Raw genomic sequence first — 109896 nt, 5'->3', positions numbered from 1 at the left:
GCACATCCGCGCGCTCGACGACGACCTCGTGGCCGAGTGGGGCCGCTACTCCCGCGAGGCGCTGGCCGCGTGGGAGGGCGTGGACCCGGAGCGGCCCGTCCTCCTGTCGACCGACCGCGTGCCCGCCCGCGAGTACCTGCGCGAGCAGCTGTCCGACGTCGTGATCCACGGCTGGGACCTCGCGCGCGCGGTCGGCGCCGACGAGCGCATCGACGACGACCTCGTGCGCGCCACGTGGACGGTGTTCGCCCCGCAGAAGGACACGCTCGAGGCCAGCGGGCTGTTCGCGTCGCCCGTGCCCGTCGCCGAGGACGCGCCCCTGCAGGTGCGGCTGCTCGCGCTGACGGGCCGCGACGCCCGGTAGCCCGGGAATGATCTGACGGCCGCCCGGCCGATGCGTGGGCGGGGTCCCCGCGAGACGTACCATGGAGATCATGAGCATCCCGGCTGCCGAGTCGGCGGCATCTCAGGTCCCCCCGATCGAGTCCCCCGGAGAGGCCCGTCCTGACGACGGGTCCACCCCCGAGGCGTCCCCCAGCGGCTACGCCCTCTGGGCCGTCCTCCGCCGCGATCCCGCCCGCCCCGACGACCTCGACGGCCGCGAGGTCCCCGGCGCCGTCGACGAGCTCGACGGCATCGTCCACATCGTCGAGGTGGAGGGCGTCACCGTCCGCGGCTTCTACGACGTCTCCGGCATGCGCGCCGACGCCGACCTCATGGTCTGGATCCACGGCCCCCAGATGGAGACCCTGCAGTGGGCCTTCCGCGAGATCCGCCGCGCGCGCCTCATCCGCGCGCTCATCCCGTCGTGGAGCGCCGCGGGCGTCCACCGCGACGCGGAGTTCAACCGCAGCCACGTGCCCGGCTTCCTCCGGGGCGAGGAGCCGCGCGACTGGCTCTGCGTCTACCCGTTCGTCCGCTCCTACGAGTGGTACCTGCTGCCGCCCGAGGAGCGCGGGCGCATGCTCGCCCAGCACGGCCGCCAGGGCGCGGCCTACCGCAGCGTCATCGCCAACACGGTCTCGTCGTTCGGCCTCGGCGACTACGAGTGGATCCTCCCGCTCGAGTCGAACGAGCTCGTCGACCTGGTCGACATGATGCGCGACCTGCGCAACACCGACGCGCGCCGTCACGTGCGCGAGGAGGTCCCGTTCTACACGGGCCGCCGCATCACCACCGCCGAGCTCGTGGAGGTCCTCCAGTAATGGCCGCAGTGAACCTGGGTCGCAAGCCCGCCCCCGCCACCGACGCCCCCCGGGCGCCCGGCGCCCTCGTCTCCGCCGCGAGCGAGGCCGCGAAGATGGGCCCCGCCCACGTGGAGGAGCCCGTCGCCTACGACGCGATCCTGCTTGCCTCCTTCGGCGGCCCCGAGGGCCAGGACGACGTCATCCCGTTCCTCCGCAACGTCACGAGCGGCCGCGGGATCCCCGAGGAGCGCCTCGAGGAGGTCGCCCACCACTACCGCGCGTTCGGCGGCATCAGTCCCATCAACGAGCAGAACCGCGAGCTGAAGGCCGCCCTCGAGGCGCGCCTCGCCGAGCGCGGCATCGACCTGCCCGTGCTGTGGGGCAACCGCAACTGGGGCCCGTACCTCAACGACGCGCTGCGCGAGGCCGAGGAGAAGGGCTACCGCCAGCTCATCGCCGTCGCCACGAGCGCCTACAGCTCGTACTCCTCCTGCCGCCAGTACCGCGAGGACTTCGCGGACGCGCTCGAGGACACGCAGCTGCAGGGCGTCGTCCGCATCGACAAGGTGCGCCAGTTCTTCGACCACCCCGGCTTCGTCACGCCGTTCATCGAGGGCACGCGCGACGGGATCCGCGACGTGATCGCGCACTTCGAGGCCGAGGGCGCGCCCGTCGACCTCGCCGCCGACGTCGAGATCATGTTCTCCACGCATTCCATCCCGTCGTCGGACGCCTCCAAGTCCGGCCCCGCCGAGCGCGGGTTCGACCAGGACGGCGCCTACGCGGCGCAGCACCTGGCCGTCGCCGAGGTCGTGATGCACGAGGTCAAGAAGGAGCTCGGCATCGACCAGGACGTGCCGTGGCAGCTCGTCTACCAGTCGCGCTCCGGCCCGCCCTCCATGCCGTGGCTCGAGCCCGACGTGAACGACGCCATCGGCGAGCTGCCCGCGCAGGGCCGCCGCGCCGTCGTGATCGTGCCGCTCGGCTTCGTGAGCGACCACATGGAGGTCAAGTGGGACCTCGACAACGAGGCCACCGAGTCCGCCGCCGAGAACGGCCTCTACTCGGTGCGCGTGCCCACGCCGGGCGTGCACGCCGCGTACGTGGACGGCCTGATCGACCTCGTGCTGGAGCGCCGCGACGGCGTGAAGGCGGCCGACCGCCCCCACATGACCGACCTCGGACCCTGGTACGACGTGTGCCGCCCGGGCTGCTGCGAGAACGTGCGGCTGGGCTTCAAGCCCGCCGTCTCCGGGCTGGCACCGTGACGGACGGTCCCACGACGCCGGCCGCGACGACGACCCTCCGCATCGGGACCCGGGGGAGCGCGCTCGCCCTGGCCCAGACGCGGGCGATCGCCGCGGAGATCACCGGCGCGTCGGGACTCGAGGTCGAGCTCGTGCCCGTGACCACGCACGGCGACACGTCGCGCGAGTCCCTGTCGAGCCTCGGGGGCACGGGCGTGTTCGCCAGCGCGCTCCGCGAGTCGCTCCTGCGCGGCGAGTGCGACCTCGTGGTCCACTCGCTCAAGGACCTGCCGACCGCGCCGTACGCGGGGCTCACGGTCGCGTCGGTGCCGGCGCGCGAGGATCCGCGCGACGTGCTCTGCGCGCGCGACGGCCTCACGCTGGCGACCCTGCCGCGCGGTGCCCGGATCGGCACCGGATCCCCGCGCCGCCGCGCGCAGATCCTCGCCGAGCGCCCGGACCTCGACGTGGTCGACATCCGCGGCAACATCGACACCCGCCTCTCGCGCGTGACCGCGGGCGACCTCGACGCCGTGGTCCTCGCGGCCGCCGGGCTCGAGCGCATCGACCGCATCGACGCCGCCACCGAGCACCTCGAGCTCGACCGCTGGCCCACCGCGCCCGGCCAGGGCGCGCTGGCGCTCGAGATCCGCACGGAGGACGCCGAGACGCACTCGGTCGTCGGCCGCGCCGTCGAGGCCGTCGACGACCCGTTCACCCACGCCGCCGTCCTCGCGGAGCGCGGCGTGCTCGCCGCCCTCGAGGCAGGATGCGCCGCGCCCATCGGCGCCTGGGCCACCGTCACGAGCGGCCGCCTCGCCCTGACCGCCATGGTCTACCGGCCCGACGGCACGCAGCGCATGGCCGCGAGCCACGAGCTCGACACCGCGGGGCTCGACCTCGCGCAGCTGGGCGCATCCGCCTCCGCGCTCTCGGGACCCGTGTCCCGCGAGCTCCTCGACGCCGGAGCGGCCGATCTCGCGCCGCTGGGAGGGACCCGATGACCTCGACAGACCAGAAGCCCCTGAAGGGCTGGCGCGTCCTCGTGCCCCGCGGCGGGCCGTGGGGCGACGGCGTCGCCTACGACCTCCGCGCGCAGGGCGCCACGCCCGTCGTCGCGCCCATGATCAACTTCGCCGCCACGCAGGACGCGCAGGCGCTCGAGTCCGCCCTCGCCGACCTCGCCGCGGGGTCATTCGACTGGCTCACCGTCACGAGCGCCACCACGGTCGACGTGCTGTCGTCGCATCGCGCCGTCGTGCCCGAGGGCACGCGCATCGCGGCCGTCGGCGAGACCACGGCCGCCGCGCTCGTCGCCGCGGGCTACACCGTCGACTTCGTGCCCTCCATCGACTCCTCCGCCATGGCGCTCCTCGAGGAGTGGACGGAGCTGGCCGCCGGGACCCCGCGCCGCCGCGTGCTCACGCTCCGCTCCGAGATCGCCAAGCCGACGCTCACCGACGGACTCATCGCGCGCGGGCACGACGTGCGCTCGGTCGTCGCCTACCGCACGGTCGGCGTCCCCGTCAGCGACCGGATCCGCGAGGACGTCTCGTCCGGCCGCGTCCGCGCGATCCTCGTCACGTCGGGCAGCGTCGCGGAGCAGGTGCACGAGCAGCTGGGCGACGTGCCCGAGGGCGTGCTCATCGCCTGCATCGGCCCGCGCACCGCGAAGGACGCGCGCCGCTCCGGCGTGCGCGTCGACGTGGTCGCCTCGGAGCGCTCGGCCGCGTCGCTCATCCAGTCCCTGGTCGAGATCGCGCGCCACGAGGAGCCGCGTCCCGACACGGCGGGGCTCACCGGCCTCGCCGACCTCCTCGATCGGAGCACCACCGAATGACCTCCCCCTACTACCGTCCGCGCCGCCTCCGCACCTCCCCGGCGATGCGGCGGCTCACGGCGGAGACGCGCCTGCACGCGGCCGACCTCGTGCTGCCGATGTTCGTGCGCGAGGGCCTCACGGAGGCGTCGCCCATCACGTCCATGCCGGGCGTCTCCCAGCACTCGCTCGACAGCCTGCGCCGCGCGCTCGTCGAGGCGGCCGAGGCCGGGATCGGCGGCGTCATGCTGTTCGGCGTCCCGTCCGTGCGCGACGCCGAGGGCTCCGGCGCGAGCGACCCCGACGGCATCCTCAACGTCGCCACGCGCGTCGCGGTCGAGGAGGTCGGCGACGCGCTCGTCGTCCAGACCGACCTGTGCCTAGACGAGTTCACCGACCACGGCCACTGCGGCGTGCTCGACGCGCACGGCGTGGTCGACAACGACCGCACCCTCGACCGCTACCGCGCCATGGGCCTCGCCCAGGCGGAGGCGGGATCGCACCTCCTCGGCCTCAGCGGCATGATGGACGGCCAGGTCGGCGCCGTGCGCGAGGCCCTCGACGACGCCGGGCACCACGACGTCGCGATCCTCGCCTACGCGGCCAAGTACGCCAGCGCCTTCTACGGCCCCTTCCGCGAGGCCGTCGACTCCCAGCTGCAGGGCGACCGCCGCACGTACCAGATGGACAACGGCAACCGCCGCGAGGCCCTCCGCGAGGTGGAGCTCGACATCGAGGAGGGCGCCGACGTCGTCATGGTGAAGCCCGCCATGAGCTACCTCGACATCCTCGCCGACGTCGCCGCGACCAGCAGCGTGCCCGTCTGGGCGTACCAGATCTCCGGCGAGTACGCGATGATCGAGGCCGCCGCGCAGAACGGCTGGATCGACCGCGAGCGCGCCATCGAGGAGAGCGTCCTCGGCATCAAGCGGGCCGGCGCCGACGCGATCCTCACCTACTGGGCCGTCGAGCTCGCCGAGCGCCTCGCGCGGCGCTGAGCCGCCCCCCTCCTCCTCGCCGGACCCGGATCCGGCCCCCATCCCGAGCGGATCCCCGCCCGGCACCGAAGGACATCACCGTGACCCACTCCCAGGACCTCTTCGACCGCGCACGCGACGTGATCCCCGGCGGCGTGAACTCGCCCGTCCGGGCCTTCGGGTCCGTCGGCGGCACCCCGCGCATGATGGTGAAGGCGGCCGGCCCCTACGTGACCGACGCCGACGGCGTGGAGTACGTCGACCTCGTCAACTCGTGGGGCCCCGCGATCCTCGGCCACGCCCGCCCGGAGGTCGTGAAGGCCGTGCAGGACGCCGCCGCCCTCGGCCTCGGCTTCGGCGCGACGACGCCCGCGGAGACGGAGCTCGCCGAGCTCGTCACGGAGCGCGTGCGCGTCGCGGGCGTCGACGGATCCCCGGACCGCCGGCCCATCGAGAAGCTCCGCCTCGTGTCGACCGGCACCGAGGCCACCATGACCGCGATCCGCCTCGCGCGCGGGTTCACGGGCCGCGACCTCCTGGTGAAGTTCGCCGGCCACTACCACGGCCACTCCGACAGCCTCCTCGCCGAGGCGGGCTCGGGCGTCGCGACGCTCGCGCTGCCCGGATCCGCGGGGATCCCCGAGGCCATCGCCGCGCAGACCATCGTCGTGCCCTACAACGACCTCGACGCCGTGCGCGCCGTCCTCGCGGAGCACGGCCCGCGCATCGCCGCCGTGATCACCGAGGCCGCCGCCGCGAACATGGGCGTCGTCCCGCCGCTGCCCGGCTTCACCGCCGAGCTCGCGCGCCTCACCCACGAGAACGGATCCCTCCTCATCTCCGACGAGGTGCTCACGGGCTTCCGCGTGCACCCGGCCGGCTACTGGGGCCTCGACAACGCCGGCCTCGCGGCCGACCACCCCGACGCCTGGACCCCCGACCTCGTCACGTACGGCAAGGTCATCGGCGGCGGCCTCCCCGTCGCCGCGCTCGGCGGCCGGGCCGACGTGATGGACCACCTCGCGCCCCTCGGCCCCGTCTACCAGGCCGGCACGCTGTCCGGGAACCCGGTCGCGGTCGCCGCGGGCCTCACGACCCTCCGCCTCGCGGACGCCGACGTGTACCGCGCGCTCGACATCGCGGCGGACATCCTCATCTACGCGGTCGAGCTCGCCTTCGACCGCGCCGGCCTCGCCTACTCGGTGCAGCGCGCGGGGAGCCTCTTCAGCTTCACGTTCGGCACGCCGCCCGAGCACGGGATCACCGACTACGCCACCGTGCAGGCGCAGGAGACCTGGCGCTACCCGGCCTTCTTCCACTCCATGCTCGATGCGGGCGTCAGCCTGCCGCCGTCGGTGTTCGAGGCGTGGTTCGTGTCGGCAGCCATGGACGAGGCGTCGCTCGACCGAGTGATCCGCGCCCTCCCCGCCGCCGCCCGCGCGGCCGCCGCGGCGACCCCGCCGGCGTAGCGCCTCAGAGCGTGATCGCCGCGAACCGCTCCAGCTCGACCCAGCCCTCGCGGCCGTCCTCGGGCGTGCCGGGGCGGGCCGTCGCGGGGACGCCGAGCCGGTCGGCCGCGGCGAGCTGCGCCACGTCGTAGCCCGTGAGCGCGCCGATCTCCGACACGGCCACCTGGTACGTGCGGTACGGCCCGAGCTCGGGCGCGTCCGCGGTGGCCGTCTGCCAGTCGAGGTCGCCCAGCTCCGGCGCCTGGTCGAGCAGGTACGCGGTGGCCGCGAGCCGGTCGCCCGAGACCCAGGCCGCGATCTTCCAGAACATGAGCGGGATCCGCACGCCGCGGTAGACGGGGTCGTCGTCCGAGAAGACGGGCCCGGTGAGGACCGACATGCGCCGGTCGCCGAGGTCGGCGTTGTCGAGCACGTAGTCCTCGAGGCCGAGCCACAGCTCCTTGGACTGGTTGAACTCCGCGGCCTGCGGGGCCGCGTTCGTGTAGACGAAGGTGTCGGCGCTGGCACGCGCGGCCTCGGCGATGTCGCCCCACACCGGATCCCGCCGCCGCACGAGGTGCCCGCGGTCGATGTCGTTGCGCGCGTACAGCTCGGGGCCGCACTGCTGGTCCTCGGGGAGGCGCGGATCCAGGTGCCAGTCGTCGCCGCGCTCCACGTCCACGAGGCGGGCGCCGTCGATGTTCACGGCCGTCAGCGCGGCGAGGCGCCGGTCGGTGTCCATGAGCACCGTGAAGTGGAGGTAGTCGAGCCGCACGGGCCTGGCGTCGGCCGGGGCCTCGGGCAGCGGGAGCGGGAGGGGCAGGAAGTCGAGGTCGTAGCCGTCCATGTCCGGAGCCTATGCCCGGCCGCGGACGCCCGACCGGGCCGCCGGATGGACGACGGGGGCACGGCCCTCGACGGACGGGCGGCGGATCAGGCCAGGCGGAGGGGAGCGGTGGCGCGTCCGCGCGCGAGCTCGGCGAACACGTCCGTGGTGAGCCGGTACGCGTTCTCGACCTCGGCGACGACGCGGGCGCGCTCGTCGTCGTCCCACGGCACCTGGTCGAGGGCCTCGCGGTACGTGCTGCAGAAGCGGCGGGGCTCGGCGATCTCGGCGAAGAGGTAGAGGCCGACGCCGTTGGTGTCGAAGCCGAACTGGCGCTGGAGGAGCGAGCGCAGGAGCCGCCCGCCGGACAGGTCGCCGAGGTAGCGCGTGTAGTGGTGCGCGACGAATCCGCCGACCCACACCGAGGCGACCTGCTCGATCCGCTCGACGTACGCGGCGGTGCTCGCGAGCGGCCGCACGACGTCGCGCCAGTCCGGGCCGACGAGGAAGTCGAGGTCGGCCTCGATGGCGGGGAGGCGCGTGAGGCGCGGGCTGATGAAGCGCGCGGCCACGTGATCCGCCCCCATGCGCTCGGTCGCCGCCTCGATGGCGCGGTAGACGAAGTAGTGCTGGGCGACGAGCGCCACGTAGTCGTCGCGGCAGCCGCGGCCAGTGACGAGCGCGGTCATGAACTCGTCCGCGTCCTGCGCCTCGGCGCGCGGTCGTGCGCGGTCGCGGAGGGCCTCGGTGAGGGGGACGACGGTCATGATGTAGGTGAGCCTAACCTCATCCGCCGGTCGGGCGTAAGAGGGCGACGGCCGTCATGGCGCCCCGTCGGCGACGTCTCAGGACGCGGCGGCGAAGAACACGAGGCCGAGCAGCGGCGGGACGCCCTGGATGAGCGCGGGGATGAGGTACCTCTTGCCCGTGCTCGCGATGATGATCGACGCGAGCACCATGCACGCGGTCGTGAACAGCACGAGCGTGAGGCCGGCGGGGACGTTGCCGACGAAGTAGAGGATCAGGCCGAGGCCCGCGCCGAGCGCGAGGAAGAGGTTGTAGAAGCCCTGGTTGTACGCCCACGGCTTGATGACGAGCGCCTTCTCCTGGTCGGCGACGCCGAAGCGCTTCCAGGCGAACGGCTTCTCGAACCAGACGCTCTCGAGGAGGAAGAAGAGGACGTGCAGCAGCGCCGCGAGCCCGACGAAGATGGTGCCGGTGGCGGCTACTGCGGTCATGGTCCCTCGTCCCGGCGGCAGGGTGCCGCATCGCGACCAGGGTAGCGCGGCGCGGCGGCCCGGCCCGCGGTCGGCGCCGCGCCCGGCTCAGGCGCGGACGTCCACCACGACGCGACCGCTCGAGGCGCCCGCGAGGATCCGCTCGCCCGCGGCGATCGCGCCGTCCAGCGGCACGGTGGTGGTGATGGAGTCGAGGAGCGCGGGGTCGAGGTCGGTCGCGAGCCGCGCCCAGGCCGCGCGGCGGAGCGCGGGCGGCGCCTCGACGGAGTTGATGCCGGCGAGCGTGACCGCGCGGAGGATGAAGGGGAGCACGGTGCCCGGCAGGTCCGGCCCCTGCGCGAGGCCAGCGGCCGTGACCACGCCGCCCCAGCGCGTCTGCGCGAGCACGTTGACGAGGGTCGCGCTGCCGACGCTGTCGACCGCGCCCGCCCAGCGGATGCTCTGCAGCGGCTTCCCGGGCTCGCCGAGCTCGGAGCGGTCGATCACGTCGGCGGCGCCGAGCGCGCGCAGCCGGTCCCCGAGCTCGTCGACGCGGCCGGTGGAGGCGACCACGCGGTGGCCGAGGCGGGCGAGGAGCGCGACGGCGACGGATCCGACCCCGCCGCCCGCGCCGGTGACGAGCACGTCGCCGGATCCGGGCTCCACGCCGCCGCGCTCGAGCGCGAGCACCGAGAGCATCGCGGTGAAGCCCGCGGTGCCGATGGCGGCGGCGCGCGCCGCGGAGATCGCGTCGGGCACGCGCACCAGCGCGTGGGCCGGGACGCGCACGCGCTCGGCCAGCCCGCCGTCGCGGCTCTCGCCGAGGCCGGCGCCGTTCAGGACGACCAGGTCGCCGGGGGCGAAGTCCTCGGATCCCGTCGCCGCGACCGTGCCCACCGCGTCGATCCCGGCCACGAGCGGGCTCGTGCGCGCGATGCCGGGTCGGCCGCCGAGCAGCATGCCGTCCTTGTAGTTGACGCTCGAGTGGAGGACGTCGAGCACGACCTCGCCGTCGCCGGGACCGTCGGGTCCGCCCGTCGCCCGCTCGTCGGGGAGGTCGCGCAGCGCGACCTCGATGCCCTTGGTGCCGTCGTCGGCGACGGTCTGCTCGGCCACGAGCGCGCGGTACGTCATGGCGTCACGCTACGCCCGGGCGGCGAGCCGGGGCGAGCGCCTGCGACCCGACGGGATCAGCCGAAGAGGATCGCGGCCTCGTCATAGCGCTGCTGCGGCACGGTCTTGAGGCGGCCGAGCGCCTCCTCGAAGCCCACGTGCACGATGTCGGTGCCGCGCAGCGCGACCATGCGGCCCCAGTGGCCGTCGCGCACGCTGTCGACCGCGGCGAGGCCGAGGCGCGTCGCGAGCACGCGGTCGTAGGACGACGGGGTGCCGCCGCGCTGGATGTGGCCGAGGGTCGTGGCGCGGGTCTCGATGCCCGTGCGCTCCTCGATGATGGGCGCGAGCTGCTCGCCGATGCCGCCGAGCCGCGGACGGCCGAACGCGTCGAGCCCGCGCTCGCCGTGCGCGTCGGACGCGTGCTCGGGCACGAAGCCCTCCGCGACGACGACGAGCGGCGCGCGGCCGCGGTCGTAGGCGGAGCGCACCCAGGCGACGATCTCGTCCATCGACGTCTTCTGCTCGGGGATGAGGATCGCGTGCGCGCCCGCGGCCATGCCGGAGTGCAGCGCGATCCAGCCGACGTGGCGGCCCATGACCTCGGCCACCATGCAGCGGCTGTGCGAGTCGCCCGTGGTGCGGAGGCGGTCCATGGCGTCGGTCGCGATCTGCACGGCGGTGTCGAAGCCGAACGTGTAGTCCGTGGCGTCGAGGTCGTTGTCGACGGTCTTGGGGACGCCGACGATCTTCAGCCCCGCGTCGGTGAGGCGCTTCGCGGCCGCGAGCGTGCCCTCGCCGCCGATGGCGAGGATCGCGTCGATGCCGAGGCGGTCGAGGTTCTCCTGGATCCGCTCCACGCCGCCGTCGCCCTCGAACGGGTTCGTGCGGCTGGTGCCGAGGATCGTGCCGCCCTGCTTGCCGATGCCCTGGATGTCGCGGCGCGCGAGCGGCATGACGTCGCCGTCGACGACGCCCCGCCAGCCGTCGCGGAAGCCCACGAACTCCTGCTTGTGGATGGTCGTTCCCTTGAGCACCGCCCCGCGGATCACCGCGTTGAGTCCGGGGCAGTCTCCGCCTGAGGTGAGGATTCCGATGCGCACACGTCCATCATGGGGCACGGTCCCCGCATGCGGCCCTCCCGGCGCGAGGCCGCTCATGTCGCCGCCGCGGCCGGCAGCGCGGTGGCGGGTCCGCGGTCGAGGCGCTCGCGGCTGAACACCTGGTCCGCCGTGGTGAGCGCGAGGCCGATGATCCCCGCGCGGTCGCCGAGGTCCGACGTGCGGATGACGAGCTCGCGGGTCGCGAGCGGATGCGTCCGGAGGTACACGCGCTCCCGCAGGCCCGACATGAGCACCTCGCCGCACTCGCCGAGCTGGCCGGAGATGACGATCATGCGCGGGTTGAGGATGTTGACGAGGTCGGCCACGGCCTCGCCGAGGATGCGACCCGCCTGGCGCACGGCCTGCGTCGCCCGCATGTCGCCCCGGAGCACGCCGGCGGTGACGTCGGCCACGTGGCGGATCGACGGGTCGGCCTCGGACAGGTCGCGCACGAGCGCCCAGCCGCTCGCGTACGCCTCGACGCAGCCGGAGTTGCCGCAGCGGCAGGGGAGCGGGGACGTGTCGACGCCGTCCGCCACGGCGCGCGTGTGCCCGACGTCGCCGGCCGCGCCGACCGCGCCGCGGATCGTCTGCCCGTTGAAGACGAGTCCCGATCCGATCCCCGTGCCGAGCTTGAGGCTGATGAGGTCGTCCGCGCCGTGGTGGTGCGCCTCCGCGCGCGCCCGGGCGTTGGCGTCGTTCTCGATCACCACGGGCGCGTCGGGGAAGGGGCCCTGCAGGAAGCCGGCGATGTCGAACCCGTCCCAGCCGGTCATGATCGGGGGGTTGCGCACGCGTCCGGCGGCGAACTCGACCGGTCCGGGCACGCCGATCCCGATCCCCACCACGTGGCCGTCCGACACGAGCCGCTGGAACGCGGCCACCACGAGCGCGAGCACGGCCTCGGGGCCGTCCCACACGTCGACCTCGATGGTCTCCCGGCGGAGCGGCGTGCCGCGCAGGTCGCAGGCGGCGGCGATGAGGCCGCTCGCGCCGATGTCCGCGGTCAGGAGGACGGGGCCGTCGAGGTTGACGGCGAAGACGGTGGACGGGCGTCCGCCCGTGGAGGCCCCGCCGGACGTCGGCATGAGCAGCCCGCGCTCGACGAGCGTCGCCAGGCGCTGGTTCACGGTGGACCTGCTGAGGCCCGTCCGCTCCATGACCGCGGTGCGCGACAGCTCGCCGTGCTCGCGGAACAGGGCGAGGACGTCGGCCAGGTGCGCCGCCTGCTCGGTCTGCTTCATCGGATCCCCCGCTTCGTTGCCCCGATCGTAGCCTTTCCGATGTCCGCGCCACGAGATCCGTCGACTTTCGTATTGCGCTGATACGAAAGGGTCGCTAGTTTGCATCTACCGGCACGCAGTGGTGCCCCATATCTCCAAGGATGAAGATGACCCACACCAAGTCGGCGCGTCGGGCGCTCACGCTCCTCGTCCCGGTGACGGCCGTCGCGCTGTCCCTCGCCGCCTGCTCCGGCGGCACCGCAGGCGACGCCGGCGCCGCGGGCGGCAGCTCGAGCACGAAGGTCGCCGCCGTCATCAAGGGCCTCGACAACCCCTTCTTCCAGGCGATGGAGGACGGGATCCAGGACACGGCCGACGCCGACGGCGTCGACGTCTCCATCCAGGCCGCCGCCGACATCGGCGACACCACCGGGCAGGCCGACAAGCTGACGGCGCTCGCCGGCCAGGACCTCGGCTGCCTCATCGTCAACCCGATCAGCGGCACCAACCTCGTCCAGGCGCTCGCCGCCGCGACGGGGAAGACCATCGTCAACATCGACAGCCCGCTCGATCCCGACGCCGTCTCGGCCGCGGGCCTCGACGTCGCGACCTACATCGGCACGGACAACGAGGCCGCGGGCGGCAAGGCCGGCGACTTCCTGAAGGGGTCCCTGCCGGCGGGCGCGAAGGTCGCGGTCATCGGCGGGATCTCCGGCGACGTGACGAGCGCCGCCCGCGTCGACGGGTTCACGGCCGCGATCGGCTCCGACCTCGACGTCGTCCAGGAGGCCGCGGCCGACTGGAAGCGCGAGGTCGCCCTCACGAAGGCGACCGACATCATCGCCGCGGAGCCCGACGTCGCCGCCTTCTTCGCGGCGAACGACGACATGGGCCTCGGCATCGTCAAGGCCGTGGAGAACGCCGGCCGCACCGGGCAGATCCAGGTCGTGAGCGTCGACGGCAACCAGGACGCCCTCGAGAGCGTGCAGGCCGGCGGCCTCACCGCGACCGTCGCGCAGTACCCGTTCGCCATCGGCCAGCTCGGCCTCCAGGCGTGCGAGGTCGCGACGTCCGGCGGCACCCTGCCCGCCGACGTCGAGTCGCCCACCGCGCTCGTGACGACCGACAGGGCCGCGGACGCGATCGCCGCGTTCCCGCAGCCGTTCGAGGAGTTCGACAACCCCCTCGCCTCGCTGATCCCCGCGAAGTGACCCGGTGCGGCGCTCCCCGGGGAGCGCCGCACCCGCCCCGCCGCCCGCCCCCGCGCGGCGATCCCCCTTCCGGCGCGCCGCGCCGCGCCCGCACCGCCGAGCCCCACGGAGACCCGCATGACCATCGCCCCCGCCCGCGCCCCGCGCAGCGACACCGCCCCGGCGGCCCGGCTCCCGCAGCTGCGCCAGCTCAGCTTCTGGGCCGAGAACGCCGCCCCGATCGGCCTCGTCGCCCTCGTGATCGTGTTCTCGATCCTCACGCCGACGTTCCTCAGCCTCGGCAACGTCAAGGCGATGCTCGTCGCCGCGGCGATCCTCGTGATCCTCTCGATCGGGCAGTCGTTCGTCATCACGACCGGCGGCATCGACCTCTCCATCTCCGCGACCATGACGGTCGGCGCCGTCGGGTTCGGCCTCGGCTGGGGTGCGGGCTGGGGCTTCTGGCCCTCGGCGCTCGCCGCCCTCGCCTTCGCCGGCGCGATCGGCGTGATCAACGGCGTCCTCATCGCGAAGGGCAAGGTCACCGACTTCATCGCGACCCTGGGCACGCTCTCCGTGGCGACGGGCCTCGCCCTCATCGCCTCCGACGGCAAGCCGATCACCGTGGGGAGCACCGAGCTGCTGCGCCTCACCACCGGGTCCGTCGGGATCGTGGGCTACCCGATCATCCTCGCGGCCGTCATCGGCGTCATCGCCTGGATCGTCATGTTCCGCACGCGCTTCGGCCTCCACGTGCAGGCGGTCGGCGGCGACGAGGAGGCGGCCGTCGCGAACGGCATCGCGGCAGGACGCGTGCGCATCGCCGTCTACGTCATCGCGGCGGGGCTCGCCGGGATCGCGGCGCTGCTCCTCGTGGCCCGCGTCGGCGCCGCGGAGCCCGCCATCAACACGCAGTACCTGCTCAACTCCATCGCGGCGGTCGTGCTCGGCGGCGTGAGCCTCACGGGCGGCAAGGCCAAGATCGTCGGCCCGATCATCGGCGCCTTCCTCCTGACCGCCCTCACGAACGGCCTGACCCTGCTCGGCGTCTCGCAGTTCTACCAGCCGCTCGCGGTCGGCCTGGTGGTCGTCCTCGCCGCCCTCATCACGCGCTACCAGAAGAAGTGAGCCCCTCCATGACCGACGACATCCTCCTCGAGGCCCGCGACATCACGAAGTCCTTCGGCGGCGTCCACGCGCTCAAGGGCGCGACCATGCGGATGCGCCGCGGCGAGATCACCGCCCTCATCGGCGACAACGGCGCCGGCAAGTCGACGCTCGTGCGCTGCCTCTCGGGCGTCCACCCGCCGGACTCCGGCACCATCACGCTGGAGGGCGAGGCGGTGTCCTTCGGCACGCCGCTGCAGGCCCGCGACGGCGGCATCGAGACGGTCCACCAGACCCTCGCGCTCGTCGAGGACCTCACCGTGTGGCAGAACTTCTTCCTCGGGCGCGAGCTCGTGACGGGGATCCCGGGCCTCCGCTTCCTCGACCGGGCCAAGATGCGGAAGACCGCGCAGGACCTCCTCGGGGACCTCGCCGTGAACGTGCCGCCCGTCACGAGCCGCGTGCGGCGCCTGTCCGGCGGCCAGCGCCAGGCGGTCGCCATCGCGCGCGCGGCGGGCTGGGGGAGCCGCATCGTGATCATGGACGAGCCCACCGCGGCGCTCGGCGTGCAGGAGACCGCGCGCGTGGAGAGGATCATCCTCAAGCTGCGCGACTCGGGCGTCGCCGTGCTCCTCATCAGCCACAACTTCGACCAGGTGATGCGCCTCAGCGACCAGGTGTGGGTGATGCGGGCGGGCCTCGCGGTCGCCGAGCGCCGGACGGCCGAGACCTCGGGACCCGAGCTCGTGGAGCTGATCACCGGCGCGAAGGCCGCGTGATGCGGGAGCCGCTCCGCATGCGCCGCTCGGCGCCCGCGCGGACCTCGCCGATCGGCGTGCACGCCGGCCTCCTCGCACCCGATTGGACGGCCGCGTCGGCCACGCGCGTGATCGCGACGGCCGCCGGCATCGGGTACGACCTCGTCGAGATCCCCGCGCCCGGGGTCGACGACGGGTCGGCCTCCGCGAGACGGACGGCGGAGCTGCTCGACGGGCACGGGATCGACGCGGTCGTCTCCCTGGCGCTCGACGCGGACTCCGACATCCACACCGCCGACGCCGCCGTCTCGGCGCGCGGCGAGGCCCGGCTCGCCGGCGCCGTGCGCTTCGCGGCCGGCATCGGGGCGGGGTACGTGGGCGGCGTCACGCACTCGGCCATGCGCAAGAACCCCCACCGCGGAGGCGCGGCCGAGCGGGCCAACGTCGTCCGCGTGCTCCGGGACGTCGCGGCCCGCGCGGCGGCCGACGGCATCGTCGTCGGCCTCGAGTACGTGAACCGCTACGAGAGCAACCTCCTCAACACCGCGGCGCAGACCGTCGCGCTCATCGAGGAGGTGGGCGCCACGAACCTCGTCGTGCACCTCGACGCCTTCCACGCCCACATGGAGGAGGTCGACCTCGCGAGCGCCGTGCGCGACGCCGGCGACCACCTCGCGTACGTCCACGCCTCGGAGAACCACCGCGGCGGGCTCGGCACCGGCAGCACCGACTGGGACCGCCTGTTCGCGGGCCTCCGTGCGACCTCGTTCGCGGGGCCCCTCACCGTCGAGACGTTCTCGCCGGCCGTGCAGGGCGCGGCCGTCGCCGACGACATCGCGCTGTGGCGCGAGCTCTGGTCGGACCCCGTCGCCGTCGCGACCGCGGGCCACCGCTTCCTCGCGGAGCGGCTCGACGCCGTCCCGCACGCCGCCGCCGCGGCACCCGCCGCGACCCGCGCCTGACCCCATCCACCCAGAAAGCAGGAGAACCATGCCCACCAACGCACTCGGAGTGCACGCCCTCGTCTTCGCCGGCGGCACGACCCCGGACGAGATCACCTACACGGTCGAGCAGACGAAGGCGGCCGGCTTCGACCTGCTCGAGCTCTCGCTGCACGACGTGGTGAACCTCGACACCGCCCACGCGAAGGCGGCCCTCGACGCGGCGGGGCTCGGCATCGTGTGCTCGCGCGGCCTCGCGTTCTCCGCCGACGTGTCGAGCGAGGACCCGGAGACCGTGGCGCGCGGCGCGCAGCTCCTCGCCGACAGCCTCGACGTGGTCGAGGCGCTCGGCGGCACGCACTTCACGGGCGCGCTGTACAGCGCCCTCGGGAAGTACGGCGCGCCCCTCTCGGCGAAGGGGCGGGACAACGTCGTCGGCGTGCTGACGGACCTCGCCGCGGACGCGGGGCGGCGCGGGATGACGCTCGGGCTCGAGATCTGCAACCGCTACGAGACGAACGTGATCAACACCGCCGCGGACGCGCTGCGGCTCGCCGACGACATCGGGGCGGACAACGTGCTCATCCACCTGGACACTTATCACATGAACATCGAGGAGGACGACCTCGCCCGGCCCGTGCGGCTCGTCGGCGACCGGCTCGGCTACGTCCACATCGGCGAGAACCACCGGGGCTACCTCGGCAGCGGGCACCTCGACTTCACGACCTTCTTCCACGCCCTGGCGGAGATCGACTACCGCGGCGCCATCACGTTCGAGTCGTTCTCGTCCGCCGTCGTCTCGCCGACGCTGTCCAACGACCTCGCCATCTGGCGGAACCTCTGGGACGACGGCCCGGCCCTCGCCCGCCACGCGGGCGACTTCCTCCGCGCCGGGCTGGAGGGCAGCCGTGCCGGCGTCTGACCTCGACGCCCTCGCGCGGCGCGCCCTCGGCCTCGTGCAGGGCGGCCGCCGCGCGATCCTCGCCATCGCCGGCAGCCCCGGCGCCGGGAAGACGACGATCGCGCGGGCGCTCGTGGCGCGCGTCGACGCGCTGGCGGGCGAGGGCACCGCGGCGTACGTGCCCATGGACGGCTTCCACCTCGCGAACGGCACGCTCGACCGGCTCGGGCGCCACGACCGCAAGGGCGCGATCGACACCTTCGACGGCTGGGGCGTGCTCGCGCTCGTGCGGCGGATCCGCGCCGAGACGGACCACGTCGTCTACGCGCCGTCGTTCGACCGGGCCGTCGACGAGGGCGTGGCCGGGGCGATCGCGGTCGAGCCCGCCGCCCGGCTCGTGGTGGTCGAGGGCAACTACCTGCTCGTCGACGAGGATCCGTGGGGGCTGCTCCGCGCGGAGCTCGACGAGGCGTGGTTCTGCGCGACCCCCGCCGACGCGCGCTTCACCCGGCTCGTCGACCGGCACACGGCAGGCGGGCGCGCCCCCGACGCGGCGGAGGCGTGGGCCCGCGACGTCGACGGGGCGAACGCCGTGATGATCGAGGCGACCCGCGGCCGCGCCGACCTCGTGGTCGACGGGACGGCCGCCGGCGTCCCGGAGGCGGTCGCCGGCTAGCGCGACCGGCGCCGGACGCACGACGGCCCGGACCCCGCGGGGACCGGGCCGTCGGCGCGCGCGGCGGGCGCGGATCAGAGCTCGACGGTGCCGTGCTCCCCGACGTCCTTCGGACGCTCGCCCGTGATGGCGGCCTTGGCGTACTTGATGAGCGCGACGGGCTTCGGGGTGTCCTGGTACCAGTACTCGGCGGCGTCGGCGTGGACGCGGATCAGCGCGACCGTGGGGTCGGCCTTCCCGCCCTCGAACCAGGCCTCGGCTCCGGTCGACCACAGCTCGTCGATGCGCGCCCGGTCGCGGGTGATCTCCGCGGTGCCGGCGATCGAGAGGAAGCCGTCGCCGGACTGCAGCGACACGTTCACCTGGTCGTTGGCGCGGATCTCGGCGGTCTTGTCGCTGGGGTCCTGCGTGAAGAACCAGAGGTCGCCGTCGAAGTCGCGCTCCTGGCTGGCGAGCGGGCGGCTGACGAGCTGCCCGTGCGCGTTGACGGTGGTGAGGAGCGCGATGCGGGCGCTCTTCACGAGCTCGGCGACGCGCTCGCGGTCGTCCTGGTGGTCGTTCGTGGTGTCGGTCATGCGGCCGACGCTACGCGCGCCCGGCGCGGCCGAGGAGGGTCGGCGGCCGTGCGTACCCTGAGAGGATGGACCAGGGCGGCGCGGAGGTGACGACCCCCGACGCGCGCACCACGTACCTGCCCGACCGCGAGGTCGACCTCCTGCTGGTGCTGCGTCCGCTGTTCCGCGGCGTCGTGGATCCGACCTGCCGCTGGGACGCCGCCCCGCCCGGCTCCCGCCGCGTCGGCGTCTGGCGCACGGCCCGCACGCCGCTCGGGAACGCGTCGCTCCGGCTGGATCCGCGAGCCGACGGCGGCGTCGAGGCGCGCGCCTGGGGGCCCGGCGCCGAGTGGGCGATCTCCGGCGTCCCGGAGCTCCTCGGCGAGGGCGACGACTGGTCCGACCTCGACGTGTCCGCGCATCCGCTCCTCCGCGACGCGCGCCGCCGCCTGCCGGCGCTCCGGCTCATGCGCACCAACCACGTGTTCGAGGCGATGGCGTCCGCGGTGCTCGAGCAGAAGGTCACCGGGCTCGAGGCCAGGCGGGCGTGGCGGCAGCTGATCCTCGCGCACGGCGAGCCCGCGCCCGGACCCGTGCCGACCGGCATGCGCGTGCTGCCGTCGCCCGAGCGCTGGCGGCTCATCCCGTCGTGGGAGTGGCACCGCGCGGGCGTGGATCCGAAGCGGTCGCGCACGCTCATCGCGGTCGCGACCTCCGCGGCGGGCCTCGAGCGCACGCTCGCGCTGGGGCGGGGGAGCGAGGAGATCACGCGCCGGCTGCGGTCGATCCCCGGCGTGGGGATCTGGACGGCGGCGGAGACCACGCAGCGCGCCCACGGGGATCCCGACTCCGTGAGCGTCGGCGACTACCACGTGCACGACACCGTGGGGTGGGCGCTCGTCGGCCACGCGGTCGACGACGACGGGATGCTGGAGCTGCTCGAGCCGTGGCGCGGGCACCGTCAGCGGGTGATGCGGCTCATCGAGGCGAGCGGGTTCCGGAAGCCGCGGTTCGGCCCGCGCATGACGGTGCAGGACCACCGCGCGCACTGAGCGCGGCGGCCCGCACGTCGGATCAGCTGTCGGCGGCGATGCCCTCGGGCAGGTCCGCGCCGGCCTTCGTGAGCGCGTCCACGAGGTCCTGGCCGGCGACGGTCGTGATGATGTCGCCCTGGATCCGCAGGGTCGGCGTGCCCGTGACGCCCGCCGAGGTCGCGTCGGACGTGTTCCCCGTGATCCACGACGAGTACCTGCCCTCCGCCACGCACGTGCGCGCCGCGTCGTCCTCGACGCCCTGCGTGGTGAGCCAGGTGACGAAGTCGGCGTGGGTCCACGAGTCGGTGATCGTGGAGTGGTTGTCGAACAGCGCGGAGTGGACGGCCGGCCACCTGTCGGGCTCCTCGGCGAGCACGCACGCGGCGGCGCTGCCCGCGACCTGCCCGTACTTCGTGACGATCTGGATGGGGTGGTAGACGATGCGCACCTGGCCCGTGGCGGCGATCCGGTCGAGCAGCGGGCCGGTCTCGGCCTCGTACTGCGCGCAGTGGGGGCACGAGTAGTCCTCGTAGACGTCCATGGTGACGGGGGCGTCGGCCGCGCCGACGCTCACGCCCGTGGGCTCGGTCGCGATGCGCACCTGGTCGCCCGTGGACAGCGCCGCGGTCGTGTCCTGCACGGGACCCGCGGCGCTCGCCGCCTGCGACTGGCCGAGGACGTAGACGCCGCCGGCGATGGCCGCGATGACGAGCACGAGGCCGCCCGCGACGGAGAACTGGGTGATGAGGCGGCGGCGCTTGCGACGCCGGTCGTCGAGGGCCCTCTCGATGCGTGCCTTCTCGCGGATCGCGCGTACCTTCTCGTTCTCATGCCGGGCCATGCGCACGATCCTAGGGATCGGCGTGCCCGCGCCCCTGGGAGGCGCCACAGCGCGACGTACGGATAGGCTCGGCGCGTGCCCGACGACGTGACGTACGTACCCCGCCTCCCCACCGGCCAGCAGCACGAGCTCGTCGCGGAGGTGGACGGCCGCACCCAGCGCATGGTGATCGCGGAGGTCGGCGCCGCGCTCCGCGTGCTCCAGGTGGACGGCACCGACCTCGTCCAGTCCTATCCCGACGAGGCCCGGCCCCCCTTCTGCAGCGGCATCGTGCTCGCGCCCTGGCCGAACCGGATCCGTGACGGCATCTGGGAGCAGGACGGCGTCACGCACCAGCTCGACATCACCGAGGTCGACCGCGAGAACGCGATCCACGGCCTGCTCGAGCACGCCCCGTACCGGCTCGTGGAGCGCGACGACGTCTCCGTGACGCTCGCCGCCGACGTCCACCCGCAGCGCGGCTACCCCTTCGCCCTCGAGACGACCGTGCGCTACGAGCTCACCGGGCAGGGCGTCCGCGTCACGCACGGGATCCGCAACCTGGGCTCCGCGGACGCGCCCGTCGCCGTGGGCACGCACCCCTTCCTGCGGGTGGGCGACGTGCCCACCGAGGACCTCGAGGTCGTCATCGACGCGCCCACCCACATCGAGGTGGATCCCGTGCGCCTCAACCCCACGGGCGTCCAGACCCCCGTCGAGGGCACCCGCTTCGACCTGCGCCAGGGCGTGCGCGTCCGCGACGCGCAGCTCGACGACGCGTGGGCCGACGCCCGCGTGGTCGACGGCGTCACCCGGCACGGCGTCCAGGCGCCCGACGGCCGCCGCACCGAGATCTGGGCCGACGGCGAGTTCACCTACTGGCAGGTCTTCGTGACGCCGTGGTACCCCGTCGCCGACGGCCACGTCTGGGCCGTCGCGGTCGAGCCGATGACGGCGCCGGCCGACGCGTTCAACTCGGGCGACGGCCTCATCACGCTCGCGCCCGGATCCGAGTGGTCCGGCACCTGGGGCATCGACCTCCACGACTGAGCCCGGCGGCGGCGGCCGGCTGGACGCCGGCTGGGAGCCGTGGTCGGAAACCGAAGCGACCCGGGACGCCCGGCGCGGACCGTCCTAGCGTCGGAACATGACCGACACCAGCGCGACCACAGCCCTCGACTCCATCACCGGCGTGCACCACGTGCGCATCTCCGTCACCGACCTCGCCCGCTCGCGCGCCTTCTACGAGGGCGTGCTGGGCCTCTCGCCCGCCGTGGAGAGCGAGGGCGACCCCAGCGACCCCGCCGTGCTCGCGGATCCCGCCCAGTACTTCGGCGGCGTCATCTACGGCGTCGGCTCGCAGCTGTTCGGCCTCCGCCCGATCGCGGACGACGGCGCCGGGTTCGACCCCGCGACCCGCGGCCTCGACCACGTCAGCCTCCAGGTCGGGTCGCGCGACGACCTCGTGCGCGCGGCCGCGCTCTTCGAGGAGCGCGGCATCTCGCATGGCGAGGTCATGGACTTCCCCACGGGCATGTCGATCCTCTCCGTGCAGGACCCGGACGACATCAACGTGGAGCTCGTCGTCGCCGGCTGACCCGCGACTCGAGGACGGCGGCGGCGCGCACGAGCGCGCCGCCGCCGTTCGCGTGCGTAGCATTTCCCCAAGTGCCGAGCAGTGCACGACACCGGTCGAGGAGGACGCGATGACGACGACGGATCCCCTGGCGCTCGAGAGCCAGGTCTGCTTCCAGGCGGTGGTCGCCGCCCGCACCGTGGTGGCCGTCTACCGCCCGATCCTCGAGCCGCTCGGCCTCACGCACACGCAGTACCTCGTGATGCTCGCGCTCTGGGAGCGGGACGACCGCTCGGTCTCGGACCTCGGATCCACTCTGCAGCTGGAGCCCGCGACGCTGACGCCCCTGCTCAAGCGGCTCCAGGGCGCCGGGTTCGTCGACCGGGCCAGGAGCACCGTCGACGAGCGCGTCGTCGTGGTCTCCCTCACCGACGCGGGTCGCGACCTGCGCGAGCGCGCGGTGGACGTGCCCGCGCAGGCGGCCGCGCGCACCGGCATGACGATCGCCGAGCTCGAGGCGCTGCGCGACGCGCTCGACGACGTGGTGGGGCGCCTCACGGGCGCGCTCGCGGACGACGAGGCCGCCGCCTGATCCCCGCGCTGCGACGAATCAGCGCGTAGCCGCCGTCGCCGCGTCCTCCCGGGCCGCTCCTCTACACTGCCGTCGATGCCCGCCCCGTCCCCGAACCCGATCCCGCCGCGCGTCCAGCGCGTGATCCGGGGGCTCGCCGCATCCACCACCGCCACGTTCGTGGCCGCCCTCTTCCACGAGGCCGGCGGTGGAGCCGCGCCGGCGTGGGGCGTCGTGGCGTTCGGGCTCGCGCTCGCGTCGCTCGCGGCCATCGCGCTCGCCGGCACGCGAACCTCCCTGTGGCGCCTCGTCGCCGCGGTGGGCGTCAGCCAGCTCCTCTTCCACGGGCTGTTCACGGCGGCGGGCGACGCGTCCGGGTCGTCCGTCGCGGCGGATCCGCACGCGGGCATGGGGCACGGCGCGTCGACACTCGCGCTCCCCGGCCTCGACCCGGCCGCCGCGGGCGCCGTCGGAGCTTCCGGCGCGCTCGACCCCGTCATGCTCCTGTCGCACGGCGCCGCCCTGGTCGTCACCGTACTCGCGCTGCGACACGGCGAGGTGGCCGTCCGCGCGCTCGTCCACGCGTCCGGCGTGCGGGTCGTGCTGGCCCTCGCGGTCCCGTTCCTCCGGCCCGAGGGGCGGCGCACCACCGCGCTGGCCCGGGCCGCCCGCGCGCCCCTCGCGCTGCGCGACCGCTGCGCCCGGATCGGCCGCCTCCGGCACCGCGGCCCGCCGCGCGTCCACGCGCTCGCCGCAGCCTGACGCGCCGGCCGGATCCCCGATCCCGCCCGGGCGCGAGCCCGCTCGCGCCGCGGACGCGATGCCCGCGCATCGCCCGCCCCACCTCTCTCCCTCACCGGGCGACGGCACCGCCGCGCCCGCTCCCGGGGCCGCCCCGCGCGGCCCGGAACAGGACATGCCATGACCCGCTCATCCACCCCCGCCCCCCGCCGCCGGATCCTCCGCTCGGCCACCGCGCTCGTCGGCGGCGTCGCGCTCGCCGTCGCCGTGCCGCTCGCGGCCTCCGCGCACGTGCGCGTCTCGCCCGACCAGGCGGCCGCCGGCAGCTACAGCACGCTGACCTTCAAGGTCCCCACCGAGTCCGCGACCGCGACGACCACGAGCGTCACGGTCGACCTCCCGAAGGACACCCCGTTCTCGAGCCTCTCCACCGAGCCCGTCCCCGGCTGGACCTCCACGGTCACGACCGAGAAGCTCGACACCCCCGTGAAGACGGACGACGCGACCATCACGGACGCGCCCATCGAGGTCAAGTGGACGGCCGACGACGGCGTGGGGCTCACGGCCGGCGAGTTCCAGCGCTTCACGATCTCCGTCGGACCCGTGCCCGACACCGGCAGCATCACGCTCCCGGCGCACCAGGGCTACTCGGACGGATCCGTCGTCGACTGGGACCAGGCGACCCCGGCCTCCGGCGAGGAGCCGGAGCACCCCGCGCCCACGCTCTACGTGGACGACGCCCCGCCCGCCGACTCCATGAGCGCGATGACGACCACCGCGGCGCCCGACGCGACCGTCACCACGGCGGCGTCGGACACCAGCGCCACGAGCAGCGCGGTCGCGGTCGGCCTCGCCGTAGGCGGCCTCGCCCTCGGCGCGGTGGCCCTCGTGGTCGCGGTGTTCGCCCTCACCCGCGTGCGCCGCGAGGGCGGCGGCCAGGCGTGACGCCCGGAGGACGGATCCGGACGGGCGCCGGGCGTCCGGCGAGGGCGCGACGGCGGCTCGCCGCGGCGGTCGCCGGCGCCGCGCTCGCGACGGGCGCGCTGGCGCTGGTCGGGCTGGCGCAGGGGAGCGGCCCGGACGGCGCGCTGCCGGCGTCCGCGCACGACTACCTCGTGTCGAGCTCGCCCGCGGCCGGATCCACCGTCGACGCGCCGCCGTCGGAGGTCACGCTGACGTTCAACGACGTCATCCTCGACCTCGGCGCTCCGGGCGGCGACGCGTCGTCCGGCTCCGCGTCCGCTGCGGGCGGCTCGTCCATCGTGCAGGTGACGGGACCGGACGCGCAGGGCACGCACTTCGAGACCGGCTGCGCCACGAACTCCGGGCGCACCGTGTCGGTGCCCGTCGCGCTCGGCGGATCCGGGCAGTACACGGTCACGTGGCGCGTGGTCTCGGCGGACGGGCACCCCGTCTCCGACTCCATCGCGTTCACGTACCAGGCGCCCGCGGGCGCGACGGCCGCAGCGGGCACGCCCGACGGCCCGGGCTGCGCGGCGGCCGAGGAGGGGGCGGCCGGATCCGGCGCGACCTCCGACGGCTCCGGCTCGTCGTCGACGGATCCGGGCACCGCGGCCGGGCAGGAGCAGGGCATCGCGCCCTACCTCGGCGTCATCGTCGGCGTGGGCATCGGGATCGTCGTGCTCGCGGCGGCCGCCGTCGTGCTCATCGTGGTGACCGGGCGGCGGAAGCCGGCCGCGAGCGCCGCGGCGTCGGTGACGGGCGACGGCGACGGGGACGCTCCGCGCGAGGGCGGCCCGCCCGCCGCCTGACCGCACGCCCCGCCACGACGGGCCCGGATCCCGAGCGGATCCGGGCCCGTCGTCGTCCGCGCCCAGCTGCGCGCTCGACCGCGCGTCAGCCCGCGCCGTGCCCCATGACCTCGACGGCGCGCGCCAGGGCGTCACGGCACGCGCGGATCCCCGGCCGGTCGAGGCTGCCCACGCGCGACGACGTGAACACGGTGCGCCGCGGCGACCCGGGCAGGCCGATCAGCCGCACGTCGGGCTCGCGCCCGGCCCACACGAGGTCCGGCAGCACGGAGGCGGCGTGCCCGCCGCGCACCAGGTCGATGTGCGCCTGCAGGTCGGCCGTCACGTAGCGGACGTCGGGTTCGAAGCCCGCGACGCGGCACACCTGCTCGGCGAAGTGGCGGGACGCCGTGCCGGCGGGCTCCATCACCCACGGCAGGCGGCGCGCGTCGGAGATGGAGCGGACGTCGTCGCGGCCCGGCGGGAGGCCGAGGCGGAGCGGATCCACGCACAGCTCCTCGCGGTCGAGGTCAGCGGGCCGCGGCGCCGCGTGCGCCGGGTACTGCTCGGCGATGACGAGGTCGTGGTCGCGCGCCCACACGTCGTGCAGGCCCGACTCGGGCTCGCGCATCGTGATCTCCACCCGCAGGTCCGGGTAGTCGTCCCGCAGGATCGTGAGCGCCGGCGGCACGAGCGCGAGCAGCGCCGACTGGAACGCGGCCATGCGGATGGTGCCGGACACGTTCGCGAGCGACGCGTTGACCTCGGTCTCGGCCCGCTCCAGCCGCTCGAGCAGGGCCGTCGTGTGCTCCACGAGGATCTCGGCCTGCGGCGTGAGCACCACCCGTCGGCCGACCCGGCGCAGGAGCGTGACGCCGGCCTCCCGCTCCAGCTGCGACAGCTGCTGCGACACCGACGACGGGCTGAACGACAGCGCGTCGGCGACCGCGCCGATCGTGCCGCGGAGCTTGAGCTCGCGCAGGAGCCGCAGGCGTCGCATCTCGAGCACGTGCGCCTCCCGGGGATCGCGGCCGAGCGTGGAATCATCGGCAGGGCCGCACGATGATCATCGGAAACGTTCAGCGCATCCGATGAGAGCATGGTCGCACACTGGGAGGACGCGCCCGCAGCGCGGCCGACGACGGGGCTCCGGCCCACCCGAGACGAAGAGGTTCCCGCATGACCGCCGAGACCGCATCCGCCCCCGAGACCGCGCAGATCCCGACGATGGACGGCGCCCCCGCCGCCCCGGACCGCGAGGCGCTCGCCGACCGGTCCGTCGCCCTCGTGCGCACGTGGCTCGCCGAGGCGGCGCAGCACCCCGCGGATCCCTCCGCCGAGCGCCTCGCGGGCGTCCTCAAGGACGAGAACGGCCTCGACTTCACCATCGGCTTCGTCGACCGCGTCGTCCGCCCCGAGGACCTGCCGGTCGCCGGCAACAGCCTCGCCGCGCTCACCGCCAAGACCCCCGGCTTCCTGCCCTGGTACATGCAGGGCGCGATCCGCGCGGGCGGCATCCTCGGCCCCGTCCTGCCCCAGGTCGTCGTGCCCGTCGCGCGCCGCGTGCTGCGCGAGATGGTCGGCCACCTCATCGTCGACGCGACGAGCGAGAAGCTCGGCCCGGCCATCGCCAAGCTGCGCGAGGGCGGATCCCGCCTCAACCTCAACCTGCTCGGCGAGGCCGTCCTCGGCGAGAAGGAGGCCGCGCGCCGCCTCGCGGGCACGCGCGAGCTGCTCGCCCGCGACGACGTGGACTACGTCTCCATCAAGGTGTCGAGCGTCGTCTCGCAGCTGTCGATGTGGGCGTTCGACGAGGCCGTCGACAAGGTCGTCGAGCGCCTCACCCCGCTGTACGAGCTGGCGTCGAAGGCCGCGACCCCGAAGTTCATCAACCTCGACATGGAGGAGTACAAGGACCTCGACCTCACCATCGAGGTGTTCACGCGCGTGCTCGACCAGCCGCAGCTGAAGGGCCTCGAGGCCGGGATCGTGCTGCAGGCGTACCTGCCCGACGCGCTCGCCGGGCTGCAGCGGCTCACGGCGTGGGCGCAGCAGCGGCGCGCGGCGGGCGGGGCGCCCATCAAGGTCCGCATCGTCAAGGGCGCGAACCTCGCGATGGAGCAGGTCGACGCCCGCATGCACGACTGGCCCGTCGCCACCTGGGCCACCAAGGAGCAGACCGACACGCACTACAAGCGCATGCTCGAGCACGCGCTCGCCCCCGCGGCGGCCGACGCCGTGAAGGTCGGCGTCGCCGGCCACAACCTCTTCGACGTCGCCTACGCGTGGCTGCTCGCCGAGGAGCGCGGCGTCACCGACCGGATCGAGTTCGAGATGCTGCTCGGCATGGCGACCGGTCAGGCCGAGGCCGTGAAGCGCACGGTCGGCGGCCTCCTCCTCTACACGCCCGTCGTGCACCCGACCGAGTTCGACGTGGCCATCTCGTACCTCATCCGCCGCCTGGAGGAGAACGCGAGCCAGGAGAACTTCATGTCGGCGGTGTTCGAGCTGAGCACGTCAGCTGAGCTGTTCGCGCGCGAGGAGTCGCGCTTCCGGGCGTCGCTCGCGGGCGTCGACGACGCGATCCCGGCGCCGAACCGCACGCAGGACCGACGGTTCCCGCCGGAGCTCGACGACGTGGATCCGCTCGCCGAGCCCCAGACGCCGGAGGAGCTCGAGGAGGAGGTCGACCCGCAGCTCACGAGCGTGGTGATGGGCTTCACGCGCGGCTCGCTGCTGACGCCCGACGCGCTCGTCGACCCGGACGCGTCCACGACGCCGTTCCACAACGCGGCGGACACGGATCCGGCGCTGCCGACGAACCGCGCCTGGGGCCGCGAGATCCTGGCGCGCGTCGAGGCCTCGCAGCTCGGCGTCGCGACCATCGAGGCCGCCCGCATCGACTCCACCGACCAGCTCGACGACCTCATCGACGGCGTCCGCACGGCCGCCGCGTCCTGGGGCGCCCGCCCCGGAGACCAGCGCGCCGCCCTCCTGCACCGCGTGGGCGTCGCGATCGAGCGCAACCGCGCGCGCCTCATCGAGGTCATGGCGTCGGAGACCGGCAAGACGATCGCCGAGGCCGACCCCGAGGTCAGCGAGGCCGTGGACTTCGCGCACTACTACGCCGAGCGCGCCCGCGACCTCGACCGGGTGCAGGGCGCCCGCTTCGTGCCGTCGCGCGTGACCGTCGTGGCGCCGCCGTGGAACTTCCCCGTCGCGATCCCCGCGGGCAGCATGCTCGCGGCCCTCGCCTCCGGCAGCGGCGTGGTCGTGAAGCCGGCCGGCCAGGCCCGCCGCTCCGGCGCCGTGCTGGTCGAGGCGCTCCGGGAGGCCGGCGTGCCGCGCGAGCTGCTCGCGCTCGTCGACGCGGGCGAGGCCGAGTTCGGCGAGCACCTCATCTCGCACCCGGCGGTCGACCGCGTGATCCTCACGGGCGGCTACGAGACCGCCGAGGTCTTCCGCTCCTGGAAGAGCGACCTCCCGCTCCTCGCCGAGACCAGCGGCAAGAACGCCATCATCGTGACCCCGAGCGCCGACCTCGACCTGGCCGCGGCCGACGTCGTGAAGAGCGCGTTCGGCCACGCCGGCCAGAAGTGCTCGGCGGCGAGCCTCGTGATCCTCGTGGGCTCGGTCGGCAGGTCGCGCCGGTTCCTCACGCAGCTCACCGACGCCGTGTCGTCGCTGCGGGTCGGCTACCCGTCGGATCCCACCACGCAGATGGGCCCGATCATCGAGCCCGCCGCGGGCAAGCTCAAGCACGCGCTCACGCAGCTGGGCGTCGGCGAGAAGTGGCTCGTCGAGCCGGAGGCGAAGGACGTGACCGGCCGCCTCTGGTCCCCGGGCGTCCGCGACGGCGTGAAGCCCGGGTCGTACTTCCACCTCACCGAGTTCTTCGGCCCCGTGCTCGGCGTGATGCGCGCCCGCACGCTCGAGGAGGCCATCCGCTTCCAGAACGCCATCCCCTACGGCCTCACCGCGGGCCTGCACAGCCTCGACGCACGCGAGCTCGAGCAGTGGCTCGAGACCGTGGAGGCCGGCAACCTCTACGTGAACCGCGGGATCACGGGCGCGATCGTGCAGCGCCAGCCGTTCGGCGGCTGGAAGCGCTCCTCGGTCGGATCCGGCACCAAGGCCGGCGGCCCGAACTACCTCATGGGCCTCGGCTCCTGGGTCTCCGACGAGGGCCGGCACTCGAGCTCGCTGCACCTGCGCGGGCTCGCGCCGCGGGTCACGGAGCTGATCGAGTCGGCGCAGCCCGCCATCCGCTACGAGGACTTCGACCTCGTCCGCCGCTCGGCGCTCAGCGACGCGGTCGCCTGGCACGAGGAGTTCGGCCAGGTGAAGGACCCGAGCGGCCTCGGCGTGGAGCGGAACCTGTTCCGCTACCGTCCGCTGCCCGTCACGGTGCGCCTCACGGAGTCGGGCGCGCTCGCCGACCTGCTGCGCGTGCTCGCGGCCGGTCGCCTCGCGCGCGCGGAGATGCACGTGTCGGTGCCGGGGATCCTCCCGGCCGGCCTCGGCCAGGTGCTCGAGGACCTGCCGAGCGTGCACGTGACCATCGAGACGGACGACGCGTGGCTCGCCCGAGTGGCGGCGTCCGGGATCGCGACGGAGCGCGTGCGGCTCGTCGCCGCCCGGGACGCGCGGCTCGTGGAGGCGCGGGCCCTGTCCGACGCGCTCCGCGGCACGCCCGACGTCGCGGTCTTCGCCGACGAGGTCACGGCGGCCGGCCGCGTCGAGATGCTCACGTTCCTGCGCGAGCAGGCCATCAGCATCACGGCCCACCGCTTCGGCAACCCGGACGACTGGAGCGAGGCGGTCATCTAGGTGACCGCGATCGAGGTCCGCGCGCTCGCGGCCTCGGAGGTCGGGCGGCTCGAACGCGACGAGCCGCCCGGCCACGGCTTCGCGCGCGCGATGTGGGCGCTGCAGGAGGCGGGCGGATCCACGCTGCTCGTGGCCTGGGACGGCGACCGTCCCGTGGGCGCCGGCCAGCTCGACCTCCGCGGCGACGTGCCCGAGCTGCGGAACCTGCAGGTGGACGCGGCGGAGCGCGGCCGGGGGATCGGCACGGCGATCATCCGCGCGGCCGAGGAGCGCATCGCCCCCGGACGCCTCGCGGTCGGCGTCGGCCTCGACAACCCGCGGGCCCGCGCGCTCTACGGGCGGCTCGGCTACCGCGGCACGGGGGAGACGACGACCACGACGTACGCGTACGTCGACGACGCGGGCGTCACCCGGCAGGCGACGGAGACGGACGAGAGGCTGGCGCGCGACCTGGACTGAGCGCCGTGTCCCGCGCACCGGGGGGGCGGATGCGCTCGCGCCGACCGCCTGCCACGATGAGCGGATGGACGAGGCCGGGGCGATCGCGCGCGCCACGGTGATGCGGAGCGACGGCGAGCGCGCCAAGGGGATCCAGTCGCTGCGGTCGCGCGTGGAGGCGCATCCCGACGAGCGGGCCGCCCGGCGTCTCCTCGCGGAGTGGTACCGCGACGACGGCACGCATGACCAGGCCGGCCGGTGGGGCATCGTGTTCCCCGGCTGGACGACCACGTACGAGCGCGACCGCACCGCGCGGCTCTTCGCGGCCTCGTATCCGGTCGGCGGGGACGTGCGCGGGTTCCTGCACCTGCCCGCCGCGCCGATCCCGGACGATGCACGCCTGCTGGCGGCGCGGATCCCGGTGCAGCGGGAGCTGCTGTCGCGCAGGGCGACTCCGCCGACGCCGGGGCCGCTCCCGGGACCCGCGGGCCCGCTGGACGGCTACGCCCTCGTCGTGGGGATCATCGCGGTCGTGCTCCTCCTCGTCGACGTCGCCGTGACGTTCGTCGGGGCGCTGCTCGGGGCGTCGACGAGCGGCTTCACGCGCTGGATCACGCTCGCCGTGATCGGGCTTGCGGTCGCCGCGGTCGTGCTGGCATGGGTGAACGCGCTGCGGAGACCGGCGCGACCGACCGTGTCGGAGGTGGACGAGGGCGTGCTCCCCGCGGATCCGCCGGGCTCGGGCACTCCCGGCGGATCATGACGCACGATGCCGTGCTCGTCGCTCGCATCCCTGTCGACGCGTCTGCCGATCGCCCCGCCCGCACCGCCGCCGCCCGCACCGCCGCCGGCCGCGCCGCCCTCCGCGCGCTCGCCGCGGAGATCGTGGGCGCGGATCCCGCCGACGTCACCGTCCGCGCCCGCTGCGCCACGTGCGGCGGCGACCACGGGCGGCCGGTGCTCGGCGGATCCCGCGCGCTCGACGCCCTGCACGCGAGCGTCGCGCACGCGGGCGCCCTCGTCGTCGTCGCGGTCAGCGCCTGCGGGCCGATCGGGGTCGACGCCGAGCCCCGCGGCCGGGAGGCGCCGCCCGGGACACCGCTCGGCGAGTGGGTGCGGATCGAGGCCGTGCTGAAGGCCGACGGGCGCGGGCTCCGGGTCGAGCCGTCGCTCGTCCACTTCGAGGACGACGGGCACGGGACCGTCGGGTGGATCGACGACGAGCCCGCCCGCTACCGCGTTGTCGACGCGGACCTCGGGCCTGGCCTGGTCACGGCGGTCGCGCGACGCGGCCTCGGGGAGCTCGACGTGCGGATCCCGAGCCCGGCCGGACCCGGATCCGACGTCTGACCCGTCAGCGCCGCCCCACCCGCGGCAGCTGCGGCAGCGGCCCGTCCGCGAGCCACGCCCGCAGCAGCGCGCCCGCGTCGCCGGCCGCGGTCACGAGGTCGTCCGTGGTGCGCGGATCCGTCCACGCCGGATCCGTCCACTTGAGCAGCAGCTCCCGCCACGAGGCGTCGCCGAGCGTCAGCCGCAGCGCGTGCAGGGCGAGGGCGCCGCGCTTGTAGACCACGTCGTCGAACATCGACTCGGGACCCGGATCTCCGATGCCGAGCTGCGTGCCGTCGCGGGCGAGGCGCGAATGGTGCTGCCGCGCGAGCTGGTCCGCGGTCGGCCCGCCGGACTCCTCCGACCACAGCCACTCGGCGTAGCAGGCGAAGCCCTCGTTGAGCCAGATGTGCTGCCACGACGCGAGGCCCACCTGGTTGCCGAACCACTGGTGCGCGAGCTCGTGGGCGACGAGCCGCTCGGATCCGCCCGTGCCGTCGGCGTGGTTGGCCCCGAGCACCGCCATCGCCTGCGCCTCGAGAGGGATCTCCAGCTCGTCGTCCGTGACCACCACGCGGTACTCGCCGAACGGGTACGGCCCGAACAGCGTCTCGAAGAACGCCATCATGCGCGGCACGAGCGCGAGGTCCTGCAGCACGCGGGCCTCGCGCGGCTTCGGGTACGCGAAGACCGCCTCGGTGGATCCCGCGGGCACGCGCCGCTCGGCGTACCGGCCGATCTGCACGGTCGCGAGGTACGGCGCGGTGCGCGCGTCCTGCTCGTAGGTCCAGGTCGCGCGGCCCGAGCGCTCGAGGCGGGAGACGAGCCGGCCGCTCGCGATGACGGAGTAGTCGACCTCGCACGCGACGCGGATCCGGAACCGGGCCCGGTCGTCCGGCCGGTCGTTGCACGGGAACCAGGTGGACGCGCCGCTCGGCTGCGACGCCACGAGCACGCCGTCGCCGAGCTCCTCCCAGCCCAGCTCGCCCCAGACGGTGCGGCGGGGGCCCGGCTCGCCGGAGTAGGCGACGTCGACCGTGAACGTCGCGCCCGCGGGGATGGGCGCCGCGGGCGTCACGACGAGGCGCCCGCCGCGCTGCACGTGCCGGGTCTCGCGGCGGCCGTCGACGCGCACGTCGCCCGCGCGGAGGCCCGTGAGGTCGAGCTCGAAGCGGGGGAGGATCTCGCGCGCGACCGCGGTGATCACGGCGCGCGCCTTGAGGCGGTTGCGGGCCACGCGGTAGTCGAGGTCGAGGTCGTAGCGCTCGACCGCGTACGCGGAGGATCCGACCTCGGGGGTGTAGTCGTCGCCGGACGCGGGGCCGGCCGCGGCCCTCACCGGCGACCGGCGGTCGCGCGCGCGGCGGGGTCGGCGGGAGCGGTGGCGGCGGACGCGCCGGGCGTCGCGGGCAGGTAGCGGCCGAGCGTCACCTCGCGCCACGGGCCGATCGGGTTGCCGCTCCAGCGGCTGGCCTCGGGCACGAGCTCCCCGCGCATCACGAGGCTCGCGGGCCCCACGGTCGCCTGCGGGCCGATGCGCGCCGCGGGGAGGATGACGCTGTGCGGCCCGAGGGTCGCACCGGCGTCGAGGGTGACGGTGTCCATGCTCATGATCCGATCATGGAACAGATGCGTCTGCACGACACAGCCGCGGTTGATCGTGGACGCGTCCCCGAGCGTCACGAGGTCGGCCTCGGGCAGCCAGTGCGAGTCGCACCACACGCCGGATCCGATGCGCGCGCCGAGGCTCCGCAGCCACCAGACGAGCGCGGGCGTGCCGGCGGCCGACGACGCGAACCACGGCGCGGCGACCATCTCGGTGAAGACGTCCGACACCTCGCTGCGCCACACGAACGACGACCACAGCGGGTGCTCCTCCGCACGGATGCGGCCGATGAGGATCCACTTCGCTGCCGTCGAGATGCCCGCCGCGACCGCCCCGGCCACGAGCAGCACCACGCCGCCGAGGAGGAACGCGACGAGCGGGCCCCACGCCTCCGTGAGCGCGGCGAGCGTCACGAGCACGGCGAGGCCGATCGCGCAGGTCACGAGGACGGGCACGACGCGCAGCAGCTCCCAGAGGATCCGGGCCACGCGCAGGCGCGTCGGCGGCCGGAACGTGCGCGAGTCGTCGGCCGCGGCGACGGTGCGCCGGAGCCGGACGGGCGGGGAGCCGAGCCAGGAGGATCCGGACTTCGACTTCGTGGGTGCGGCCGAGAGCACGGCGACGAGGCCGTCCTTCGGCACCTTGTGACCGGGGCCCGCCATGCCGGAGTTGCCGAGGAACGCGCGCTGGCCGATCTCGGCGCGGGCGACGCGCATCCACCCGCCGCCGAGCTCGTAGCCGGCGACGAGCGTGTCGTCGGCGAGGAAGGCGCCGTCGCGGATCGTGGTCATGGCGGGGATCAGCAGCACGGTCGACGCCTCGACGTCCTTGCCGACGCGCGCGCCGAGCAGCCGCAGCCACACGGGCGTGAAGAGGCCGGCGTAGAGGGGGAAGAGCACGGTGCGCGCGAGGTCGAGCAGGCGCTCGGTGGTCCAGAGCTGCCAGCCGACGCGGCTCCGCACGGCGTGGATGCCCTCGGTCACGCCGAGGCCGAGGAGGCGCACGGATCCGACCACCAGCAGCGCGAGCACGATCCCGGTCACGAGCACCGCGGGCACGAGCGCGCCGAGGCCGCGCCACCACGCGTCGCCGAGGTCGGCGGATCCGCGGATCGCCGCCGCGAGGATCCCGCCGCCCGCGACGAACGCCACGACGGGCACGAGCGCGGTCCCGACCGAGGCGGCGCCGTAGGCCGCGACCCAGCGCGTGTTGCGCGGCGGCCGGTGGTCGGGCCACCAGACGCGGGCCTTGCCCTCGCGCGCGGCGGGGGATCCGGCCCAGCGCTGGCCCGACGGCACGCGGCCGAACACGGCCGAGCCCGGCGCGATCTCCGCGCCCTTGCCGATGCGCGTGCCCGGCAGGAGCGTGGAGCGGGTGCCGACCGTGGAGCCCGCGCCGATGCGGACCGCGCCGACGCGCACGGTGTCGCCGTCGATCCAGTACCCGGAGAGGTCCACCTCGGGCTCGACGGAGGCGCCCCTGCCGATGCGGAGCATGCCCGTGACGGGCGGCAGCGTGTGCAGGTCGACGTCGTCGGCGATGCGCGCGCCGAGTGCCCGGGCGTAGTACGTGATCCACGGCGCGCCCGCGAGCCCGACCGCGCCGATCTGCTGCGCGATCTGCTCGGCCAGCCAGATCCGCAGGTGCCAGCGGCCGCCGCGCGGGTGGTCGCCCGGCTCGAGCCCGCGGAGGAGCAGCCGGGCGGCGACCGCGGAGATCGCCATGCGGCCGAACGGCGTCGCGAACAGGAGGAGACCCGGGACGAGGAGGCCGAGCGGCACGGACGGCAGCGCGTCGAACCCGCCGAGCGGCCGCAGCAGCGCGCTCGCGGTGAGGAGCAGCGCGAGCCAGCGGAGGCTCTGCAGGGCGAGGAGCGGCGCGCCGAGGAGGGTCTGGATCCACTGGGTGCGACGCGGCGTCGGCGTCACGTCCACGCGCGGCCCGCTGCGCTCCGCCCGCGGCGCGCGCCCGGCGATGGCGGCCTGCATGGCGCCGAGGCGCGGGTGCGCGTAGACGTCGGCGACCGTGAACTCGGGGTCGACGGTGCGGATCCGGGCCACGAGCTGGGCGGCCGACAGGGATCCGCCGCCGAGGTCGAAGAAGTTCGCGTCGGCGCTCGCGACGGGCGTGCCGAGCGCCGCCGACCACATCTCCGCGAGCGGGCGCAGCTCGGCGTCGAGGTCGGCGCCGTCGTCGCCCGCGGCGCCGGGCAGCGGCCAGGGGAGCGCGGCCCTGTCGACCTTGCCGGAGGTGCGCGTGGGCAGCGACTCGACGACGCCGATGAGCGGCACGAGCGCGGCCGGCAGCGCGACGCGGAGGCGCTGCACGGCGTCCTCGCGCGAGAAGGTCGCGGGATCCCGCGGCACGAGGTAGCCGACGAGCACCGGGTTGCCGGCGCCCGTCGTCTGCACGGCGACTGCGGCGCCCTGCACGTCGTCGAGCGCCTGCAGCGCCGCCTCGATCTCGCCGAGCTCGATGCGCCGGCCGCCGACCTTCACCTGGTCGTCGGCGCGGCCCTGGAACACGAGGCCATCCGCCTCGAAGCGCACGAGGTCGCCCGAGCGGTAGGCGCGGTCCCAGCCGAGCGCGGGGAAGGGGGCGTACTTCTCGGCGTCCTTGGCGGGATCCAGGTAGCGCGCGAGCCCGACCCCGCCGATGATCAGCTCGCCGACGCCGCCCTCGGGGACGCGCGCGCCTTCCGGATCCACGACCGCGAGGGTCCAGCCGTCGAGCGGCAGGCCGATGCGCACGGGACCCGGCCCGCCGAGCGGCGCCGCGCACGCGACGACGGTCGCCTCGGTGGGGCCGTACGTGTTCCAGACCTCGCGGCCATCCGTGGCGAGCCGCTGGCCGAGCTCGGGCGGGCAGGCCTCGCCGCCGAAGATGAGCAGCCGCACGTTCTCGAGCGACTCCGCGGGCCACAGCGCCGCGAGCGTCGGCACGGTCGACACGATCGTCACGCCGTGCGTCGTGAGCCAGGGCCCGAGGTCCATGCCGCTGCGGACGAGGCTGCGCGGCGCCGGCACGAGGCACGCGCCGTGGCGCCAGGCGAGCCACATCTCCTCGCACGACGCGTCGAACGCGACGGAGAGGCCGGCGAGCACGCGGTCGCCCGGCCCGATCGGCTCCTCCTGGAGGAAGAGGCGCGCCTCGGCGTCGACGAAGGCCGCGGCCGAGCGGTGCGAGACGGCGACGCCCTTGGGGGTGCCGGTGGATCCGGAGGTGAAGATGACCCACGCGTCGTCCTCGGGCGCGGGCGGCGCGACGAGCGGCAGCGCGGAGGTGGAGGCGTGCGCGGCGGCGGCGGGGAGGATCCGGAGCGCGGCGGCCGCAGAGTCGGCGGCGGCGGTCTCGGCGCGCGGCGTGAACTCGCCCGTGCACGTCACGACGCCCGCGACGCGCGCCTCGCCGAACACCAGGTGGGCGCGCTCGTCGGGGTCGTCCGCGTCCACCGGCACGTAGGCGGCGCCGGCCGCGAGCACGCCGAGCACGGTGACGTAGAGGTCGCGGGATCCCGACGGCATGCGGATCCCGACGCGGTCGCCCTTCCCCACGCCCGCCTCCCGCAGCGACGCCGCCACCTGCACCACGCGCGCCATGAGCTCGCGGTAGCTGAGCGCGCCGTCGGCGTCCTGGATCGCGGACGCGTCCGGGTGCGCGGCGACCGTCGCCCGGAGCACGTCGACGAGCGTGCGCGGCGGCGTGACGGCGTCGGCCCGATCCAGCACGCGCTGGGCGTCGTCGTGCGGCGTCGCCGCCTCCGGGGAGGACTCGGGCATGTGGTCTCCGTTCGGATCGGGCGGCGTGAGCACTGTCGGGCCTCCGGGTGAACGGGAGGTGGAATCCGGGCGACCCGGCGTCGCCGCCCGGCCCCGCGGATCCGTCAGCCGGCCGCGAGCGCCGCGTCCACCACCCGGCGCGCCTCGTCGTCCGCCACGCCCAGGCGGCCGGCGAGCTGCGCGTACGCGACCGCCGCCGCCCGGAGCGCGGCGGGCACGTCGTCCTGCGCGGCGACGAACGACCCGGCGCGACCGCGCGTCTCGATGACCCCGTCGGCCTCGAGCTCCTTGTAGGCCCGCGCCACCGTGTTCACGGCGACGCCGGCCTGCTCCGCGAGCGCCCGCACGGTCGGCAGCCGCGAACCGACCGGCAGCTCGCCGTCGGAGGCCCGGCGCGCGATCTCCGCGCGGAGCTGCTCGTAGGGCGGGGCCGCCTGGCCCGGGTCGATGCGATAGCCGGGCGCGGGATCCATGCGCCGAGGCTAGCGATCCGCGGAGCGTCCCCCGGCGCGACATGCGCGGCGGCACGCGCTGCGCACGCCCTCGGCGGGGGAGGATGGGAGGGCGGCGCACCGGCCGCCGACGGGAGGATCCGCATGTCCGAGCTCGAGCTGATCACGATGTGGTCGCGCGCCCGCAAGCAGATGATCACGAGCCAGCTCGGACCGATCTTCCTGCTCACCTCCACGGTGGTCCTGCTCCGCACCGGCCTCGCCGACGCCGACCTCGGCACGCGCCTCGCGGCCGCGCTCATCCTGCTCGCGACGGGCGTGCTCGGATCCGCCGTCCAGTTCTCCGTCAACTCGCAGGCCATCGCCATCGCCCGCGACCTGCGCGACCTCGGCGCGACCTCGCACGCGGCCCGCGCGGTCGTCGCCTCCGAGGGCATCACGAACCTGATCCGCTACGTGATCCCGGCCCTCTTCGTCGTCATCTACGTCGTGATCCTGGTGGCGCTCTTCTCCTAGCGCCTGCCGCTACTCGAGCGTCCGGTTCACCAGCCGCGACAGCACGATCGCGCTGCGCGTGTGGTCGACGTTCGGGGCGAGGCGCACCTTCTCGAGGGCGTCCTCGAGGCTCGGGATGTCGCGGGAGCGGATCCGGACGATGGCGTCCGCGTCGCCCGTGACGGTGCCCGCGTCCACCACCTCGGGCACGCCCTGGAGGATCCGGCGCAGCTCGTCGGGCGCGACCGTCCCGCGGCAGAAGAGCTCCACGTAGGCCTCGGTGCTGAGGCCGTCGACCGCGGGGTCGACCTGGATCGTGAAGCCGCGGATCACGCCGTCGGCCACCAGCCGGTCGACCCGTCGCTTCACCGCGCTGGCCGAGAGGCCCACCGTCCCGCCGATGTCCCCGTACCCCGCGCGTCCGTTCTGGCGGAGGAGGTCGATGATCCGGTGGTCGAGGTTGTCCATGCGCCGAGCCTACGGCGGGATCGTGCGTGCGACCGGGTCCCCACGCGCGGAATCCGCGTGGCCACCGGGTGAACGGGCGTGATCCGCGTGGCAGGCTGTCCGGAAGGCGTCCCCTCGGGGCTCTGGGACATCGTCCGCCTCCACGACCGCGCCACCCGGCGCGCCGCACGAAGCAGGAGCACCATGCCCTCCACCCTCCCTCGGCCCACCGAGACCGCACCCGGTCGCACACCCGTCGCGAAGCGCGTGCTCATGTGCCGGCCGGACCACTTCGACGTGGTCTACAAGATCAACCCGTGGATGGATCCCGCCGTCCCGACCGACACGTCCCTCGCGGTCCGCCAGTGGCAGACCCTCTACGACGCGTACGTGGGCCTCGGCTTCCAGGTGGACCTCATCGACGGGATCGCCGGCCTGCCCGACATGGTCTACGCGGCCAACGGCGGCTTCACGCTCGACGGCATCGCGTACGGCGCCGCCTTCCAGCACCCGGAGCGCCAGCCCGAGGGCCCCGCGTACATGGACTGGTTCCGCGAGGCCGGCTTCGACGTCCGCGTGCCCGAGCAGGTCAACGAGGGCGAGGGCGACATCCTCCTCGTCGGCGACACCATCCTCGCCGGCACCGGCTTCCGCAGCGACAGCACCAGCCACGCCGAGGTGGCCCGGATCTTCGACCGCGAGGTCGTGACCCTGCGCCTCGTGAACCCGTCGTTCTACCACCTGGACACCGCGATCGCGGTGCTCGACGACACGAACATCGCCTACCTCCCGAGCGCGTTCGACGCGGACAGCCTCGACGAGATCGAGCGCCGCTACCCCGACGCCGTCGAGGTGAGCGAGCAGGACGCCTCGATCCTCGGCCTCAACTCCTACAGCGACGGCTTCAACGTCGTCATCGCCGAGAAGGCGGTCGGCTTCGAGGCGTCGCTGCGGGAGCGCGGCTACAACCCCATCGGCGTCGACCTGTCCGAGCTGCTGCTCGGCGGCGGCGGCGTGAAGTGCTGCACGCTCGAGCTGCGGAAGTAGGCCCGCCATGACCGACACCCTCGACCGCCCCGCCGCATCCGACGCCGGCGCCCTGGCCATCCACGCCGAGGAGGCGCACGCCGCGCACAACTACCACCCGCTGCCCGTCGTCGTCGCGTCCGGGCAGGGCGCCTGGGTCACCGACCTCGACGGCCGGCGCCTGCTCGACTGCCTCGCCGCCTACTCGGCCGTGAACTTCGGGCACTCGCACCCCGACCTCGTGCGGGCCGCGACCGAGCAGCTCGGGCGGATCACGCTCACGAGCCGCGCGTTCCACAACGACAGGCTGGGGCCCTTCGTCACGGCGCTCGCCGAGCTCGCGGGCAAGGACATGGTCCTGCCGATGAACACGGGCGCGGAGGCCGTGGAGTCCGGGATCAAGGTCGCGCGCGCCTGGGGCTACCGCGTGAAGGGCGTGGCCGCGGGCCGGGCGAAGATCATCGTGATGGCCGGGAACTTCCACGGCCGCACCACCACCATCGTGAGCTTCAGCGACGACGAGGAGGCGCGCGCCGACTTCGGGCCGTTCACCCCCGGGTTCGTGACCGTGCCGTACGGCGACGCCGCGGCGCTCGAGGCCGCGATCGACGGGGACACGGTCGCCGTGCTCGTGGAGCCGATCCAGGGCGAGGCGGGCATCGTCGTGCCGCCGGACGGCTACCTGCAGGACGTGCGGCGGATCTGCACGCGCGAGGACGTGCTGTTCATCGCCGACGAGATCCAGTCGGGACTCGGCCGCACGGGCGCGACCTTCGAGTGCGACAACGCCGGCGTCGTGCCGGACCTGTACCTCCTCGGCAAGGCGCTCGGCGGCGGCATCGTGCCCGTCTCCGCGGTCGTCGGGGACGCGGACGTGCTCGGCGTCATCCAGCCGGGGCAGCACGGATCGACGTTCGGCGGCAACCCGCTCGCCGCGGCCGTGGGCCACGCGGTGGTCGACATGCTCGCGTCGGGCGAGCCGCAGGAGCGCGCGCGTCGCCTCGGCGCCGTGCTGCACGCGCGGCTCGCGGACCTCGTCGGCCACGGCGTGCTGGCGGTGCGCGGTCGCGGTCTCTGGGCCGGCATCGACATCGACCCCGCGCTCGCGACCGGCCGCGCGGTCTGCGAGCGGCTCGCCGAGCGCGGCGTGCTCGCGAAGGACACGCACGGCTCCACGATCCGGCTCGCGCCGCCCATCGTGGTGGAGGAGGACGACCTCGTCTGGGCCGTCGGCCAGCTCGCCGAGGTGCTGACGGAGCTCGGGGCGCGCTGACCTCGATACGGCGTCGACCCGATCCGCGCCCGGCCGCCCTACGACGCGGCCGGGCGCGATCGCGTCCGGCGTCCGCGCGGCGCGCGGGGCGCGGCGGGTCCCGACGGCGCCCGCGTCGCGATGGCCACGCCCGCGGCGACGCACACGACGACGATCGCGCCGAGCTGCACGGGCGACAGCGTCTCGCGCAGCACGATCACGCCCAGGATCGCCGCGACCACCGGGCTGAGGCTCGTGAGCACGGCGAACAGCCGCGGGGTGATGCGGCGGAGGATCACGGTGTCGAGCGAGTAGGGCACGGCGGACGACAGCAGGCCGATCGCCACGAGCAGGCCGAGGATCCGCCCGTCGAGCGCCGCGACGTCGAGCGTGAGGAGCGCCCACGGCACCAGCACGACGAGGCTCACGATGCTGGCGACCGCGATCCCCTGGAAGCCCGGCAGCCGCTCGGCCACCCGCCGCGTGAAGACGATGTAGCCGGCCCAGGTGACGGCCGCGGTCGCGCCGCAGACGAGGCCGATCAGGTCGATCCGGCCCTCGAGGCCCGTGAGCACGACGACGCCCGCGGCCGCCACGAGCGCGCACGCCGCGTCGAGCAGCCGGCGGGACGCGAGCAGCGCGATCGACAGCGGGCCGAGGAACTCGATGGTCGCGGCTATGCCGAGGCCGAGCCGGTCGACCGCGGCGTAGTAGGAGAGGTTCATCAGCGAGAGCGCGAGGCCGAGCATCACGGCGGGCACGAGCTGCGCGCGCGTCATGCGGTGGATGCGGGGGCGCGCCACGGGCAGCACGAGCGCGGCCATCATGACCTGCCGCGCGGCGACGACGAGGACGGGGCCGACCGCGGGGATCACGAGCCCGGCGAGCGACGACCCGAGGCTGACGCTCACGATGGTGCCGACCTGCAGCGCGGCGCCCGCGGCGGTGGCGCGGGCGCCCGGCGCATCCGGCGCGGCGGCCTCGGTGGATCCCGCCGCGTCTACGACCGCGGCCTCGACGCCGGCCGGGGTGGTGCCGGGGGCGGATCCCGGGTGCGCGCCCGCGGGGTCGGCGGGGTCTCCGGGGCTGGTCACCTCGCGAGCGTAGCGACGCAAGGGAGCGGCGACCGGGCCGGGTGCGCGGCGACCGCCCGGCGGATCAGTGGACGAGCTCGCCGAACGGCTCGGGCGGCGGCGGCAGCTGGCCCGCGGCCCGGAGGACCGCCTCCTCCAGGGAGTCGGCGAGGTCCTCCCACCGGTCGTCGCACGCGTCGCAGCCGCAGGGCGGGAACGCCTCGGCCATGCGCCGGCCGGAGTGCAGCATCACGCCGGGGAACGACGTCCACTCGAGCGTGAGGATCCGGCCGGCCCCGTCGCGCGGCGCGAGCCGGACGGAGCGGACGGCGTCGGGGTGCGGATCCGCGAGGGACGGGTCCGCGCCCTCCACGACCGTCACCGCGTGCGTCGCCGCGAGGTGCGCGACGAGCGCGTCGGCCACCGCGTGCAGCGGCGCGAACCGCTCGAGGTGCGACACGCGAGTGTAGGCGTCCTCAGCAGGGGTGCCTGTGGCGTCCCAGCGCGATCCGTAGGGGAGGCCGTCGTCGGCGATCGCGGGCGGCGCGTCGATGGCGGGGCGGACGTAGGCGGGCATCCCCGGAGGCTAGCGACCGGCCGCCCGGAGGCGCACGCCCCCGAACGGCCGACCGCGGATCCGTCGCTCAGCGGTCGGCGGACGGCTCCCGCGTCGGGGTCCGCCGGTCGAGCGGGAAGCGCGCGCCCGGACGGGCGAGCAGCGTCGCCACGGCGGGTCCGGCGGCCTCGACGGCGTCGGCGAGGATCCGCGGGGCGAGCGCCGGGTCCGCGATGTGGCTGACCAGGAGCGTGCCCACCCGGGCGCCCGACGCGACCCCGCCGGCGCCGCGGCCCGTCAGGTGCCCGTGCCCCTCGAGCTCCTGCGGCGTGGCCGTGAGGTAGGTGGCCTCGCAGACGAGCAGGTCGACCTCGTGCGCCGCGGCCCGGAGGCCCGGGCAGTCGGAGGTGTCGCTCGAGAAGGCGATCGTCGCGCCCGTCTCCGCGTCCTCGAAGCGCAGCGACGCGCTCGGCACCGCGTGGTGCGCGGCGAAGGCCGTGAGCCGGAGGCCTGGCGCGACCTCGAACGGCGCGGGCGTCGCGAGGTCGAGCCCGCGCACGTCGAAGGCCTGCGCCAGCGGGGCCTGCAGCGTCGGCACGGTCGGGATCCCGATGAGCGCGTCGAAGGAGTCCACGTAGTCGAGGCTCTCGGCGGGCAGGAACAGCGGCACGCGCCGCTCGCGCGGCCGCGGGAACTGCAGGCGGAACGCGAGCGCTCCGAGGTCCAGCGCGTGGTCGGCGTGCCGGTGCGTGACGACGACGGCGACCAGGTCGTCGAGGGCGCCGCGCTCGGCCAGCTCGCGCACGATGCCGGGGCCGCAGTCCACCAGGACCGAGCCGTGCGGGCCGCGCAGCAGGTAGCCGCTGGCGGCGGATCCGGCGACGGGCGCGGTGGCGGCCACGCCGAGGATGTCGAGGGTCCAGGTCATGCGCGTCGTCCTCTCGTGCGGGAGCGGCCGCGCGCGGGCGCGGGCGGCCAGGGGGATGCGGGTGCCGCGGCGGGGGATGCGTGCACGGTGGTGCCGGGCGCGTCGAGCCGCAGGTGCACGGCGTGCCCCGGCAGGTGCGGGACGGCGCTCGAGACGGTGAGCTCGGTGCCGTCGACCGCGCCGGATCCGTCGCCCGCGAGCCGCAGCCGGAGCGCCCACGACGACCCGCGCGGCTCGACGTCCACGACCACGGCGGGCCGGGATCCCGCGACCGGCCGCTCGTGCAGGCTCGCGCCGCCGACCGGCCGGACCACCGCGAAGCACGCGCCGTCGGCGGGCACGTCGCCGTCCACGGCGAAGGGCGCGACGGGCATGCGCCAGTCGTCCGCGAGCACCAGCTCCCCGTCGGCCACGCGCGCGGGGAGCGCCGCGGCGCCCGCGACGAACTCGGCGACGAACGGATCCGCGGGCCGGCTCCACACGCCCTCGACGGTGTCGCGCTGCACGAGCCGCCCGTCGCGCATCACGGCCACCTCGTCGGCCAGCGCGAGCGCCTCGGCCTGGTCGTGCGTGACGATGATCGTGCAGCAGTCGGCCTCGGCGAGCAGGCGTCGGAGGTCGCGCCGCATGCCGTCGCGCAGCTGCGGGTCGAGCGCGGAGAGCGGCTCGTCGAGGAGCAGCACGCGCGGCCGGATCGCGAGGGCCCGGGCGAGCGCGACGCGCTGGCGCTGGCCGCCGGAGAGCTGCGCGGGGGAGCGGTCGGCGTACGCGGTCATGCGCGTGAGCTCGAGCGCGCGATCCACCCGCTCGTCCCGCTCGGCGCGCGGCACCCGCTGCGCGCGGAGGCCGTACGCCACGTTGTCGCGCACGCTGAGGTGCGGGAACAGCGCGTACGACTGCGGCACGTAGCCGATGCGGCGGCGCTCGGCGCGGAGGCGGGTGGCGTCCTCGCCGTCGAGGTGGAGGGATCCGCTCGACGGCGTGAGGAGGCCCGCCACGAGCCGGAGCAGCGTCGACTTCCCGCAGCCGCTCGGGCCGACGAGCGCGAGCACGCGGCCGGGCGCGACCTCGAGGCTCACGTCGGCGACGGCCTGCGTGGATCCGTAGCGGTGCCCGATCCCCTCCAGCCGCAGGGCGGGGACGGGGGCGGCCGCGGTCGCGGTGGCGGCCGGGGCGTCGATGAGGGTCATGCGTCCTCCTTCCGGGAGAGGGCGTTGCGCGCCAGCAGGGCGGCGGCGACGGCGGCGGGCACGAGGGCCACGCCGAAGAGCAGGGATCCCGCGGCGCCGAGCTCGAGCCGCTGGGTGGTGAAGGCGGAGTAGAGCGCGAACGGCGCGGTCTGGTTCGCGGGCGGCACCACGAAGAAGCTGAGGTTGAACTCGCCGATGGACAGCGCCGCGGCCATGAGGAGCGCCGCCGCGAGCGGGAGGCGGATCGCCGGCAGCGTGATCGTCACGAGCCGCCGCACGGGTCCCGCGCCGAGGGTCGCGGCCACGCGCTCCGCCTCGACGAGCTCCGGTGACGCGAGCGACGGCACGAGCCCGGCCACGAGGAACGGCAGCGCGATGAGCAGCTGGCCGACCACGAGGAGGGCGCCGCTCGAGCGGAGCGCGGGATCCGACGCCGCGAGCGCGAGGCCGAGCGCGACGCCCGGCACCGCGAGCGGGAGCATCGTGATCTGCCGCACGACCGCCCCGCCCGGCACCAGCCGACGGGCGAGCGCGTGGCAGAGCGGCAGCACGACGACGAGCGCGAGCACGAGGACGACGGCGGTCACGGCGAGCGTGGGGCCGACGCGCGGGCGCAGCAGCTCCCACGCCATCGCGTACCAGTCCGCGGTGATCCCGCCGACGAGCGGCCCGCGGGACGCGTCGGGCGAGACGGAGACGGCGATGGTCCCGAGGATCGGGATGAGCACGAACGCGACGCACAGCGCGAGGGCGGCGGGGCCGACGCGGTCGCGGTGCCCGGGGCGGCGGCTCACCGGATCCCCCGGCCGGCGGCGGCGGGAGCGGCGGCGGCACCGGGTGTGGGCGCCGCGGAGGCGGCGGGCTGCACGGCGACCGGCGCGGCCGACGCGACCAGCGCGTCCGACGCGCCGCCGGTCCGGGCACCGCGCCCGTCGACGATCCGCGCCCCGACTGCGCACAGCACGAGCGACAGCACCGCGAGCAGCGCGAGCACCACGGAGAGCGCGGCCGCGAGGCCCTGGTCGCCCTGGTTGTAGAGCGCGTCGGCCACGTCGAGCGGCAGCACGCGGATCCCCTCGGACAGCGTCGCGGCCGTGCCGTACGCCCCGAGCGAGGTCGCCATGCAGACGCCGGCCGCCGCGAGGAGCGGCCCGCGCAGCAGCGGCATCGTCACCGACCACGCGACGCGGGCGGGGAACGCGCCGAGCGACGCGGCGACGGCGGTCAGCTCGGGATCCAGCCCCGACGCGGCGCCGCGCAGCGTGCCGATGACGCGCGGGATGCAGAAGTAGACGTACGCCGCCGCGAGCCCGCCGGCCGTGTAGGCCCAGCGCCCGCCGGGATCGCCCGTGACCGCCTCGATCGCCTGCGACAGCAGGCCGTTGCGGCCGAGCATGACGATGACGAAGAAGCCGATGACGATGCCCGGGAACGCGAGCGGGAAGACGAGCACGGCGTCCACGAGCGCGGACGTGCGTGGCCCGGATCGGGCGAGCGTGATGGCGGCGGGCGTGCAGATCGCGAGCGTCACGACGGTGACGCCGACGGACAGCAGCACCGTGGTGACGAGGGAGGCGCGGAGCCGGTCGTCGGTCACGAGCGCCGCGTAGTTGTCGAGGGTGAGCCCGCCCTCGCGCACCCCGAGGACCGTGCGGTGCAGCGAGTCGATCACGAGACCCGCGAGGGGCCGCAGCAGGAACCAGACGAGGAGCGCGAGGGCGGGGAGGGCGGCGACGAGGCCGCCCCAGCCGACCCGGAGGGGTCGCGTGGGCACGGTCTAGCGGACCTCCGCCTGGTACCGGGTGACGAAGCCGGCCTGCGCCTCGGCGAGGGCGGCGTAGTCGACGACCTGCGCGCGCGCGAAGTCCTCCGCGCTCTCGACCTTGTCCGCGACGTCCGCGGGCACGTCGCCCGAGATCGGCCGCACGTATCCGCCGGCGAGCGTCGACTGGCCCTGGTCGGAGAGCAGGTAGTCGAGCCACGCCTTGGCGAGCTCCGGGTGCGGGGCGCCCTTCACGAGCGCCGCGATGTACGGCACCTGGAGGGAGCCCTCGGCGGGGATCACGACGTCGAGCGGCGCGCCGTCGTTGTACTTCGCCGCGTAGCCGTTGAAGTCGGCGTCGATGAGGATCGGGATCTCGCCCTGCACGACCTTGGCCGTGGCGGTCTGCACGGGCGTCACCGCGCCGTTGGCCTTGAGCTGCCGCAGGTAGTCGATGCCGGGGCCGAAGTCGTCGATCGTCCCGCCCATGGCGAGGTTCACGGCCGCGGCGACCGAGTAGCCGACGGCGGCCTGCGACGGGTCGAGGTACCCGGTCATCCCCTGGTACTCCGGCTCGAGCAGATCCGCCCAGCTGGTGGGGCAGGGGACGTCGCCGAGCGCCTCGGTGTTGCAGATGAAGGCGATGGCGCCCGTGTGCACGGCGAACCAGCGACCCTCGGGATCCTTGAGGCCGTCGGGGATCGCGTCGAAGCCGGCGGGCTCGTAGGCCTCGGTCACGCCGGCCTCGACGGCCTTCGGCCCGAACGCGATCCCGAGGTAGACGGCGTCGGCCTGGGGCGCGGCCTGCTCGGCCACGAGCGCGGCGAGCGCCTGGCCGGAGTTCTTGGTGTCGCTGGGCGCGGCGACCGACTGCTCGGATCCGAACTGCTGGAGCAGCGCGCCGAAGTTCGCGAAGGAGGAGGGGGAGTTGTAGGTGATGAGCGTGCCAGCGGAGGTGTCGCCGGAGCCCGGGGCGGCCGAGGATCCGGTGCCGGTGCTGGCCGAGGTGCAGCCGGCCAGGGTGAGCGCGGCGACGGCGGCGATGGCCGTGGCGGCGACGCGGGTGCGGAGCGAGGACATGCGGATGGGCCTTTCGTCGGGGATGGCTTAAACGTTAAAGTCGGTGCGCGGCCCGCTCCGGTCCGCCTGGTGAACGCCGCCTGAACGGCCGCGGTCGAACGGGTCGCCGGCGCGGCCCCGCCCGCCGCGCCCGCCCCGAGCCGCTAGGAATGACGGATGACCCGCGACCCCGCCCCGCGCCGCCGGGTCTCGCTCACCGACGTGGCGCGCGAGGCCGGCGTCTCCGCGGCCGCCGCGAGCTTCGCGCTCAACGGGCGCTCGGGGGTCGGCGAGGTCGTGCGGGCGCGCGTCAAGGAGGCCGCCGCGCGCCTCGGCTACGTCCCGTCGACCTCCGCGGTCGCGCTCCGCACCGGGCGCTCGGGCGCGGTCGGCCTCCTCATCCGCAACATGCGGAACCCCTTCTTCCTCGACGTGATCCATGGCTTCGACGCCACGTGCGCGGCGGCCGGGCTCGGCGTCGTCATCGGATCCGCCGACTACTCGCCCGCGCGCGAGGCCGAGCTCGTCGCCACCTTCGCGGCCCGCGGGGTCGACGGCCTGGCGCTCGCGCCGATCGGCGGGGGGAGCGCGGCGGCCGACTGGGACGGATCCACGGCCAAGCCCCTCGTGCTCATCAACGGCGCCCGCCACGCGCCGGGCATCGACGCCAGCCGCGTGCACGTCGACGGCGAGCAGGCCGTCGCGCAGGCGCTGGCGCACCTCGCGGACCTCGGCCACCGGCGCGTCGCCATCGTCGCCGCGCCGCGCGACCGCAGCGCCGACGACGAGCGCGTGGCGGCCTTCCACCGGATCTCGGGGGAGCGCGGCCTCGTCCCCCGCGTCATCGAGAGCGCCATGCAGCACGATGCCGCGGTCGAGGCGCTGACGCGCGCGCTCGCCGAGCCCGCCGGCACGCGCCCGACCGCGATCGTGACGAGCAGCGACTACCTCGCGACCGCCGTCTACTCGGCCGCCGACGCCGCGGGGCTCCGTATGGGCGTCGACGTGAGCGTCGTCGGCCACGACGACCTCGGCACGAGCCGGTTCCTCGCCCCGGCGCTCACGACGATCGCGGTCGACCGCACGGCGCTCGGCGCCGCGGCCGCGCGCCGGCTCATCGAGCGGCTCGACGGCGGCGATGCCGCCACCACGGTGGTGCCGACCTCGCTCGTCGCGCGCGCGTCGACGGGACCCGCGCCCGCGGACGGATCCGCCTAGCGGGGCAGCGCGTTCCCGTCGGCGTCGAGGTGGTCGCGCCAGCTGCGCTTCGGCTCCCAGCCGAGGAGGCGGCGGGCCTTCGCGGTCGAGATGCCCGAGGAGTCCACGCGCTCGATCGCGCGCAGCTCGATGGCGTCGCCGTAGTGGCGGCGCAGCTCGGCGGCGAAGTCGTGCCCGCCCGCGTTGTCGGCGGCGGCGATGTAGAACACCTCGTGGCCCGGCAGGTCGGAGGCGACCGAGAGCACGATCGCGTCGGCCAGGTCGTCCGCGTCGATGTAGCTCCACAGGTTCGCGGTGAGCACGGAGGCGTCCCGCACCTGCTTGCCGAGGTTCGAGGCGTAGTTGTCGTCGTTGTGCACCGTGCTCGGGCGCAGCGAGATCACGCGGATGTCGGAGCGGCGCACGGCCGCGTCCATCAGCTGCTCGCCGAACGCCTTCGAGAGCGCGTACGGATCCTGCGGGTGGAGCGGGTGCTCCTCGTCCACGGGCGCGTAGTCGGGCAGGAACGGCCGCTCCGGGAAGAAGTTGCCGACGATGCTCTCGCTCGAGATGTTGACGAAGCGCGGCACCCCGAAGCGCACGGCGGCCTCGATGAGGTGGAACGTCGACATGAGGTTCGTCTGCAGCACGACGTGCGCCGGGTTGCCGGTGGGCTGCGGGATCGCGGCGACGTGCACCACGGCGTCCATGCCGGCGACGACCGCGAAGGCGTCGCCCTGGTCGGTGAGGTCCGCCATCACGTAGCGGCCGGGCACGACGACGCCCGCGTCGAAGACGGGACGCACGAGGTCGACGCCCGTGACGTCGTGGCCGGCGGCGACGAGCGCCTCGACGGCGGCGCGGCCGACCTTGCCGCGGGATCCGGTGACGAGGACCTTCACGACTCGGCCCCGTCCTCGGCGACGTCGGCGGGCGCCTTCATCACGACGGGGACGAACGGGTCGTCCTCCAGCCGCTCCGCGAACCACGCCTCGTCGACGTAGCCCTCCGACCACAGCTTCAGCGGCGTCGCGACCGTGGGCGTGAACAGCTCCCACCGGGTCCAGAGGCGCGCCTCCTCGGTCATCATCCGGCCGACCTCGCGGGTCCAGCGGACGACGACGTGGTCGGCGGGCAGCAGGCGCTCGAACGCGGCCTGCGCCTCGGCCAGGCGGGCGGACCTCGTGCCGTCGCCCGAGACCTGCTCGGCGCTCAGGGCGAGCACCAGCGTCCAGGTCGTGCTCTGCAGCTCGGGGTCGCGGGGCGCGACGGCGGCGTCGGCTCCGGGTGGTGCGGGGGTGGTGTCGTGGCTCATGCGGCGTCGCGCTCCTCGTGTCGATCGAGTCTGTCACTCCGCGTCGCGCGCGTCCGGAGCGCGAGGTGCACGAGCACGCCGGCGACGAGCGCGCAGAACGCGGCGCCGAGCCCGCCGACCGTGATCCCGGAGGCCGCCACCACGAACGTCGCGATCGCGGGCAGGTGCGCCCCCGGCTCCCGCATCGCGGACGCCAGGCTCGACGCGAGCGACGGCGCGAGCGCCAGCCCGGCGGCGGCCGCGACGACGCCGGCCGGACCCGCCACGATCACGGCCGCGAGCGCGGCCGACGCCAGCCCGAGCACGAGGTTGGTCCACCCGGCCGTGCTCGCCGCGCGCCACCGCTCGTCGGGATCCGGATGCGCGGAGGGCGCCGCGGAGAGCGCGGCCGACAGCGCGGCGAGGTTCACGGCGTGCCCGCCGAACGGCGCGCTCACGAGCGTGGCCGCCGCGGTCGTCGTCATCGCGGCCCGCCACGGCGTCTCGTAGCCGAAGCTCGCGAGCACCGCGACGCCCGGGAGGTTCTGCGACGCCATCGTCACGACGAAGAGGGGGATCCCCAGCGCGACCGCCGCCGCCACCGTGAACACGGGCGCCGTCAGCTCGATCCGCGGCACGAGGTGCGCGAGGTCGAGCGACGATCCGGGCGCCGGCCCCGCGACCGCGAGCGAGATCCCGACCACCACGAGCGCGGCGGCCAGCGCGGTCGGGGCCGCCCAGCGCGGGGCGAGGCGGGCGGCGACGAGCCACGCGAGGACCACGGGCACGACGACGAGCGGCGTGGCGACCGCGGCCGTCACGGTCGCGACGCACAGGGGGAGGAGCACGCCCGCGAGCATCGCGGCGGCCACGCTCGCCGGGATCAGGCGCACCAGGCGGCCGAGCAGCGGCCAGAGCGCGGTCGCGAGCACGAGGATCCCGCACACCAGGAACGCGCCGACCGCCGCGGCCCAGCCGCCCTCGACGGCGCCGGACCCGATGAGCAGCGCCGCCCCGGGCGTCGACCAGGAGAGCGTGATCGGCCGGCGGAAGCGGTGGGCGAGGAGCACGGTCCCGAGGCCCTGCGTGACGCACAGCGCGAGCAGCCCGGACGCGGCCTGCGACGGCGACGCCCCCACCGCCGTGAGGCCGGTGAGCACGACCGCCGAGGTCCCGGCGAAGCCGACGACCGCGGTGACGATGCCCGCCCCGCGCGCCTGGGCCCGTCCGCCGGGCGCCTCGATGACCGTCATGCGCGCTCCCGACCGGACGCCGGTCGTCCTGCGCCCCGATCCTAGGGTCGAGCGGTATTTCCTCAGGTACGGAAACGAAAGTGGATGGTGATGTTCGCGCGTATTTCGGTTACCGTCGAAAGATCCGCGCTCCACCGACCTCGATGAGGCACGCCATCTCCCGCACCGCACGCACCTCCCGCCCCGCCGTCCGGCGCCCGCGGAACGCGACCGCGCCGCGCCTGCGGGTGGCCGCGACCCTCGCCGCCTCCGCCCTCCTGCTCGGCCTCGGCGTCCCGTCGGCGCAGGCCGCGGAGGAGTACCCCACCTGGTCCGAGGTGCAGGCCGCGCGATCCAGCGAGCAGGCCACCGCCGACCAGGTCACGCGCATCACCTCACTCATCTCCGGCCTCTCCGCCGAGGTCGAGGCCGCCACGGCGCTCGCCCTCCAGCGCGCCGACGAGCACGCCGCCGCGGTGGACGCGCTCGACGAGGCGACCGGCGAGCTCGAGGCCCTCGAGTCCAAGGCCGCCCGGGCCCAGTCCGACGCCGACGACGCGAAGCGCCAGGTCGGCCAGCTCGTCGCCCAGCTCGCCCGCAGCGGCGGCGGCGGCGACGTCTCCCTCCGCCTCTTCACGAGCGGCGGCGAGGACGCCGACGCCCTCCTCGCCCGCATGGGCACGGCCACCAAGCTCGCCGACCGCCAGGACACCGCGTTCACCGCCGCCGTCACGTCCGCCCGCACGGCCGCGTCGCTCGGCAAGCAGGCGTCCGTCGCGAAGGAGGCGCTCGCCGCGCTCGCCGCCGACGCCGAGGCGAAGCTGCAGGAGGCGTCGGCGGCGCAGGCCCGCGCGGACCAGGCGCTCGCCGAGCAGGAGGCCCGCAGCTCCGAGCTCCAGGCGCAGCTGACCACGCTCCGCGACTCCCGCATCTCCGTCGAGGAGGGCTTCGCGATCGGCGAGCGGAAGCGCCAGGAGGAGGCGGCCGCGGAGGCCCGCCGACAGGCCGACGCCCGCGCAGCCGCTGCGGCCGCTGCCGCCGCCGCGAACGCCGCGGCGCGCCCGCCGGCCAACGCCCCGCGCCCGCCGTCGTCGGGCGGCCAGCCCTCGTCGTCCGGCTGGACCATGCCCATCCGCAGCTACGGCTCGTACCAGTCCTACGGCATGCGCCTCCACCCGATCCTCGGCTACTGGCGCCTGCACGCCGGCGACGACTTCGGCGCCGGCTGCGGCACGCCGATCTACGCGACGGCGGCCGGCACGGTGCAGTTCGCGGGCGGATCCAGCGGCTTCGGCAACGCGATCACGCTCAACCACGGCGGCGGCGTCACGAGCGTCTACGGCCACATGTACTCGTACGGCGTGATGGTCCGCACCGGGCAGACCGTGCAGGCGGGCCAGCAGATCGGCGCGGTCGGCAGCGCCGGCCTCAGCACCGGCTGCCACCTCCACTTCGAGATCCGGCAGGGCGGCGTCGCCACCTCGCCCATGCCCTTCCTCCGCGCCCGCGGCGTCTGACCGGCGGACTACGCTGGACGCGTCCACGACCGGGGGGTGCGACGCATGACGGGACGCATCAGGCGCATCGCGCAGGCCGCGGCCCGGCCCGCCATCTTCGTGCAGTACGTCGCCCTCCGTGCCGGCCTCCAGGGCACGGTGTTCCCGCGCGATGCCGGATCCGGCGCCGTGGCCGGCGACGATCCGCAGCGCGTCCTCGTCATCGGCGAGGCGACCGCCGTCGGCTTCGGCGTCCTCTCGCACGAGCTCGGCATGGCCGGCCACTTCTCCCGCCAGCTCGCCCGCCGCACGGGCCGCGGCGTCGAGTGGGCGACGCGCCCGTTCTCCGACCTCACGATCCACACCGCCGCCGGCACCGTCCGCGACCGGGCGCTCCTCGACGGCGTCGACGTGGTGCTCCTGATGGTGGGCGTGGGCGACAGCATCCGCCTCACGCCGCAGCGCACCTGGCGGAGGCTGCTGTGGGCCGCCCTCGAGGACCTCGCGCGGGGCCTCCCCGCCGGCGCGCGCGTGCTCATCCCGGAGGTGCCGCCGCTGAACGAGAGCGTCGGGATCCCCGCGGCCTGGCGCGCCGTCGCCGCCCGTCACGGACGGCTGCTCAACCGCGTCACGGCCGAGATCGTCGCGTCCCGCCCCGAGGCCGTCGCCGTCCCGTTCCCCGGCGAGAGCGTCATCGACCTGGGCGATCCGGACGCCGCGCAGGCCTCCCGCGTCTACGCCTCGTGGTCGCGCGCCTTCGTCCACCGGATGCTCGAGCCCGGGCTGCCCGCCGAGGCGTGACCGCCGGTTGAACGTTCCCTGTGCATTCCTCGGGTGCGGGATACCCGGTCGGGCCCCGGCGTAGCGTCAGAGACGTGCCCGCGCCGGTGTCCACACCGGCGCCCGGGCTCCCGGATCGCACGACGATCCGACCCCACGCACCGAATCCGAACGAGGAGAAGCAATGCCCCAGGTAATCGAGACCGTCGACGTCAACGTCCCCGTCAGCACCGCCTACAACCAGTGGACCCAGTTCGAGTCGTTCCCGAACTTCCTCAGCTACGTGGAGTCGATCACGCAGGTCACCGACACGCTCACCGAGTGGAAGGTCAAGATCGGCGGCGTCGAGCGCACCTTCGAGGCCAACATCACCGAGCAGCACCCCGACGAGCGCGTCGCCTGGAACTCCACGGGCGGCGACGAGGACCACGCCGGCGTCGTCACGTTCCACAAGCTCAGCGACACCGAGACCCGCGTCACCGTCCAGCTGGACTGGGAGGCCAAGGGCCTCGTCGAGAAGGTCGGCGCCGCGATCGGCGTCGACGACCACGTCATCAAGGCCGACCTCAAGAACTTCAAGGAGTTCATCGAGAAGCGCGGCACCGAGGACGGCGCCTGGCGCGGGGACGTGAAGGCCTGATCATGGACACGTCCGAGATCGTCTGGAACCAGGAGGCGCGCGACAAGATCCTCACGGACAGCGACCGCGTGCTCCAGGAGGCCGTGCTGACCGCGGCCAAGGAGCTCGAGGGCCAGGACTGGGAGACCGTGTACCAGCGCCTCTTCGAGCAGCTGAAGGACCGGTTCATCGACTTCGAGCCCGGGCCGGACCTCCGCAAGTACGCCGAGGCCGTCTCCCGCGGGGAGATCCAGGGCTGACGCTCGCGTCACCAGCACGATCGGGAGGGCCCGGCATCCGCGAGGGTGCCGGGCCCTCCGCGCGTCCCGGTCCTCCCGGTCGCTGGATACGCTGGATCCGCGCCACGGCGGCGCAGCGACCACGGGGAGACGCGATGAGCGACACGCACGACGACGGACGGCCGGACGCGGACCAGGCGCAGGCACGGGCAGCCGGCGACGCGGAGGGCGCGCCGGCGTACGCGCCCTCCTCCGCATCCGACACCGCCTACCCGGACGGCTCCTACCCGGGCGCCGCGTACCCGGGCGGCCCCTACCCGGCCGGTCCGTACCCGGCCACGCACCCCGGCGCCGTCCCGCCGCCCGGCTACGGGCTCGCCCTCCTGCCGCACGCGCTGCGTCCGCTCCCCGCGCACATCGACCCCGCCTGGCGCCTCGCCGGCGTCGGCCGTCGGGCGGCCGGGCGGATCCTCGACCAGGTGGTCTTCGGCCTCGTCGGCGGGCTCTCGGCGGGGGCGTTCGTCATCCCGCTGCAGGGGATCGCGCAGCAGCGGATCAACGACCTGCAGCTCTTCGGCGAGGCCGCCGTCGACATGATGAACTCCCACGTCGGTGGAGCCGTGCTGGCCACCTTCATCAGCCTCCTCGCCTACCTCCTCATCGCCACGTGGTGGCTGGGCTGGAAGGGCACGACGCCCGGCAAGGCCATGGTCGGGATCCGCGTGCAGCGCTTCTCGGAGCCAGGCACCCTCGGCTTCGGCCGGGCCCTGCTCCGCGGCGTGGTGCAGAACGGGTTCGTCCTCGGCTGGCTGTTCACGATCTGGCTGCCGTACGCGTCCGTCGGCTGGGACTCGCGGCACCTCCTCCGCGGCTGGCACGACCTGGCCGCCGACGACGTCGTGCTCGCGCGCCGCGTCGAGGCGTTCCCCTCCTACTGACGCGAGCGTCCGCGGACGCGCCCGGGACGCCCGGAGCCTGACGAGGGCCTGGGAGAAGGATCCGCGGAGGAATGCCGCCCCGGGGCCATCGGGTTGCCCCAGGGCGGTCCGCTGGGGCCGCTGGCCCCGCCGCCCTCCCCGACGCGATCCGTCGAGGCGCGCGCCGGCCACCCGCGAGACGAAGGATCCACCACGTGAAGCTGTTCTCCCCCGTCGCCCTCGGCGCCCTCGAGCTCCCCAACCGCGTCGCCATGGCGCCCCTGACCCGCATGCGCTCCGACGAGCACGGCGTGCCCGGCGACCTCGTCGTCAAGTACTACCGGCAGCGCGCGTCCACCGGCCTCATCGTCTCCGAGGGCGTGTTCACGAGCGAGCGCAGCAAGGCGTACCCGGGCCAGCCCGGCATCGTCACGGACGAGCAGATCGCCGGCTGGCGCCGCGTCACCGACGCCGTGCACGAGGCCGGCGGCCGCATCGTCATGCAGCTCATGCACGGCGGCCGCGTCTCGCACGAGGACATCACGGGCGGCCTGCCGCTGCTCGCGCCCAGCGCCATCGCGATCCAGGGCGAGGTGCACGTGCCCACCGGCAAGAAGCCGTACCCCGTGCCGAGCGAGCCCGAGACCGACGAGGTCCCCCTCATCGTCGACGAGCTCGCGGTCGCCGCGCGCAACGCGGTCGACGCCGGGTTCGACGGCGTCGAGATCCACTCGGCCAACGGCTACCTGCTGCACGAGTTCCTCTCGCCCGTCTCGAACGTGCGGACCGACGCCTACGGCGGATCGCCGGAGGCCCGCGCGAAGCTCGGCATCGACGTGGCGCACGCGGTCTCCCGCGAGATCGGCGCCGAGCGCGTCGGCATCCGCATCTCTCCCTCGCACAACATCCAGGACGTGCTCGAGGAGGACGCCGACGAGACGCGCGCCACCTACGAGGCGCTGCTGTCCGGCATCGCGCCGCTCGGCCTCGCCTACGTGAGCATCCTGCACGCGGAGCCCGCGGGCGAGCTCGTGCAGGGACTCCGGGAGACCTTCGGCGGCCCGCTCATGATCAACAGCGGCTTCGGCGTGCAGACCGAGTACGACGAGGCCGTCCAGCTCGTCGACGAGGGCACGGCGGACGTCGTCGCCGTCGGCCGCATGGTCATCGCGAACCCCGACCTCGTCGAGCGCTGGGAGTCCGGCGCGGAGACGAACGAGCCGAACCCGGCCACGTTCTACGGCCCCGGCGCCGAGGGCTACACCGACTACCCGGCGCTCGCGAGCTGATCCGCGACGTCTGACCGGCTCCGGCCGGCACCGCCCGAGGCCGGGCTCACTCCGACGGAGCGAGCCCGGCCTCGTGCACGAGCACGGCGACCTGCACGCGGCCCTCGACGCCGAGCTTGTCGAGCACGTGCCCCACGTGCGTCTTCACGGTCGCCACGCCGAGGAACAGGTCGGCGGCGATGCGCGCGTTCGACCAGCCGCGCGCGATGGCGAGCGCGACCTCCTGCTCACGCTCCGTCAGCGTCCCGAAGCGCTCCCGCTCGGCCGTGCGGTCGGCGCGGTCGCGCTGCGCCGCCACGCCGATCACGGTGTCGAGCACGGACGGCGAGAGGATCGACCGGCCCGCCGTCACCTGCCGCACGGCCTGGACGAGGTCCACCGGCGGCGTGTCCTTGAGCAGGAAGCCGCGGGCCCCCGCCCGGAGCGCGCCGAGCACGAGCTCGTCGGCGTCGAAGGTCGTGAGGACGATGACCGGCAGGTCCGGGCGGCGGGCGATCTCGCGGGCCGTGGCGGTGATCCCGTCGCAGACCGGCATGCGGATGTCCATGAGCACGACGTCGGGCGCGGTGCGGGCGATCACGGCGCCGGCCGCGAGCCCGTCGGCCGCCTCGCCCACGACCTCGAGCCCGTGCCCGCCGCCCAGCAGCATCGCGAGGCCTGCGCGAACGAGCGCGTCGTCGTCGACGATGACCACGCGGATCGGCGGGCCGCCCGCGGGCACGACGCCGGGGAGGGCCGCACCGCCCGCGCTCACGCCGTCCACGGGAGCACCGCCTCGACCACGTGGCGGCCGTCGCGGCGGTCGACGTCAAGCGTGCCGCCGAGGGAGCGGGCGCGCTCCGCGATCCCGGCGAGGCCGTGACCTGCCGTCGCGGCGGGCGGCCCGGATGGGGCGGGCGGCGGCGCGGCGTTCCGCACGACGATGCGGAGGGAGGCACCGGGGCGGCCGTCGAGCGAGACCTCGACCGGCACGCCCGGCGCGTGCCGCCGCGCGTTCGTCAGGCACTCCTGGACGACGCGGTAGGCGTGCCGCGACGTCGTCGCGGACAGCAGCGCCAGGTCGTCCCGGGTGTCCGGGTGGACGTCCGCGCGCACCTCGACGCCGAGGGCGCGGGCCTCGTCGAGGAGCGCCGGCAGGTCGGCGAGCGTCGGCTGCGGGGGCGCCGCGGCGGGCGCGCCCGACGGATCCCGCAGCACGCCGAGGACGCCGCGCAGCTCCGTGAGCGCCGTGCGGGCGTTGTCGCGCACCACGCCCGCGGTGGCGCGGACCTCGCAGGCGTCGAGGTCGTCGCGGTACTCGAGCGCCCCCGCGTGCAGGGCGACGAGCGACAGGCGGTGCGCGAGCACGTCGTGCATCTCCCGCGCGATCCGGGTGCGCTCGTGGTCGGCGGCCTGCGCGGACCGGAGGGCCTGCTCCTCCTCCGTGAGCCGGGCGCGCTCCCGGAGCGACGCCAGCAGCTCCCGGCGGCCGCCGACGTAGAGGCCCACGACGATCAGCAGGCCGAGCACCACGAGCATCAGCGCCCCCGTGAGCGGCAGCTCCGCCGGGGTCACGGGCAGGTAGGAGAGGCCGGCGCCCTCCCAGGCGCCGACGGCCGCGATCCACACGACGGCCGCGACGGCGATCCGCTTCGGCTGGCGTCGGGCCGCGAGCGACACGAGGGCGATGGCCGCGGCCACGAGCCCGAGGCTCGACACCGCCGCGATGACGCCGAGCGCCACCGCGACCGTGAGGGGCGCCGGGCGGCGAAGCGGCAGGATCGCGATGCCGACGAGCCCCGCGGCCGCGTCGAGCACGAGGAGGAGCCCGATCCGGGTGCCGGTGGCGCCGGCGTCCGCGAGGAACGTGAGCACGGCGCCGAACGCGAAGGTGCCGACCACGAGCGACAGCGCCACGAGGGCCGCCTCCCGGCCGACGACGCGGGCACGACGGGCGGACCCGATGCGGGGGACGTGCGCGAGGGAGGGCATGTCCCGACCCTACGGATCGCGGCGCGGCCGGCGGATCGACCGGAAGGGGGAGATGCCGCGGCCGCCGGGAGGGCGGCCGCGCGGGTCAGCGGGTGGTGCGGGCCGCGCGGCGCTCGGCGCGGGAGGCGCGCCAGCGACGCCAGGCGTCCCAGAAGCGGTGCAGCTGGCGCTTGAGGAACACGTTCACGCGGTGCGCGGCCGGGAACTCGGTGCCGAGCACGGCGATCCCGAGGAAGACGATGAGCCAGCCGGGGCCGGGCAGCGGGATGAGCACGATGCCGACGAGGACGATGGCGAGGCCGAGGATCCCCACGAGGATCCGGTACAGCCAGCGCGCCTTCGGGTGCAGCTCGATCCAGGCCCGGCATCGGCGCAGGAACCGCCGCAGCGGATGCGCGTGGCTGGAGCCCGCCTCGTACTCGCGGGTCAGGGTGTCGGACATGCGTTCACGCTACGGGCGGGCCCTGGGAACCGTCTCCCTCACCCGGGGAATCCGCAGGATGCCGGCGCGGATGCACAGGGGGAGGGACGGGCGTCAGCGCGGGGCCGGCGCCGTGATCCGCCGGGCCGCCTCAACGACGGCCGCCCGGTCGGCGGCGCGCGCCCGGGGCGTGTCCGCGTGCATGGCCGGGTACGGCGACTGCACCCACGCCTGCGCGAGCGCGAACAGCATCGTGAGGAGGCGCTGCGGATCCCACGACGGGTCGATGTGCCCCTCCGCCTGCCCGCGGCGGATCGCCTGCACCTTGGCCGACGGCGACGTCTCGCTGTGCGGCACGTCGAGCGCGACGCCGTCGAGCCGGGCCCAGGCGAGCATCCGGCGGTGCTGCGGGTGCTCGTACGCGTGGTCGAAGAGCTGGCCGACGAAGCCGGGGAGGTCGGCGGGATCCAGCGTCACCGCGGAGAAGAACTCGATGCCGTTGAGCTTCAGCACCGCGTGGAACAGCGACTCCTTGTCGGTGAAGTGCGCGTACAGCCGCTCCTTGCTCGCGCGGCCCGAGCGGGCGATGCGGTCGACCCGCGCGCCGGCCAGCCCGTGGGCGGCGAACTCCTCGCGCGCGGCCAGGAGGATGCGGTGCCGGACGTCGTCCTGCTTCTCGTCGGTGGATCGGGCGGACCCCGTCGTCTCTGCCATGTGAACAGCGTATGTCAAACGAACCGGTTCGTTTGACTCTGCGCCCGACGCGGCCCTAGATTGGACCGTCCTCGCCCGCCCGGGCGCCGCACGACCATCCAGGAGCACCAGATCTCGCACGCACGCACCCCCGAGAACGCACCGCCCTCCACGTCCGCCGCCGCGACCTCCGGCTCCGCCGCGCCGTCCGGCCCCGCCGCCCCCGCCGCGCCGTCCGCCCGCAGCAAGTGGATCCTCCTCGCCGTCGTCGCCCTCGCGCAGCTGATGGTCGTGCTCGACGGCACGATCGTGAACATCGCCCTGCCCGCCGCCCAGCGCGACCTCGGCATGACCGACGCCGACCGCACCTGGGTCGTCACCGTCTACGCGCTCGCCTTCGGCTCCCTCCTCCTGCTGGGCGGCCGCATCGCCGACTACTGGGGCCGCAAGCGCTCCTTCCTCCTCGGCATGGTCGGCTTCGCGGCCGCCTCCGCCCTCGGCGGCTTCGCCGTCTCGAGCGAGATGCTCCTCATCGCTCGCGGCCTGCAGGGCGTCTTCGCGGCGCTCCTCGCGCCCGCCGCGCTCGCGCTGCTGTCGGTGACGTTCCCGTCCGGCCCCGACCGCGTCAAGGCGTTCGCGGTCTACGGCACGATCGCCGGATCCGGCGCGGCCGTCGGCCTGCTGCTCGGCGGCGTGCTCACCGAGTACCTCAGCTGGCACTGGTGCCTCCTCGTCAACGTGCCCATCGCGATCGTCGCGATCGTCGCGGGCATCCCGCTCGTGAAGGAGAGCCGCGCCGACGGCGACCGCAGCTACGACGTCCCCGGCGCGCTGCTCGTCACCCTCGGCCTCGCGTCGATCGTGTACGGCTTCTCCCGCGCGGAGAACGGCTGGACGCAGCCCGACACCATCGGCTTCCTGGCGCTCGGCGTGGGGATCATGGTCGCCTTCGTGTGGTGGGAGTCGCGGGCGCGCAACCCGCTGCTGCCGCTCCGCGTCGTGGCCGACCGCACCCGCGGCGGCGCGTACTTGACCTCCGTGATGGTGGGCGCGGCGCTCCTCGGCGGGCTGCTGTACCTCACGCTGCACTTCCAGATCGTGCTCGGCATGTCGCCGCTGATCTCGGGCCTCGCGTCGCTGCCCATGGCCGCCTCGATCATGCTCACGGCCCCGCAGATCGCGCGGCTCCTCCCGAAGGTCGGCCCGCGCGTCCTCATGACGGTCGGCCCGCTCATCGCGGCCGCCGGGCTCCTCTGGTTCAGCCGGGTCACGGTCGACGGCGCGTACGTCGTGCAGGTGCTGCCCGGCCAGATCCTGCTCGGCATCGGGCTCGCGTGCGTGTTCGTGCCCATGCAGAACGTCGCGCTGTCCGGCATCGAGCCGCGCGACGCGGGCGTCGCCGGCGCGGCGCTCACGGGCACGCAGCAGATCGGCGGATCCATCGGCACGGCCGTCTTCACCGCCCTGTTCGCCTCGGCCGTCACCGCGTCCGTCACGGACGGCGTGGCGAACCCGCTGCAACAGCAGGTCGACGGGTACCACGTGGTCTTCCTGGCCGCGGCGATCGGCGTGGCCTGCGCATCGATCATCTCCTGGTCGATGGTGCGCGTCCCGCTCGAGCGCTTCCGCGAGGGCGCGTCGGCCGAGGCGGTCAGCATGCACTGATCCCTCGCCGGATCACGACGCCCCTCCCGCAGCTCGCGGGAGGGGCGTCGTCGTGCGCGGGCCGCGGTCAGGCGTCAGGCGGCGGGCGACCAGCCGAGGGCGGGGCCGAGGCGGCGGGCGACGTCGGTGAGGATCTGCGTCGCGTCGTCCGGGCGGAGGCCGTCGGGCAGCGCGATCGCGAGCTCGTCGGCGGCGTGCACTGCGGGATCCGCGCGCAGGGCGGCGGCGAGCTCGTCGGCCGGGCCCACGAGGTCGCCGGCGCGGACCATGCTCGCGCCGCCCGGTCGACCCTCCGCGCGGGCCGAGCGCTCGGCGCGCGCCGCCGCGTCGGCCGCGTACCGCGCGCGCTGCTCCGCCGTCGCGCCGTCGGTGGGCACCACCACGAGCGCGAGGGTCACGTGGGCGGCGGCCGGGTCCGGGTGCGCGTCCCGGTAGGCGTCGATGAGCGCGCGCTGGTCCTCGCCGAAGCCGCCGCCGGATCCGCGCTCGGTCACGCCCGACGCCAGCAGCCGGAAGCCGTGCGCTCCCGCCCAGGCCGCGGTGCGGAGCGTCGCCGCGCCGTAGCCGAGCCGGTCGGCGAGCCCGGGGGAGGACGGCTGCACGGTGGGCGTCACGGCCTCGTCGTCGTCGGGATCCGCGTCGTGCGCGTCCGCGCCGGGCACCCGGCCGCCGCGCAGCAGGTCGCGGAGGCGCAGCAGCCGCTCGCGGCCGGGCTCCTCGTGCGCGGCGGTGACGGGGTGGATCGCCCGGTCGAGGGCGGCGACGCGACCCGGGTTGCCGACCGAGAGGCCGGGGAGGAGGCGGCCGCCGGAGAGGAGGTCGACGGTCGCGAGGTCCTCGGCGAGGCGGAGCGGGTTCTCGGCGCGGACGGGGATCGACGCGGTGCCGAGCGCGATGCGGCGCGTGCGCGCGGCGGCCGCAGCGAGCATGGCCGTGGCGGAGGAGATCGCGGGCCGGAGGTGGTCGGGGCGCAGCCACGCGGTGTCGAGCCCGAGCGCGTCGCCGAGCTCCACGAGCCGCAGCGCCTCCTCCAGGCCGGGAGCGGGATCCGCGGGATCGAAGGGGCCGGTGGTGAGGAAGCCGAGGCGCGTCGGCGGGGATCCGGGTGCGGGCATGGCACGAGGGTAGGCGGTGCGCCTGCGCGCCGGGTCAGGCGGCCGGCGACCAGCCGAGCGCCGGGCCGAGGCGCTCGGCGATGTCGGTGAGGATCTGCTCGAGGTCGGCCTCGCCGAACGTGAACGGCAGCGCGAACGCGACCTCGTCGACCGCCTGGAACCCGGCGTCCGCGTGCAGGGTCGCGGCGATCTCCTCGGACGTTCCCACCAGGTCCGCCGCGAAGAGCATCTTCCGGGGCCCCATCGGCACGCCGACGCGATGCGCCCGGGACGCGGCGTACGCCTCGTAGCGGGCGACCTGCTCGGGCGTCGCGCGGTCGGTCGGGATCACGACGAGTCCCTGCGAGACGCGGGCCTCGGCGCCGTGCGGGTGGGCGGCGCGGTAGGCGTCGACCTGCGCGCGCTGGTTCTCGGCGAAGTCGTTCCCGAGCTCGCCCTGGATCACGCTGGAGGTGAGCAGGTGGAAGCCGTTCTCCGCGGCCCACACCGCGGAGCGCGTGCTGCCCGCGCCGTACCAGAGCCGGTCGACGAGCCCCGCGGACTGCGGCTGCACGGTGGACGCGAACTCCTCCTGGCCCTCGCGCCCGGCGCGGTCGTTCACGGCGTCGCCGCGCACGTGGTCGCGGAAGCGCAGGAGCCGGTCGTAGCCGAGCTCCTCCTGCTCGAGGGTGTCGGGGTAGATGGCGTCGCGGTACCGGTCGAACGACATCGGCGCGCCCGCGCTGAAGCCGGGCTGCAGGCGGCCGCCGGTGAGGAGGTCGACGGTCGCGAGGTCCTCGGCGAGGCGGAACGGGTTCTCCGCGCCGATGGGCGTGACGGCCGTGCCCAGCTGGATGCGGCGGGTGCGCTGCGAGGCCGCGGCCAACACGGCGACGGGGGAGGAGATCCCGTGCTGGAGGTGGCGGTGGCGCAGCCACGCGCTGTCGAAGCCGAGCTCCTCGCCCCGCTCGATGACGCGCAGCGTGGTCTCGTGGCCGGCCGCGGGATCCGCCGGGTCGAAGGTGCCGATGGTGAGGAAGCCGAGGCGCTTCAGCGGGGTACCGGATGCGGGCATGGATCGAGGGTAGGCGCTCGTGCCGGGCGCGCGGTCAGGGGATCAGGACGACCGAGCCCGTGGTGCGCCGGGCCTCGAGGTCCTCGTGGGCGCGCGCTGCCTCGGCGAGCGGGTAGGTCGCGCCGACGCGCACGTCGAGGGATCCGTCGAGCACGGCCGCGAACAGCTCGCCCGCGCGCCACCGCCGCTCCTCGGCGTCGAGCAGGAAGTGGGCGAGCGTGGGGCGCGTGACCGAGAGGGATCCGCCGGAGTTGAGGCGCTGCAGGTCGAACGGCGGCACCTGGCCGCTCGCGGCGCCGAAGAGCACGAGCGTCCCGCGGATCCGCAGGGAGGCGAGCGAGCCGTCGAACGTGTCGCGGCCCACGCCGTCGTAGACGACGTCGACGCCGCGGCCGCCCGTCAGCTCGCGGACCCGCACGGGCACGTCGTCGTAGCCGAGCACGTGGGTCGCGCCGGCCGCGCGCGAGAGGGCGGCCTTCTCCTCGTTCGAGACGGTGGTGATCACCTCGACGCCGCGGTCCCGGAGCAGCTGCGTGAGCAGGAGCCCCACGCCGCCGGCGCCCGCGTGGACGAGCGCGCGATCCCCGGGGCCGGCCGGGTACGAGCTCGTCGCGAGGTAGTGCGCGGTGAGGCCCTGCAGCGGGAGCGCGGCGGCCGTCTCCATCGCGACGCCGTCGGGCACGGGCAGCAGGGTCTCCGCCCGGACGAGCGCGTGCTGCGCGTAGGTGCCGGACGCCTCGGCGGTCGCGACGCGGTCGCCGACGTGCACGCCGCTCACGCCGTCGCCGAGCGCCTCGACGACGCCCGCGGCCTCGGAACCCGGCACGTACGGGTGCGCCATCGGGTAGACGCCGCTGCGCCGGTACGTGTCGATGAAGTTGACGCCCGCGGCGTGCACGCGGATCCGCACCTCGCCGGGGCCGGGATCCGGCACCGGCCCGTCCGTCAGGGTCATCACCTCGGGCCCGCCGGGCCCCTCCACCTCGATGCGCGCGCTCATGGATCCAGCCTGCCGGAATGCCGCCGCGACACGCGGGGTTGGGGCTCGCATAGGCTCGAAGTCGAGCAGGTGCGCGCGGCAGCGCCCCGCACCGACCAGGATCACGACGAAGGTGGAACCCATGGCAGGTCGCGTCTACGACGACATCACCCAGCTGGTCGGCGGCACGCCGCTCGTGCGGCTGAACCGCCTCACGGAGGGGCTCGACGCGACCGTGCTGGTGAAGCTCGAGTCGCACAACCCCGCGTCCAGCGTGAAGGACCGCATCGGCGTCGCGATCATCGACGCGGCCGAGGCGTCGGGCCAGCTCCAGCCCGGCGGCACCATCGTCGAGGGCACGAGCGGCAACACGGGCATCGCGCTCGCGATGGTCGGCGCGGCGCGCGGGTACAAGGTCGTCCTCACCATGCCCGAGACCATGAGCATCGAGCGCCGGCTGGTGCTGCGCGCGTACGGCGCCGAGATCGTGCTGACCCCCGGCCCCGAGGGCATGCGCGGCGCGGTCGAGCGGGCCCAGCAGATCGTCGCGGACACGCCGAACGCCATCTGGGCGAAGCAGTTCGCGAACGCGGCCAACCCGCAGAAGCACCGCGAGACCACGGCCGAGGAGGTCTGGGCGGACACCGACGGCGGCGTCGACGTGTTCATCGCGGGCGTCGGCACGGGCGGCACCATCACGGGCGTCGGCCAGGTGCTCAAGGAGCGGAAGCCCGGCGTCAAGATCGTCGCGGTCGAGCCGCTCGACTCGCCCATCCTCAACGGCGGCAAGCCCGGCCCGCACAAGATCCAGGGCATCGGCGCGAACTTCGTGCCCGAGATCCTCGACACCGAGGTCTACGACGAGGTCGTCGACGTCTCGCTCGAGGACTCCATCCGCGTCTCCCGCGCGCTCGCGACCGACGAGGGCATCCTCTGCGGCATCTCGTCGGGGTCCATCGTGTGGGCCGCGCTCGAGATCGCGAAGCGCCCGGAGAGCGCGGGGAAGACCATCGTCGCGATCGTGTGCGACTACGGCGAGCGGTACCTCTCGACCGTGCTGTTCGACGACCTGCGCGACTAGGCGTGGGGATCGTCGCCCGGGTCGTCGAGGACCTCCGCACCGCCCGCGCCCACGATCCGGCCGCGCGCGGGTACCTGGAGATGGTGCTCGGCTACCCGGGGCTGCACGCCGTGTGGCTGCACCGGGTGTCGCACGCGCTGTGGCGTCGGCGGATCCGCCTGGCGGCGCGGCTGCTCGCGCAGGCGGGGCGGGCGCTGACCGGCGTGGAGATCCACCCGGGCGCGCGCATCGGGCGGCGGCTGTTCATCGACCACGGCATGGGCGTCGTCATCGGCGCGACGGCCGAGGTCGGCGACGACGTGCTGATGTACCACGGCGTCACGCTCGGCGGGAAGAGCCTCGTGCACGGCAAGCGGCACCCGACGGTCGGCGACGGCGTCACCATCGGGGCCGGGGCGAAGCTGCTCGGGCCGATCACAGTGGGCGCGGGCAGCGTCATCGGCGCGAACGCGGTGGTCGTGAAGGACGCGCCGGCGGGCTCCGTGCTCACGGGCATCCCCGCGGTGGAGACGGGGAAGCGGGCCGGCCGCGCGCCCGACGCGCACGTGGATCCGGCGTTCTTCGTCGACCCGGGGATCTACATCTGATGGGCGAGCCCGGGGCGCCCGGCGATCCCGGCGCCGCGGAGCCGACGCCGACCGTCGAGCTCAGCACGCACGGCGTCGGCCCCTGGCCCGGCGGACCGGCCGCGTGGCCCGACGAGCCGCACCTGGATCCGGAGCTGCTCGAGCGCGGCGACACCCGCAACGTCATCGACCGGTACCGCTACTGGCGCATGGACGCCATCGTCGCCGACCTCGACGAGCGCCGGCACCCGTTCCACGTGGCCATCGAGAACTGGCAGCACGACATGAACATCGGCTCGATCGTGCGGAGCGCCAACGCGTTCGCGGCCGACACCGTGCACATCGTCGGTCGGCGCCGCTGGAACAAGCGCGGCGCCATGGTCACCGACCGGTACCAGCACGTCGTGCACCACGCGACCATCGCCGACCTCGTGGGGTGGGCGCGCGGCGAGGGGCTGCCGATCATCGCGATCGACAACGTCGACGGATCCGTGCTCCTCGAGACCACGCGCCTCCCCGAGCGCTGCGTGCTCGTCTTCGGCCAGGAGGGCCCGGGCCTCAGCGACGAGGCCGTGGCCGCGGCCGACATGACCGTCGCGATCTCGCAGTTCGGATCCACCCGCTCCATCAACGCGTCGGCGGCCGCCGCGGTCGTGATGCACGCGTGGGTCACGCAGCACGTGGCGTTCGACTGACCCGCCCGGCGGTGCCTGGCAGGATGGCCCGGTGATGGACGACCGCGACCGCCGCCGACCCGACGTGACGACCGTGGAGGTGGTGGGCGGGCAGCCGCCGCTCACGGTCGGGCTGCACGCGCACGACCCGGCGTGGGCGGAGACGTACATCGCGCACAGGCGGCGGATCCTCGAGGCCGTGGGCGACGCGGCGCTCGCCGTCGAGCACATCGGCTCGACGTCCGTCCCGGGTCTCGCCGCGAAGCCCATCGTCGACGTGGTGCTCGTGGTCGCCGACATCACGGCCGAGGAGGACCACGTCGAGCGGCTCGTCGCCGCGGGCTACGACCTGCGGGTCCAGGAGCCCGGGCACCGCCTCGTGCGCACGCCCGCGCGGGACGTCCACGTGCACGTGTACGAGGAGGGCGACCCCGCCGTGGAGGCGTACCTGCTGCTCCGCGACCGTCTCCGCTCCGACGCGGCCGACCGCGACCTCTACGAGCGCACGAAGCGGGAGCTCATGACCCGGCGGTGGGAGACCATGGACGCCTACGCGGACGCCAAGACCGCGGTGATCCAGGGGATCCTCGCCCGCGCCCGGGCGGCGCGGGCGGGCTGACCGCCGCGGGTCAGAGCGCGGAGGCCCGCCAGGCGTCGACCGCGGCGAGCAGCTCCGCGCGGCGGTCGTCGGGGAGGAACGACGCCTCGAAGGAGTTGCGGGCGAGGAGCGCCAGCGCGTCGTCGTCGAAGGCGTGCGCCTGCCGCAGCTGCCGGAGGTTCTCGCCGAGGTAGCCGCCGAAGTAGGCGGGGTCGTCGCTGTTGACGGTCGCGAGCACGCCGCGCGCGAGCAGCTCCGGCAGGGCGTGCTCGTCGAGCGACCCGTTCACGCCGAGGCGCACGTTCGAGAGCGGGCAGACGGTGAGCGGGATCCGGTCGGCGACGAGCCGGTCGACGAGCGCGGGATCCTCGAGGCAGCGCACCCCGTGGTCCACCCGCTCCACGCGCAGCAGGTCGAGCGCCTCGTGGATGTAGGCCGGCGGCCCCTCCTCGCCCGCGTGCGCGACGGCGTGCAGGCCGAGCTCGCGGGCGCGCGCGAAGACGTCGACGAACAGGGACGGCGGGTAGCCGACCTCGGCGGAGTCGAGCCCCACCGCGAGCAGCTCGTGGGCGCGGTCGGCGACGGACTCGAGGGTCGCCATCGCCTCCTCCACCGGTCGGTCGCGCAGGAAGCTGAGGATCAGGCCACCCGAGATGCCGTGGCGCACGCGCGCGTCGCGGAGGGCGTCGAGGAGGCCGTCGACCACGTCGTCGACCGGCACGCCGCGCGTCGTGTGCGCCTGCGGGTCGAACGACATCTCGACGTGCCGGATCCCGTCGGCCGCGGCCCGCTCCAGGTACGCGGCGGCGAGGTCGTGGAAGTCGCGGCGGGTGCGGAGGACCGCGGTGCACGCGTAGTAGAGGTCGAGGAACGACTGCAGGTCGGTGAACGCGTAACGCGAGCGGAGGTCCTCGATGCCGTCGTACGGCAGCTCGACGCCGTTGCGCTCGGCCAGCTCGAACACCAGCTCCGGTTCGAGCGTCCCCTCGACGTGCAGGTGCAGCTCGGCGGTGGGCGGGAGCGTGGAGATCATCCGTCCACGGTAACGGGCGGGCGCCGAGCGTCCTCTCCTGGCCGCCTGGCGACGCCCGCGACGGAGCGTCGGCGTGCTCGGCCTCCCGCGCTCCTATGCTCGGCCTCACGGGTCCGCGCACCGCGGCCCTCCACGTCCCGGGAGCCACCACCATGCCCGCCCTCTCCCACGCCCGCGCGGCCCTGCGATCGGCGGTGCTCGGCTACGTCCCGTACCGCCTCATGCGTCGGCAAATGGAGGAGGCGCCGTTCCCCTCGGACGCCGGCGAGGGCGGCCTGCCGGGTCCGCGACCCGTGCAGGTCGGCGTCATCGGCGAGGCGACGGCCATCGGCTACCAGACCACGTCGGCGGATGTCACGGTCGCCGCGCAGCTGTCGCATCGCATCGCCCGGCGCACGGGTCGGGGAGTGCGGTGGCAGGCGCTGGCGACGCCGGACTACACGATCCGCACGGCGCAGAGGCTGATCCGCGAGAACCCGCAGCTCATCGTGGTCGATGTCGTCGTGGTGCTGATCGGCATCGGGGACGCGATCCGCTTCACGCCCCCGCGCATCTGGCGGCTCGGGATGCACGCGGCGCTCTCGGACCTCCGCGCCCACCTCGATCCGGGGGCCGTGATCCTCATCGCCGAGATCCCGCCCCTGGAGCTGTCGCACGAGACGCCGGCGTTCCTGCGGCCCCGGATCGGGAGGCACGTGCAGACGCTCAACGCCGTGACCCGCATCGCCGCCCGCCGGTACGCGAACACGACGTGCATCCCGTTCCCGTCGGAGCAGGTCCACGACTTCGAGACCCCGGACGGCCAGGGCACCTTCTACGGCCGCGTCTACAGCTCCTGGGCGTCGATGATGGTGGAGCACGTCGCGGTGCGCGACGCCTGACCTCGACCACCGGCTCCCTCGGCCGGCTGGCGGAGCGGCCCCACGGGACGCGTCCGGGACGGACGCCTAGTGCGTCGGCTCGCCCGTCGGGCCGGAGGGTGCGTCATCGCCCACGCCGCTCGCGGGCTCGCCCTCCCAGGACTCGAGGGTCCAGTCGCGGCCGGATCCCTCGAGCACGACGACGCCCGTGTTCTCCAGGGGGTGGTCGGCGACGAACGCGGCGTCGAGGCCGCGGGCCCGCATCCCCGACCAGCAGCGGATGGCGGCGCCGTGGCTGACGAGCGCGACCGTGCCGTGGCCCGCGTCCTCCGCCTCCGCGACGACCGCGTCGAACCGCGCGGCGAACTCGCGGCCGGTCTCCCCGCCCGCCAGGCGCAGCTCGTCCTCCCCTGCGACCCAGCGGATCATCGTGTCCAGGTACTCGACGACGGCCGCGCGATCCCCGCGCATCTCCAGCCCGCCTGCGCCGATCTCGCGGATCCCGGCGCGCTCGACGGGCGCGAGGCCGAGCGCGTGCGCGAGCGGCGCGGCCGTCTCGTGGGTGCGCACCATGGTGGAGACGTACAGCGCGCCGATCCCCTCGTCCCGCAGGGTCTCCGGCAGCGCCGCCGCCTGCGTGCGCCCGAGGTCGGTGAGGCCAGGGCCGGGGATGCGGGTGTCGAGGACGCCCGCCACGTTGGAGCTGGTCTGGCCGTGGCGGATGAGGATCAGGCGCATGCCCCGACGGTATCGCGAGGGAGCGGCGGGCGGCCGGCGTGGCCGGTCGCGCGAGCCGTCGTCGTCACGACCCGTCGGGCACCAGCCATGCGGCGGTGTCGGGCGGCAGCGTCCCGTCGATGTCGCCGGTCGAGCTGATGACGACGCGGAGACCGGACGGCAGCGGCACCGGATCCGTCCCGAAGGCGATCCAGCACTGCAGGTCGCCCCGGCGGAAGGCCAGCGCGTCGGGCGGCGCGTCCAGCCACTCGAGCGGCGCGGACGGGTCGACGAGCTCGTGTCGGGCCGCCAGCAGGCGCCGGTAGTGCTGCAAGGTCGACGCGGGGTCCGCCTCCTGGCGCTCCACGGTCAGCTCCGCCCAGGCGTCCGGCTGCGGCAGCCACGGCTCGGCGCCGCCGTGCGCGTCCGCGCCGCCGGTCGAGAACCCGTAGGGCGCCGCGGTCCCCGACCACGGAAGCGGCACGCGGGAGCCGTCGCGCCCCGGGTCGGTGCCGCCGGAGCGGTGGTGGATGGGATCCACCCGGCGCGCGTCCGGGATGCCCTCCACCTCGGGCAGACCCAGCTCCTCGCCGAAGTACACGTAGGCGGCGCCGGGGAGCGCCATCGTCATCGTGACGGCGGCGCGGGCGCGACGGCGCCCGAGGTCGTGGTCCACCGGATCCACCCCGAAGCGGGCCCGCTGCTCCTCGTTCGACGCGCGCACTGCGGGCTGCTCCCGGCCGTAGCGCGTCACCTGGCGGACGACGTCGTGGTTGGTCAGGGCCCACGCGCTCGGCGCGCCCGACTCCCGCGCCTTCGCCAGGCCGTCGTCGATGACGCGCCGCCAGGGCGCGGCCCGGAAGGCCGTGTGCAGCGGCTCGAACTCGAACGCCGTGTGCAGCTCGTCGGGCCGCAGGTACAGGGGCAGGCGCCAGGGCCGGGCGACCCACGCCTCCGCGACGAAGACGCGCGGCGGGTCGTACGAGTCGGCCACGCGGCGCCACTCGCGGTAGACGTCATGCACCTCGTCCTGGTCCCATCCCGGATGCGCCTCCGTGCGCCGGTCGGCGCCGAGGCCGTCCGGGAGGCCGGGCGCCTTGGCGAGGCCGTGCGCGACGTCGACCCGGAACCCGTCGACGCCGCGGTCGAACCAGAAGCGGAGCACGTCGACGAACTCGGCCCGCACCTCGCGGCTCGTCCAGTCGAGGTCGGGCTGCTCGGGGGCGAACATGTGCAGGTACCAGGGGCCGGGGCGCCCGTCGGCGTCGGTCGTACGCGTCCACGCGGGCCCGCGGAAGCAGCTCTCCCAGTCGTTCGGCGGCAGCTCGCCGTCGGATCCGCGGCCCTCGCGGAACAGGTACCGCGCGCGGTCGCCGGCGTCCCCGGCCAGCGCCCCCTGGAACCAGGGGTGCGCGTCGGAGGTGTGGTTCGGGACGATGTCGAGCAGCACCCGGAGCCCCAGCGCGTGCGCCTCCACGATGAGCGCCTCGGCGTCGGCGAGGGTGCCCAACGCCGGATCCACGTCGCGGTAGTCGGCGACGTCGTACCCCGCGTCGACCATCGGCGACGGGTACCAGGGGTTCACCCAGATCGCGTCGACGCCGAGCTCGGCCAGGTACGGAAGGCGGGCCCGGAGGCCCGCGAGGTCGCCCACGCCGTCACCGTCGCCGTCGGCGAAGCTGCGGAGGAGCACCTGGTAGATGACGGCGCCGCGCCACCACCCGGCGGCGCCGGTCATCCCTTGACGGCGCCGCCGCCGAGCCCGGCCACGAGGTACTTCCGGGCGAAGACCGCGATGAGGACCACCGGGATCACGAGCGCGATGCTGGCCGCCGCGAGCGTCTGGTACGTCGAGATGTCGTCGGCGCCCTTCTGTGCGGCGATGAACACCGGGATCGTGACGGCCTGGTTCTGCGTCAGCGTGAGCGCCACGAGGTACTCCTGGAACGCGACCAGCAGCGTGAAGACGCCCGCGGTCACGAGCCCGGGGCCCATGAGCGGCACGATCACGCGGCGGAACGCGCCGAAGCGGCTGCAGCCGTCGATCATCGCGGCCTCGTCGAGCTCGGTCGGGATGTCGCGGAAGAACCCGACGAGCAGCAGTAGCGTGAAGGGCATGTTGACCGCGACGAGCGCGGCCGTGAGCGCGATGTTCGTGTCGTAGATCCCGAGCGCCTGGCTCATCTCGTAGAACGGCAGCACCACGGCGAACCGCGGGATCGTGCGCAGGATGACGGCGAGCACGAGGAGGATCGGGCCGATCACGCCGGCGTACCGCGCGAACGCGTACGCCGCGGGCGCGCCGACCGCGAGCGCCACCACGACGGTGAGCAGCGCCACGATGAAGGTGTTCACGAGCACCGCCGCGAAGCGGGTCCCGCGCCAGAGGTCGACGAACGCGTCGAGGCGCGGCTCGAACACCCAGGTGGGCGGGTTGGTGAAGGCGTCCTGGAACGGCTTGACGGCCGTCAGCAGCGCCCAGAGGAACGGGCTCAGGGAGATGAGCACGATCACGACGAGCGCGGCCCCGGCCCAGAGGGAGCCGATCGCCTCACGGCGGCGGCGCTCCCGGGCGGTCAGGGTGCGCACGTCGCCGGGGAGGGGGGTGCGGCCGGCGGGCACGAGCGGGGTGGGAGCGGTCATGCGGCCCGCGCCCCCTTCCAGGTCTGTCGGAGGAACGGGATCAGCAGCACGAGCGTGATGACGATGGTGACCACGTTGACCGCGCTCGCCACCCCCAGCCGGTACGACTCCCCGAGGGCCACCTGGTAGACGAACACCATGAGCGACTCGGTGCCCACGCTGCCGGCGGCCGGGGTGATGATCCGGATCGAGTCGAAGACCTTGAGGCTGTCCATCAGGCTGATCAGCGTCACGAAGGAGAACAGCGGCGCGAGCAGCGGGACGATCATGTACCGCTGGCGTTGCCACCAGCCGGCGCCGTCGAGCTGCGCGGCCTCGAGCGGCTCCTCGGGGAGCGTCTGCAGGCCGGCGAGCAGGACGAGGATCACGAACGGCGTCTCGTGCCAGAGCGCGTGCAGGCCGATGAGCACGCGGGCGGGCCCGGTCTCCGTCAGCCAGTCCACGTGGATCCCGAACACGGCGAGCCCCTGGTTCACGACGCCGCCGAAGATGTCGTTGAAGAGCCAGGAGAAGTTGAGCGCGCCGATCACGGTGGGCACCACGTAGCTCGCCATGAGGAGCCCGAGGATCACCATGCGCCCGCGCTCGATGCGGTTCAGCAGCAGCGCGATGCCATAGCCGACGATGAGCTTCGCGATCGTCATGACGATCGCGTAGGTGATCGTGAAGGCGGCGTCGCGGCCGAAGCGCCGGTCGGTGAAGATCTCGACGTAGTTGGCGATGCCGTTGAACACACCCGGCTGGCCGACCGGCACGTTCTGGAAGCTCCAGACGAGCGTGGTGATCAGCGGCACGATCAGCAGCCCCGCCATCAGGATGATGGCGGGGGCCGTGAACGCGGCGAAGGTCTTGAGCCTCATGCCCGGGGGCGGAGGCCGGACAGGGCGGCGGGGGTCCGGCGCATCAGGGCGCGAAGCCCGCCGTGGCGATGGCCTGCACGGCCGCGGCCTGGAGCTGGGCGGCGCCGTCGGCCGAGGAGAGCGTGCCGTCGACGACCTGCGCGAGGATCGGCGCCATCGCGGCGAACACGTCGGACATGTAGGGCACGAGCGGCAGGCCGTTCGGCTTCTCGCTCTCGAGCACGTCGCGCGCGGCCTCCTCGAACGGGAGGTCGGCGGCCTGCGCCTGGGCGGTGCGGGCGGGGATCGTGGCCTTGGCGGCCTCGGTCGCGGCGTCGGCGCCGGTCGCGACGCCGAGCAGGTCGAAGAGGAGGTCCTTGTCGACCTTCGAGTTCGCGGCGATGGAGAGCCCGTCGACCGAGAGGCTGGTCGCGGGGGTGCCGCCCGCCTCGACCGACGGCGGCACGGCGAACGCGAACTTGTCGAAGTTCTCCGTCTGCCCCTCGTCGAGGAGCGCCGAGACGCGGCCGGCGAACAGCATCGACATGGCCGCCTGGCCGGTCTGCAGCTGGGTGATCACCTCGGGCGACGACCACGAGGTCGACTGCGAGCTCATCTGCTGGTACGTCGCGCGGAGGGTGTCGAGCGCCTGGATCGACTCGGGGGTGTCGAGCGTCGGGGTCGCGGATCCGTCCTCGAACCACGTGCCGCCGAGCGAGCCGAGGTACTGGTTGTAGGCGCTCGAGTTGTCGCCCGCGGCGTTGAAGGGGAGCGCCAGCGGGTTCTCCATGCCGGTCTCGGTGCGGATCCTGTCGGCCGCCGCGTACATCTCCTCGAACGTGGTCGGCACCGCGATGCCGAGTTCGGAGAGGATGTCCTCGCGGTAGATGAAGATGATCGTGCCCCAGAAGGTGGGGATGCCGACCTGCTTGCCGTCGTACTGCAGCGACTCCAGCAGGGTCGGGTCGATGTCGTCGATGCCGAGCTCGTCGCCCGCGTCCGCGATGCGGTCGTCGAGCGGCTCGATCCAGCCGCGCTCCGCGTAGAGCGGGTAGACGGTGCCGTAGACCTCGACGAGGTCGTAGCTCGGGTTGGTGCCCGACATGGACTGCACGGCGCGCTGGTTCTGGCCGCCGAAGTCGGTGGTGGGGGCGTTGACCGTGAGGTTCCCGCCCGTGCAGCCGGTCGCGATCGCGTCGGTGAAGGGGTTCGTCGACGGGCTGTTGTACGAGAGCACGTTGACGGTGGTCTTCGCGTCGGGCTGCGGGATGTCGCAGGCGACGCCCGCCCCGCCGACGTCGGCGCCGGCGCCGCAGCCGGTCAGGGCGACGGTCGCGGCGGCCACCGCGGCGCCGAGCGCCAGTCGGATCGGACGGCGTCGTCGGCGGGTGGTCGAGGTGGCTGTGTCGCGCATCGGAGTCCTTCGGGGTGCGGGTCGCGCGAGGCGACGGGACGAGGAGGATGCACGCGGGCGTGCGGTCCGGGTGAGGGATCGGCGTCGGCGGGCCCTCGTGCCGGGGTCGCCTATCGCGTCCCCTGCCCGCGTCGCGGTCTCTTAGTACACAAACTACGGGCGTGCCCACGGCCTGTGTCCGTTCCGGTGCCACGTCCAGCAATGCGAAAGACCGTGCGCACGCAGGGTGGCCGGACGCGTCCCGCTCGCGGGGTCACGGAGCGTCGTCGCTACGGCGATGCGGGGCCGTCGGCCAGCTCCGGGAGGAGCTCGATCACCGCGGGGTGCAGCTTGGGGCGCCTCGGCGCGGGGAGCAGCGCGACGACGGGCTCGTAGGTCATGAGGAAGGCCTGGAAGTTCACGACGCCGAACGACGCGAGGTCGTGGTCGTCGAGCGGCTCTCCCCGATGCAGCCGGACCAGGGCGTCGCGGGCGCCCAGCGATCCCACGAGGAGACCCAGGTTGAGGGCCCCGTCCTCGTCGCCCGCGACCCACGGGCGGAGCGGGTTGTCCCTCGGCCCCGGGTTGATGATGACCCGTCCCGTGCCTCCGCCGTGGGTCACGAGGACGAACCCGGACCCGCGTCCGCCTCCTGGGCGGCCGCCACGGCCCGGAGCCTCTTCAGCTCCGCCCACGGCCAGAAGGCGATCCAGGCGACGGACGCGATCGCGGCGCCCATGATCATCGAGGGGATGTCCATGGGATCGACGCTACCGACGCCCCGCACGCGGCCGCATCCGTCGCGCGGCGGACGGAGCCGCGGCGGACCCACGGCCGGCCGCGCCCGCCCCTACGCTGGCAGCACGCCCGGGTCCGCTCCGCGCGGTGCACCGGAAGGCCCTGCCGTGTCGCGACGCCCCACCCTCTCGCCCGCGGCCTCGTTCTGGGTCGCGGCCGGCGTCCTCGTCCTGTCGCTCGGGGCGAGCGGTGCTCCCGCGATGCTGTATCCCGCCTTCTCGGCCCTCTGGGGCACGGGGCCCGTGGTCACCACCGCGCTGTTCGCCGTCTACCCGGTGGCGCTGGTGGTGGTGATGGTCGCGGGCGGCGGGCTGTCCGACCGCTTCGGCCGGCGTCGGCTGATGCTCGCCGGCGTCGCGGTCGTGGCCGTCGGCACCGTCCTGTTCGCGGTGGCCGACGCGCCCGCGTGGGCGTTCGCCGGCCGGACCGTGCAGGGCGCGGGCGTGGGGCTCGCGATGAGCGCCGCGAGCGCCGCCCTCGTGGAGTACGACCGGTCCGGGAACCCCACGCGCGCGAGCGCCGTGAACGCGGCGGCGACCTCGCTCGGGGCGACCGCCGCGATCCTCGTGGGCGGCTGGCTGGTGCAGCACACGGCGGATCCGACCCACCTGGCGTTCTGGATCCTCCTCGCCGCCGTGCTCGCGCTCCTCGTCGCGCTGCTGTTCCTGCCGGAGACGGCGCGCACCGCGGACGCGCGGCCGGCCGCGGTCGGTCACCGCCAGCTGCTCGCCGTGCCGCGGGACGGACGGCGCCCGTTCGCGGTCGGCACGGCCGCGGTGACGGTCGCGTTCGTCACCGGCGCGGTCTTCCTCGCCCTCGGCGCGCAGATCATCCGCGACGTCGTGGGCACCGCCGACGCGTTCCACGCCGCGGCGACGCTCGCGACCTGGCCGCTCGTCGTGGTGCCGACCACGCTCCTCGCCCGCCGGATCCCGACGAGCGCGGCCGTGCGGATCGGCGGCGTGGTCGCGGCTGTCGGCCTCGCGCTGCTGCTCGTGGCCGGCGTCGCGGACTCGCTCGTCGTGTTCCTCGGATCCGCGCTCCTCTCGGGCGTCGGCTACGGCTTCCTCATGTACGGCGGCCTCGGCCTCGTCACCGCCGCGGCGGACGACGGCCGTCGCGCCAGCACCTTCTCGTCCATGTACCTGGTCGCGTACCTCGCGCAGGGCACGACGGCCGTCCTCGTCGGCGCCCTCGCGACGGCCACGAGCCTCGACGCCGCGGTCGTCGTGGCGGTGCCGGTGATCGTGGTCCTCTGCCTCGTTACGAGCGTGGTCGCGCGCGGATCCGCCTCGCGTCCCTAGGGGATGATGCGCGAGGCGCGGAGGTCGTCGAAGATCCGCAGGAACATCGCCTCGGTCTCGACGTACTCGTGGAACCCTGCTCGCCGTGACTTCGAGGTGTCGGCGATGACGTCGTGGTCCCAGCCGAAGACGAAGTCGCCGAACGCCCAGGAGGACACGTCCGAGTACGGCGTGGGGAGCAGCCCGTGCCGGCGGACCATGTCGTCCCAGAGGCCGGCCTTGTCGGCCATCACCTCCGTGAGGCGCATCGGCAGGGGCGGGGCGACCTCCATGTCGAAGGCGGCGGCGATCCGCGGCCACATGGACGACCAGCGGAACATGTCGCCGTTCGTGACGTTGAACGCCTGGTTCGCGGCGCTCGGGGTCGTCGCGGCGAACACGGCCGCCTTCGCGAGGAGGCCCGCGTCGGTCATCTCGATGAGGCTCGTGTACGCGCCGGGGGAGCCGGGGAACCGCAGCGGGATGCCGAGTTCGCGGCTGATCGACGCGTAGACGGCGATGACGATGGCGAGGTTCATGGGGTTGCCGAGGCCCACGCCCGCCACGACGGACGGCCGGAGCGCGGACCAGGTCCAGGAGGCGCCCGCCTGCCGGTCCTCGAGGAACCGCTGCTGGTCCACGTTGAACTCCGGCGGCATGTGCGGCGGGTCGTCCTCCCGGGCGGGCGTCGCGAAGGGACCGAGGTGCGCGCCGTAGACCTTGTACCCCTGCATCAGGTCGACGTGCGCGAGGCGCGGGGCCGCGGGCTCGATGGCGTCGATGACGTGGGTGAGCATCCGGAGGTTCGGCTCGACGAGCTCGGCCCACGTGGGCCGGTCCTGGTACGCGGCGTAGAACACGTGCGTCACGTCGCCGAGGTCGGCGAACGCCCGCCGCGTCCGATCGGCGTCGAGGAGGTCGACGGCGATGTGTCGCACGCGGCCGGCATCCGTGCCGCCTCGGCGGGAGACCCCCACCACGTCCCATCCGCCGACCTCCGCGAGGTGGTCGACGAGGTTCCCGCCGATCACGCCGCGCGCTCCGATGACCAATGCCGTCCTGTCGTCCATGGGCTTCCCATCGTCTCATCGTGATATGACGATGCATGTCTAGCGCATCATCGGCATATCGCGATACTGGGATACGATGACGGCGTGAGCGCATCGACGGACCTCGACCTGGCCGCGGCCTTCAAGGCCCTCGGCCACCCGACGCGGCTGGCGATCCTCGGCTGGCTGAAGGATCCGGAGTCGTTCCCACCCCAGGACAGGCCGGCGGGGGAGGTCGGCGTGTGCCTGAAGCACATCCAGGCCCGTGCGGAGGTCTCGCAGTCGACCGCGTCGCAGTTCATGGCGGTGCTGCAGCGGGCGGGGCTCGTGACGTGCACGCGCATCGGGCAGTTCTCCCACTACCAGCGCGACGAGGCGAGCATCGCGGAGCTCAGCCGGGCGCTGGCGATCGACGTCTGACCACCCTGCGTCCTACCTCTCGCGCCGCGCGATCGCGGGTCAGGGCACGTACGGCCTCGGGTACGGGAGGAAGAGCTGCCCGTCCGTCAGGATGAGCGCGCCGACCAGGCCGACGCCGGACACGGCGGCGACGGTCCAGATGGCCAGCGTGGTGTGCCGACGGGATCCGCCCGGCGTGCCGTGCGCGATGCCCCGCAGCAGGCCCCATCCGACGAGGTGCGCCAGGGCGATCAGGCCGAGGGCGATCGTGAGGAGCGCCGGTCCGGTGGGGGCGAAGCCGTGACGGGCGGCCTCGGAGTCCTCCTCGTTGGCGAGCGTGATCGACGTCCACGCGATCGTCATGATCGGCAGCCCGAGCGCGGCGGACGCCCAGTAGCCGGCCCACACCCAGGGCGACCGCCCGCGGGGGCGTCGGGCGGCTGGGACGTCGGTCATGGCCCGAGGCTACCGAGGGCCGACGCGTCGGGGCCCGCGGTCAGTCGCGGGGCAGGCCGTGGCACGGCCGATACGGTGCGGGGATGACCGCCGCCGCGAGCCGACCCCGCCTCCTCTACGTCAGCGACCTGGGCTACCCGGCGAAGGGGCGCCGGTACTGCGACGAGGACATCGACCTGTCGACGCGCCTCGGCGGGGACTTCGACGTCGCCATCTGCCACCCCTCGGCCGCCCGTCGGCTCATGGACCGCTTCGACGTCGTCGTGGTCCGCAACAGCGGGCCGGTGATCCACGACATGGCCGGGTACGAGGCGTTCCGAGCGGCGGCGCTCGCGAGCGGCGTCCCGGTCTTCACCGACCTCCGCGGCAAGGCCGACCAGGTGGGCAAGCAGTACCTGCTCGACCTCTTCGCCGCCGGCTACCCGGTGATCCCGACGGTCGACGACCTCGACCACCTCGATCGGCTGCCCGCCGTCGACGAGCTCGTGGTCAAGCCCCGCTTCGGCGCCGACTCCCTGGGCATCGAGCTCGTCACGCGCGACGACCTCGCGACGCTCGACCTCGGGGGCCGGCTCCTGCAGCCCCGCATCGACTTCGCGCACGAGATCTCGTTCTGCTTCGTCGACCGGACGCCGCAGTACGCGCTGTACGCCCCGGATCCGTCCGCGCGGTGGCAGCTCGAGCCCTACGCGGCCACCGCCGCCGACTGGGCCTTCGCGCAGCGCTTCGTCGACTGGAACGACGTCGAGCACGGCATCCAGCGCGTGGACGCGTGCCGCACGCGGGAGGGCGAGCTGCTGCTGGTCGAGCTGGAGGACCTCAACCCCTACCTGTCGCTCGACCTCGTCGACGAGGCCACCCGGGAGGCGTTCGTCGCCAGCATGACGCGGTCGCTGCACGCGTTCGTGCGCGGGACTGACGGCGCCTGACGCCGGCACGAGCGGTTCCGCGGACGCGGAAGGGCCCCGCGGATCCGATGATCCGCGGGGCCCTCCGACGTGGGGTCGCCGCTTACGCGAAGGTCTTCGCGTCGATCACGAAGCGGTAGCGCACGTCCGACTTGAGGACGCGCTCGTAGGCCTCGTTGATCTGCTCGGCCGAGATGAGCTCGGTCTCGGGCACGATGCCGTGCTCGGCGCAGAAGTCGAGCATCTCCTGCGTCTCGGCGATGCCGCCGATCATGGATCCGGCCCAGCTGCGGCGCGCGGGGATGAGCGCGAACGCGGGGATCTCGAGCGGCTCCGACGGTGCGCCGACGTTGACGAGCGTGCCGTCGATCGCGAGCAGGCCGATGTACTTGCTCATGTCGAGCTTCGCGGAGACCGTGTTGATGATCAGGTCGAACGAGCTGGCGAGCTCCTCGAAGGTGGCGTCGTCGCTGGTCGCGAAGTAGCGGTCGGCGCCGAGACGCAGGCCGTCCTCCTTCTTGGAGAGCGTCTGCGAGAGCACGGTGACCTCGGCGCCCATGGCGTGCGCGATCTTCACGGCCATGTGGCCGAGGCCGCCCATGCCGACGACGGCGACCTTCGTGCCGGGGCCCGCGTTCCAGTGGCGGAGCGGCGAGTAGGTGGTGATGCCGGCGCAGAGCAGCGGCGCGACCTTCTCGATGTCGAGGGACTCGGGGACGCGGAGCACGAAGTCCTCGTCGACGACGACGGCCTCGGAGTAGCCGCCCTGCGTGATGGTGCCGTCGGCCGGGTCGGTGCCGCCGTAGGTCTGGATGTTGCCCTTCAGGCAGTACTGCTCCTGGCCGGCCTTGCACTGCTCGCACTCCTTGCAGGAGTTGACCATGCAGCCGACGCCGACGAGGTCGCCGACCTTGTGCTTGGACACGTCGGAGCCGACCTCGGTGACGCGGCCGACGATCTCGTGGCCGACGACCTGCGGGTACTGGATGGGGCCCCACTCGCCGCGGACGGTGTGGATGTCGGAGTGGCAGACGCCCGAGTAGGCGATGTCGATGGAGACGTCCTTCGGGCCGACGTCGCGGCGCTCGATGGTGGTCTTGGTGATGGGGTCGGTGGCGGACGTGGCCGCGTAGGCGTTGACGGTGCGCATGGTTCTCCTAGAGACGTCCGGTGGGGGAGGGGAGGGATCGGGTCGATCCGGCCGCGCCCTCTTCGGATGCGGTACCCCTCGACGCTACGCCTGCCGGGGCGTTCCGCCGAAACCGCGCCGGAGTTCCCTCGGCCGCCGGATAGCGTGGCGGGATGACCGCACCCGACCTCACCGCTCCGGTCCCCACGCGATCCGGGGAGGTGCAGGGCCTCGTCGACGGCGACGTGATCCGATTCCTGGGGATCCCCTACGCGACGGCCGGCCGGGGCGCGTCGCCCGTGCCCGCGACGCCCGCCCGCGGAACCGACGGCGAGCCCGTCGTGCTGCGGGCCGTGCACCCGGCGCCCGCGTGCCCGCAGCCGTCGTCGCGGATCCTCGACACGCTCATGCAGGGCGCCCTCGACGGCGTCGCCCGATCGGAGGACTGCCAGCGGCTCTCGATCACGCTGCCGGCCGACGTCTCGCCCGGCGAGGTGCTGCCCGTGATCGTGTGGTTCCACGGCGGCGGGTACACGACGGGCGCGGGCGACCTCGCGATCCACGACCCGCGGGCGCTCGTGGTGGAGCAGCGCGTGATCGTCGTGGCCGTGACCGCGCGGCTCGGGCTGCTCGGGTTCGGCGGCGGGGCTCCCGGCGGCCCGCCCGCGAACCTCGGCCTGCTCGACCAGCTGGAGGCGCTGCGCTGGGTCCGCGACTCGATCGCGGCGTTCGGCGGCGACCCGGGATCCGTCACGGCGATGGGGCAGTCGGCTGGCGGCGACGCGATCCTGCACCTCATGATCAGCGACGGCGCCCGCGGCCTCGTCCGGCGCGCGATCGTGCAGAGCCCGCCGGTGGGGATCACGGGCGGGCGCGAGCGCATGTTCCGCGCGATGGCGCGCGTGACGCGGTCGCTCCCGGCGGACGCGTCGCTCGACGCCGTGCTGCGGCGGCAGGCGCGGGCGGAGCGCGCGTCGTGGGCGTCCGGGATCCGCGCGGGCCTGCCCTGGGGTCCGCGCTACGGCCACGCGCCGCTGCCCGCCGAGGCCGACCGCGACGCCGCCTGGCGGGCGGTCGCGCCGGAGGTCGACCTCCTCATCGGCACGACGCGCGACGAGACCGCGATGTACCTGCCCGCGCTGCCGGTGATCGCGCCGCTCCTCGGCGTGCCCGTGCTCGGCCGGGCGCTGCGGGCGATCCTGATGCGCGCGGTCGTGCGCCCGACCACCCGCCGCGTCTACGCGCGGCCCGTCCGGGCATTCGCCGCGCGGCACCGCGCCGCGGGCGGCCGAGCCGTGCGCTACGTCCTCCGGGCGGCGCCGGCTTCCAGCCCCATCGGCGCGGGACACACCGCCGACGTCCCGCTCATCCTCGGCGCGCGCGAGGCGTGGACCCGGATGCGCCTGGTCCCGCCGGAGTCATGGCCCGAGGTCGCCGCGCGCGGGCGGGCGGTGCGGCAGGTATGGGCCGACTTCGCGCGCACGGGCGAGGTCGCGCTGGATGCGGACGCACGGGCCTGCGGGATGCGGTTCGACCGGGGCTGACGTCCGGACGCGGCGACGGGGCGCCGGTCTCCCGGCGCCCCGTCGTGTTCCGCGCGTGCGGCTCGCTGGCGGCGGTCAGGCCCTCCGACGGCGGCCGATCAGCGTGAGCGCGACGCCGAGGCCGGCCAGCGTCAGGCCGCCGGCCACCCAGGGCAGCGCCTCGAAGCCGGTCATCGCCAGCCCGCCGCGACCGGATGCCGCGGGCGCGGGCGCCGGCGTCGTGCCCGACGAGGAGCCGGGCGTGGGCACGGGCCCCGGAGCGGGTGCCGCCGTCGGCGCGGGGGTCGGCTCGACCGGCCCGGGCGTGGGCGCGGGGGTCGGCTCGGTCGGCGACTCGTCGTACGACAGCCCCGCGCGGTAGGCGAACAGCGGCGAGGCCGAGTCGTTCGGCACGTCGTACAGCTGCGCGCCGACCGCGTCCATGGTGGACGGCAGCTCGAAGGGCAGGCGCCCCTCGGGCTCGGCGGCCCCCGTGATCACGTTCAGCAGCGCCTCGTCCGACACCCCGTACGACGCGAGCACCGCGTCGCTGTGCTCGACGACGTTCCCGAGGATCAGCGGACGCGTGAGCTGCGGCACCGCGATGGTGCGGGCTCCCGCGTCGTGGGCCCGCACGAGCGCCTGGTAGTCGGCCTCGGATCCCGTGAAGCCGAGATCCGTGAGGTCGTCGCCGCCGCGCGGGTCGGCGAGGCGCACGATCGCGACGTCGGCGTCCGCCGGGTCGTCGACGACCGTGAAGCCCGCGGACCGGGCGGCCGACGCCTGCACCCCGCTCAGCCAGGCGGTCATGCCCGGCTCGACGCGCACGGGCAGCGCGGGGGCTCCCGGGTCACCGGCGTCGCGGGCCCAGGCGTCGGTCGCCGGGGTCGTGTCGCTGAGCAGCGTCAGGCTGCGCTGCTGCGCGTCGAGCCCGGCGGCGCGCGATGCCGCGCTGCCCACGATGGCGTCGGCGGCGGCGGGATCCACGTACGGGTCCTCGAACAGCCCCAGCTCGAACTTCTGCTGCAGCACCCGCTGCCCGGCCTCGATCACACGCGCGTCGGTGAGGAGGCCCTGCTCCACTGCCTGGAGGATGTACTGCGGCTGGTCGCTGCCGCCGATGATGTCGACGCCCGCCGAGATGGCGCTGGCGTAGCGGGCCGGGAGCGTCAGGTCCTCGACGCCCCAGGGCATGCCCGCTCCCCACGGACCCACGAAGAACGCGGGCGGCCGGTTCTCGCGGCAGGCCTCGGGGCAGTCGTTCGCGATGCCCCAGTCGCTCGTGATCACGCCGTCGAAGCCGTAGCGCCCGCGCAGGAGGTCCTGCAGGAGGTACTCGTTGTGGTTCGCCCCGACCTGCTCGATGACCCCGTCGCCGAGGTCGAGGTCCTTGAGGATCGAGTACGTCGGCATGATGCCGGCCGCCTGGTTCCGGAACGCGCCCTCGTACGGCGTGATGTGCTCGGCGAAGTTCCCGCCGGGGAACGCGGCGTAGCGGCCGTAGTAGTAGTGGCTGTCGTATCCGTCGACCTGGGCGCCGTAGCCGACCCAGTGCTTGACCACGGTGGCGACGCCGTCGGAGGTGATCCCGTCGGTCCCGCCCTGCAGTCCCTCGACGTACGCGGCGACGTGCGGGGCGACGTCGGCCCCGACGCTGCCGAACGTGCCGTCCTGGCGGGTCCAGCGCGGCTCGGTGCTGATGTCCGCCTGCGGCGAGAGCGCCTCGGTGATGCCCACCGCGCGGTACTCGGCCGCGATGATGCGGCCCATCTCGAGCGTCGTCGCGGGGTCGTCGACCGCGCCCATGCCGATCGGGTCCGGGAACGGCGAGAAGTCGCCGTTCGACACGGTCTGGCCCTCGGTGACGGTGAAGCCGTGGCGCGGATCCGTGCTGATCTTCAACGGGACGCCCCAGCGCTCGGCCTCCGCGGCCTCCTGCAGCGCGTTGTGCTCGCGCGCCAGCGTGGGAGCGTCGGCGCCGAGCCGGGAGATGTACGTGGTGATGTGCCGCTCGGCGAGCAGCGGGTCGAAGGCGGCGCGGTCGTACGCGTCGCCGACGTTCGTGAGGCTCGCGTGCATCAGCAGGCCGGCCCGCTCCTCGGGCGACATGCGCGCGACGAGGTCGGCCGCGCGGTCGCCGGACGACAGGCGCCAGTCCTCGTAGGGCGTGAGCGCGCCGTCCTTGTCGAGGTCGCGGAAGCGCAGCCCGTCGACGGTGATGATCGGCGCGGATCCCGCCGACTCGAGCTCCGGCTGCGCGGCCGGCTCCGCGGCGGCCCCTGCCGCGGGTACCCCCGCCGTCCCCAGGGCCAGCGCGGCGATGAGCGCCCCGCCTGCCGTCTGGCCGATGATCCGGCGTCCGCGCGCCCGTGCTCGGGATGCACCCATGTCCACTCCTTCGTGAGACGTGCCTCCCCCATCGGAGGCACTCGCTGAAGCATGGAACGAGCTGGGAATTGTGTCAAGTGGACTTAAGAAAGTGTGTCCGGGCCTCGACGGCCTGGGCGCTCAGCTGCCCGAGGCCAGGCGCGATCGGACCAGCTCGGCCATGAGGGCGAACTCGCGCTCGGCGTCCACGGCGGATCCGGTGAGCGACTGGTACTGCAGGCCGTCCATCACCGCGAGCAGCAGCCGGGCGAGACCCCGCAGCTCGGCATCGGAGGGGCGTGCGTCGGGATCCAGCGCCACGGCCAGGTCGCCGAGCGTGCGCGCGAGGGCGTCGGACACCGTGTCGTAGCGCTCGGCCATCCGCTCCCGCACGGGGTGGTCGGGCGACACGGACTCGCCGAGCAGCATCGAGAAAAGCCGCGCCCATTCGGGCTCGGCCTCGTTGCGGGCGACCAGGGCACGCAGGCGGTCGAGCGCGTCCCCCGAGGCGTCGGACGCCTCCCGCCCGTCGTCCGCGGTGGCGCGTCCGCGCCGGGATGCGCCGGCGTCGGCCGCACCCACGCGGAGCAGCTCGGTCTGCCTCCCCGCCTCGTCGGCAAGGACGGCCTCGAGCAGCGCCTCCTTCGCGGCGAAGTGGTACAGCAGCCCGGCGTGCGTGACGCCCGCGCGCGCCGCGACCGCGGCCATGGTCGCGCCGCGGTAGCCGGCCTCCGCGAACACGGCCCGTGCCGCCGCGAGGATCTCGACACGGCGCCGCATGCCGCGCACGTTCAGCACGCCTTCCCGCACGGGCCACCTCCGTCGCGCCGCATCCGGGTGACGGCGGTGCCGATGCTACCGAGCGCGATCGGCGGACGGCCGTCGAGCGCGCCGGCGGGCCGGCCCGCGTCGCCGCCCGCCGGATCGGCGGATCCGCGGATCAGTCGAGCTGCACCCGCCGCGGCCCCGCCCCGCGGTCGCCCAGCGCGTCGTCCGGGTTGAGCAGCCCGCACGCCTTCATCGACAGGCAGCCGCAGCCGATGCAGCCCGTGAGCTCGCGCTCCAGCCGCTCGATGCCCTGGCGCCGCTCCTCGAGCAGGCGCTTCCAGCGACGGGACGCGCGCTGCCAGTCGGCGTGGCTCGGCGGCCGATCGAGGGGCACGTCCTCGAAGGTGGACTGCACGTCGGCGAGCGGGATCCCGAGGCGCTTGGCCACCGTGATCAGCGACACGCGTCGCAGCATGTGCCGGGCGTAGCGGCGCTGGTTGCCCGCGGTGCGCTCGGCGGCGATGAGGCCGAGGTCCTCGTAGAAGCGAAGGGCGGAGGCCGCCACGCCCGTGCGCCGGGTCATCTCGCCGACCGTGAGCAGCTCGCCGGGCGCGTGCCGCGGCCCTGCCTGCGCATCCGCCACGACGTCTCCCCTCGATTGACCTCAAGGGTACGTGAGGTTCTAACGTGGACACCATGCGCATGACCCGCCCCGCCGTCACGACGGCCCCCACCCGTGGAGACGCCCTGTGACCTACGTGATCGCCCTCCCGTGCGTCGACGTGAAGGACCGCGCCTGCATCGACGAGTGCCCCGTCGACTGCATCTACGAGGGCGAGCGCTCCCTCTACATCCACCCTGACGAGTGCGTCGACTGCGGCGCCTGCGAGCCCGTCTGCCCCGTGGAGGCCATCTACTACGAGGACGACCTGCCCGAGAAGTGGTCGGACTACTACACCGCGAACGTCGAGTTCTTCGCCGAGATGGGATCGCCCGGCGGCGCCGTCAAGGTCGGCGCCGTCGCGTACGACCACCCGGTCGTGGCCGCCGTCCCGCGCCAGGGCGCGCCCGCGTGAGCGCCGACCCCGACCTCTTCAAGGCCGCGTTCCGCGGTCACCCGGCCGGCGTCGCGCTCATCACCGCGCGCACCGCGGACGGGCCCTCCGGCCTCACCGCATCGAGCGTCGCGTCGCTCTCGGTGGATCCGCCCGCGCTCTCGTTCTCGGTGACGCGCGCCACGGGATCCGCCGGCGCGATCCTCGAGGCCGACAGCTACGTCGTGCACCTGCTCGCGGGGCAGCACGCCGCGCTCGCCCGCTCCTTCGCCGTGTCCGGGTCGCCGCGCTTCACCGAGGAGCAGGGCTTCCAGGAGCTGCCGACCGGCGAGCCGCTGCTCGCCGACGCGCGCGCCGCCCTCCGCTGCCGCACCATCCAGACCGTGCCGGTCGGCGGATCCGTGCTGGTCGTCGCCGAGGTGCTCGACGTGATCCTCGGCGAGCCGGCCCCGCCGCTCATCTACCGCGACCGCCGCTTCCACCTGCTCGAAGACGACCACCCGGAGCTCTAGGCCCGGGCGGTCGTCCGGGCCGTCACGCGATCATGAACTCCGACGGCCTCAGCGCGCGCTCCACGATGCGGACGTCGCCGATCGACGCCGGGAGCACGTGGTCGAGCTCGCCGCCGTAGAGGTTCGCGCCGAGGAGCCACGAGGTCGCGGGCGACGCCGCCGCGAGCCCGCGGTTCGCGGTCGTCGGGTTCCGCACCACCGGGCAGCCGTCGACGTACATCGTCGTGTGCTGGCTGTCGTTCACGACCGCCACGTGCCACCATGTCGTGGCCGGCAGCTCGTGCGACCAGTTGGTGAGGGATCCCTGCTGCGTGGTCGGGTAGACGCACCACTGGATCTCGCGGCTGCCGGAGACGCTGAGCGTCGCGGCGGGCTCGTCCGGGTCGCCCGCGTCGCCCGGCGTCTTGCCCGCGTCCTTCGCGGAGGCGGCGCGGGAGAGGATCGCGCTGAAGCCGTCGGCGCCGCCGTCGAAGTCCGCGGGGATGCGGACGAACGCCTCGACCGTGTAGCCCTGGCGGAAGGTCGCGGCGTCGAGCGGGGCGCCGGCGACGGTGCGCAGGTAGTCGCCGGACCTCTTGCCGCCCGTGAGCGTGAGGCTGCCGAAGCCGGGCTGGTCGTCGTGGTGCGCGGACCCGAAGCGCAGGGATCCGGGCGCCGCTCCCGCGCGGTTCGCGACGACGAGGTCGTTGCCGCGGCCGGACGCGTCGGGGATGCGCGCGGTCGTGCCGAGCGCGGATCCGTCCGTCTGCCCGTCGAAGCGCCAGTACGCGACCGTGCCGGGCACGAGCATCTGCGCGGCCGGTCGGGCGGCGCGCGTCGGGACGGGCGCGAACCCGGCGAAGCGCTGCTCGAAGTCGACGCTCACCGTGAACCGGTCGACGTCGCCCGAGAGGGCCGCCTCCTCGTCCGCGAGCTCGTTGCCCGTGCCGAGCCCGCCGCCCAGGATGAAGGGCGACAGGGTCTCGACGTCGATCGCGTCCCGCTCGAGGTCGACGTGGTACAGCCGGATCATCGCGGCGCCGCCGTAGTAGCGGTCCTGGTAGTTCACGAGGTGCATCGCGACGTCGTGGCCCGCCCGGTTCTTCATCGTGGTGCGGCCGGGCTTCCAGTAGTGGCCGTTGAGGGTGAGGAAGATCTGGTCGTGCTGGGAGGTGAAGGAGTCCCAGAGGCCCTGGCCGTAGTCGTCGAGCACGGCGGATCCGTCGGTCCGCGAGTCGACGATGTCGTGCGCCGTGAGGATCACCGGCAGCGTCGGGTGCGCCGCCAGCACGCCGCGCGCCCACTCGACGCCGCGGGCGCTCGTCCGCCAGTCGAGCGCGAGGATGAGCCAGTCGCGGCCGCCCGCCGTGAAGGTGTGGAACGAGTTGTAGCCGTCGGGACTGGATCCGCGGTAGCTCGGCGACTTCCGGAACCGCTTCGGGCCGAACGCGTCGAGGTAGGGCGTGCTGCCGCGCTGGTCGTCGGTGCTGCCGTCGACGTCGTGGTTGCCGGCGAGGACGCTCCACGCGGCGCCCGCCTTGTCGAGCAGCGTGAACTGCGCGCTCGCGGCCTGGATCTCGTTCGCGGCGCCGTTCTGCGTCACGTCGCCGAGGTGCGCGAGGAAGACGATGTTGTGGCGGTCGCGCTCGGCGAGCACGTAGCGGAGCGACGCCTCGAGCGGCTCCGGGTGGATCGACGCGCCGTCGAAGAGGTACTGCGTGTCCGGCAGCACGGCGATCGTGAAGCGCGGCGACGCGGTGTCGGGCTTCCAGCGCGCGCCGGATCCCTGCTGCGCGGCGGGCGCCTTCGCCGTCGCGCCGTCCGCGACGTCGCCGGCGGTCGCGGCGGTCGCGGGCAGCGCCCCGCCGAGGCCGGCCACGCCGAGCGCGCCGGCCGCGCCGCTCGTGAGGAGGAAGCCGCGTCGGGACAGCGCGGAGGAGGAGGGAGACGTCGTCGGGTCCTGGGTCACGGACGATCACGGTAGGGCCGGCGGGTGAATGCGATGCGGCGGCCGGATGGACGGCCGGCGGCGGGGGCGTCGGCGTTGCCGGCCCAGGGCGCGATCCGGTCAGGGCCCCGCGACGACCAGCACCGCCCCGAGCAGCGCGGGCACCGCGCCCAGCGCCGCGAACGCGCCCGCGAGGAGCAGCGCGACGTCCGGCCGGGCCGACCTCTCGTCGCGCCGGGCGGATCCGATGAGCAGCCGCGCCGCGAGCGCGACCGCCACGACGCCGCCGAGCGGGACCACCGCGAGCGGCACGAGGCGCCCGCCCGCGGATCCCCACACCGGGAGGAACGCGACCGGCACCGCGCACGCCGCCACCGCGAGGGCGACGACGGCGACGACGCGCAGCCGCCGGACGCGGCGCGCGGGATCCCCCGGTCCGGCGGGCGGACGGGCGGTCACGCGACGGGCGGCTGGATGAGGTCCCACGGCGCTCCGTACGGGTCCTCGAAGATCGCGACGGTGCCGTAGGGCTCGTGACGCGGCTCCTCGCGGAACACGACGCCGTGCGCGAGCATGCGCGCGTGCTGGGCGGCGAAGTCGTCGGTCTCGAGGAAGAACGCGACGTCGTCCCCCGCCTGGCGTCCCACGCGCTCGGGGTCGTCGCCGAGCGCCAGGACGAGGCCGACTCCCTGGCCCTCGGGCCCCACCACGACGCGGCGCCATCCGGTCGCGCTCGTCTCGTCCTGGCGCACGACGAAGCCCAGCGCGTCGACCAGGAACGCCAGCGCCTCGTCGTGGTCGCGGACGAGGTAGGTGACGTTCTGCAGCCGGATCATGCGAGAACCGTATCCGCCGGCATGCCAGCATGGGCCATGCGCATCGCCGACTTTCCCGTGCCCGACACGGCCGCCGCCCGCGGGGCCCTCGAGCTCGCGACCTCCCACCAGTCCGCTGCGATCACCGCCCACGGGATCCGCTCGTGGCTGTGGGCCGAGGCGTTCGCCGTGGTCGAGGGGCTCGCGGACGTGGACCACGAGATCCTCTACGTCTCCGCCGTGCTGCACGACATCGGCACGGTCACCGAGTTCGACAACCACACGGTCTCGTACGAGCACGCGGGCGGGCACGTGGGCGTCGCGCTCACGGCCGGCGCCGGCTGGCCCGCCGCGCGGCGGCAGCGCGTGCTCGACGCGATCGTGCGGCACAACTGGCCCTCGGTGGATCCCGAGCTCGACGTCGAGGGGCACCTCCTGGAGGTCGCGACCGGCCTCGACATCTCCGGCGCCCGGCCCGACGCGCTGCCCGAGGCGTTCCTCCGCGAGGTGCTCGCTGCCCACCCGCGCGGGGCGCTCGCCGCCGAGTTCGGCGCGTGCGTGCGCGACCAGGCGGAGCGGAAGCCCGACACGGCCGCCCGCCGCCTCGTCGACGGCGGCCTCGTGCGGAAGCTCGCCGAGAACCCGCTGGAGCGCCTCGCGTGAGCGGCCGGATCCGCATGACCGCGCTGCTCGTGGTCGCGGCGCTCGCCGTGGTGGGCGGGGCGGTGGCGCTCATCTGGTCGCTGATGCAGCCGGTCACCCTGGGCTTCTTCGGCTACGCCCCGGAATCGGGGGAGGTCTACTCGCCGGGTGCGCACATCCTCTCGACCGGCACGCTCGTCGCGGCCGGCGTGCTGGCCCTCGGCCTGGTCGCGCTCGCGTTCTGGGCGGGGATCCGCGTGGGCGGTCGCCGCGACCGGCGCGAGCTCGACGCGATCTAGCGCGCGCCGCCGCCGCCGTCAGCCGCGCGCGCCGCTGCCAGCGCCCGGTCGCGCTCCTCGCGCCACGTCGCGCGGTACGGGAACGCGGCGTCGACGGCGTCGCTGCGGATCACGGCGAGGGAGGCGGGGGCGAGCGCGGCGACATCCGCGTCGTCGTGCGCGTGCGCAAGCGGGTAGCCGAAGCGGCCGCGGTGATGCGACAGCCAGAGCACCACGAGGTCGCGGTCGTCGGCGAGGTGCGCGGTGTCGACGTCGCCGCGCTCATGGCGGGTCACGGTCCAGCCGCCGCCGCGAGCGGGGGCGGCCGCGAAGTCGGGATCGCCCATCCAGCGCCAGCCGTCGCGCGTGCGCCTCGGACCGCCGTAGGGGGCGTCGACGAGCGCGTCCGCCAGGGCATCGGGCGTCCACGGCGCGGGGAACCACGACGTGAGGCTCACCGAGAGCTCGAGCGGCGTGAGGCGCCGGGGGTCGGATCCGGGGGCGGGGTACCGCGGGCGCTCGAGCGCCACGGCCAGCGCGACGGTCGGCAGCTCGGGCCCGCCGCCGTCGACGAGCGCGAGGTGCGTCTGCAGCATGCGCACGTAGCGCGTGTGCGCCGCCTCGTCGGCGAAGGGCGGCAGCGGGATGCCCGGCACGACGGGCGACCCCCAGGGCGCCCGGTCCTCGAGGAATGACACGATCCGCCCTCTCCGCGGACGCCGGCGCGCCCGCCCGACCTGTCTATCAGGCGGGCGGGCGACGGGCCGAGCGCGGGATCAGCCGATGAGCGACGGACGGAGGTCGCGCAGCGTGCGGTGCGACGTGATCCGGATCGCCCCGGCCAGCGCCACCGCGAGTCCCGCGACCAGCCACAGCGCGAGCACGCCGGCGTCCTGGGCCGCCTGCCCGAGGTCGCCGCCGTACATGAGCTGCCGCAGCGCATCCACCGCGTAGCTCATCGGGAGCACGTGGTGCAGCGCGGCGAGCGGGCCGGGCAGGGTCTGCCAGGGGAACGTGCCGCCCGCGGTGACGAGCTGCACGACCATGAGCACCAGCCCGAGGAACTGGCCGACGCTGCCGAGCAGCACGTTGAGCGCCAGGATGATGGCCGCGAACGTGATCGAGGCGAGCACCATGGTCCCGTACATGGCGAGCGGGTGGGCGATGCGGAAGCCGAGCGCGCCGGCGACGATCGCGTAGAGGCCGGCCATCTGCACGACGCCGAGGAGCGCGGGCGTCAGCCAGCCGGCGAGCGTGATCCGGAGCGGCGCCTTCCGGGCCGTGATCGCGCGGCGCGACAGCGGCTTGACGATGAGGAACAGGGCGTAGATCCCGATCCACGCCGCGAGGCTGATGAAGAACGGCGCGAGCCCGGCGCCGTACTCGCCGGCCTGCGTCACGGCGTCCTGCCGCAGCGCGACCGGGTCGCCGATCGTGTCGGCCTGCGCGCCGCGCTGGGCCTCGGTGGACGCGGGGATCTGGTCGAGCCCGGAGTCGAGCCCGTCGCGCAGCTTCGTCGCGCCGTCCTGCAGCGTGCCGAGGCCGGTCGCGAGCGAGGTCGCGCCGTCGGCCGCGGAGTGCGCGCCGGTGGCGAGTGTCGCGCTGCCGTCGGCGGCCTGCGCGATCCCGTCGGCGAGGGCGGGCGATGCCTTCGCCAGCGCGTCGGCGCCGTCCGCGACCTGGCGGCTGCCGGACGCGAGCGTGCCCGCGCCGGTGGCGAGCGCGGCGGATCCGGTCTGCAGCTTCTCGGCGCCGTCGGCGACCTGCGCGCTGCCCTGGGCGACCTGCTCGCTGCCGGTGGCGAGCTTCGTGAGCTGCGCGCTGAGGCCGTCGGTCTTCGCGGCGGCCTGCGTGATGCCCGTGCCGAGCCCGTCGAGGTCCTGCAGATCCCGGTCGATCTGGTCCTGGGGGATGCCCGCCGCGGTCATCCGGTCGACGATGGCCTGGCGGATGGCGGGGACCCGCGACGCGAGGTCGTCGGCGCCCTGCGAGGCGGTGGATCCGAGCGCGGCGATCTGCGCGTTCCCGTCGGCCACCTGGCGCGCGCCTGCCGCGACCTGCTGCGCGCCCGGGGTGAGCGCGGCGGCGCCCGCGGACAGGTCGTTCGCGCCGGAGGAGAGCGTGGATGCGCCGTCCGCGACCTGGTCGGCGCCCGTCGCGAGCTGCTGCGTCTGCGCGGGGAGCTGCGCGGTGCCCGAGCGGAGCTGCCCGAGGCCGGAGGAGAGCGAGTCGGCGCCCGTCGCGAGCTTCCCGTTCCCGTCCGCCAGCGAGTCGGCGCCGGAGCGCGCGGTGGCGGTCCCGTCGACGAGCTGCTGCGCGCCCGAGGCGGCGTCGCCGAGGCTGGAGCGCACGTCCGCGAGGCCGAGCAGGAGCTTGCCCGCGGCCTCCGTGCCGACGCGCGAGGCGACCGACTTCGTGATCCGGGCGCCGGCCTGCTGCGCGATGGTCGTCGCGAGGTAGCTGTTCGCGTCGTCGGTGGCCATGATTACGCGGGCCTGCTGCGGATCCGTGCCCGAGGAGGAGGAGAGCGCCGCCGAGAAGCCGGCCGGGATGGTCAGCGTGAAGTCGTAGGTGCCGTCCTCGAGGCCCGTGCGCGCCTCCGCGGAGGAGACCTCGTGCCAGTCGAACGAGGCGTCGTCGAGGACGTCCTTCGCGACGTCGGCGCCGTAGTCGACCGGCTCCCCGTCGACGGTCGCGCCCTGGTCCGCGACGACGAGCGCGGCGGGGACCCTGTCGAGGCTGCTGTACGGATCCTGGTTCGCCCAGAGGTACAGGCCGCCGTAGAGCACGGGCACCAGCACGAGCGCGACGAGCGCGACCTTGGACATGGTGGTGGCGGTGAGGCGCGTCAGCTCGGCGCGCACCAGGGGGATGAGTCTCATCGGGTCTGCGTTCCGTCGATCGAGGGGGTGGGGGAGTCGGGGGCGGCGACCGGGTCGTCGGCGGGGAGCGCGGCGATGGCCTCCGCGGCGGCCTCGCTCGTGACGACGAGGACGCCGGTGCCGGAGCGGCCGAGGTCGCGCAGGACGCGCATCCACTCGGCCACCGCGCCGCCGTGCCGCTCGGGCGAGGTGACGACGACGGCCTCGACGCCCGCGCGCGAGGCGGCGAGCGTGGTGAGGAGGCGGATCCGGGCGACCGCGGGGACGGCCGAGAACGGGGCGCGCGCCAGGTCGGCGAGGCCCTGGTCGTCGAGGATCACGCCGACCTCGTGCCGGCCCGAGCGGTGCCCGGCGAGGGCGAGCTCCTCGGCGACGACCGCGCGGAGCGTGACGTCGTCGGCGGGCTCGTTGATCCGCGGGGTGTCCACGAGCGCGACCCGCTCGGCGACGCGCAGGGCGACCCCGGACGAGTCGTCGCCGTCGAGGGCGAGGGATCCGCCGTCGATGCGCATGCGGCCGGAGGCCACGAGGGAGAGGACGGTGGGGCGCAGCTCGGTCTCGGCGATCGCGACCACCGGATCCGGGCCGCCGTAGGAGAGCGAGATCGCAGGGAGGGCGGGCGCGGGGCCGTCGCCGACGCGCGCGTCGGTCAGCGTGACGATCACGACGCGGCCTCCGTCCGGGCGGTGGCAGGGGCAGCGGCGTCGGTGGCGCGCGGCGCGGCCTCGCGGAGCTCCGGGGTGGCGGTGATGAGCTCGCCCGCCGCGCGCCAGTCGAGGCCGCAGAGGGCGAGCGAGGTGAGGATCACGAGGGAGTGGCCCTCGGTGCGGCCGATGTCGCTGCGCGTCGCCTCGTCGAGCACCGCGAGCGCGCCGCCCTCGATGAGGCGCGCGAGCGTCGGCGCGGGGATGTCGCCGCGCAGCTCGCCCGCCGCGATCCCGCGCTCGACGACCCGCTGCAGCTCGGCCCGTAGCGGCGCCAGCTCGGTGCCGACCTCGCGCGCGAGCGGCCCGCGGACGGCCACCCGGGCCATCACGCGCACCTGCTCGACCTCGGCCCAGAGCCGGGCGCCGATGAGCGCCACGTGGATCCGGCTGTCGTCGTGCGTGATCCCGGCCAGCGACTCGACGATGCGCCGGGCGCCGCGCTGCAGCACCTCGCGCACCAGGTCGTCGCGCGTGGCGAAGTGGCCGTAGACGGCGCGGCGGCTGAGGCCGGCGGCGGCGGCGATGGTCTCGAGGGAGGCGTCCGGGTCGCGGTCGAGCGCGACGACCGCCGCGTCGACGAGGGCCTGGCGGTTGGTCGCGGCGTCCTTGCGGGGCGCGCGCGGGGAGGCGAGAGGCGTCATGCGACCAGGCTAGCGATCCTGCACACACGTGTGCAACTTAGTGCGGCGAGCTCCCAGCTCGCGTCGGCCCTCCCGCCCGGGTCAGCTCCGCAGGGTCTCGCTCGGCAGCTCGCCGAACGCGCCCGCGTACGACGCCGCGAACCGGCCGAGGTGCGCGAAGCCCCACTCCTCGGCGACGCTGCGGACGGTCGTGGTGGTGGGCGTCGCGTCCAGGAGCTGCGCGCGCACGCGGCGCAGGCGGATCCCGCGCAGGTACTCGGTGGGCGTCTGGCCGTGGTGGCGGCGGAGCGCGAGCTGGAGCACGCGCGTGGAGATGCCCGCGGCGGCCGCGGCCTCGGCGGGCGTGATGGGCAGGTGCGCGTTGTGGTGCAGGTACTCCACGGCCACGCGGATGTGGGCCATGCGCGGCGCGCGCAGCTCGTCCGGCAGCTCGACGTCGTCCCAGGGGAAGAGGCGGAGCGTGGCGCGGGCCAGCGACAGGTCGGCCTCGAGGCGCATGAGGGGCGACGCGTCGGGATCCGTGATGATCGGGGCCGCGGCGGCGACCGCCTGCCGCCAGACGGCCGCCGTCTCGGCGGTCGGCACGCTGCGGTGCTCGAACAGCAGCGGGCGCGCGGGTCCGTGGTGGAACTCGGTCGCGGTCTGCTCCAGGAAGGCCGCATCGAGGTGGACGCAGTTCTGCCGGGTGGCGCTCGCCTGGTACTGGAACGGGCGGCCGGTGGGGAAGAGGAAGGGGAGCTGGCCGCGGGAGGTGACGGCGCGGGATCCGCGGTCGACCGTGACCTGCCCCTCGAGGAACCAGGTGACCACGTGCTCCGGGCGCTGGGGGCTCTCGGCCCACTGCGTGCCCGCGATGCGCGAGGTGCGGAGGGTGACGCGATCGCCGCCGAGGACGGCGTAGCGGTAGGAGAAGGAGTTCGTGCGGCGGTCGGGCGCGAAGCGGATCCCCTCGAGCACGGCGCCGAAGCTCGCGGTGGCCTCGTCGATGTCGGCGCCGGCCATGACGGCGCGGAGGAAGGGCTCCGTGGAGGCGTCGGCGGGGGTGGGCGCGGGGGCGGCGGCCGTGTCGGCGGGCGCTGCGGGTGCCGCCGTCGCTGCCGCGGGTGCGTCGAGCAGGGCGGGATCCACGCTCGCGGACGGGGTGCTGCGGGTGGCGGCCGCGTCGGCGGCCATGCCCATGACGGCGGCGCCGGCACCGGCGACGAGCGAGAGCGATCCGGTGCCCAGCGAGGAGGTCTCGGTCGACGCGGCGTCGGCGAGGGAGCCGCGCGCGGACGCGGCGGTCGGCGACGGCGCGACGAGCGACGCGGCGTCGGACGCGGCGGTCTCGGCGTGCGGCGTGCGCGGGCGGCGCGAGGGATCCCTCGTTCCGGCGGGGGTCAGCGTGGTGGTCATGTTCCTGCGGTCTCTGGGCGTCGGTCGTCTCCGCCCTCCCGCTCATCATGCATGGTGCTCCTGCGGCAGGGCCCCTCGGGGGTGCCGCGAGGTGAGAGTCCTTCGGCGCGACCCCGCCGGAGAGCGGGTCGACGCTCCGCGGCTATCCGCTGAGCGAAAGCGCGTCCCCCGGGCGGTTGCGGCGGGCCGGGCCGCCGACCTCCTGCGCGCGCCCCGGCGACGCACCGCGGGCGCCCCGCGCGCGCACCGGATCCGCACGGCCGGGCCGCCTAGGCTCGTCGTCGCGGTCGGCTCCCCACCGCATCCGCACCCGCACTCCCGAGAGGCGCCGCATGACGAGCGACCGGTCCCTGGCCTTCATCCTGCTGCGCTCGTGCCTCGTGATGGTCGCCCTCGGCGTCGTCACCGCGCAGACGGGCGGCGGCCTCGGGATAGTGGGCGTGGTCGCGTTCGTCCTCGCGGCGGGCCTCGGCGGCGGGGCGACCTTCTACTGGCGGCGGCACCTCGCGTCGAAGCGGCGCGACCCGTTCAGCTGACCGTCGACGTGAGCGTCGACGACCCGTCCGCCCGGCGCCGGACCTCGATCCGGTCCGCCACGCGCTGCTTGAGCTCCTCGACGTGGCTGACGATGCCGACCGTGCGGCCGTCGGAGGAGAGGCGCCCGAGCTCGGACATGACGGCGTCGAGGGTCTCCGGATCCAGCGTGCCGAAGCCCTCGTCGACGAAGAGCGTGCCGAGCTGCAGCCCGCCCGCCTCGGCCTGCACGACGTCGGCGAGGCCGAGCGCGAGGGCGAGCGAGGCGTAGAACGTCTCGCCGCCCGAGAAGCTCGCGGGCTCGCGCACGCGGTCGACGACGTGGTCGCGGATCTGCAGCGCCAGCCCGGTCTTGCGCGACCGGCTCGTCGCCTCCCGCTCCTCGCTCACCTCCAGCTCGTAGCGCCCGCTCGACATGACCCGCAGGCGCGCGTTGGCGGCCCGCACCACGTCCTCGAAGCGGCGCAGCAGCACGTACGTGCCGAGCGTCGTGCCGCGCGTGTTCTCGGGGGTGATGGCGTTCGCTACCTCCGCCATGCGGATCGTCGCGCGCGCCTGGTCGCCCGCGCGGGCGCTCTCGCGGCGGGCGGCGTCATGGCGGGCGAGGGCGGACGCGCTGCGGTCGGCGCGGTCGCGCGCGCGGGCGGCGCGCTCGGCGCTCGTGCGCGCGGCGGCCTGCGCGGCGTCGCGGGCGGCGCGGGCGGCGTCCGGATCCGGGTCCTCGGCGCCCGTGAGCGACGCGACCTCGGGATCCGCGAGCCCCTCCGCGACGACCGCCTGCTCGCGCTCGTGCGCGGAGACCCGCCGGGCGGCGGCCTCGAGCTCGGCCGGCGGGAGGGCGGCGGCGCGCGCTTCGGCCTCGGTCGGGAACGCCTGGTCGTCGAGTGCCTGCGCGAGCTCCGCGGCGCGCGCGGCGGCGTCGGCGGCCGTGCGCTCGCGGGCGGCGGCGAGGGCGATGAGGCGGTCGACGACGGCGCGCTCGGCGGCGCGGTCGGCGACCAGGGCGGCGACGCGGGGCGCGTCGGCGGCGTCCCCGTCGGCGGTGTCGGTCTCAGGCGCGTCCGCCTCCCGCTCGGCCAGCACCGCGCGCACGGCCGCCTGGTCCTCCGCGAGGAGCTCCCGCGCCCGGATCACGCGCTCGCGCAGCCCCGAGAGCGCGGCGCGGGCGTCGTCCCGGCGGGCGCGGATCCCCTCGGTCTCGGCGTCGTGGGCGACGACCGCCGCCTCGGCCGCCCGGAGCGCGCCGCCGGCCCCCTCGGCCTCCGCGAGGCGCGCGGCGCGCGAGACGACCTCGGCGTCGGCGGCCTCCTCGGTGATCCCGCCCAGCGCCGCCTGCGCCACCTCGTGCCGCGCGGTCTCCGCCGCGAGCGCCGCGACCGCGTCGCCCTGCGCCCGCTCGCCCCGGGCGCGCTCCTCGGCCGCCCGCTCGATCTCGTCGTCGTCCGGGTGCCCGGGCGCGCTCGGCGCCGGATGCGGGTGGTCGACCGCGCCGCACACCGGGCACGGCGCGCCGTCCTCGAGCTCCCGGGCCAGCTCGCCCGCGAGCCCGCGGATCTTCCGCTGCCGCAGCTCCGCCTCATGGCGCACGGCGGTCGCCGCCGCGGCCGAGCGCGCGTCGAGGGCATCGTGCGCCGCGAGGATCCGCGCCGCCAGCTCCTGGAGCTCCGTCACGCGACGCCGGATCGCCTCCGCCTCCGCGAGCGCCGCGCGCGCCGCGTCGACCCCGCCCGCCGCATCCGCCGCGGCGTCCCGGGCCTCGACCAGCGGTTCCCGCCCGGCCGGCCGCTCCTGGAGCGCCGCCTCCGCCTCCTCCACGGCGGCCTCGCGCGCCGCGACCGCGTCCTCGGCGGCCCGCACGTCGGCGCGGCGGCGCGGCAGCCCGCGCTCGCGCGCCTCGGCGTCTGCCAGCGTCGTCAGCTCGGCCACGAGCGCGTCGCGCCGCTCGGCGAGCGCCGGGGCATCGGCGGCGGCCAGGGCCGGCCTCTCCGCGCGGCAGACCGCGCGGGCCGCCTCGTCGGCGTCCTCGGCCGCGGCCCGCGCCGCATCCGCCCGGTCGCGCGCGGCCAGGGGACCGGCGACCGCCGCCGCGCGTCTGGCCTCCTCCGCGCGTCGCGCGAGCCCGGCGACGTCCTCGGCCTCCGCGCGCACGGCCCCCTCGCGCGCGATCAGCGCGCGTCGTCGATCGAGCCCCCGCGACACCCGCTCGGCGTCGGCCAGCGCGTCCGCCGCCGCGATCCGCGCCCGCTCGTCCTCGGCCCGCGCCTCCTCCGCCGCGTCCGCCAGCTCGGCCAGCAGCCGCACGGTGTCAGGGGCGTCGGCGACCTCCAGCGCATCCACCCGCGTCGCCTCGCGGAGCCCGGTGAGCGCCTCGGCGACCCTCGCGTCGGCGGCGTCGGTGCGCGCCTTCGCGGCCGTGCGCATCTCGGCGAGCTGCCTCGCGGTCCGCTCGTAGACGGCCGTGCCGAACAGCGACTGCAGCACGAGCCGCCGCTGCTCGCCCGTCGACCGCAGGAACTCGGCGAACTCGCCCTGCGGCAGCACGACGGTCTGCACGAACTGCGCGCGCGTCAGGCCGACGATGCGCGCGATCTCCGTGCCCACCTCCTGCGTGCTGGTGCCCACGACCTCACCGGCGTCGGCATCCGGCGACGACAGCCGCACGAGCGTCGCGGTCGCGTTCTGGTTCGTGGTGCCCGTGCCGCGGGCCTTCGGTCGCTGGTGCTGCGGGCTCCGGCGCACCCGGTGGATCCCCGCGGCCGTCTCGAACACGAGCTCCACGTACGGCTCCACGCCGGGCGCCGCGTGGTGGCTGTGCAGCCGGTCGCGGCTCGACCCGTCGCTCGCGAGCGACCCGTAGAGCGCGAAGACCACGGCGTCGATGAGCGTCGACTTGCCGGATCCGGTGGGCCCCTCGAGCAGGAACAACCCCGACCGGCCGAGCTCCGCGAAGTCGATCACGTGCTCGCCGGCGAAGGGTCCGATGGCGCGCAGGGTGAGGCGGTGCAGGTCCATCAGGCGCTCCGGTCCGGGAACGGCACGGCGCAGAGACCGGCGCGCAGGGTGAGGCGGTGCAGGTCCATCAGGCGCTCCGGTCCGGGAACGGCACGGCGCAGAGACCGGCGCGCAGGGTGAGGCGGTGCAGGTCCATCAGGCGCTCCGGTCCGCGGCCAGCGCCTGCTCGTACGCCTGCCGCAGGGCGAGCGCCTCGGCCTCGGCGGGCGCCGCGCCGGTCGCGTACGCGACGAAGTCGGCGGCGACCTCGAGCGGATCCGTCGTGGCGTCGACCACGCGCGACCGCACGCCCTCGACCCGCCCCGCAGGCTCGTGCAGCACGACGAGCGCGTGCGGCAGCGCCTCCCGCACGCGCGCGACGAGGTGCGGCGGGTGCACGGGATCGGTCACGTGCACGCGCACCCACGCGTGGGCGAGGTCGGCGTGCCGCCCGTCGACGATCTCCGCGAGCGTCCCCGTGACCTCCGCCAGGCGCCTCGGCACGGGCGCGTCGACGAGCTCGACCGTGGTGGATCCGTCGGCCGCCAGCTCCACGAGCGCGCTCGACTTCCGCTGCATGCGCTCCCCGAACGAGAACGCGAGCGGCGAGCCCGAGTACCGGATCCGCGGCCGCGCGGATCCCGCCCGCACCTCCTGCGCCCCGTGCAGGTGCCCGAGCGCCACGTAGTCCGCGCCGGAGAACACCGACGCCGGCACCTGGTCGAACCCGCCCACGCGGATGTCCCGCTCGCTCTCGCTGGGCGCGGCACCCGTGACGAACGCGTGCGCCACGACGACCACGCGCGCGTCCGGCCGCCCGGCGGCGTCCGCGCGCACGCGCTCCATCGCGGCGCCCAGCACGGCCTCGTGCGAGCGCGGCAGGGGAGGGGCGTCGGCGGCGGCGAGCGTCGCGCGCACGGCGTCCGGATCCAGGTACGGCACCCCGTAGAACGCGACGGGCCCGTCGGCGTCGTCGACGACCACGGGCACGTCGAGCGCCTCGACCGACGCGAGGATCCGCAGCCCGTCCCTCAGCAGCGCCGACGCGAACCCGAGCCGCGCGGCCGAGTCGTGGTTGCCGGGCGTGACGATGACCGTCGCGAGCGCGCTCAGGCGCGCGAGCGCGTCGCCGAGCAGCCGCACGCTGGGCACGCCCGGCACCGCGCGGTCGTAGACGTCGCCGGCGACGAGCACCACGTCGACCTCCCGCTCGCGAACGAGGTCCACGAGGTGGTCGAGGAACGCGGCGTGATGCGCGTGCAGGTCCTCGCCGTGGAGGGTGCGCCCGAGGTGCCAGTCGCTCGTGTGGAGGATGCGCACGCGGGTCCTTCCTCGGGGCGAGCGGCGGTGCCCGTCACGCTACCCGAGGGCGCCGACACGGCCGGGCCGGCCGGCGCCCGCGGATCACGCGGACCGCGCCGGGCCAGCCGCCCGCCGCGCCGGGCCATCCGCCCGCCGCGCCGGCTAGCTGCCCGCCGCGTCCTTCTTCCCGTGCGCCGCGACCGACACGTCCTCCCACTTCCGCCACGTCTCCAGACGTGACGCGTAGTCCTTCTCCGCGATGGCGAGCGGTCCGTCGCCGAGGAAGATCCGCAGCGGCGGCTCCTCCGCGTCCACGATCGCGAGGATCGCGTCGCGCGTCGCCGTCGGGTCGCCCGGCGTGGTCTTCTTGTAGCCCTCGGCCCGGCGCTCGCGCATGCCGTCGTAGGCGGGGTTCTCCTCGCTGCGCTTGGCCGACGCGCCCGACCAGTCGGTGCTGTAGCCGGCGGGCTCGACGAGCGTCACGTGGATCCCGAACTCGGCCACCTCGAGCGCCAGCGACTGGCTGAGGCCCTCGAGCGCCCACTTCGACGCGTGGTAGATCCCGGTGTTGGTGAACGCGCTGATGCCGCCGATGCTCGACACCTGCACGACGTGGCCGGAGCCCTGCTCGCGCATGACCTCCACCGCGGCCTGCGTGATCCACAGCGCGCCGAACAGGTTGGTCTCGAACTGGCCGCGCGCCTCGTCCTCGGTGATCTCCTCGATCGCGCCGAACTGGCCGAAGCCCGCGTTGTTGACGACGACGTCGAGCGATCCGAAGCGCTCCGCCGCCTGCTGCACGGCGGCGATGCCGGCGTCGCGGTCGGTGACGTCGAGCTGGATGGGGAGCACGGCGTCGCCGTGCCGCTCCACGAGCGCGTCGAGGGTGGACGTGTCGCGGGCCGTCGCGGCGACGCGGTCGCCGCGCTCCAGCGCCGCCTCCGCCCACTCGCGGCCGAAGCCCTTGGATGCTCCGGTGATGAACCAGGTCTTCATGGGGATGTCCTCTCGCTGGGTGCGTCTCCATCCCCCTCCACGGCCCCTGTGCGCGTGCTGGGAGCGCGGCGGCCGTCGCTCCGCGGATAGCCGTCCGGCCTCAGGAGGCGTTCGGCCCCCGCGGTAGGATCGAGTGTGACTGGAGAGAACCTGCTCGGCGTGCCCGAGACGCGCCTGGCCGACGAGCCCGAGGTCGCCGCCCGCATCCAGAATGCCGACGGCGATCACGACACCCTCGGCGCCATCGCCGCCGACCACCCGCAGTCGTCGCTCGTCTGGGCGCTGCTCGCGGATTCCGCGTACGTGCAGGGGGACCGCATCGCGTCCTACGCCTTCGCGCGGGTCGGCTACCACCGCGGCCTCGACTCGCTGCGGAAGTCCGGCTGGAAGGGCCAGGGCCCCGTGCCGTGGAGCCACGAGCCCAACCGCGGCGTCCTCCGCTCCCTCTACGCGCTGCGCCGCGCGGCCGCCGCCATCGGCGAGGAGGACGAAGTCTCGCGCCTCAGCGCCTTCCTCCGCGACGCCGATGCCACGGCCGCCGGCCACATCGAGGCCGCGACCGCCGGCGCCCTCCCGCCCACGGAGGCCATCGTCATCCGCGGCCAGGACTGATCCACCGCCCCACCGCACCGCCCGCACCACCGCACGCCACCCGATCCCGTACCGACCGACCCGCCCCCGACGAGGAGTGAGCCATGCCCGCAGTAGTGATCATCGGAGCCCAGTGGGGTGACGAGGGCAAAGGACGCGCGACCGACCTCCTCGGCAGCCGCGTCGACTACGTCGTGAAGTTCAACGGCGGCAACAACGCCGGCCACACGGTGGTCGTGGGCGACGAGAAGTACGCGCTGCACCTGCTGCCGTCGGGCATCCTCACCCCGGGCGTCGTGCCCGTCATCGGCAACGGCGTCGTCGTCGACATCGAGGTGCTGTTCCACGAGCTCGACGCGCTCGCCGCCCGCGGCGTCGACGTCTCGCGCCTCCGCGTCAGCGCCAACGCGCACGTCATCACGCACTACCACCGCACCATCGACAAGGTCACGGAGCGCTTCCTCGGCAAGCGCCAGATCGGCACCACCGGCCGCGGCATCGGGCCCACGTACGCGGACAAGATCAATCGCGTCGGCATCCGGATCCAGGACCTCTTCGACGAGAACATCCTGCGCCAGAAGGTGGAGGCGGCCCTCGACGCCAAGAACCACATGCTCGTCAAGATCTACAACCGCCGCGCCATCTCGGCCGAGGAGATCGTCGAGAGCCTGCTCTCCTACGTCGAGCGCCTCCGCCCCATGGTGGGCGACGCGTCGCTCGAGCTAAACGCGGCGCTCGACGAGGGCAAGACCGTGCTGTTCGAGGCCGGCCAGGCCACCATGCTCGACATCGACCACGGCACGTACCCGTTCGTCACGTCGTCGAGCGCCACGTCCGGCGGCGCGGCCACGGGCTCCGGCGTCGCGCCGAACCGCCTCGAGCGGATCATCGCGGTCGTCAAGGCGTACACGACCCGCGTCGGCGCAGGTCCCTTCCCCACGGAGCTCCACGACGAGTCGGGCGAGTACCTGCGCGCCAAGGGCTTCGAGTTCGGCACCACCACCGGCCGCCCGCGCCGCTGCGGCTGGTACGACGCGCCCATCGCCCGCTACACGGCCCGCATCAACGGCGTCACCGACTTCGTACTCACCAAGCTCGACGTGCTCTCCGGCCTCGCGACCATCCCGGTCTGCGTCGCGTACGACGTCGACGGGGTGCGCCACGACGAGGTGCCCGTCTCGCAGTCCGACTTCCACCACGCGACCCCCATCTACGAGGAGTTCCCGGGCTGGCAGGAGGACATCACGGCCTGCCGCCGCTTCGAGGATCTGCCGAAGAACGCGCAGGACTACGTCATGGCCATCGAGCGCATGAGCGGCGCCCGCATCTCCGCCATCGGCGTGGGCCCGGAGCGCGAGCAGGTCGTCGTGCTGCACGACCTCCTCGAGGCCTGACCCTGATCCACGACGGCTGGGCCGACGACGCCCGCCTCGGCACGGACGCGTCGGACCTCGCGCGCTTCCTCAGCCGCGCCGATGCCCGCACCATGAACCGCGAGCGCCTCCAGGCGGATCTCGACATGGGGCACGAGCAGTACGTGGCGGCCTGGCGCGAGCTGCACCGGTTCGGGTACGTGTCGTCGGCGGAGCTGCGGCGGCTCGTCGTCGAGCGGTGATCCGCTAGCGCCTCAGGCGCCGTCCGCGCGCAGCGACCGCACCATGCCGCGCAGGACCCGCGTCGCCGCCTCCCGGTCGGCGTCGGTGAGGTCGCCGAGCATCCGCAGCTCGACCGCGCGCACGGCCGCGCTCGCCTTCGTCAGCTGCCGGCGCCCCGCCGCCGTGAGCCGCGTCGGCTGCACTCGACCGATCGCCTCCTCCGCCGGGCGCGTGACGATCCCGTCGCGCTCGAGGGTCTGCAGGAGCACGTTCATCGACTGGCGCGTCACGAAGGCGCCGCGGGCGAGGTCGGAGTTCGAGGATCCGGGGCGCTGGGCGAGGAGCTCCAGGCACGAGTAGTGCGTGATCGTCATGCCGAGGGGCCGGAGGGCCTCCTCCATGGCGGACCGCAGGGCGCTCGCGGCCTCCTTCAGCAGGTAGCCGAGCGAGGTCGGGAGGTCGATGCCGTCGTCGCCTTGACTCATGTCAGCATTCTGACATACGGTGATCCATGTCAGGCATCTGACATCGAACACAGGAGGCACCATGCCCGTCACCGGCCCCGACTTCATCTCGCTCCAGGTCACCGACCTCGACGCATCGCAGGCGTTCTACGAGCGGTTCCTCGGACTCGTCCGCTCGCCCGCCGGACCCCCGCACGCCGTCGTCTTCACCACGACGCCCATCGCGTTCGCGCTGCGTGACGTCGTCCCCGGCACCGACATCGCGGGCACCTCGCAGCCCGGGATCGGCGCGGCCCTGTGGCTGCACGCGACGGACGTGCAGGGGATCCACGACGCGTTCGTCGCGGACGGGCACCGCATCGTCTCCGCTCCGATGGACGGCCCCTTCGGCCGGACCTTCACCTTCGCGGACCCGGACGGCTACCACGTGACGCTGCACGACGAGGTGTGACGGCTAGCAGCATCCGGCATCCGACGGGTCCCGCCGTGACGTGGTCGCGGCGGCCGACCCGGACCAGGCTGGAGGGGCGGCGGGACCCGACCCCGCCCAGGCCGCGCGGCCTCGCGCACCGGGAAGGACCCCATGCTCTCCATCGTCTACTCCAGCACCGCCGAGCGGTCCTTCGACGACGTCGACCTCGCGCAGCTCCTGGCGCAGAGCCGCGCGACGAACGAGGCCCACGGGCTCACCGGCCTGCTCGTCCACCGCGAGGGACGCTTCCTCCAGCTGATCGAGGGGGAGGAGGACGACGTCCGGGAGCGCATGGCGGCGATCCTCGCGGACGACCGCCACGGGCGCATCGCCACGCTCATGGAGGAGCGGATCACCGAGCGCCAGTTCCCGGACTGGACCATGGGCTTCGCGCGCTACGACGCCCGCGTTGCCGAGCGGATCCCCGGATACCGCGAGTCCTTCGAGGACCTGGAGGGCGACCGTCCGGACGACCGCATCCGGCCCGCGCTCCTGGAGCTGATCCGGTGGTTCCAGGAGGACACCGGCCGGCTGTCCTGAGGGACGCGGGCCAGCCGTCCGCGGGCCAGCCGTCCGCGGGCCAGCCGTCCGCGACTCAGCTGCGAGGTGCGTCCGCGAGGACCGCGGCCGCGATCCGATCCGCCGCCTCATCCGGCGTGATGCGCGTCGTGTCCACGACCTCCGCCTCGGCGTGCAACCAGGTGCGCGCGGCCTCGGCGTAGGGCTCCACGCGGGAGAACCGGAAGGCCGACGGGCCGACGTCCGGGTCGTGCTGGATGCGGTCGCGGAGCCTGTCGGTGTCCGCGTGCAGCACGAAGTGGCGGATCGGGATCCCGTGCGCGGCGAGGCCCCCGCTGATCTCTCGCCAGTACGCCTCCGTGAGCACCGTCATGGGCATCACGAGCGTGCCGCCCGCGTAGTCGAGCACGCGGCGCGCGGTCTCGACGACGAGGGGACGCCACGGCGCCCAGTGCTGGAAGTCGTCCAGCTGCGGGAGCGGCGGACGGATGTCCATGAGCACCTCACCGACCTTCTCCGCGTCGAGGACCCGGCTGTCGGGGAGGCGCTCCTGCACGAGCCGCGCCGTCGTCGTCTTGCCCACCCCGTGCGTGCCGTTCAGCCAGACGATCATGGCGGCAGGCTATCGGGGCGTACCGCGACGTCGGCGCGTCAGGCCGCGGGCGCCGCGCTCCGCCAGAACCCGGCGAGGAGGTCCGCGCTCGCCTCCGGCTGGTCGACCTGGGCCGAGTGGCCGGCATCCGCGACCACCTCGTAGCGGGCGCCCGCGCGCTCGGCCATGTCGCGCTGCCAGTCCTGGGGCCAGGCGTCGTCGGCGTCGCCGTGGGAGACGAGCACGGGGACCGCGGTCGCGCGGAGGTCGTCGACGCGGTCGGTCTGCGCCTGCATGATCTCCAGCGCGCCCAGCAGCTGCGCCGACGCCGTGCCGAGCAGGCGCGTGCGGAACCACGCCACCTCGGGGTCGTCGCCGTCGAGCTGCTCGGGCAGGAACCACAGCGGCCAGAGCCCGGCGCTGCCCGACGCGCGGAGGGCGGCGATCTGCTCGGAGCGCTCGCCGCGGCTGCGGGGGCCCGAGTTCCAGTGCGTGTAGCTGGCGAAGCGGCCGGGGTCGCGGATCACGGCCTGCAGCCCGACCACGCCGCCGAAGCTGTGGCCGAGGAGGTGCACGGGTCCGAGGGGCGCGGCGGGCGCGGCGTCGGTCGCGACGTGCCGGCCGCCGGATCCGTCGACGCCCGCGAGCGCGTCGACCACGTGGTGCACGTCCTGGCCGAGGGTCTCGAGCTCGTAGCCCGACGCGTCGACGGGCGGCTCGGCCTGGCCGGGGCCGGTGGATCCCCACTGCCCGCGCTGCGAGAACGCCACCACCGTGAAGCCGCGGTCGGCGAGCGGGCCGAGCAGCGGGAAGAAGTCCTCCTTGGACCCCGTGAAGCCGGGCACGAGCAGCGCGACGGGCGCGGTCGCCGGATCCCCGGTGCGGGCGGGCACGCGCACGGCCGACAGCCGGGCCGCCGGGACCTCGATGGTGAGGTCCTCCGCGTCCGTCGGCCGGTGCTCGGACAGGGTGCGCGGGGCGCGGGCGTCGGTGCTCATGTCGTCAGCGTAGGCCGGGGGCGGTGCGGCGACCGGCGGCGCGGTCGGTCAGGCGCCCGCATCCACCACCGGCAGCGTCAGCAGGAACCGCGCGCCGGAGCCAGGCTGCACGGGCAGGCACACGAGGTCTCCGCCCTGGGCGCGGGCGAGCGCGCGGGCGATGGGGAGGCCGAGGCCGGCGCCGCCGGCGCCGCCGTCGCGGCGGTCGCGGCCGTCGTCGAGGCGCACGAGGCGGTCGAAGATCCGCTCGCGGTCGGCGTCGGGGACGCCGGGGCCGTCGTCGACGACCGTGATGCGCACGGTGCCGTCGTCGGCGCCCTCCGCCTCCACGCGCACCTCGGACGCGGCGTAGCGGGCCGCGTTCTGCAGGAGGTTGTCGAGGACCTGCGCGAGCCGGTCGGGATCCGCGCGCACCGCCGGGGGAGCGCCGCGGACGTCCGCGACGACGCGCGTCGCCGGCGTGCGCGCCGCCTGCTGCGCGACCGCCTGCTCGACCACGGACGTCAGGCGCACGGGCCGGCCCTCGACCGAGAGGCCCTCGTCGAGCCGCGCCATCATGAGCATGTCGTCGACCAGGCGGCCGGCGCGGATGGCCTCGCGCACCACGTGCACCGACAGGCGCTCGCGCTCCTCGGCGCCCGGGTCGGCGCGCACGAGCGCGTCGGCGGAGGCGCGGATCCCGGCGACGGGCGTCCGCAGCTCGTGCGCCGCGTCCGCCACGAACGCGCGCATGCGGGCCTCCGCGGCGAGGGCCTGGCGCTCGGCGTGCTCGATGTCGTCGAGCATCTCGTCGAACGCGGTCGCGGTGCGGCCGAGCTCCGTCGCGGGCCGCGTGGGACGGAGGCGGCGGCCGCGGTCGCCTCGGCCGATGGAGCGGGCGACGCCGGTCATGTCCTCGAGCGGCTGCAGGGTCCGGCGCACGACGACGACCAGCGCGACCGCCGCGAGCGCGAGGAACGCGACGGAGGCGCCCGCGAGGATCCCGCGGAGGGTGGCGAGCGTGTCGTCCACGGATCCGGTGCCCGCCGACAGCACGAGCACCGTGCCGTCGCTGAGGTCGGAGCGGAGGGTGAGGGAGCCGTCGGACGAGCTCACGGCGCTCGAGCTGACGGTCACCGTGTCGCCGCCCGTCGTGGGCGTCGCGGTCGTGGCGGAGCCGGGGGCCGAGCCCAGCGGATCCGGCCCCGGCAGCGTGCCGCCGAGCGGATCGCGACCCGGCCGCACCGAGACCGCGCCGCCGTCCGGGCTCGTGATCTGCACGGCCACGCCCTGCGCGCTCAGCCGCTCGGCGAGCGCGTCGTCGTCGAGCACGCCCACCAGCGCGGCCGCCGCCGAGGCGCGGTCGGCGAGCCGGTCCTGGATCTGCTGCCGGAGCTGCGCCCCGAGGATCGCCTGCACCGTGAGCGACAGCGCTACGAGCAGGACGGCCAGGAGCGCGAGCACCGCGAGGACCGTGCGCGTGCGGAGGGACCCGGTGCGCAGCGGGCCGGCCGGGGCGGTGGCGAGAGCACGGCCGCGGGCGCGCGCGCTCACGCCTCCACCCGGTAGCCGAGCCCGCGGACGGTGTGCAGGAGCCGCGGCCCCTTCGCCTCCATCTTCTTGCGCAGCGCGCTGATGTGGACCTCGACCAGGTTCGGGTCGGCCTGGTCGTAGCCCCACACCTGCGTGAGCAGCTGCGTCTTGGAGAGCGTGCGGCCCCGGTGGGCGGCGAGGTAGGCGAGCAGCTGGAACTCGATGGAGGTGAGCTCGAGCTGCTCGCCGCCGCGCCGGGCGAGGCCCGCGTCGGGATCCACGAGCAGGTCGCCGATCTCCACCACGGACGCGAGCCGACCGCGCCGCCGGAGGACCGCGCCGACCCGGGCCACGAGCTCCGCGAGCGCGAAGGGCTTCACGATGTAGTCGTCGACGCCCTGACCGAAGCCGCGCAGGCGGTCCTCGACGGCGTCGCGGGCGGTGAGCATGATGACGCTGGCGTCGCTCCAGCGGCGGATCCCCTCGGCCAGGCGGATGCCGCTCGGGCCGGGGAGCATCCAGTCGAGCACCACGAGGTCGGGCAGGAAGCCCTTGACCTCCTCCTCGAGCTCGACGCCGGACTCCAGGCCGCGGACGACGAAGCGCTCGGCGGTGAGGGTGGCGACGACGGCGGCGCGGATGGCGGCGTCGTCCTCGACCACGAGGACGCGTGCGGGAGGGAGCATGCCCCGACTGTAGGAGCCGCGGATGGGCGCTCCCGGCCGCATGTCCGCTCCGGGCGCCGAACTTAAGGAGGACTTCAGATCCGCTGCCGAACCTGGATCCACGACCGCCGGTGCACACCGCGCCGCGGCGGACACGGAAGGACCATCATGGACGACACCATCACCGTCTTCGAGCGGAAGCCGGGAGCGCCGACGCCGGGCCCCGCTCCGCGCAAGCGCCGCACGGGCATCGCCGTCGGCATCGCGGGCGCCTCCCTCGGCCTCGTCGCGCTCTTCTCCTCGGCGGCCTACGCCGACGGGAACGGCGGCGACACCAGCGGGTCGACCGGATCCGGGAGCGGCACGACCGCGACCTGCCCCGCCCCGCCCGCGCTGCCCGACGGCACGACGCCGCCCGCGCCCGTGGCGCTGCCGGACGGATCCACCCCGCCCGCCCCGCCGACGAACGCGGACGGGACGCCGGCGACGCCGCCCACCCCGCCCGCGAACGCCGACGGATCCGCGGCCACGGTGCCCGCGCCGCCCACGAACGCAGACGGGACGCCCGCCACGCCGCCCACCCCGCCGACGAACGCGGACGGCTCGACCCCGACGCCGCCCACGCCGCCGACGAACGCGGACGGCACCCCCGCGACGCCGCCCACCCCGCCCACGCCTCCGACCAACGCGGACGGCACGCCCGCCACCCCGCCGGCCCCGCCCGCCGACGGCTGCGCGCCGCCCGCCCCGCCCGTCGGCGCGGA

115 protein-coding genes (2 of these 115 cut by a window edge) are annotated in these 109896 nt (G+C 74.9%); 55 read left to right on the top strand and 60 right to left on the bottom strand.

The annotated features are described in order from the left end of the window. From FGI33_RS10510 to hemL, 7 genes are all read left to right on the top strand, one after another. Window positions 1-364: the 3' portion of a TIGR03086 family metal-binding protein gene (locus FGI33_RS10510; protein ID WP_119402768.1), read on the top strand. It extends 200 nt beyond the left edge of the window; 364 of the gene's 564 nt are visible here — the last part of the coding sequence; its start codon lies off the left edge, out of view; it ends in the stop codon at window positions 362-364. Between the two features lie 70 nt (window positions 365-434). After that, the gene (hemQ, locus tag FGI33_RS10505; protein ID WP_237581841.1) at window positions 435-1205 is read left to right on the top strand and encodes a hydrogen peroxide-dependent heme synthase; all 771 of its coding nucleotides are present in this window, start codon (window positions 435-437) and stop codon (window positions 1203-1205) included. Beyond that, complete coding sequence (locus FGI33_RS10500) at window positions 1205-2455, top strand: ferrochelatase (RefSeq protein WP_119434151.1); 1251 nt, start codon at window positions 1205-1207, stop codon at window positions 2453-2455. Before hemQ ends, FGI33_RS10500 begins: the two co-directional genes overlap by 1 nt. After that, window positions 2452-3438 carry a hydroxymethylbilane synthase gene (gene hemC / locus FGI33_RS10495; RefSeq protein WP_119434150.1) on the top strand — a complete coding sequence of 329 codons (987 nt, stop codon included), beginning with the start codon at window positions 2452-2454 and terminating at the stop codon, window positions 3436-3438. Before FGI33_RS10500 ends, hemC begins: the two co-directional genes overlap by 4 nt. After that, entirely contained in the window at window positions 3435-4274 is an 840-nt protein-coding gene (locus tag FGI33_RS10490) for a uroporphyrinogen-III synthase (protein WP_119402216.1), read from the top strand. Before hemC ends, FGI33_RS10490 begins: the two co-directional genes overlap by 4 nt. Beyond that, entirely contained in the window at window positions 4271-5251 is a 981-nt protein-coding gene (gene hemB, locus FGI33_RS10485; RefSeq protein ID WP_119402217.1) for a porphobilinogen synthase, read from the top strand. Before FGI33_RS10490 ends, hemB begins: the two co-directional genes overlap by 4 nt. A gap of 80 nt (window positions 5252-5331) precedes the next feature. After that, entirely contained in the window at window positions 5332-6699 is a 1368-nt protein-coding gene (gene hemL / locus FGI33_RS10480) for a glutamate-1-semialdehyde 2,1-aminomutase (protein ID WP_119434149.1), read from the top strand. A 4-nt stretch (window positions 6700-6703) separates the two neighbouring features. Here the strand turns inward: hemL and FGI33_RS10475 are convergent, their stop codons facing one another. From FGI33_RS10475 to FGI33_RS10450, 6 genes are all read right to left on the bottom strand, one after another. Next, window positions 6704-7525: a DNA/RNA non-specific endonuclease gene (locus FGI33_RS10475; protein ID WP_119434148.1), complete on the bottom strand. Its 822-nt coding sequence runs from the start codon at window positions 7523-7525 to the stop codon at window positions 6704-6706. Window positions 7526-7611: 86 nt separating this feature from the next. Continuing rightward, window positions 7612-8271, bottom strand: a complete 660-nt coding sequence (locus tag FGI33_RS10470) for a biliverdin-producing heme oxygenase (RefSeq protein WP_119434147.1) — start codon at window positions 8269-8271, stop codon at window positions 7612-7614. Between the two features lie 78 nt (window positions 8272-8349). Beyond that, window positions 8350-8742, bottom strand: coding sequence for a DUF1304 domain-containing protein (locus tag FGI33_RS10465; protein WP_119434146.1), 393 nt, complete (start codon window positions 8740-8742; stop codon window positions 8350-8352). 87 nt (window positions 8743-8829) lie between these two features. Further along, window positions 8830-9855, bottom strand: a complete 1026-nt coding sequence (locus FGI33_RS10460) for an acrylyl-CoA reductase family protein (protein WP_119434989.1) — start codon at window positions 9853-9855, stop codon at window positions 8830-8832. Between the two features lie 56 nt (window positions 9856-9911). Beyond that, a complete protein-coding gene (locus FGI33_RS10455) occupies window positions 9912-10937 on the bottom strand; it encodes a 6-phosphofructokinase (protein WP_119402723.1) in 1026 nt (341 codons plus the stop codon). A 53-nt stretch (window positions 10938-10990) separates the two neighbouring features. Next, window positions 10991-12181: an ROK family transcriptional regulator gene (locus FGI33_RS10450; protein WP_182478462.1), complete on the bottom strand. Its 1191-nt coding sequence runs from the start codon at window positions 12179-12181 to the stop codon at window positions 10991-10993. Between the two features lie 146 nt (window positions 12182-12327). Between FGI33_RS10450 and FGI33_RS10445 the strand changes: the two genes are divergently transcribed. The 6 genes from FGI33_RS10445 (at window position 12328) to FGI33_RS10420 (ending at window position 17733) form a co-directional block, all read left to right on the top strand. Continuing rightward, window positions 12328-13371 (top strand): substrate-binding domain-containing protein, encoded by a 1044-nt coding sequence (locus FGI33_RS10445; RefSeq protein ID WP_119434987.1) that lies wholly within the window; start codon window positions 12328-12330, stop codon window positions 13369-13371. A gap of 117 nt (window positions 13372-13488) precedes the next feature. Next, complete coding sequence (locus tag FGI33_RS10440) at window positions 13489-14478, top strand: ABC transporter permease (protein WP_119435048.1); 990 nt, start codon at window positions 13489-13491, stop codon at window positions 14476-14478. Window positions 14479-14486: 8 nt separating this feature from the next. Beyond that, window positions 14487-15236 (top strand): ATP-binding cassette domain-containing protein, encoded by a 750-nt coding sequence (locus tag FGI33_RS10435; protein ID WP_119402679.1) that lies wholly within the window; start codon window positions 14487-14489, stop codon window positions 15234-15236. Window positions 15237-15253: 17 nt separating this feature from the next. Then, window positions 15254-16177: a sugar phosphate isomerase/epimerase family protein gene (locus FGI33_RS10430; protein ID WP_182623327.1), complete on the top strand. Its 924-nt coding sequence runs from the start codon at window positions 15254-15256 to the stop codon at window positions 16175-16177. Window positions 16178-16205: 28 nt separating this feature from the next. Next, window positions 16206-17078: a sugar phosphate isomerase/epimerase family protein gene (locus FGI33_RS10425; protein WP_086515252.1), complete on the top strand. Its 873-nt coding sequence runs from the start codon at window positions 16206-16208 to the stop codon at window positions 17076-17078. After that, window positions 17065-17733, top strand: coding sequence for a nucleoside/nucleotide kinase family protein (locus tag FGI33_RS10420; RefSeq protein WP_237581840.1), 669 nt, complete (start codon window positions 17065-17067; stop codon window positions 17731-17733). Before FGI33_RS10425 ends, FGI33_RS10420 begins: the two co-directional genes overlap by 14 nt. A 74-nt stretch (window positions 17734-17807) precedes the next feature. Here the strand turns inward: FGI33_RS10420 and FGI33_RS10415 are convergent, their stop codons facing one another. Then, on the bottom strand, window positions 17808-18308 hold the full coding sequence (locus tag FGI33_RS10415; protein WP_119434827.1) for a pyridoxamine 5'-phosphate oxidase family protein: 501 nt from the start codon (window positions 18306-18308) through the stop codon (window positions 17808-17810). A gap of 65 nt (window positions 18309-18373) precedes the next feature. Between FGI33_RS10415 and FGI33_RS10410 the strand changes: the two genes are divergently transcribed. Beyond that, window positions 18374-19339, top strand: coding sequence for a DNA-3-methyladenine glycosylase family protein (locus FGI33_RS10410; RefSeq protein WP_119434828.1), 966 nt, complete (start codon window positions 18374-18376; stop codon window positions 19337-19339). A 22-nt stretch (window positions 19340-19361) separates the two neighbouring features. On the opposite strand, the gene FGI33_RS10405 is transcribed toward FGI33_RS10410, so the two are convergent. Then, a complete protein-coding gene (locus FGI33_RS10405; protein WP_119434829.1) occupies window positions 19362-20162 on the bottom strand; it encodes a DsbA family protein in 801 nt (266 codons plus the stop codon). Between the two features lie 75 nt (window positions 20163-20237). Between FGI33_RS10405 and FGI33_RS10400 the strand changes: the two genes are divergently transcribed. From FGI33_RS10400 to FGI33_RS10375, 6 genes are all read left to right on the top strand, one after another. Beyond that, complete coding sequence (locus FGI33_RS10400) at window positions 20238-21191, top strand: aldose 1-epimerase family protein (protein ID WP_119434830.1); 954 nt, start codon at window positions 20238-20240, stop codon at window positions 21189-21191. Between the two features lie 97 nt (window positions 21192-21288). Next, window positions 21289-21738 (top strand): VOC family protein, encoded by a 450-nt coding sequence (locus FGI33_RS10395; protein ID WP_119402690.1) that lies wholly within the window; start codon window positions 21289-21291, stop codon window positions 21736-21738. A gap of 109 nt (window positions 21739-21847) precedes the next feature. Next, window positions 21848-22309 carry a MarR family winged helix-turn-helix transcriptional regulator gene (locus FGI33_RS10390; RefSeq protein ID WP_119434831.1) on the top strand — a complete coding sequence of 154 codons (462 nt, stop codon included), beginning with the start codon at window positions 21848-21850 and terminating at the stop codon, window positions 22307-22309. Window positions 22310-22384: 75 nt separating this feature from the next. Next, window positions 22385-23050, top strand: a complete 666-nt coding sequence (locus FGI33_RS10385) for a hypothetical protein (RefSeq protein WP_237581839.1) — start codon at window positions 22385-22387, stop codon at window positions 23048-23050. A gap of 159 nt (window positions 23051-23209) precedes the next feature. Beyond that, window positions 23210-23974, top strand: a complete 765-nt coding sequence (locus FGI33_RS10380) for a YcnI family copper-binding membrane protein (RefSeq protein WP_237581838.1) — start codon at window positions 23210-23212, stop codon at window positions 23972-23974. Next, entirely contained in the window at window positions 23971-24801 is an 831-nt protein-coding gene (locus tag FGI33_RS10375; protein ID WP_237581837.1) for a copper resistance CopC family protein, read from the top strand. Before FGI33_RS10380 ends, FGI33_RS10375 begins: the two co-directional genes overlap by 4 nt. 85 nt (window positions 24802-24886) lie before the next feature. Here the strand turns inward: FGI33_RS10375 and FGI33_RS10370 are convergent, their stop codons facing one another. Then, window positions 24887-25789 (bottom strand): LysR substrate-binding domain-containing protein, encoded by a 903-nt coding sequence (locus FGI33_RS10370; protein WP_237581836.1) that lies wholly within the window; start codon window positions 25787-25789, stop codon window positions 24887-24889. A 170-nt stretch (window positions 25790-25959) separates the two neighbouring features. On the opposite strand from FGI33_RS10370, the gene FGI33_RS10365 reads away from it, so the two are divergent. The 4 genes from FGI33_RS10365 to FGI33_RS10350 all read left to right on the top strand — a co-directional run bounded on the left by FGI33_RS10365 (window position 25960) and on the right by FGI33_RS10350 (window position 31398). Further along, window positions 25960-29610, top strand: a complete 3651-nt coding sequence (locus FGI33_RS10365; RefSeq protein WP_119434640.1) for a proline dehydrogenase family protein — start codon at window positions 25960-25962, stop codon at window positions 29608-29610. Then, window positions 29611-30069 carry a GNAT family N-acetyltransferase gene (locus FGI33_RS10360; protein WP_119434641.1) on the top strand — a complete coding sequence of 153 codons (459 nt, stop codon included), beginning with the start codon at window positions 29611-29613 and terminating at the stop codon, window positions 30067-30069. It begins immediately after the preceding gene. A gap of 64 nt (window positions 30070-30133) precedes the next feature. Continuing rightward, window positions 30134-30811, top strand: coding sequence for a DUF6584 family protein (locus FGI33_RS10355; protein WP_119434642.1), 678 nt, complete (start codon window positions 30134-30136; stop codon window positions 30809-30811). Beyond that, entirely contained in the window at window positions 30808-31398 is a 591-nt protein-coding gene (locus FGI33_RS10350; protein ID WP_237581835.1) for a 4'-phosphopantetheinyl transferase family protein, read from the top strand. The genes FGI33_RS10355 and FGI33_RS10350 overlap by 4 nt, the downstream gene beginning before the upstream one ends. A 4-nt stretch (window positions 31399-31402) precedes the next feature. Here the strand turns inward: FGI33_RS10350 and FGI33_RS10345 are convergent, their stop codons facing one another. The 3 genes from FGI33_RS10345 to FGI33_RS10335 all read right to left on the bottom strand — a co-directional run bounded on the left by FGI33_RS10345 (window position 31403) and on the right by FGI33_RS10335 (window position 37235). Then, on the bottom strand, window positions 31403-32716 hold the full coding sequence (locus tag FGI33_RS10345) for a M1 family metallopeptidase (RefSeq protein ID WP_237581834.1): 1314 nt from the start codon (window positions 32714-32716) through the stop codon (window positions 31403-31405). After that, the gene (locus FGI33_RS10340; RefSeq protein ID WP_237581833.1) at window positions 32713-36762 is read right to left on the bottom strand and encodes a Pls/PosA family non-ribosomal peptide synthetase; all 4050 of its coding nucleotides are present in this window, start codon (window positions 36760-36762) and stop codon (window positions 32713-32715) included. The genes FGI33_RS10345 and FGI33_RS10340 overlap by 4 nt, the downstream gene beginning before the upstream one ends. A gap of 104 nt (window positions 36763-36866) precedes the next feature. After that, a complete protein-coding gene (locus tag FGI33_RS10335) occupies window positions 36867-37235 on the bottom strand; it encodes a GntR family transcriptional regulator (RefSeq protein ID WP_204587118.1) in 369 nt (122 codons plus the stop codon). A gap of 123 nt (window positions 37236-37358) precedes the next feature. Between FGI33_RS10335 and FGI33_RS10330 the strand changes: the two genes are divergently transcribed. Next, the gene (locus tag FGI33_RS10330) at window positions 37359-37730 is read left to right on the top strand and encodes a hypothetical protein (protein WP_119435305.1); all 372 of its coding nucleotides are present in this window, start codon (window positions 37359-37361) and stop codon (window positions 37728-37730) included. Between the two features lie 9 nt (window positions 37731-37739). Here the strand turns inward: FGI33_RS10330 and FGI33_RS10325 are convergent, their stop codons facing one another. Next, window positions 37740-38177 carry an Lrp/AsnC family transcriptional regulator gene (locus tag FGI33_RS10325; RefSeq protein WP_011931848.1) on the bottom strand — a complete coding sequence of 146 codons (438 nt, stop codon included), beginning with the start codon at window positions 38175-38177 and terminating at the stop codon, window positions 37740-37742. Window positions 38178-38360: 183 nt separating this feature from the next. Here FGI33_RS10325 and ddaH point away from each other — a divergent pair, with 183 nt between their 5' ends. Both ddaH and rocD read left to right on the top strand, forming a co-directional pair. Then, window positions 38361-39203, top strand: a complete 843-nt coding sequence (gene ddaH / locus FGI33_RS10320; RefSeq protein WP_119435304.1) for a dimethylargininase — start codon at window positions 38361-38363, stop codon at window positions 39201-39203. A 7-nt stretch (window positions 39204-39210) separates the two neighbouring features. Further along, window positions 39211-40455 (top strand): ornithine--oxo-acid transaminase, encoded by a 1245-nt coding sequence (gene rocD / locus FGI33_RS10315; protein WP_237581832.1) that lies wholly within the window; start codon window positions 39211-39213, stop codon window positions 40453-40455. Between the two features lie 38 nt (window positions 40456-40493). Here the strand turns inward: rocD and FGI33_RS10310 are convergent, their stop codons facing one another. The 7 genes from FGI33_RS10310 to FGI33_RS10280 all read right to left on the bottom strand — a co-directional run bounded on the left by FGI33_RS10310 (window position 40494) and on the right by FGI33_RS10280 (window position 47023). Continuing rightward, a complete protein-coding gene (locus FGI33_RS10310) occupies window positions 40494-41528 on the bottom strand; it encodes an EamA family transporter (protein WP_237581831.1) in 1035 nt (344 codons plus the stop codon). 64 nt (window positions 41529-41592) lie between these two features. Further along, window positions 41593-42084 (bottom strand): DUF6226 family protein, encoded by a 492-nt coding sequence (locus FGI33_RS10305; RefSeq protein WP_119435749.1) that lies wholly within the window; start codon window positions 42082-42084, stop codon window positions 41593-41595. Between the two features lie 67 nt (window positions 42085-42151). After that, the gene (locus tag FGI33_RS10300; protein ID WP_237581830.1) at window positions 42152-42991 is read right to left on the bottom strand and encodes an MBL fold metallo-hydrolase; all 840 of its coding nucleotides are present in this window, start codon (window positions 42989-42991) and stop codon (window positions 42152-42154) included. Continuing rightward, complete coding sequence (locus FGI33_RS10295; RefSeq protein WP_237581829.1) at window positions 42988-44181, bottom strand: ABC transporter ATP-binding protein; 1194 nt, start codon at window positions 44179-44181, stop codon at window positions 42988-42990. The genes FGI33_RS10300 and FGI33_RS10295 overlap by 4 nt, the downstream gene beginning before the upstream one ends. Continuing rightward, the gene (locus FGI33_RS10290; RefSeq protein ID WP_119435260.1) at window positions 44178-44975 is read right to left on the bottom strand and encodes an ABC transporter permease; all 798 of its coding nucleotides are present in this window, start codon (window positions 44973-44975) and stop codon (window positions 44178-44180) included. Before FGI33_RS10290 ends, FGI33_RS10295 begins: the two co-directional genes overlap by 4 nt. Continuing rightward, window positions 44972-45955 carry an ABC transporter permease gene (locus FGI33_RS10285; RefSeq protein WP_119435261.1) on the bottom strand — a complete coding sequence of 328 codons (984 nt, stop codon included), beginning with the start codon at window positions 45953-45955 and terminating at the stop codon, window positions 44972-44974. The genes FGI33_RS10290 and FGI33_RS10285 overlap by 4 nt, the downstream gene beginning before the upstream one ends. Window positions 45956-45958: 3 nt before the next feature. Beyond that, the gene (locus tag FGI33_RS10280; RefSeq protein ID WP_119435262.1) at window positions 45959-47023 is read right to left on the bottom strand and encodes an extracellular solute-binding protein; all 1065 of its coding nucleotides are present in this window, start codon (window positions 47021-47023) and stop codon (window positions 45959-45961) included. Window positions 47024-47179: 156 nt separating this feature from the next. On the opposite strand from FGI33_RS10280, the gene FGI33_RS10275 reads away from it, so the two are divergent. After that, window positions 47180-48220 carry a LacI family DNA-binding transcriptional regulator gene (locus FGI33_RS10275; protein ID WP_237581828.1) on the top strand — a complete coding sequence of 347 codons (1041 nt, stop codon included), beginning with the start codon at window positions 47180-47182 and terminating at the stop codon, window positions 48218-48220. Here the strand turns inward: FGI33_RS10275 and FGI33_RS10270 are convergent. From FGI33_RS10270 to FGI33_RS10260, 3 genes are read right to left on the bottom strand one after another with little or no spacing between them, the layout of a single operon-like run. Continuing rightward, the gene (locus FGI33_RS10270; RefSeq protein ID WP_094126381.1) at window positions 48217-49101 is read right to left on the bottom strand and encodes an NAD-dependent epimerase/dehydratase family protein; all 885 of its coding nucleotides are present in this window, start codon (window positions 49099-49101) and stop codon (window positions 48217-48219) included. The genes FGI33_RS10275 and FGI33_RS10270 overlap by 4 nt on opposite strands. Continuing rightward, window positions 49098-49514 (bottom strand): hypothetical protein, encoded by a 417-nt coding sequence (locus FGI33_RS10265; protein WP_119435553.1) that lies wholly within the window; start codon window positions 49512-49514, stop codon window positions 49098-49100. The genes FGI33_RS10270 and FGI33_RS10265 overlap by 4 nt, the downstream gene beginning before the upstream one ends. Further along, window positions 49511-50746 carry a benzoate/H(+) symporter BenE family transporter gene (locus FGI33_RS10260; protein ID WP_237581827.1) on the bottom strand — a complete coding sequence of 412 codons (1236 nt, stop codon included), beginning with the start codon at window positions 50744-50746 and terminating at the stop codon, window positions 49511-49513. The genes FGI33_RS10265 and FGI33_RS10260 overlap by 4 nt, the downstream gene beginning before the upstream one ends. Window positions 50747-50889: 143 nt before the next feature. On the opposite strand from FGI33_RS10260, the gene FGI33_RS10255 reads away from it, so the two are divergent. The 6 genes from FGI33_RS10255 (at window position 50890) to FGI33_RS10230 (ending at window position 56065) form a co-directional block, all read left to right on the top strand. After that, entirely contained in the window at window positions 50890-52242 is a 1353-nt protein-coding gene (locus FGI33_RS10255) for a M23 family metallopeptidase (RefSeq protein WP_237581826.1), read from the top strand. A gap of 45 nt (window positions 52243-52287) precedes the next feature. Then, complete coding sequence (locus FGI33_RS10250; RefSeq protein ID WP_119435466.1) at window positions 52288-53022, top strand: SGNH/GDSL hydrolase family protein; 735 nt, start codon at window positions 52288-52290, stop codon at window positions 53020-53022. A gap of 163 nt (window positions 53023-53185) precedes the next feature. Then, entirely contained in the window at window positions 53186-53641 is a 456-nt protein-coding gene (locus FGI33_RS10245; protein ID WP_119403032.1) for an SRPBCC family protein, read from the top strand. 2 nt (window positions 53642-53643) lie between these two features. Continuing rightward, the gene (locus FGI33_RS10240; RefSeq protein ID WP_119435465.1) at window positions 53644-53880 is read left to right on the top strand and encodes a hypothetical protein; all 237 of its coding nucleotides are present in this window, start codon (window positions 53644-53646) and stop codon (window positions 53878-53880) included. Window positions 53881-54014: 134 nt separating this feature from the next. Continuing rightward, window positions 54015-54797 (top strand): RDD family protein, encoded by a 783-nt coding sequence (locus tag FGI33_RS10235; RefSeq protein WP_237581825.1) that lies wholly within the window; start codon window positions 54015-54017, stop codon window positions 54795-54797. Window positions 54798-54991: 194 nt separating this feature from the next. After that, window positions 54992-56065 carry an alkene reductase gene (locus tag FGI33_RS10230; RefSeq protein ID WP_119435409.1) on the top strand — a complete coding sequence of 358 codons (1074 nt, stop codon included), beginning with the start codon at window positions 54992-54994 and terminating at the stop codon, window positions 56063-56065. 46 nt (window positions 56066-56111) lie between these two features. Here the strand turns inward: FGI33_RS10230 and FGI33_RS10225 are convergent, their stop codons facing one another. The 4 genes from FGI33_RS10225 to FGI33_RS10210 form a co-directional block, all read right to left on the bottom strand. Then, on the bottom strand, window positions 56112-56819 hold the full coding sequence (locus FGI33_RS10225; protein ID WP_182623357.1) for a response regulator: 708 nt from the start codon (window positions 56817-56819) through the stop codon (window positions 56112-56114). Continuing rightward, window positions 56816-58036, bottom strand: coding sequence for a sensor histidine kinase (locus FGI33_RS10220; RefSeq protein WP_237581824.1), 1221 nt, complete (start codon window positions 58034-58036; stop codon window positions 56816-56818). Before FGI33_RS10220 ends, FGI33_RS10225 begins: the two co-directional genes overlap by 4 nt. 85 nt (window positions 58037-58121) lie before the next feature. Continuing rightward, the gene (locus FGI33_RS10215; RefSeq protein ID WP_119435144.1) at window positions 58122-58478 is read right to left on the bottom strand and encodes a TIGR02611 family protein; all 357 of its coding nucleotides are present in this window, start codon (window positions 58476-58478) and stop codon (window positions 58122-58124) included. Window positions 58479-58571: 93 nt separating this feature from the next. Continuing rightward, window positions 58572-59171, bottom strand: a complete 600-nt coding sequence (locus FGI33_RS10210) for a TetR/AcrR family transcriptional regulator (protein WP_119435145.1) — start codon at window positions 59169-59171, stop codon at window positions 58572-58574. Window positions 59172-59231: 60 nt separating this feature from the next. On the opposite strand from FGI33_RS10210, the gene FGI33_RS10205 reads away from it, so the two are divergent. After that, window positions 59232-60815 (top strand): MFS transporter, encoded by a 1584-nt coding sequence (locus FGI33_RS10205; RefSeq protein ID WP_119435146.1) that lies wholly within the window; start codon window positions 59232-59234, stop codon window positions 60813-60815. A 74-nt stretch (window positions 60816-60889) separates the two neighbouring features. On the opposite strand, the gene FGI33_RS10200 is transcribed toward FGI33_RS10205, so the two are convergent. The 3 genes from FGI33_RS10200 to FGI33_RS10190 are packed head-to-tail and all read right to left on the bottom strand — an operon-like array spanning window position 60890 to window position 63984. Beyond that, window positions 60890-61930, bottom strand: a complete 1041-nt coding sequence (locus FGI33_RS10200; protein ID WP_237581823.1) for an LLM class flavin-dependent oxidoreductase — start codon at window positions 61928-61930, stop codon at window positions 60890-60892. Window positions 61931-61964: 34 nt separating this feature from the next. Next, a complete protein-coding gene (locus FGI33_RS10195) occupies window positions 61965-62984 on the bottom strand; it encodes an LLM class flavin-dependent oxidoreductase (protein ID WP_119434047.1) in 1020 nt (339 codons plus the stop codon). Window positions 62985-63018: 34 nt separating this feature from the next. Continuing rightward, the gene (locus tag FGI33_RS10190) at window positions 63019-63984 is read right to left on the bottom strand and encodes a quinone oxidoreductase family protein (protein ID WP_119434046.1); all 966 of its coding nucleotides are present in this window, start codon (window positions 63982-63984) and stop codon (window positions 63019-63021) included. Window positions 63985-64105: 121 nt separating this feature from the next. On the opposite strand from FGI33_RS10190, the gene cysK reads away from it, so the two are divergent. Genes cysK through FGI33_RS10170 form a run of 4 tightly spaced genes read left to right on the top strand, consistent with a single transcriptional unit; the run spans window position 64106 to window position 66903 of the window. Next, window positions 64106-65044: a cysteine synthase A gene (gene cysK / locus FGI33_RS10185; RefSeq protein WP_119401372.1), complete on the top strand. Its 939-nt coding sequence runs from the start codon at window positions 64106-64108 to the stop codon at window positions 65042-65044. Between the two features lie 2 nt (window positions 65045-65046). Further along, window positions 65047-65631 (top strand): serine O-acetyltransferase EpsC, encoded by a 585-nt coding sequence (epsC, locus tag FGI33_RS10180; protein WP_119434045.1) that lies wholly within the window; start codon window positions 65047-65049, stop codon window positions 65629-65631. Further along, window positions 65631-66305 (top strand): TrmH family RNA methyltransferase, encoded by a 675-nt coding sequence (locus tag FGI33_RS10175; RefSeq protein ID WP_119434044.1) that lies wholly within the window; start codon window positions 65631-65633, stop codon window positions 66303-66305. Before epsC ends, FGI33_RS10175 begins: the two co-directional genes overlap by 1 nt. 34 nt (window positions 66306-66339) lie before the next feature. Continuing rightward, on the top strand, window positions 66340-66903 hold the full coding sequence (locus tag FGI33_RS10170; protein ID WP_119434043.1) for a GrpB family protein: 564 nt from the start codon (window positions 66340-66342) through the stop codon (window positions 66901-66903). 10 nt (window positions 66904-66913) lie between these two features. Here the strand turns inward: FGI33_RS10170 and FGI33_RS10165 are convergent, their stop codons facing one another. Beyond that, window positions 66914-67915 carry an adenosine deaminase gene (locus FGI33_RS10165; RefSeq protein ID WP_119434042.1) on the bottom strand — a complete coding sequence of 334 codons (1002 nt, stop codon included), beginning with the start codon at window positions 67913-67915 and terminating at the stop codon, window positions 66914-66916. Between the two features lie 152 nt (window positions 67916-68067). On the opposite strand from FGI33_RS10165, the gene FGI33_RS10160 reads away from it, so the two are divergent. Beyond that, complete coding sequence (locus tag FGI33_RS10160) at window positions 68068-68796, top strand: GDSL-type esterase/lipase family protein (protein ID WP_182478365.1); 729 nt, start codon at window positions 68068-68070, stop codon at window positions 68794-68796. A 66-nt stretch (window positions 68797-68862) separates the two neighbouring features. Here FGI33_RS10160 and FGI33_RS10155 read toward each other — a convergent pair whose 3' ends face one another. The 7 genes from FGI33_RS10155 to FGI33_RS10125 all read right to left on the bottom strand — a co-directional run bounded on the left by FGI33_RS10155 (window position 68863) and on the right by FGI33_RS10125 (window position 75127). Further along, window positions 68863-69513 (bottom strand): histidine phosphatase family protein, encoded by a 651-nt coding sequence (locus FGI33_RS10155; protein WP_119434041.1) that lies wholly within the window; start codon window positions 69511-69513, stop codon window positions 68863-68865. 64 nt (window positions 69514-69577) lie between these two features. Beyond that, window positions 69578-71230: a glycoside hydrolase family 13 protein gene (locus FGI33_RS10150; protein WP_119434040.1), complete on the bottom strand. Its 1653-nt coding sequence runs from the start codon at window positions 71228-71230 to the stop codon at window positions 69578-69580. Further along, window positions 71227-72135, bottom strand: a complete 909-nt coding sequence (locus tag FGI33_RS10145) for a carbohydrate ABC transporter permease (RefSeq protein ID WP_119434039.1) — start codon at window positions 72133-72135, stop codon at window positions 71227-71229. The genes FGI33_RS10150 and FGI33_RS10145 overlap by 4 nt, the downstream gene beginning before the upstream one ends. Further along, window positions 72132-72995 (bottom strand): carbohydrate ABC transporter permease, encoded by an 864-nt coding sequence (locus FGI33_RS10140; protein ID WP_119434038.1) that lies wholly within the window; start codon window positions 72993-72995, stop codon window positions 72132-72134. The genes FGI33_RS10145 and FGI33_RS10140 overlap by 4 nt, the downstream gene beginning before the upstream one ends. A 43-nt stretch (window positions 72996-73038) precedes the next feature. Next, complete coding sequence (locus FGI33_RS10135; protein ID WP_119434037.1) at window positions 73039-74388, bottom strand: ABC transporter substrate-binding protein; 1350 nt, start codon at window positions 74386-74388, stop codon at window positions 73039-73041. A gap of 269 nt (window positions 74389-74657) precedes the next feature. Further along, window positions 74658-74990, bottom strand: a complete 333-nt coding sequence (locus FGI33_RS10130; protein ID WP_119434036.1) for a hypothetical protein — start codon at window positions 74988-74990, stop codon at window positions 74658-74660. Continuing rightward, window positions 74987-75127: a hypothetical protein gene (locus tag FGI33_RS10125; RefSeq protein WP_182623268.1), complete on the bottom strand. Its 141-nt coding sequence runs from the start codon at window positions 75125-75127 to the stop codon at window positions 74987-74989. The genes FGI33_RS10130 and FGI33_RS10125 overlap by 4 nt, the downstream gene beginning before the upstream one ends. A gap of 145 nt (window positions 75128-75272) precedes the next feature. Here FGI33_RS10125 and FGI33_RS10120 point away from each other — a divergent pair, with 145 nt between their 5' ends. Continuing rightward, a complete protein-coding gene (locus FGI33_RS10120) occupies window positions 75273-76469 on the top strand; it encodes an MFS transporter (protein ID WP_237581822.1) in 1197 nt (398 codons plus the stop codon). Here FGI33_RS10120 and FGI33_RS10115 read toward each other — a convergent pair. Continuing rightward, entirely contained in the window at window positions 76466-77518 is a 1053-nt protein-coding gene (locus tag FGI33_RS10115) for an SDR family oxidoreductase (RefSeq protein WP_119434632.1), read from the bottom strand. The genes FGI33_RS10120 and FGI33_RS10115 overlap by 4 nt on opposite strands. 84 nt (window positions 77519-77602) lie before the next feature. Here FGI33_RS10115 and FGI33_RS10110 point away from each other — a divergent pair, with 84 nt between their 5' ends. Next, entirely contained in the window at window positions 77603-77917 is a 315-nt protein-coding gene (locus FGI33_RS10110) for an ArsR/SmtB family transcription factor (protein WP_119434633.1), read from the top strand. Window positions 77918-77956: 39 nt separating this feature from the next. Here FGI33_RS10110 and FGI33_RS10105 read toward each other — a convergent pair whose 3' ends face one another. Beyond that, window positions 77957-78352: a hypothetical protein gene (locus FGI33_RS10105; protein WP_147359376.1), complete on the bottom strand. Its 396-nt coding sequence runs from the start codon at window positions 78350-78352 to the stop codon at window positions 77957-77959. Between the two features lie 83 nt (window positions 78353-78435). Between FGI33_RS10105 and FGI33_RS10100 the strand changes: the two genes are divergently transcribed. After that, on the top strand, window positions 78436-79281 hold the full coding sequence (locus FGI33_RS10100; RefSeq protein ID WP_119434635.1) for an ATP-grasp domain-containing protein: 846 nt from the start codon (window positions 78436-78438) through the stop codon (window positions 79279-79281). An 82-nt stretch (window positions 79282-79363) separates the two neighbouring features. Here FGI33_RS10100 and FGI33_RS10095 read toward each other — a convergent pair whose 3' ends face one another. Continuing rightward, window positions 79364-80410, bottom strand: coding sequence for an NAD(P)-dependent alcohol dehydrogenase (locus tag FGI33_RS10095; protein WP_119434636.1), 1047 nt, complete (start codon window positions 80408-80410; stop codon window positions 79364-79366). Between the two features lie 152 nt (window positions 80411-80562). On the opposite strand from FGI33_RS10095, the gene FGI33_RS10090 reads away from it, so the two are divergent. Further along, window positions 80563-81933, top strand: coding sequence for a carboxylesterase family protein (locus tag FGI33_RS10090; protein ID WP_237581821.1), 1371 nt, complete (start codon window positions 80563-80565; stop codon window positions 81931-81933). Between the two features lie 75 nt (window positions 81934-82008). On the opposite strand, the gene FGI33_RS10085 is transcribed toward FGI33_RS10090, so the two are convergent. From FGI33_RS10085 to soxR, 3 genes are all read right to left on the bottom strand, one after another. After that, window positions 82009-84300, bottom strand: a complete 2292-nt coding sequence (locus FGI33_RS10085) for a glycoside hydrolase family 3 protein (RefSeq protein ID WP_237581820.1) — start codon at window positions 84298-84300, stop codon at window positions 82009-82011. Between the two features lie 120 nt (window positions 84301-84420). Next, window positions 84421-85077, bottom strand: a complete 657-nt coding sequence (locus tag FGI33_RS10080; RefSeq protein WP_237581819.1) for a TetR/AcrR family transcriptional regulator — start codon at window positions 85075-85077, stop codon at window positions 84421-84423. Between the two features lie 142 nt (window positions 85078-85219). Beyond that, window positions 85220-85690 carry a redox-sensitive transcriptional activator SoxR gene (gene soxR / locus FGI33_RS10075; protein WP_119435317.1) on the bottom strand — a complete coding sequence of 157 codons (471 nt, stop codon included), beginning with the start codon at window positions 85688-85690 and terminating at the stop codon, window positions 85220-85222. Window positions 85691-85796: 106 nt separating this feature from the next. Between soxR and fdxA the strand changes: the two genes are divergently transcribed. Continuing rightward, window positions 85797-86123 (top strand): ferredoxin, encoded by a 327-nt coding sequence (fdxA, locus tag FGI33_RS10070; RefSeq protein WP_119402503.1) that lies wholly within the window; start codon window positions 85797-85799, stop codon window positions 86121-86123. After that, window positions 86120-86614 (top strand): flavin reductase family protein, encoded by a 495-nt coding sequence (locus tag FGI33_RS10065; RefSeq protein WP_119435316.1) that lies wholly within the window; start codon window positions 86120-86122, stop codon window positions 86612-86614. Before fdxA ends, FGI33_RS10065 begins: the two co-directional genes overlap by 4 nt. A 22-nt stretch (window positions 86615-86636) precedes the next feature. On the opposite strand, the gene FGI33_RS10060 is transcribed toward FGI33_RS10065, so the two are convergent. The 3 genes from FGI33_RS10060 to FGI33_RS10050 form a co-directional block, all read right to left on the bottom strand. After that, on the bottom strand, window positions 86637-88562 hold the full coding sequence (locus tag FGI33_RS10060; protein ID WP_237581818.1) for a LamG-like jellyroll fold domain-containing protein: 1926 nt from the start codon (window positions 88560-88562) through the stop codon (window positions 86637-86639). Between the two features lie 99 nt (window positions 88563-88661). Further along, window positions 88662-89000: a hypothetical protein gene (locus FGI33_RS10055; protein WP_237581817.1), complete on the bottom strand. Its 339-nt coding sequence runs from the start codon at window positions 88998-89000 to the stop codon at window positions 88662-88664. After that, the gene (locus tag FGI33_RS10050; protein WP_119435666.1) at window positions 88997-89377 is read right to left on the bottom strand and encodes a VOC family protein; all 381 of its coding nucleotides are present in this window, start codon (window positions 89375-89377) and stop codon (window positions 88997-88999) included. Before FGI33_RS10050 ends, FGI33_RS10055 begins: the two co-directional genes overlap by 4 nt. Before the next feature lie 21 nt (window positions 89378-89398). Here FGI33_RS10050 and FGI33_RS10045 point away from each other — a divergent pair, with 21 nt between their 5' ends. Next, window positions 89399-90019, top strand: coding sequence for an HD domain-containing protein (locus FGI33_RS10045; RefSeq protein WP_182623382.1), 621 nt, complete (start codon window positions 89399-89401; stop codon window positions 90017-90019). Window positions 90020-90033: 14 nt separating this feature from the next. After that, on the top strand, window positions 90034-90297 hold the full coding sequence (locus FGI33_RS10040; RefSeq protein WP_237581816.1) for a hypothetical protein: 264 nt from the start codon (window positions 90034-90036) through the stop codon (window positions 90295-90297). On the opposite strand, the gene FGI33_RS10035 is transcribed toward FGI33_RS10040, so the two are convergent. From FGI33_RS10035 to FGI33_RS10015, 5 genes are all read right to left on the bottom strand, one after another. After that, on the bottom strand, window positions 90294-90974 hold the full coding sequence (locus FGI33_RS10035; RefSeq protein ID WP_237581815.1) for a hypothetical protein: 681 nt from the start codon (window positions 90972-90974) through the stop codon (window positions 90294-90296). The two genes, FGI33_RS10040 and FGI33_RS10035, sit on opposite strands and share 4 nt — an antisense overlap. 78 nt (window positions 90975-91052) lie before the next feature. Further along, the gene (locus FGI33_RS10030) at window positions 91053-93158 is read right to left on the bottom strand and encodes a YhgE/Pip family protein (protein WP_237581814.1); all 2106 of its coding nucleotides are present in this window, start codon (window positions 93156-93158) and stop codon (window positions 91053-91055) included. Beyond that, a complete protein-coding gene (locus FGI33_RS10025) occupies window positions 93155-93823 on the bottom strand; it encodes a hypothetical protein (RefSeq protein WP_119435350.1) in 669 nt (222 codons plus the stop codon). Before FGI33_RS10025 ends, FGI33_RS10030 begins: the two co-directional genes overlap by 4 nt. Continuing rightward, window positions 93820-94506 carry a TetR/AcrR family transcriptional regulator gene (locus tag FGI33_RS10020; protein ID WP_119435349.1) on the bottom strand — a complete coding sequence of 229 codons (687 nt, stop codon included), beginning with the start codon at window positions 94504-94506 and terminating at the stop codon, window positions 93820-93822. The genes FGI33_RS10025 and FGI33_RS10020 overlap by 4 nt, the downstream gene beginning before the upstream one ends. 81 nt (window positions 94507-94587) lie before the next feature. Further along, window positions 94588-95901 carry an AraC family transcriptional regulator gene (locus FGI33_RS10015; protein ID WP_237581813.1) on the bottom strand — a complete coding sequence of 438 codons (1314 nt, stop codon included), beginning with the start codon at window positions 95899-95901 and terminating at the stop codon, window positions 94588-94590. Window positions 95902-96233: 332 nt separating this feature from the next. Between FGI33_RS10015 and FGI33_RS10010 the strand changes: the two genes are divergently transcribed. Continuing rightward, entirely contained in the window at window positions 96234-96437 is a 204-nt protein-coding gene (locus FGI33_RS10010) for a hypothetical protein (protein WP_119435752.1), read from the top strand. Here the strand turns inward: FGI33_RS10010 and FGI33_RS10005 are convergent. The 3 genes from FGI33_RS10005 to FGI33_RS09995 form a co-directional block, all read right to left on the bottom strand. Next, complete coding sequence (locus FGI33_RS10005; protein ID WP_237581812.1) at window positions 96430-99447, bottom strand: AAA family ATPase; 3018 nt, start codon at window positions 99445-99447, stop codon at window positions 96430-96432. The two genes, FGI33_RS10010 and FGI33_RS10005, sit on opposite strands and share 8 nt — an antisense overlap. A 135-nt stretch (window positions 99448-99582) precedes the next feature. Further along, window positions 99583-100746, bottom strand: coding sequence for an exonuclease SbcCD subunit D (locus FGI33_RS10000; protein WP_119434415.1), 1164 nt, complete (start codon window positions 100744-100746; stop codon window positions 99583-99585). Between the two features lie 144 nt (window positions 100747-100890). Then, the gene (locus FGI33_RS09995; RefSeq protein WP_182623285.1) at window positions 100891-101724 is read right to left on the bottom strand and encodes an SDR family oxidoreductase; all 834 of its coding nucleotides are present in this window, start codon (window positions 101722-101724) and stop codon (window positions 100891-100893) included. A gap of 135 nt (window positions 101725-101859) precedes the next feature. Between FGI33_RS09995 and FGI33_RS09990 the strand changes: the two genes are divergently transcribed. The 3 genes from FGI33_RS09990 to FGI33_RS15490 all read left to right on the top strand — a co-directional run bounded on the left by FGI33_RS09990 (window position 101860) and on the right by FGI33_RS15490 (window position 103930). Further along, entirely contained in the window at window positions 101860-102336 is a 477-nt protein-coding gene (locus FGI33_RS09990; RefSeq protein WP_119434423.1) for a DUF3151 domain-containing protein, read from the top strand. A gap of 83 nt (window positions 102337-102419) precedes the next feature. Then, window positions 102420-103709, top strand: a complete 1290-nt coding sequence (locus FGI33_RS09985) for an adenylosuccinate synthase (protein ID WP_119434416.1) — start codon at window positions 102420-102422, stop codon at window positions 103707-103709. A gap of 92 nt (window positions 103710-103801) precedes the next feature. After that, the gene (locus tag FGI33_RS15490; RefSeq protein WP_259336526.1) at window positions 103802-103930 is read left to right on the top strand and encodes a hypothetical protein; all 129 of its coding nucleotides are present in this window, start codon (window positions 103802-103804) and stop codon (window positions 103928-103930) included. Window positions 103931-103942: 12 nt separating this feature from the next. Here the strand turns inward: FGI33_RS15490 and FGI33_RS09980 are convergent, their stop codons facing one another. Continuing rightward, complete coding sequence (locus FGI33_RS09980) at window positions 103943-104395, bottom strand: MarR family winged helix-turn-helix transcriptional regulator (RefSeq protein ID WP_119434417.1); 453 nt, start codon at window positions 104393-104395, stop codon at window positions 103943-103945. A 61-nt stretch (window positions 104396-104456) separates the two neighbouring features. On the opposite strand from FGI33_RS09980, the gene FGI33_RS09975 reads away from it, so the two are divergent. Both FGI33_RS09975 and FGI33_RS09970 read left to right on the top strand, forming a co-directional pair. Next, the gene (locus FGI33_RS09975) at window positions 104457-104825 is read left to right on the top strand and encodes a VOC family protein (RefSeq protein WP_119434418.1); all 369 of its coding nucleotides are present in this window, start codon (window positions 104457-104459) and stop codon (window positions 104823-104825) included. A gap of 132 nt (window positions 104826-104957) precedes the next feature. Beyond that, on the top strand, window positions 104958-105386 hold the full coding sequence (locus tag FGI33_RS09970) for a BLUF domain-containing protein (protein ID WP_119434419.1): 429 nt from the start codon (window positions 104958-104960) through the stop codon (window positions 105384-105386). A 55-nt stretch (window positions 105387-105441) separates the two neighbouring features. On the opposite strand, the gene FGI33_RS09965 is transcribed toward FGI33_RS09970, so the two are convergent. From FGI33_RS09965 to FGI33_RS09950, 4 genes are read right to left on the bottom strand one after another with little or no spacing between them, the layout of a single operon-like run. After that, window positions 105442-105978, bottom strand: a complete 537-nt coding sequence (locus FGI33_RS09965) for a P-loop nucleotide/nucleoside kinase family protein (protein WP_119434420.1) — start codon at window positions 105976-105978, stop codon at window positions 105442-105444. Window positions 105979-106016: 38 nt separating this feature from the next. After that, entirely contained in the window at window positions 106017-106955 is a 939-nt protein-coding gene (locus FGI33_RS09960; RefSeq protein WP_119434421.1) for an alpha/beta fold hydrolase, read from the bottom strand. Window positions 106956-107003: 48 nt separating this feature from the next. Next, entirely contained in the window at window positions 107004-108488 is a 1485-nt protein-coding gene (locus FGI33_RS09955) for a sensor histidine kinase (RefSeq protein ID WP_237581811.1), read from the bottom strand. Continuing rightward, window positions 108485-109153, bottom strand: coding sequence for a response regulator transcription factor (locus FGI33_RS09950; RefSeq protein ID WP_182478512.1), 669 nt, complete (start codon window positions 109151-109153; stop codon window positions 108485-108487). The genes FGI33_RS09955 and FGI33_RS09950 overlap by 4 nt, the downstream gene beginning before the upstream one ends. 147 nt (window positions 109154-109300) lie before the next feature. On the opposite strand from FGI33_RS09950, the gene FGI33_RS15485 reads away from it, so the two are divergent. Further along, window positions 109301-109896: the 5' portion of a hypothetical protein gene (locus FGI33_RS15485; RefSeq protein ID WP_272930243.1), read on the top strand. Its footprint extends 130 nt past the window's final position; 596 of the gene's 726 nt are visible here — the first part of the coding sequence; its start codon is at window positions 109301-109303; the stop codon falls past the right edge of the window.

This window comes from Clavibacter phaseoli (genome assembly GCF_021922925.1).
In the GTDB taxonomy this organism is placed as follows: domain Bacteria; phylum Actinomycetota; class Actinomycetes; order Actinomycetales; family Microbacteriaceae; genus Clavibacter; species Clavibacter phaseoli.
This window is presented reverse-complemented; position numbering and strand designations above follow the sequence as displayed.

Excerpts from the sequence above, each read along its gene's own strand:
- hemQ (WP_237581841.1), top strand. The coding sequence starts at position 435 with ATGAGCATCCCGGCTGCCGAGTCGGCGGCATCTCAGGTCCCCCCGATC.
- FGI33_RS10500 (WP_119434151.1), top strand. The coding sequence starts at position 1,205 with ATGGCCGCAGTGAACCTGGGTCGCAAGCCCGCCCCCGCCACCGACGCC.
- FGI33_RS10490 (WP_119402216.1), top strand. The coding sequence starts at position 3,435 with ATGACCTCGACAGACCAGAAGCCCCTGAAGGGCTGGCGCGTCCTCGTG.
- hemB (WP_119402217.1), top strand. The coding sequence starts at position 4,271 with ATGACCTCCCCCTACTACCGTCCGCGCCGCCTCCGCACCTCCCCGGCG.
- FGI33_RS10475 (WP_119434148.1), bottom strand. The coding sequence starts at position 7,525 with ATGGACGGCTACGACCTCGACTTCCTGCCCCTCCCGCTCCCGCTGCCC.
- FGI33_RS10470 (WP_119434147.1), bottom strand. The coding sequence starts at position 8,271 with ATGACCGTCGTCCCCCTCACCGAGGCCCTCCGCGACCGCGCACGACCG.
- FGI33_RS10465 (WP_119434146.1), bottom strand. The coding sequence starts at position 8,742 with ATGACCGCAGTAGCCGCCACCGGCACCATCTTCGTCGGGCTCGCGGCG.
- FGI33_RS10460 (WP_119434989.1), bottom strand. The coding sequence starts at position 9,855 with ATGACGTACCGCGCGCTCGTGGCCGAGCAGACCGTCGCCGACGACGGC.
- FGI33_RS10450 (WP_182478462.1), bottom strand. The coding sequence starts at position 12,181 with ATGAAGCAGACCGAGCAGGCGGCGCACCTGGCCGACGTCCTCGCCCTG.
- FGI33_RS10445 (WP_119434987.1), top strand. The coding sequence starts at position 12,328 with ATGACCCACACCAAGTCGGCGCGTCGGGCGCTCACGCTCCTCGTCCCG.
- FGI33_RS10440 (WP_119435048.1), top strand. The coding sequence starts at position 13,489 with ATGACCATCGCCCCCGCCCGCGCCCCGCGCAGCGACACCGCCCCGGCG.
- FGI33_RS10435 (WP_119402679.1), top strand. The coding sequence starts at position 14,487 with ATGACCGACGACATCCTCCTCGAGGCCCGCGACATCACGAAGTCCTTC.
- FGI33_RS10430 (WP_182623327.1), top strand. The coding sequence starts at position 15,254 with ATGCGCCGCTCGGCGCCCGCGCGGACCTCGCCGATCGGCGTGCACGCC.
- FGI33_RS10425 (WP_086515252.1), top strand. The coding sequence starts at position 16,206 with ATGCCCACCAACGCACTCGGAGTGCACGCCCTCGTCTTCGCCGGCGGC.
- FGI33_RS10415 (WP_119434827.1), bottom strand. The coding sequence starts at position 18,308 with ATGACCGACACCACGAACGACCACCAGGACGACCGCGAGCGCGTCGCC.
- FGI33_RS10410 (WP_119434828.1), top strand. The coding sequence starts at position 18,374 with ATGGACCAGGGCGGCGCGGAGGTGACGACCCCCGACGCGCGCACCACG.
- FGI33_RS10405 (WP_119434829.1), bottom strand. The coding sequence starts at position 20,162 with ATGGCCCGGCATGAGAACGAGAAGGTACGCGCGATCCGCGAGAAGGCA.
- FGI33_RS10395 (WP_119402690.1), top strand. The coding sequence starts at position 21,289 with ATGACCGACACCAGCGCGACCACAGCCCTCGACTCCATCACCGGCGTG.
- FGI33_RS10390 (WP_119434831.1), top strand. The coding sequence starts at position 21,848 with ATGACGACGACGGATCCCCTGGCGCTCGAGAGCCAGGTCTGCTTCCAG.
- FGI33_RS10385 (WP_237581839.1), top strand. The coding sequence starts at position 22,385 with ATGCCCGCCCCGTCCCCGAACCCGATCCCGCCGCGCGTCCAGCGCGTG.
- FGI33_RS10380 (WP_237581838.1), top strand. The coding sequence starts at position 23,210 with ATGACCCGCTCATCCACCCCCGCCCCCCGCCGCCGGATCCTCCGCTCG.
- FGI33_RS10365 (WP_119434640.1), top strand. The coding sequence starts at position 25,960 with ATGACCGCCGAGACCGCATCCGCCCCCGAGACCGCGCAGATCCCGACG.
- FGI33_RS10355 (WP_119434642.1), top strand. The coding sequence starts at position 30,134 with ATGGACGAGGCCGGGGCGATCGCGCGCGCCACGGTGATGCGGAGCGAC.
- FGI33_RS10350 (WP_237581835.1), top strand. The coding sequence starts at position 30,808 with ATGACGCACGATGCCGTGCTCGTCGCTCGCATCCCTGTCGACGCGTCT.
- FGI33_RS10340 (WP_237581833.1), bottom strand. The coding sequence starts at position 36,762 with ATGCCCGAGTCCTCCCCGGAGGCGGCGACGCCGCACGACGACGCCCAG.
- FGI33_RS10335 (WP_204587118.1), bottom strand. The coding sequence starts at position 37,235 with ATGGATCCCGCGCCCGGCTATCGCATCGACCCGGGCCAGGCGGCCCCG.
- FGI33_RS10330 (WP_119435305.1), top strand. The coding sequence starts at position 37,359 with ATGTCCGAGCTCGAGCTGATCACGATGTGGTCGCGCGCCCGCAAGCAG.
- FGI33_RS10325 (WP_011931848.1), bottom strand. The coding sequence starts at position 38,177 with ATGGACAACCTCGACCACCGGATCATCGACCTCCTCCGCCAGAACGGA.
- ddaH (WP_119435304.1), top strand. The coding sequence starts at position 38,361 with ATGCCCTCCACCCTCCCTCGGCCCACCGAGACCGCACCCGGTCGCACA.
- rocD (WP_237581832.1), top strand. The coding sequence starts at position 39,211 with ATGACCGACACCCTCGACCGCCCCGCCGCATCCGACGCCGGCGCCCTG.
- FGI33_RS10305 (WP_119435749.1), bottom strand. The coding sequence starts at position 42,084 with ATGCCCGCCTACGTCCGCCCCGCCATCGACGCGCCGCCCGCGATCGCC.
- FGI33_RS10300 (WP_237581830.1), bottom strand. The coding sequence starts at position 42,991 with ATGACCTGGACCCTCGACATCCTCGGCGTGGCCGCCACCGCGCCCGTC.
- FGI33_RS10295 (WP_237581829.1), bottom strand. The coding sequence starts at position 44,181 with ATGACCCTCATCGACGCCCCGGCCGCCACCGCGACCGCGGCCGCCCCC.
- FGI33_RS10280 (WP_119435262.1), bottom strand. The coding sequence starts at position 47,023 with ATGTCCTCGCTCCGCACCCGCGTCGCCGCCACGGCCATCGCCGCCGTC.
- FGI33_RS10275 (WP_237581828.1), top strand. The coding sequence starts at position 47,180 with ATGACCCGCGACCCCGCCCCGCGCCGCCGGGTCTCGCTCACCGACGTG.
- FGI33_RS10265 (WP_119435553.1), bottom strand. The coding sequence starts at position 49,514 with ATGAGCCACGACACCACCCCCGCACCACCCGGAGCCGACGCCGCCGTC.
- FGI33_RS10260 (WP_237581827.1), bottom strand. The coding sequence starts at position 50,746 with ATGACGGTCATCGAGGCGCCCGGCGGACGGGCCCAGGCGCGCGGGGCG.
- FGI33_RS10255 (WP_237581826.1), top strand. The coding sequence starts at position 50,890 with ATGAGGCACGCCATCTCCCGCACCGCACGCACCTCCCGCCCCGCCGTC.
- FGI33_RS10250 (WP_119435466.1), top strand. The coding sequence starts at position 52,288 with ATGACGGGACGCATCAGGCGCATCGCGCAGGCCGCGGCCCGGCCCGCC.
- FGI33_RS10245 (WP_119403032.1), top strand. The coding sequence starts at position 53,186 with ATGCCCCAGGTAATCGAGACCGTCGACGTCAACGTCCCCGTCAGCACC.
- FGI33_RS10240 (WP_119435465.1), top strand. The coding sequence starts at position 53,644 with ATGGACACGTCCGAGATCGTCTGGAACCAGGAGGCGCGCGACAAGATC.
- FGI33_RS10235 (WP_237581825.1), top strand. The coding sequence starts at position 54,015 with ATGAGCGACACGCACGACGACGGACGGCCGGACGCGGACCAGGCGCAG.
- FGI33_RS10220 (WP_237581824.1), bottom strand. The coding sequence starts at position 58,036 with ATGCCCTCCCTCGCGCACGTCCCCCGCATCGGGTCCGCCCGTCGTGCC.
- FGI33_RS10215 (WP_119435144.1), bottom strand. The coding sequence starts at position 58,478 with ATGTCCGACACCCTGACCCGCGAGTACGAGGCGGGCTCCAGCCACGCG.
- FGI33_RS10210 (WP_119435145.1), bottom strand. The coding sequence starts at position 59,171 with ATGGCAGAGACGACGGGGTCCGCCCGATCCACCGACGAGAAGCAGGAC.
- FGI33_RS10200 (WP_237581823.1), bottom strand. The coding sequence starts at position 61,930 with ATGCCCGCACCCGGATCCCCGCCGACGCGCCTCGGCTTCCTCACCACC.
- FGI33_RS10195 (WP_119434047.1), bottom strand. The coding sequence starts at position 62,984 with ATGCCCGCATCCGGTACCCCGCTGAAGCGCCTCGGCTTCCTCACCATC.
- FGI33_RS10190 (WP_119434046.1), bottom strand. The coding sequence starts at position 63,984 with ATGAGCGCGCGCATCGAGGTGGAGGGGCCCGGCGGGCCCGAGGTGATG.
- cysK (WP_119401372.1), top strand. The coding sequence starts at position 64,106 with ATGGCAGGTCGCGTCTACGACGACATCACCCAGCTGGTCGGCGGCACG.
- FGI33_RS10175 (WP_119434044.1), top strand. The coding sequence starts at position 65,631 with ATGGGCGAGCCCGGGGCGCCCGGCGATCCCGGCGCCGCGGAGCCGACG.
- FGI33_RS10170 (WP_119434043.1), top strand. The coding sequence starts at position 66,340 with ATGGACGACCGCGACCGCCGCCGACCCGACGTGACGACCGTGGAGGTG.
- FGI33_RS10165 (WP_119434042.1), bottom strand. The coding sequence starts at position 67,915 with ATGATCTCCACGCTCCCGCCCACCGCCGAGCTGCACCTGCACGTCGAG.
- FGI33_RS10160 (WP_182478365.1), top strand. The coding sequence starts at position 68,068 with ATGCCCGCCCTCTCCCACGCCCGCGCGGCCCTGCGATCGGCGGTGCTC.
- FGI33_RS10155 (WP_119434041.1), bottom strand. The coding sequence starts at position 69,513 with ATGCGCCTGATCCTCATCCGCCACGGCCAGACCAGCTCCAACGTGGCG.
- FGI33_RS10150 (WP_119434040.1), bottom strand. The coding sequence starts at position 71,230 with ATGACCGGCGCCGCCGGGTGGTGGCGCGGCGCCGTCATCTACCAGGTG.
- FGI33_RS10145 (WP_119434039.1), bottom strand. The coding sequence starts at position 72,135 with ATGACCGCTCCCACCCCGCTCGTGCCCGCCGGCCGCACCCCCCTCCCC.
- FGI33_RS10140 (WP_119434038.1), bottom strand. The coding sequence starts at position 72,995 with ATGAGGCTCAAGACCTTCGCCGCGTTCACGGCCCCCGCCATCATCCTG.
- FGI33_RS10135 (WP_119434037.1), bottom strand. The coding sequence starts at position 74,388 with ATGCGCGACACAGCCACCTCGACCACCCGCCGACGACGCCGTCCGATC.
- FGI33_RS10125 (WP_182623268.1), bottom strand. The coding sequence starts at position 75,127 with ATGGACATCCCCTCGATGATCATGGGCGCCGCGATCGCGTCCGTCGCC.
- FGI33_RS10115 (WP_119434632.1), bottom strand. The coding sequence starts at position 77,518 with ATGGACGACAGGACGGCATTGGTCATCGGAGCGCGCGGCGTGATCGGC.
- FGI33_RS10105 (WP_147359376.1), bottom strand. The coding sequence starts at position 78,352 with ATGACCGACGTCCCAGCCGCCCGACGCCCCCGCGGGCGGTCGCCCTGG.
- FGI33_RS10100 (WP_119434635.1), top strand. The coding sequence starts at position 78,436 with ATGACCGCCGCCGCGAGCCGACCCCGCCTCCTCTACGTCAGCGACCTG.
- FGI33_RS10095 (WP_119434636.1), bottom strand. The coding sequence starts at position 80,410 with ATGCGCACCGTCAACGCCTACGCGGCCACGTCCGCCACCGACCCCATC.
- FGI33_RS10090 (WP_237581821.1), top strand. The coding sequence starts at position 80,563 with ATGACCGCACCCGACCTCACCGCTCCGGTCCCCACGCGATCCGGGGAG.
- FGI33_RS10085 (WP_237581820.1), bottom strand. The coding sequence starts at position 84,300 with ATGGGTGCATCCCGAGCACGGGCGCGCGGACGCCGGATCATCGGCCAG.
- FGI33_RS10050 (WP_119435666.1), bottom strand. The coding sequence starts at position 89,377 with ATGATCCGGCTGCAGAACGTCACCTACCTCGTCCGCGACCACGACGAG.
- FGI33_RS10045 (WP_182623382.1), top strand. The coding sequence starts at position 89,399 with ATGCCAGCATGGGCCATGCGCATCGCCGACTTTCCCGTGCCCGACACG.
- FGI33_RS10040 (WP_237581816.1), top strand. The coding sequence starts at position 90,034 with ATGACCGCGCTGCTCGTGGTCGCGGCGCTCGCCGTGGTGGGCGGGGCG.
- FGI33_RS10030 (WP_237581814.1), bottom strand. The coding sequence starts at position 93,158 with ATGAGACTCATCCCCCTGGTGCGCGCCGAGCTGACGCGCCTCACCGCC.
- FGI33_RS10020 (WP_119435349.1), bottom strand. The coding sequence starts at position 94,506 with ATGACGCCTCTCGCCTCCCCGCGCGCGCCCCGCAAGGACGCCGCGACC.
- FGI33_RS10015 (WP_237581813.1), bottom strand. The coding sequence starts at position 95,901 with ATGACCACCACGCTGACCCCCGCCGGAACGAGGGATCCCTCGCGCCGC.
- FGI33_RS10010 (WP_119435752.1), top strand. The coding sequence starts at position 96,234 with ATGACGAGCGACCGGTCCCTGGCCTTCATCCTGCTGCGCTCGTGCCTC.
- FGI33_RS10005 (WP_237581812.1), bottom strand. The coding sequence starts at position 99,447 with ATGGACCTGCACCGCCTCACCCTGCGCGCCATCGGACCCTTCGCCGGC.
- FGI33_RS09995 (WP_182623285.1), bottom strand. The coding sequence starts at position 101,724 with ATGAAGACCTGGTTCATCACCGGAGCATCCAAGGGCTTCGGCCGCGAG.
- FGI33_RS09985 (WP_119434416.1), top strand. The coding sequence starts at position 102,420 with ATGCCCGCAGTAGTGATCATCGGAGCCCAGTGGGGTGACGAGGGCAAA.
- FGI33_RS15490 (WP_259336526.1), top strand. The coding sequence starts at position 103,802 with ATGAACCGCGAGCGCCTCCAGGCGGATCTCGACATGGGGCACGAGCAG.
- FGI33_RS09980 (WP_119434417.1), bottom strand. The coding sequence starts at position 104,395 with ATGAGTCAAGGCGACGACGGCATCGACCTCCCGACCTCGCTCGGCTAC.
- FGI33_RS09975 (WP_119434418.1), top strand. The coding sequence starts at position 104,457 with ATGCCCGTCACCGGCCCCGACTTCATCTCGCTCCAGGTCACCGACCTC.
- FGI33_RS09970 (WP_119434419.1), top strand. The coding sequence starts at position 104,958 with ATGCTCTCCATCGTCTACTCCAGCACCGCCGAGCGGTCCTTCGACGAC.
- FGI33_RS09965 (WP_119434420.1), bottom strand. The coding sequence starts at position 105,978 with ATGATCGTCTGGCTGAACGGCACGCACGGGGTGGGCAAGACGACGACG.
- FGI33_RS09960 (WP_119434421.1), bottom strand. The coding sequence starts at position 106,955 with ATGAGCACCGACGCCCGCGCCCCGCGCACCCTGTCCGAGCACCGGCCG.
- FGI33_RS09950 (WP_182478512.1), bottom strand. The coding sequence starts at position 109,153 with ATGCTCCCTCCCGCACGCGTCCTCGTGGTCGAGGACGACGCCGCCATC.